Origin of the sequence: Synergistes jonesii (assembly GCF_000712295.1) — a bacterium.
In the GTDB taxonomy this organism is placed as follows: Bacteria; Synergistota; Synergistia; order Synergistales; family Synergistaceae; genus Synergistes; species Synergistes jonesii.
Genome location: NZ_JMKI01000002.1, coordinates 1 through 115,343, shown reverse-complemented (window position 1 = coordinate 115,343; position 115,343 = coordinate 1). Strand labels below are relative to the sequence as shown.

The following is a 115,343-nucleotide window of genomic DNA, read 5'->3' as shown; positions in this document are numbered from 1 at the left end:
ACTCTGCCGGTAGCCAGGTAATGTCCGGCGGCGAGCGCGACCGCGTTGCCCTCGTTGGCGGCGACGATGTGGCGCGGAGAGATGCCGTATCTGTCCATCAACAGACCGCAGAGCTGTTTCAGCTGCGAATCGGGCACGCCCGCGAAGAAGTCGTATGCGCCGAGAAAATCGAGCTTCATTCTTATTTTCCTCTCACGGTCATCTGCCGGTAAAGCTCAGCGAGCTCTTTCTCGCCGATGCTCACTGGGAAATTTTTCAGCCTGGCCGGGTCGACGAAAGCCGCGAGCCGCGACACGTCCCACTCAGCGCCGGAAGGCGCGGCGATGCATAGCTCGTCAAGCAGCGCCTCGAAACGCGTCGGTCCCTCCTCCGCGCTGCGCGCGCCGATGCAGAGGGCGATGCCGCGCAGCGCTTCGGCAAGGTGCGCGGCTCCGCGAATGTCCGTCGTCCTTTCGGGGTGTTCCAGAATATAGCGCCACGCGCGCGGCAGACATAACGCGACGGCGTGTCCGTGGGGGAGGGCGAAGCTTGACGTCAGCTTGTAGCACATCGCATGAGCCGCCGTCGTCTTGGCGATGTTTATCGCTCGTCCCGCGGCGTTCGCCGCGAACATGACCGCCTCGGCCGCACCGGGCTCGCCCTCGAAGTAGTCGTCCATGTGGCTCGTTATGCCGCTTAAGGCGCTGCGCGAATATTCGACGCTTTCTTCCGTCGAGTTGACGGACCACCACGCTTCGACGGCGTGGCAGAGCGCGTCGAGCAGCGTGCATTTCTTCTGATAGAGCGGCAGCGTGGCGAGCGTCTGCGGGTCTAGCGCAGCGATGTCCGGCAGTAGGCTGTCGTGCGCTACGGACCGCTTTTCGCCGCCCGCATAGATGACCGCGAAGCTGGTCGCCTCGCTGCCGCTGCCCGCCGTAGTGGGCACGGCGGCCAGCGGCGCGCCCGTGTCTTCGTAAGGCTGTTCCAGGTAATTTTGCGACGCATCCATGCGGCAGAAAAGTTTCACGCATTTGGCCGTGTCGATGGCGCTGCCGCCGCCGACTGCCATGACGGAGTCGCAGCCGCTTTTGCGGAAGAGGCGCGTTGCCGCAACTATATCTTCGTATCGCGGGTTTGCTGAAAATCCGGAAAAGCGAACGAAGTCCAGCCCCGCGCCGCGCAGCGATCGTTCCAGCCAGCCGCTGGCCGCCCTGTCGCTTGCTACGGCGAAGCACCTGCGAGCGCCGCGCCGCGCCAGCGCCGCTGCGGCGAGCCGGCGCGAGCCGGCGCCTGTGATAAGTTCCTGCGTCATCGCTATTCCTCCGGTATCAGCGTCAGTATGTCTTTTATCGGCATACAGAGCTCGTCGGCCTCGAGCGCCCGGCGACGTTCAAGTATCGTGCGCGCGGCTTTCTGCATCGCGGGGAAGGCGCTGCGCGTCAACTGGTTCGCGTAGATGACTATATTGATGCCGCGCCGCGCGAATTCCTCTTCCGTCACGCTGCTGAAAGACGTCGGAACGACGACTATCGGCGTGCTTTTATCAAAGGCGCGGAATTTTTCCACGAAGGCGAATATCTCCGTGGGATCCTTTTTCCTACTGTGTATCATGATGCCGTCGGCGCCGGCGCCCGTATAGGCCCGCGCGCGCAAGAGAGCGTCTCCTACGCCCTTTTCTAAGATCAGGCTCTCGATGCGCGCTATTATCATGAAGTCGCGCGTCTTCTGCGCCTCTTTGCCGGCGCGTATCTTGGCCGCAAAGTTCTCAGGAGAATCCTGCGTCTGTTTTGCCTCGACGCCGAAGAGCGAATTTTTCTTGAGCCCCGTCTTGTCCTCGATTATGACCGCCGAGACGCCCATGCGCTCAAGCGTGCGCACGTTGTAGACAAAGTGCTCGACGAGGCCGCCGGTGTCTCCGTCGAGGATCATCGGCTTCGTCGTGACCTCCATTATCTCGTCGGCGGTGCGCAGGCGCGAGGACATATCGACGAGCTCGATATCCGGCTTGCCCTTCGCGGTGGAGTCGCAGAGCGACGAAAGCCACATCGCGTCGAACTGGCGCGCCCGTCCCTCCTGACAGACGACGGTCTTTTCGGCGATGAGGCCGGTGATGCCGTTGTGCGCCTCTATCGCGGTGACCAGCGGTTTGAGGGAGAGAAGACGCCGCAGCCGCGCGCGGCGCACGTCGGGCAGCGAGAGCTTTTCGCGGAAGCGCGCTTCGATCTGATTGAGCTTCGCGTCTTTAGTGTAGGGAAATTCTACGAGCTTTCCGCCCTGCTCTGCGAGTATCGCGAGCACCTCGGCGCGTATGGGCCGCTGCGCGCCCTCGCGCCAATCGTCGCCGTGTACGACGACGGCCGGCCTGAGCTCTCGCAGTATGTCGGCGTAGCTGAGGCTTTTCTGCTCGACGACGCGGCTCACGCCGGCGATGTTCTCGAATAGAGCCCGCCGCTCCTCGAAGGGCACGAGCGGAAAGCGCTTGTAGCTCGCCACCGCTTCGTCGGAGAGCACGCCGACGACGAGGCGGCCGAGCCGGCGCGCGCGGCGCATGATCGCGATGTGGCCGCTGTGTACCACGTCCGTCGAGAAGCACATGTAGACGAGGCGCTCCTCTATTTCTTTGAGGCGCGCCGAAACCGCGGCGAGGTCCTGAGGCGTGTCGATCTCCGCGCAGAGCGCGCCGCCGAAGTCGAGCGGCATGATGCGGCAGCGGTCGGCTGCCTCGTTGAGCGCCTCTTCCGCGTAACAATCCGTCCGTCCGGCTTCGCAGAATTCGGCGATGCCCCCGAGCCACGTCTTCCAGTCATCTTCCAGCAGCTTGTAGAGCGGCTGCGCCGTCACGGCTCCGTCGAATAAGTCCACTCCGACCCTGGCGACGCGCCCCTCTCTTATGACGGCTTTGAAGTCCTTCTGCGGCGGCGGCAGCGCGGATGAGACGGCCATCACGCTCGTCTTGGCGGCGAGCGCTTCTTCGAGCACGCTCTCCTCGAAGACGAGGTCGCCGTGCATCAGCAGTATGCCTTCGCCGCGCAGCCGCTCCCGCGCGCAGTAGATGGAATATATGTAGTTCGTCTCCGCCCAGCGCGGATTATGCACAAAGGTCAGGCGCAGCGGCAGGCCGAGCGCGCGGCAGTATCCCTCGAGCGCCGCGGCGAACGGCCCCGTCGTTATCACGGCCTCCTCCACGCCGCACTCCGAAAGCTGCCGCAGCTGGCGGGCGATTATGCTCTCAGTCGGCGATATCTCCGTCATGCACTTCGGACGTTCGCCTGAGAGCGGCCCCATGCGCCTGCCGGCGCCGGAATTGAGAATAAGGGCTTTCACAACAGCACCTCCACTGAATAAGAAACCGCCTCGGCGGCCAGACCCTAATTGCTTTCCCTTACAGCCAGTATAGCCCCGACGATCCTGCGCCGCATAAGAAGCGCCGCGAGGACGGACAACGCTATCAGACTGTATCTTAACAGATTATGATAATAAAGCGTACCTGAAAAAAGCGAAACCGCGACCATCGCCGCGCAGAACGCCAGCAGCAAACGCATATTGCAGACGCTCGCTTTCGTCACCTTTTTCAGCGCGAGATAGTCGAGCGCGGCCTGCACGATGTAGCAGAAAAGCGTGGTATAAGCCGCGGCCATGTAGCCGAAGCGGGGAATGAAAATATAGTTGAGGATCACGTTAAGCGTGGCGGCGCTCACGCTGGCGTACATGACATAGCGCGGCCTTCTGTAGTAGTAGACGACGTTCGCGAAAACAGAATAGAGCGACATGAAAAAGACACCGCCGACAATAGGAGGCACGATAAATATCCCTTCATAGTAGCTGGACGGCGCCATGATCATGATCAGTTCGGGAACTATCAGGATCAGCCCTCCGCAGAGACATGCGTAAATGAGAACGATCGGGTTCGTGATATTGTAGATCGCGGCGTAATCTCCCTTGCGGCATTTCTCATAGGTGTACGGGATCAGCGAGGCGTTGATCGCGTTCCAGACCACCGTAGCCGCGAGCGCGACGGTATAGGCGACGCTGTAGCGCGCCGCGGCGCTGTCGCCTGCAAAGTTCGCTATCATTATCCTGTCCGCACTGTTCAGCGCGTATCCGGAAAGGTAGTGCGGAATAAGCGGCAGGTTGAAGAGAAAGGCCTGTTTCCAGTATGAAAATTTTACTTTCCAGCCCGCTTTCTTCCCCAGATAAAAATAGTATGCGCAGTAAACGCATATGAGCACGCTTTCGCCGCCGAAGAGGCGCGCGTAAACGCGGTGCCCCGGAAAAGCGAGAATGCAGGCGACGGCGGCCAGCGGAGAGAGGAAAGCCGAGCCTATGACTACGGCGGCCAGCAGCTTGTATTTGTACTCGAAGCGCTGCCGCGCCATCCAGAAGTTGAAGGCCGGCTGCGTGAAGAACATCGCGAACATCAGACAAACGAGCGGCAAGCCGAGGTTGAACCACGTGCGCAGGAACGGCCGCAGCGCGAGCAGCGCGAAGAAACAGATAAGCGTGATTACATTCGAGAGCACGAGCAGCGACCATGAATAGCGGTCGCGGTCCTCTTCGTAGTCGAGCATCCCGTTGTTGAAGACGCCGCCGTGAAGGCAGAACATCGCGACGACGCCGAGAAGCGTCTGCCAGGAGATAAAGACGGAGACGGCACCGAATTCGCTCTGTGTCAGCAGTCGCGTGTAGAGCGGGCTTGTTATCAGGATGAGCCCCTTTTCTACGACGCTCATGGCCATTAAGGCCAGCGAAGCCGCCACGGGGGCCGGAAACGTTCTGATGTACGATGTTCCGCGCATGTTCAGATAAACTCAAAACTTCTGAATATGAGCCATGTTGGGGATCTTCCTCGCGGAAGGCCCCGCCCAATAGCACCAGTTCTTATCGGGTATTTTCCAGTTCCTGCCATAGCGCGTTTCCAGATATTCCGCGCAATTGTCAGGAACGTTGACGTCTGTGTCAATGAACCGCGCCTTTGTGATGCTGATGCGCTTCGACGCGAGCTCGACCGCGTTCATCTCGTCTCCGCGGTACTTCTTCGCCTGCTCGCGGTATAACAGATAGCATATGCTTCTGTCCCCCGACGTTCGATAATAATTGACATCAACCTTGATCCCGTTGACCATATAAGATTCCTCCACGAGGCCGACGTCGTCGAGAAAATAAACATACTTCAAGCGGCCGACCTCCAGCATGTGTTTTCTTATATCAGTTTCACTCTCAGAAGGCTTGAGAATCACTCCGATGTCCATGTCCAGGTCGTGGTTTAACAGATGTCCTTCCCTTATTATTCCAAGCAATGTGCCGAAATCAAAAAAGAAATCGACTTTTGCTTCTTCCAGATGGACCTGTATTTGTTTCAATGTAGAAACGCCCCTTCTTTTCACTAATAAATTTCTATAGTGTTTGCTGGGTATGGATTTAAGCATAGCACATGTTTTATGAAAAACCGTTCCTCGTACAAAACGCTCATAAAATTCTGATTCAAACAACGTCCTTATTATTTTTTTCATCTTGCTCTACCTTCTTTTTGAGCGTCGTCGCTTTTTTCATCGTTTTCGGACAGGTCGTCTGCCGGAAGCGCCACGAAAGAATTACGGCATTCGCAAACCATTTCGCGCGGCGCCGCGCTCACGGTCTAAGGTGCTTGAAGAGGCCGGAATCGTCGATAATCTTATCCCATGAAAGCTTGCCGCGGATGCTCCCTGTCCCCGTATTGACTATCTTAAGCCCGAGAATTGGGTCTCTCGTCCTGCTGCATTCAAAGCTGAGCTTTTTCGCCGTGAGTATGTTCGAGGGGGAGTCGTTCGCTAATATATTTAGGCCGCACCAAGCGTATTCGAGCATCTTCGTGCTGGTTTGCAGGTCATAGGGCATCCCGCGCGGAACATAGGAGATGCCGGTCCCGCTTTGCATAAGGTATTCATAGACGCGCTCCCTCTCCACCTTTCCGGCAAATATGATGTTGGGGCTGCCGTAAGCGCCGCGCAGCTCTTCGTCGCAGCGCCCGACAAGAAGCAGCCTTTTGCCGCCGCCGGTCTTTGCAAACCATGCGAGCAGACGGTCTATGCCTCTATCTTTTGAAACGTCGCCGACATAAACGTAGTCGTATATGACGTCCCTCCCCTTTTCTGCACCCCACTGCGGGAAATCGACCCCCATATCGATCAGGCAAGATGGAACGCTGTCCTTGAAGTTCATGCGTTTTTTTACGTTTTCGTTGAGAAAGACCCTCAGCGACGGCTTCGGCTGGAAGGCGCGCTTCAAAAAATCTTTCGGTCCGCGCATGCTTCCTGTGGACAAAGAACGGTAATCGTGCACGACAAAGCCCTTTGAGACGATTTTGTGCGGATAAAAGCCCATGAAGAACCAGAATGCGCTGTTCGCGCTGTCGCGACGCGCGACTTCCTCGGGGCTTATGACGCCGCAGGAGAAGCCTTTTTTCGTAAATGCGCGGCCATATCCCTCTATCTCCGGCAGATAGGCCTTGCCCGTTTTTATAAAAAATATCTCCTTCACGATTCCGATGTCCTTTTCCTGCGCCGTTCAGCTTCCAAGCAGCTCTTTATAGAGCCGCGCGGAGGTTTCCGTCGCCGCGCGGAGGCCGAATATCTCCTCCGGCAGGCTGTGCGTTCCGTTTTCGCCGCGTTTCGGGCGGACGCGCAGCAACGCGGCTAAAGCATCTGTGTCGCCGCTCTCATACAGGCGGCAGTCGGGATATTTCGCGGCGACGTCGACGCTGCCGCGGATGCGCGAACAGATAAGCGGCAGGCCGGACGCCGCGGCTTCCATCAGCGCGACGGGCAGCCCTTCGCGCTTCGACGGGAGGACGAAGCAGTCGGCGGATCTGTAAAGTTCCGGCATGTCGTGCCTGTAGCCGGCTAAGTGCAGCTGAGCGCCGACGCCGAGCTCGGCGGCGCGGCTCCGCAGCTCGGCGCGCAGCGGACCGTCGCCGGCGATCACGTAGTGTATCTCTCTGTCGCCGATCCGTGCAAGGGCGCGCAGCACTTCGGCGTGGTTTTTGTTGGCGTTGAGCTCGCCGGCGGAGAGCAGCATGTAAGCGCCTTCCGGCACGCCGAGCGCGCTGCGGTCGGCCGCCTCGCGACAGTCCCGGAAGCGCGCGACGTCGACGCCGACGCCCGGCAGATATTCGACGCGCTTTGCGGCAAAGCCGCGAGCGCGCACATAGTCCTCCGCATTTATCGTGATGAGCAGCTCTGTGAAGCGCGACAGGTATTTTTCGACGGGGTAGAAGAGCAGCCAGTTTTTCAGCGGCGCGCCGCTGAAAAAGTGAAAGCCGTGCGCCGTGTATATGGCCTTCGGGCGTTCGGCGGCGCCGAAGTTTTTCAGCGCGAAGCGCGTCACCGCCGCGGCCACCGGCGTGTGCACGTGAACTATATCGTAGCGGCCGGCGCGGACGATCTGCCGTATCCTGCGGTAGGAGCGCGCCAAACTCAGCGCGTCGCGCGGGTCCCTGACCCATTCTACTTCGAAGCGGGAATCAAAGGCCCCTTTGCACGCTTCGTCTTCCAGGATTCCGCGCGCCGCCCCGTCGACGGTCCAGCCCTCTTCTCTCATGCGCCGCGCGTGCGGCAGCAGGAAGCTTCTGAGCGTCAGCGCCGCGGTCGCGGCGATCAGCAGTTTAGGCACGGCGCTTAGCGGGCAGTCCGACGTAGATGCCGGGCTCCGTCAGATCCCTCGTCACGGCCGCGCCCGCTCCTATGACGATGTCGCCGCAGACGGAGAGATATTGAGTAACACAGGAGCCGATGCCGCAGAATACGTTGTCGCCGATGCGCACGCCTCCTGCTATATGGCAGCCGGGCGCGATGTGGCAGAAATCGCCGACGCGGCAGTCGTGGTCTATCGATACTGAGGTGTTTACTATCGTATGCGCTCCGATGACGCTGCCCGGCTGAATGACCGAGCCGGCGAATACGACGGAGCCGCGTCCGATCGACACCGAAGCGTGCACCCAGCTGTGAGGGTGCACGAGGGCGGCCCATGAAACGTTTTTGAACGCGCTGCTTATGCGACGGCGCGTTTCGTTGACGCCTATCGCGATCACGGCGGAGACGTCCCCGCGGTCGGGCAGCGCGGATACAGGGCCTGCGATCGGGATCCCACAGAACTTCGTGCCCTGCAGCCTTTCAGCGTCGTCGTATATCGCCGGGCAGCTCATGCCGAGCTCGTCAAGCAGCGCGATTATCACCTTCGCGTGCCCGCCGGCCCCTATAAGATATATTTCTTTATTCTTTTTTCCCATCGGGCGCGCCTCCTTTGAACTCCGGCATCGTCGCCTCTCCCTCGGCGTTGATGCCTTCGCGCGTCAGTACTTTTTTCAGCGTAACTAATATTATCTTCATGTCGAGCGCTAAGGACCAGTTTTCGGCGTACCATAGGTCGCAGCTGAATTTTTCCTCCCACGATATCGCGTTTCTGCCGTGGATCTGCGCCCAGCCGGTCATCCCCTGAGGGACGCTGAGCCTTTTTTTCTGCGCGGCGCTGTAGCGCGGCACGTATTCCAGCGGCAGGGGGCGCGGCCCCACGAGGCTCATCTCGCCCTTCAGCACGTTCAGAAGCTGCGGTAGTTCGTCGACGCTGGAGCTGCGGATCTTTTCGCCGAGCGGAGTGAGGCGTTCGGCGTCCGGCAGAAGCTTTCCGCTTTCGTCTCGTTCGTCCGTCATCGTTCTGAACTTATAGAGCCTGAAAGGCCTACCGTCCATACCGGCCCGCGTAGCGTTGAAGAAGAGCGGCTTGCCCATCTCCCGGGAAATTTTATACGCCGTCAGCAGCATCAGCGGAGAAAGGAGTATCAGCCCCAGCAGCGAGCCGCATACGTCGAAAGCCCTTTTCATCAGATACTGCACCGGCTTATCGCTGCGCATCCGCTATGACAGGCTCTCCTTCAGAGATTTTATCACCCACTCCTGCTCTTCGTCCGTCATCGCGGAGGCCGAGGGCAGGCATATGCCGCGGGCGAAGAGTTCTTCGGAGACGCTCCTTTCGCCGTCGGCGAAGTACTCCGCTCCGGCGAAGCAGGGCTGCAGGTGCATAGGCTTCCAAAGGGGGCGGCATTCCACGTTCTGCGAGTCCATGTAGCCGAGCACGTCCGTGAAATCTCTGCCGCTGCCGGGCGGTATCAGCGCCGCGGTCAGCCAGCGCGTCGCGCGGCATTTTTTGTACTCGGGCATAAAGGAGATTCCCGGGACGTCCGTGAGCTCCCTTCTGTATTTTGCGAAGATTTCGCGCCGTCTTGAGACGCGTTCGTCAAGGTGGAGCATCTGCGCGCGTCCGACGGCCGCGAGAAGGTTGCTTATCCTGTAGTTATAGCCGATCTCCCTGTGCTCGTACCACGGAGCCCTCTCCCTCGCCTGCGTCGCTAAGAAGCGTGCCTTCTCGACATATTCCTCGTTGTCGGAGAGCAGCATGCCGCCGCCGGAGGTGGTGATTATCTTGTTGCCGTTGTAGGAGTAGACCCCGACGCTGCCGAAGGAGCCGCATTTCTTTCCGTCATACTCGGCGCCTAAGGCTTCCGCCGCGTCTTCGAGGATGGGCACGCTGTATTCCTCGCACAGCGCCGATATTTCGTCCAGCCTGGGCGGCTGTCCGTAGAGCTCGGCGACAATGACGCACTTGGGCAGCTTGCCTTTCCGCTCAGCGCACTCGAAGGCGCTGCGAAGCGCGCGCGGCGACATATTCCACGTCTCTTCGTCGGAATCGATGAAGACCGGCGTGGCGTTCTGATATACCGCCGGCGCTACGGACGCGACGAAGGTCAGAGTCGAGCAGAAGACTACGTCTCCGGCGCCGACTCCCAGCAGCCTCAGCGCGAGATGTATGGCCGCGCTGCCGCTCGATAGCGCGAGGGCGGACTTTACTCCCGCGAATTCGGCGCTCTCCTTTTCAAAGGCGTCGACGTGCGGCCCGAGCGGCGCTATCCAGTTCGACGCGAAAGCGTCCTTGACGTATTCGAGCTCGTCTCCGCTCATATGTGGGTATGAAAGCAGTATCCTTTTATCCGGCCTTTTCATCGTGCTCATCGCCTTCGTCGCTGCTAATCTCTTCATTTTCGGCTTCCGCGCCGCGGCCGAGGGAGAAGATTCTCTCTTTGAGGCGCTCGCCGGAGAGCGTCCCCTCGGCGGAGGCGCGGAGTATCTCCACGACCTGCGGCAGTATGCTTTCGGCTTCGGGCGTCAGACGGCTCTTGAATATCTTCGCATGAGCGGTCCTGTCTGCGTGCGACGGGTCGTAGAAGAGCTCCTCGTAGAGCTTTTCGCCCTCGCGTATCCCCGTGTACTTTATCTGAATGTCCCTCCCCGGCTCATAGCCGTGAAGCCTTATCAGTGTCTCGGCCATCTCCGCTATCCTGACCGGCTCTCCCATGTCGAGCGCGAAGAGCTCGCCCCCCTCTCCCATCGCTCCGGCCTGCAGCACGAGGCTGACGGCCTCCGGTATCAACATGAAGTAGCGCTTCATTTCCGGATGCGTCACGGTGACGGGGCCGCCGGCCGCTATCTGCCTTTCAAACTTCGGCACGACGCTGCCCCTGCTGCCGAGCACGTTTCCAAAGCGCACCGCCATGTACTTCGTCAGCGGATGATCTTTCTGAACGCTCAGCAGCAGCCGTTCGGCGGCGCGCTTCGTCGCTCCCATCACGCTCGTCGGGCGCACGGCCTTGTCGGTCGAGATCATCACGAAGCGTAGGGCGCCGTACCTTCCGGCGAGGCGCGCGGCGTTATAGGTCCCGAGCGCGTTGACGCGCAGCGCCTCGCGCGGGTTTTTTTCCATCAGGGGCACGTGCTTGTGGGCGCTGGCGTGAAAGACGAGCTGTGGAGCATAATCTTTGAAGACGCTTTCCATCGCTGCGGCGTCCGCGACGTCCGCGATCACCGGCACGACCGGCGCGTCGCCGCCCAGGGATTCGAGCAGCATATATATCGACTGCTCGCCGTGTCCCAGCGCGATCAGCCGCTTCGGCGCGCGCGGCAGCAGCTGCCGGCAGATTTCGGAGCCTATCGATCCTCCGGCGCCGGTGACGAGCACGCTCTTCCCCTTTATCAAGGAGGTGATGTTTTCGTCGTCGAGCCTTATAGGCTCGCGACGCAACAGGTCTTCGAGATTCACCGAGCGCAGCCTGCTTATCGAGACGCGCCCGTCGGCGAGGTTCGAAAGGCTCGGCAGCACCCTGACTTTGACGCGGAGCGGCGAAAGGACGCCGAATAATTCCTTTATTTTTTCTCCGGGCGCGGAGGGGATGGCTATAAGCACGGTGTCGATATCGTGTTTGGCGATGATCTCCTTTAACTCTTTTGTCGTCCCGAGCACCTTGAGCGACGCGACGGTCATATTGCGCAGCTGCTCGTTGTCGTCGACGAAGCCGGCAGGGCATATGCTGCCGGAATTCCTCAGCAGGTCCCGCGCGAGCATGCTGCCGGCTTCCCCAGCGCCGACAATCAGAGCGCTCTCCCTTCCCTCCGGCCGCTCCTGCGAGTTCATCAGCGCAAGGCGCAGCGCGGCGCGCTCCGATACGAGCAGTATGGGCGCGGCCAGCAGCATTATGACGAGGGAGGAGCGCGGAAGAGTGAAAGGCCTTATAGTGAACGCCGCGACGACGAATGCCGCGGCGCCCGCAAGATACGCGCGCGCGAGGCGGAAATATTCGTCTATTCCGGCGCGCGGCCAGAATACGGAGTATATTTTGCAGAGCGTCAGCGACGAGAGCACCATAAGGGAGAAGAGCGCGGCGATCCCCAAGAAGTCGTAGAGATACAGGAAATCGGCGCCCATGTAATACGAAAGCCTCATCGAATAACCGACGAAGACGGAGAAGAGAAGCAGCAGAAGGTCGAGCGCCATGAGGCGCCGGTTCCTTCCTCCGATCCACAGGTAAATTTTCGCAAGCTTGTCTTTGCTCATCTCTTGGCCGCCTTCACAAAAAATCACCTCGCAGGCTCATGACAGCATTCTATCCGAGGAAGGCGAGCAGGGCCCCTCCGGCGAGCACCGAGCCTATCTGTCCGGCGACGTTCGCGCCGACCGCGTGCATCAACAGATGGTTAGCGGGGTCCGCCTTCTGTCCCATGCGCTGTATCGTCCGCGCCGACATCGGGAAGGCGGAAATCCCCGCCGCGCCGACCATCGGGTTCACGCGCCGCTCCTTCGGAAGGAAGAGATTCAGAAGCTTAGCGGTCAGCACGCCGCCGGCCGTGTCGAGGACGAAGGCTATGAGCCCCATCGCTATGATAACGAGGGTGTCGACGTTCACGAACTTTTCGCCGGTCATCGTGGCCGATATCGAAAAGCCGAGCAGTATCGTCACGATGTTCGCAAGCTCGTTCTGCGCGGCGTTGGAGAGGCGGTCCGTAACGCCGCTGACGCGCAGCAGGTTGCCGAACATCACGAAGCCGAGCAGCGAGACCGAAGCGGGGGCTATCACGCCGCCTATGATAGTTATCGCTATAGGAAAGAGAATCAGCATACGGCGCGACACCGGCCGTTCGGCGTAGGGCATCTTTATCCGGCGCTCCTTCTGTGTCGTCAGAGCCATTATCACCGGCGGCTGAATCAGAGGCACGAGCGCCATGTAGGTGTAGGCCGCTACGGAGATCGGTCCGAGCAGGTGCGGCGCGAAGCGCGACGAGACGTATATCGACGTCGGCCCGTCGGCCGCGCCTATTATCCCTATCGACGCCGCCTCGAAGACGTTGTAGCCGAAGAAGAGCGCAAGCCCCATCGTCAGAAATATGCCGGCCTGCGCAGTGATGCCGAAGACGAACATCTTCGGGTTTGCGAGCAGCGGCGTGAAGTCGCACATCGCGCCGACCGCGACGAGTATCAGCAGAGGAAATATCTCGGTCGCGATGCCGAGCCTGAAGAACATCGAAAGCGCGCCTTCGACGAGCTTTCCGCCGGCGAGCTGGTCGAGCGCGGAGGAGAGCGGAAGGTTCACAAGTATCGTACCGAAGCCCATCGGCAGCAGCAGGTTCGGTTCGAATTCCTTTTTCACCGCGAGATAGATCAGCGCGGCTCCCACGAGCGTCATCACGGCATTCTGCCATGTCGCGGCCTCGAGCGTGCGGATAAAAAGCTCCATCTGTCGTTCACGTCCCCCTATTTTCCTGTAACGCTCGTTCCACTATAACACAAAAAGAGGCAAATTGAGCCGCTTGTTACAACTATAATGAAAATCGTGTAAAATATGCGCGGGGAGGGTGCGTACTATGCCTTTATGGGGATTCCTTATGAGCTTTCTGGCCGCCGCGATGTGGGCGGCTTCTCCTATTATGGTAAACAGCGGCCTCGCGCGCGCGGGGTGTTCGATACACGAGGTCAACCCCTTCCGCGCCGTCTCCTTCTTAGCCGCGTCGGCGGCCGTAGCGCTGATAAGCTGCGGCGGAAAGATTCCCGTAGTGACCTCTCCGCTGGCTTGGGTTTACTTTTTCTTCAGCGTGATAACGAGCTACACGCTCGGCGACCTCTTTTTCTTCCTGGCGATACGCGAGATGGGCGTCAGTCTAGCCATCCCAGTCGCTAACTCGTATCCGATACTCGTCATCTTCACGTCGTGGCTGATGCTCGGCGAACCTGTGACGCCGAAGCTGATATGGGGCGTCGCGGTAGTAGTAGGGGGGCTGCTCCTGCTGCGCTTCGGCGGTGAAAAGGCCGAGCACGGCGAAAAACCCCGCTACGGCGCTGGACGGCTGATGAGGGGCTTCTCCTTCGCCCTCGGCGGCGGCCTCTGTTGGGCGCTCGCGTCGCCGGTGACGAAAATAGCGATGAATATCTCGCAGCTCGGAGCGGCGGAGATAACCTTTTACCGCGCCTTCGCGTTTATGATCGTAACGCTCGTCGTGCGCATCCTTACCGTAAAATTCCGACGCTCCGCGACCAGGCCGCTTTCGAGCGTCCCTCCTGCGGCTGCCGCATATTTCCTCTCAGCCGCGGTGGTAGGGCTTTGCTTCGGCTCCGTCGTCTACGCGAAATGCATCTCCGCCATGCCCGTCGCCGTCGTCACCGCCATCACTGCGACGAGCCCCTTCCTCGCCGCGCTCTACGGACGCTTTGTGCTCAAGGAGAGCCTTGCGAAGCCGCAGTGGTGCGGCATCGTGATGATCATAGCCGGCTCGATCGTCGTCGGCCTGTAGGATTATGCGTCATCCGAGAGCGCCGCGCTCCACGGGCGCGCTTAAAAAGGAGGGGGCCATGTGAGCGAAGAAGTTGTGAACCGCCGCGAAGCCTTCAAGGCCGATATGACGCTCGTCTTAGTCTCGTTCATATGGGGTGCGGGGATACCGATCTCGGCGCTGCTCGCGCGCGCTGTCACGCCTCTGTGGGCGATAGCTTTGCGCATGCTCTTGTCGGCGTTATTTCTGATGATATTGTTCCCGAAAAAAATAATCACGGCGACGAAATATGATTGGAAGCTCTCCTTCATGCTGGCCGCGATACTCGTCTGCGTCTTCGTATCGATGACCTTCGGCCTTACTTACAGCACCGCGAGCAAGCAGGCCTTCATAGGCGGGCTGAACGTCATCATGACGCCGGCGCTCGTCTGGCTGATATACCGCGTACGTCCCTCGGCGTGGCTCTTCGCGGCGGCCGGCATCACGACGCTCGGGCTTCTCGTCATGGGCTTCACGCCCGGCATGGAATTCAACTTTGGCGATTTGCTTTCCTTCGTAATGGCGATATTCTACGCGGTCCAGGTGTTAGGGGCCCACTACTGTTCGCGCCGCGTCGAAGCCGTGCGCCTCGTCGCGCTTCACATAATAATACTTGCGTCGATACTGACGGCATTGGCCGCCGCATTCGAGCCGCCGCCGAATCCGGCTTCCTTCAGCGCTAAGGTGTGGGCGGCGCTTCTCACGGTATCGCTCGGCAACACGATACTGTGCTTCATACTTCAGTTCAGGGCTCAGAAAAAGACCAGCGCGACGCACACGGCCGTCATATTTTCTCTCGAAGGGCTCTTCGGCTACATCATCGCGGTCGCGAGCGGACAGGACCCCTTCCATCTACAGGGAGCCGTCGGCGGCGCGTTGATAATCGCCGGTATGCTGATAACCGAGCTTGAAGGAGTCATCCGCGAGAAGCTGAGCGCGGCAAAGGCGAAAAAATAGCGGCGCCCTTTTAGCCGAAGAGCGCCGCCCAGTAAGCGAAATAATCTGTCGCTATGGCAATTCCGGCCGCTACGAGGACGGCGCCGGAAATCTTTTTGATCGCCGCGCCGTTCCTGCGCAGCCATTGGAACACCCCTTTTATCCGCGTAAAGAGAAGCGCCGCGATTATATAGGGTATACCGAGCCCCATCGAAAAAACGAATAGGCAGAAGACCCCCTGCCAGAGCGTTTTGCCGTTGCCGGCCAGCAACAGCGCGGAGGCGAGGAAGGGGCCGAGGCACGGCGTCCAGCCGAGGGAGAAGGCTCCTCCGAAGAGCAGCGCGCCCGTGAAGCCGCCGCGCTTCGTCCCTTCGCCCAGCTTTTTCTCAACGTCGAGGAAGCCGATCTTCAAGAGCCCGAGGAAGTGCAGCCCGAATAGCGCGATCACCGCGCCGCTGACGCGCCGCAGCAGCGCCGGATGCTCGGCGAGCGTCGAGCCTATCGCCGTCGCCGTCGCGCCCATCGCCATGAAGACCATCGAAAAGCCGGCGACGAAGCCTATCGTGTTCGCGACGCTCGCGCGCTTCCCCCCTTCGCTCTCGGCCGCGAGGTACATCAGGTAGACCGGCAGCATCGGCAGCATGCAGGGGGAAATGAAGGCGAGGAAGCCTTCTAAAAAAAGCAGCGGCAGTTCGCGCGCCATAGCTTATTTTGTCTCTTTCACCAGCTTCAAGACATTTTCCTTCGTCGCCGCGCCCTGAATCACGCCGGATATCTTTCCGCCGCGGTCGAGCACGAAGGTCGTAGGGATGTAGCGTACGCCGAAATGATCCGCGACGCGGGCTCCGTCGTCGAGCAGCACCGTCAGCGAGTTGTAGCCGTTTTTGACGATGAACTCTTTTACCTTCTCCTTTGTATCGCGCCTTCCGTCGGTCAGGTTTATCGCGAAGAGCGCCGCGTCGCCCCTGTCGGAAAGCTCTTCCGCCAGTTCGTTGAACTCCGGCATCTCGCCGCGACAGGGGGGGCACCAGGTCGCCCAGAAATTCAGCACGACGACCTTTCCTCTCTGCTCTGAGAGGGAAAAGGCCTTGCCGTCGAGTCCTTTCAGCATGAAATCAGCCGCCGCGTCCCCGCGGCGCAGCGCCGACGCCGGCGCTGCTAAGAGCATTGCCGCCGCCAGCATTGAGACAAGCGCGATAAGTTTTCTTTTCATTCAAACATCTCCGTTTCAGATTATTCGGCGGCGCAAGGCCGCCCAATTTTATTCAACTAACGTCCGGCCGCGGCCGCGCAGGCGATCGCCGCGCCGCGGAACCTCGTCTCCGCGTCGTCCGACGGCATCGAAAGCGCTATCGGTACCCTCGCGCCGAGCGCTACGCCGGCGAACTTTGCGCCGCAGTAGCAGACGAGCGTCCTGCAGAGCGCGCTGCCGCATTCGATATTGGGAGCGAGGAGGAGGTCAGCCTTCCCGGCGATGACGCTCTTTATGCCCCTGCGCTCGGCGGTTTTGCTCGACGCCGCCACGTCGACCGACATGGGTCCCTCTATCGTGCAGGTGCAGGGCAGGTCGTCGAACTCCCCGGCGCGCCAGGCCGCTACGAGCGCCGCGGCGTCCGCCGCCGAGGGAATCTTCCGATCGATGCGTTCGCCTGCCGCGATGCAGGCGACGTTGACGTGCTCGTAGCCGAGCGCATGAATCGCCTTCAGCGCGTTCCTAAGTATGTGCTTCTTCTGGTCGAGCGTCGGCGCGACGATGAAGGCGCCGTCCGAGCAGAACGACAGATGTCCTTCATTGGGAATCTCCATCACAGCGAGATAGCTGACGGTTCTGCCGCAGCGCAGGCCGCATTCGCGGTCGAGCGCCGCGCGCATCAGGACGGGCGCGTCCGCCGCGCCGTTCATCAATACGTCCGCGCAGCCGTCGCGCGCGGCGGCGACGGCCCTTTTTACCGCTTCAACCTCGCTTTCGGCGTCTAATATCTCGCATTTGTCTGCGACGCCGAACTCCTCGGCGATCGGCGCTATGATTTTTTCGCGGCCGGTCAGCAGCGCGTGCCCGAGGCCGCGCTCGAAGGCCATCTTCAATGCGGCCAGTGTTTCCCTGTCCGCGGCGGCCGCGACTACGCTGCTACCCGCGAGGCTCCCGCCGTCGTTTATTATTTCGTCAAAGCTTTTATACATTTTCACTCCTCCTTCGTGCGGCAAAAACGCAAAAAGAGCGCCGAAACATCGGCTTATAATCTATATAAATTATACTATATTTCGCGCCGCAGGTTTATCGGCCGTGCGATGCGGCGCAGTCGCTCCGTGATAATGTCACAGTATGAGCGCTCTTGAAAAATGTTCCGGCCGCCCGATCGTGACCCAATCGTGAGGGTTCTTGCGAAAACTTGACATTTGTCCGCGCGTGGGGTATAAATACATTCGTTGCGCGGAGGGGCAGCCTTTTGCGGATGTTGAAGAGGACAGATAAGATATAGAGAAGCTGAGCGAAGACGAGTTGACGAACGGTAATGTGGATTCGAGGCTTTGTCGATGCGGCAAAGCCTTTTTTTGTTACTATCAAATGGGGGTTGGAATATGAGCGTGAAAGTCTGCATGGGCAACGAAGCTATAGCGCTCGGAGCGCTTGCGGCCGGAGTCTCCGTCGCGGCCGGCTATCCTGGCACGCCTTCGACGGAGATAATCGAAACGCTCGTCGGCATCCACAAGCCGGGCGTCAGCGTGCAGTGGTCGACGAACGAAAAAGCGGCGCTCGAGGTGGCGGCCGGCGCGGCTTACGCCGGAGCGCGATCCCTCTGCACGATGAAGCAGGTCGGGCTCAACGTGGCCTCCGACCCGCTGATGAGCCTCTCCTATATCGGCGTCAAGGGCGGCATGGTCATAGCCGTCGCCGACGATCCGGGGCCCTGGTCGTCGCAGACGGAGCAGGATACGCGCGGCTTTGCCAAGCATGCGAATCTGCCCGTCTTCGACCCTTCGTCGCCTGAGGAGGCCTATATGATGGTGCTGAGCGCCTACGAATTCTCCGAGAAATATTCTCTGCCGGCGTTCCTGCGCCCGACGACGCGCGTCTGCCACGCCAGCGCCGACGTCGATTTCGATATAGACGCCGAAATAAAAAAGAGCGACGGCTTTGAGAAGCGCCCCGAGTGGTGCATCTTCCCGGCGCTCTCCTACAGGCGACACGGCGAGCTCGAGGAGAAGCAGGGCGAGATGGCGCGCGACTTCGACAAAATGCCTTACAACCGCATAGAAGGGCGCGGACGCAAAGGCGTGGCCGTCTCCGGAGTATCCTACCTGTACGCGAAGGAAGCGATAGCGGAGCTCGGAGCGGACGTTCTGCTCTACAAGGTCGGCACTCCCTACCCTATGCCCGAGCGGCTGACGAAAAAATTTATTTCGTCGGTCGATTCCGTTCTCGTCGTCGAGGAGCTCGACCCCGTCGTCGAAGAGCAGCTTCTGATAGAAGCTGCTGGGCGCGTGCCGGTGCTCGGCAAGCGCAGCGGCGACATGCCGAAGAACGGCGAATACTCATTTGAAATAGTTAAAAAGGCTCTTATAAAATATCTCGGCCTGCCGCAGGAAAAGGAAGAGAGAGAGGAACTTCCACAGCTTCCCGTGCGCCCGCCGGTGCTCTGCGCCGGCTGCCCGCACCGCGCTTCATTCTACGCGGCGAAGGTGGCGACGAAGGATCTCAAAAAGGCGATCTACTGCGGCGACATCGGCTGCTACACGCTCGGCAACGCCGCTCCGCTCAACATGGTCGACACCTGCCTCTGCATGGGCGCGGGGATAACGATCGCCCAGGGGCTCGCGCTCGCCGACGCCGGGGCGAAGTGCCTGGCGTTCATCGGCGACTCGACATTCTTCCACACGGGCATCCCCGGCGTGATAAACGCGGTATATCAAGGGACGGACATAACGGTGATAGTCCTTGACAACCGTACGACTGCCATGACGGGGCAGCAGCCGCACCCGGGGACCGGCAAGCGCGCGCTGGGAGACGACGCACCGGCGCTCGACATCGAAACGATATTGCGCGCCTGCGGCGTGAAGCGCGTGTCGCGCGTCAACCCCTTCGACTTTGAAAGCGCCGTCGGCGCGATACGCGAAGCGGTAGGCTTCGCCGGAGTCTCCGCCGTCATAGCTGAGGCTCCCTGCGTCGCGCAGCTTAAAAAGCCCGAGGCGATCTGCTTTGTGAACGATAAATGTATCAAATGCGGCAGATGCATAAAAGAAATAGGCTGCCCGGCGATAACGCCGGACGAAGCGGGGCGCGCCGTTGTGAACGCGCCGCTCTGCACCGGCTGCGGGCTCTGCGCCTGCGTCTGCCCTGTTTCGGCGATAGAAAGGGGCGAGAGAAATGGCAAGTAGCATCGTGATAGCCGGAGTAGGAGGGCAGGGCACGCTGCTGGCTTCGAAGATACTCGCCGCGGCGGCGGGGGAGAAGGGGCTATTCGTGCGCACCTCCGAGACGATCGGAATGGCGCAGCGCGGCGGCTCGGTGTCGAGCCATCTGCGCATAGACGCGAAAGAACTTTCCCCGATAATCCCGATGCACCACGCTGACGCGCTGCTGGCCTTCGAGCCGGCGGAAGCGGTGCGTATGCTGCCGAAGCTGAAGCCGGGAGCGAAATGCGTCGTCGACACCGATAAAGTCGTCCCGACGAACGTCGCGCTCGGAAGGGGCGTCTACCTCGCCGAGGAGTATATCGCCCTCCTCAAGGAAAAATGCCCCGCCGCGCTCTTCATAAAGGGCGCGCCGCTCGCGCTTTCGGCCGGGGACATAAGGACGCTCAACATCGTGATACTGGGAGCCGCGGCGGGAGCCGGAGCCCTTCCCTTCACGCCGCGCGAGATACGCGCGGCGATGGCGGAATGCGTGAAGCCGAAACTGCTCGCGATGAACGAGAAGGCGTTCGAGCTCGGTCTCAAAGCGCCAGGCGTGCGATGGTGAAGCAGAGAATAAATAAGAGTAGTTCGCCCAGAGGAGTAATTCATACGGATAAAAATCAAAGACGGCAAGAGAGAGGAAAAGGAGAAAATAAATCATGAACGAACTTACGATAATGAGCCAGTGCTTCGCTCAGGTGCGCCGCGTCGCAAAACTCAGCCCGATGTACAGGAAAAAATTCGCGGAGCTTCCCGTCGATACGATGATGACGCGCGAACAGTTCGAATCGCTGCCCTTCACGACGAAGCAGGACCTGCGCGACGCTTACCCGATGGGGATGCAGTGCGTGCCGGACGACGAAATAGTGCGCGTCCACTCCTCGTCGGGCACGACCGGCACGCCGGTCATCATGCCGTACAGCAGACAGGACCTCGAAGACTGGGCTGTAATGATGGAGCGCTGCTTCCAATTCGCCGGAGTGACGCCCTCCGACCGCTTACAGATAACGCCGGGCTTCGGCCTTTGGACGGCGGGGCTCGGCTTCCAGGCCGGAGCCGAGCGCCTCGGCGCGATGGTCATCCCGACCGGCGCGGGCAACACCGACCGCCAGCTTCAGCTCATGCGCGACCTTCAGGCGAGCGTGCTCATCGGCACATCTTCCTACGCGCTCGTCATCGCGGAGGAAGTCGACAAGCGCAAAATGAAGGGCGACATACACCTCAAGCGCGGCATCTTCGGCTCGGAGCGCTGGGGCGACAAGATTCGCGAGAGAATCTACGAGACGCTCGGGATCGAATTCTTCGACATCTACGGACTCACCGAAATATACGGCCCGGGCATTGCGATCGACTGCCACGAACACGCGGGGATGCACTACTTCAGCGATTACGTCTACTGCGAGATAATCGACCCGAAGAGCGGCAAAGTGCTGCCCGCCGGGGAGCAGGGAGAGATCGTCATCACGACCTTCCGTAAGGAAGCTGCGCCGCTCATCCGCTACCGCACGCGCGACATATCGCGCATCATACCCGGCGAATGCTCCTGCGGATCACCCTTCCCGCGCCTCGACAGAATCGTCGGCAGAAGCGACGACATGATAAAAGTCAAGGGCACGAACATCTACCCGGCGCAGGTCGAAGAAATTTTGAAACAGATAGATGGCTTCGGCAGCGAATACAGGATAATCCTCGAGAACGAAGATCTGCGCGACCGCATGGTAGTGCAGGCCGAGATGAGGGAGGGAGCCGACCCCGAGGAGCTCGCCGAGAAGCTCGTCCGCGGTTGCAAATCCGGCCTCGGTATCAGGATAGTGCCGCAGGTCATGAAAAACGGCGAGCTTCCAAGGAGCGAGAAAAAGACGCAGCGCGTCATCGACAAGAGATATTAAAAAATCAAGAGGCGGCGCGGATTTCCGCGCCGCTCGAAAGGATCGAAGATTTTTACGCTTTGCGCCATGTTTCGTATTCGTCGAGGCCGGAGGCCTTTATCACGGACATGAGCGTCTCCGCGTCTTTCTTCGGGAGCGGCAGCAGCGGCTTGCGGCAGCGTCCGCCCGCCATTCCGTAGGCTTCGAGCGCGTGCTTCAGCCCGGGGACGCCGAAGCGCCTCGTTATCGCGTCGCTGACGGGCAGCAGCCTTTTTTGGAGCGCTGCGGCCTCTTCCATCCTTCCGGCCAGGAAGGCTTCGTAGAGCATTTTGCACGAACGCGGGAAGAGAATCGAAATGGCCATAGTCCCGCCGCACGCGCCCATCGAGAGCGCCGCGAGGAACCAGTTGCCGGTGCCGCCGAAGGTCGAGAAACTTTCCGGGGTGCAGAGGACGGTGTAGCCAAGCTTCGTCATGTCGCCTGAGGTGTCTTTGATGCCGCGGATGTTCGGGTGCTTTGCGGCCTCGCGTATCACATCTATTCCGATGTCGACTCCGGTGTTGGCCGGCATGTTGTATAAAAATACGGGCGCGGGGGAGGCGTCCGCTACGTCCTGGAAGTAGCGGAGCAGCATCTCTTCCTTCCCTTTATAGTAGTGCGGCGGCAGCAGCAAAACGCCGTCCGCTCCGGCGGCCGAAAGAGCCTCCGCCGCGCGAGCGGCGTCGTCAGTCACGGGGAAGTGGGCGCCCGACATTATATAAAGGCTGCCGGCGGCCTCTTCTCCGGCTATCTTCGTCAGCCTCACCCTTTCCTCAAGCGAGAGGAAGGGCAGTTCTCCGTTCGAACCGGCTATCACTATCCCGTCGAGCGGAGAAGCGCGCCACAGCCTCAGATTTTTTCTCCAGCCGCCCTCGTCTATCGAACCGTCGTCGTTGAAAGGCGTAGGGACTGGCGCGAATACCCCGCGAATTTTGTCAGCCATGAAAGCATCTCCCAATCTCTGTGATTGCGGCTACGCCGCTTCTTCGTTAAGTATGAATAGGGGCGCCCGTGATGTCAACATGGAAAATAAACGGATCGTCGGAGGGTTTTCTATCTCTTCGGAGCTTGATAAAATTTTCGCAAGTTTGACACTTTTACGCAAAGTAACTAAAATTGCACGCAATGAATTTTTGAATACGAAAAACGGGGTGTTTGCCTTGGCTGAGCAAAAGGGATCTTTTGCGGCGTTTCTTGAGCGCAAAAATGTAAGGTTTTCCTTCTACCGTTATTTTGTAGAGGCTCTCGGCGCGATGGGCGTGGGACTTTTCGCCTCTTTGATCACAGGGCTGATTTTAAAGACGATCGGCTCCAAGTGCGGGTTCGGCGCCCTTGTCGAATTCGGCACGCTCGCCGGCAAAATGGTCGGCCCCGCTATCGCGGTAGCCATAGCACAGGCGCTTAAGGCCCCGATGATGGTAGTCTTCTCATGCGCCGCGGTCGGCTTCGCCGGCAATTCGTGGGGCGGCCCCGTCGGCGCGTTCGTCGCGGCTATCGTCGGCTCCGAATGCGGTAAGATGGTCTCAAAGGAAACGCCTGTAGATATAATCGCGACGCCGGCTTCTACGATAATCGCCGGCATGGCGGCGGGAAAGCTCGTCGGGCCTCCGGTCGCGAGCATGATGACGGCGCTCGGCCTGCTTATCATGCGCGCCACCGAGCTACAGCCGGGGCCGATGGGCGCGGCCGTGTCGGCGATAATGGGGATGATTCTGACTCTGCCCATCTCAAGCGCCGCTATAGCCGTAGCGCTCAACTTGTCGGGGCTCGCGGCCGGAGCGGCCGCTGTCGGCTGCTCTACTCAGATGATAGGCTTCGCGGTGATGTCCTTCCGCGAGAACGGGCTTTCCGGCCTGCTCTCCCAGGGGCTCGGCACATCGATGCTTCAGATGCCGAACATCGTGCTGCATCCGATGATATGGGTGCCGCCGACTCTTGCGAGCCTCATACTCGGTCCTATTTCGACGCTCGTCTTCAAGATGACGAACGTGCCCTCTGGCGCAGGGATGGGCACAAGCGGCCTTGTCGGGCAGTTCGGCGCGATAGAGGCGATGGGCGCGTCCCCATCGGCCCTCTTCCAGATAGCGCTGATGCATTTCCTTCTGCCCGCCGTCACGACTCTCTTGATCGCCGAGGCCATGAGGAAGATTGGGCTCATCAAGAGCGGCGATATGAAGCTGGATCTGTAGCGAGGTAAGGCGGAAGAAAAAATCGCGGCGTAACGCCGCCGGCAAATGAAGGGCTTTAACGGGCGGAGCGGCGCGCTGTCGTTCCGCTTATTTTTTCTTCCATCTGCCGCTTTTAAGATAAAGTATGCTGAAGATTATCGACTGTAGCGACGCGAGAGGCGCGGCGAAGCCTACGGAGAAGAGGCTCGCTCCCCTTATGCCGCTCAGCAGCCACGTCGCCGGCACGCGCACCGCAAAGGCCGAGAAGACATTGTTCGCCATCGTGAACGCGGTCTTTCCGCAGCCGTTGAAGAAGCCGTTCAGGCAGAAGACGAAGCAGACGAGTATGCAGTCGAGGCTGAAGGAGCGCAGATAGAGGGCCGTCGCGGCGATAAGCCCTACGTCCGGGGTGAATATCCTTATCACGCTCTGCGGGAAGAAAAATAGTCCGACGAAGGTCGCCGCTCCGAAGGCGAGCGATATCGCGGCGCCTACGTAGAGCGTCCTGCGCGCGCGCTTCGGCTTTCCGGCGCCGATGTTCTGAGCGACCATCCCTGAGATCGCGCCGGAGAAGGAGACGGGCGGCAGCATCGTGAAGCCGTTTATCTTGCTCGTTATGCCGACCGCCGCCGACGCGGTGACGCCTCCCATTTTGCTGACCGTCGCCATTATGAACATGAAAGAAATGCTGGTCAGCGAAAACTGTATCGCCATCGGCAGCCCGACGCGCAGAAGGCGCTTCAGCCTCTCCGCTTTAATTCTGAGACTTGACAGTTTGAAGTCGAATCTGTAGTCGGCGCGCTTCGCGTAAACGACGGAGAGAAACGCCGAAAGCCCCTGCGCGAGGACAGTGGCGAGAGCCGCCCCCTCGGCCCCCATGCCGAGCGCACCGACGAGCGCCATGTCTCCGAGTACATTCGCGATGCAGGCGACGGCGACGAAGATGAGCGGCGACGTAGAATCGCCGAAGCCGCGGAAGATGGCGGAAAGCGCGTTGTAGGCGAACATCGTAGATATTCCTATCGTGTTGATCATGATGTACCCCTTTGCCGAAGAGAAGGCCTCTTGCGGCGTTCCCAGCAGGGTCACGATAGAATCGGTGAAGAATGGCAGAAAGAGCGTTATAGCGACGCTCATCATTATAAATAGCGAGAGCATCGTGCCTATCGTTTCGCTTATATCCTTTTCCCTTCCGCCGCCGAAGGAGTGCCCTATCATTATCGAGCCGCCGGTGGCGAGCCCTATGACGACGCTGTTTATCATGAAGATGAACTGGCTGCCTATCGATACCGCCGAAAGCCCGGCGGCGTCGGTGAACTGGCCGACGATTATCATATCCGCCGCGCCGTAGAGCGCCTGCAAAAAGTTCGCGCCCATGAAGGGAATCGCGTAGCGCGTAAGCAGCAGCGGTATGCTGCCCTCAGTCAAAGACTGCGCGCCCGACGTGAAAATCCCGCGCAGAAATTTCGCCGCTCTCATTTTATCTTCGCGCCCTTCTCTTTTGCTCTCAGCATTTTCATGAAGAAGTATAAAAAGGGCACGGTGATTATGAAGCTGAGAAAGTCGGCCGCGGTCTGGGTGACCTCGACGCCGGTCAGCCCGATAAAACGTGGAAGTACGATTATCAGCGGTATGAAGCAGATGCCGTTCCTCGTGCACGAGAGCAGCGTTGCGCGCCACGCGAAGCCGAGGCTCTGGTGTATCATGCCGGAGGTGACGAGGATGGGGGCCAGCAGCAGCGAGAGTGACTGGAAGCGCATCGCCCTCGTCCCTATCGCTATGACGTCGGCGTCGCCGCGCCTGAAGAGCGCGATTATGTCAGGAGCCAGCGCGTAGCTTGCCGCCGCGAGCAGCGCCATCAGCAACGCCTCGCCCTTTACCGTGAACCAGAATGCGCTGCGCACGCGCCGGAAGTCTCCCGCGCCGTAGGCGTAGCCGGCGACTGGCGTGAAGCCGTGCCCCGTGCCTATCACGACGGCCTGTATGAGGAAGAACACCCTGCCGACGATGGACATGGCGGCGACGGCTGCGTCCCCGTAAGCCGAAGCCGCTATGTTGAGCGCGGCTGCCGAAGCGCTCGCGAGCCCCTGCCGCGTGAAGGAGGCGAAGCCCAGCGAGACTATATCGAAGAAGGTCTTGGGATGCAGCGAAACTTTTCTGATATTTATCTCGACGTCGCTTTTGCGGCGCAGGAAGAAAGAGAGCAGTATCGAGAAGCTGACGCACTGCGATATCAGCGTTGCCATCGCGGCGCCCGATATGCCTAGGCCGAATTTGAATATGAATATCGGGTCGAGCGCGACGTTGAGGAAGCCGCCGCAGACGAGCCCGCGCATCCCGAATGCGGCGTGCCCCTCGGAGCGCAGGATTATGTTCATCGTGAAGGCGCCGCATATCACCGGCGCGCCGTAGAGAATCCAAACGGCGTAGCTTTTCGCGTAGGGCAGAATCGTCGGAGTGGAGCCGAGCAGCCTCATCAGGCTGTCTATCGAAATATGCCCGAAAAGGCAGACGGCCGCGCCGAGCGTCATCGCGGAGAAAAAAGAGGTCGACGCGTATCGGCTCGCTTTCTGCACGTCGCCCGCGCCGAGCGCGCGCGAAATGACGCTGCCGGCGCCCATGCCGAGCGTGAAGCCTATCGCCTGCAGTATCGCCATCATCGCGAATACTATGCCGACGGCGCCGCTCGCGCTCGTGCCGATCTGAGAAACGAAATAAGCGTCCGCCGCGTTGTAGAACGCGGTAGTCATGATGCTCGCCACGGCGGGCAGCGCGAGAGAGACTATAAGCGGCCCGACGGGCGCTGTCGTCATGTACTCTTGTCTCTTCTCGTTGTTTTTATTGTGTAAGATCAAAAATTCCATATCTGCCCCCGTAAGCGCTCAGTCGTACAGCAGGACTCAGAGCTCAGTACAAAATACCACGAAATTTTTATTTGTTCAATATATTCCGGGCGCACGTCAGGGGATTCGGAGCAGGGGAAAAATTTTCCTCCTACGCACCTTCGCGTGGGATAAAAACAAAACTTCGTCCTCTCAGCCGGCAAATATTCAGGGAAATGTTATATAATATCTTGTCGTGTTGTTTTCCGCGATACGCCGTCGATTCGGAAAAGCGGAATAAATTATTAATTAAATTTTTTAAGGAGGAATTCTTTCATGGATTCTTGGTTTGAGAGACAGTTCAAACTTGCCGAGAACGGCACGAGCGTTCGCACAGAACTTCTGGCGGGGCTCACGACCTTCATGACGATGGCCTATATCATCTTCGTTAACCCGGGGATACTCTCCGCGACCGGCATGCCTTTCGGCCCGCTGCTCGTGGCGACGTGCCTCGGCTCGGCGTTCGCGACGCTTTTGATGGCCTTCCTCGCCAACTACCCGTTCGCGCTCGCGCCAGGTATGGGGCTCAACGCCTTCTTCGCCTTCGCGGTCGTCATCGGGATGAAGCTTCCGTGGCAGGTAGCGCTCGCCGCGGTCTTCATCGAAGGAGTGATATTCATCGTGCTCACCCTCACGAAGGTGCGCGAGGGAGTCGTCAATTCGATGCCTAAGTCGCTTAAGATAGGCATCTCGGCCGGCATAGGGCTTTTCATCACCTTTATCGGCCTGCAGAGCGCGACGATCATCGTCAACAACGACGCCGTACTCCTCGGCCTCACGCCTCTGCGCGCCAACCTTCCCGCGCTGCTTTCGCTGGCCGGCCTCATCCTCATGGTTGTACTCGAAGCGCGCAAAATCACCGGCGGAATCCTTATCGGAATAATAGTTATAACGATAGCGGGAATCCCTCTTGGGATCACGAAGATGCCGGAGGGCGTCGTCTCCATGCCGCCGTCGCTTTCGCCGATATTCTTCAAGATGGACTTCTCGCTGATCGCCAAGCCGGAATTCTGGGTCGTAGTCTTCACCTTCTTTTTTGTCGACTTCTTTGACACGGTCGGCACGCTTATCGGGGTTTCGAACCGCGTCAACATGCTAGACGAAAAGGGGCGCCTGCCGCGCGCGAGCCAAGCCCTCATGTCCGACGCCGTCGGCACCGTTGCCGGCGCCGTGCTCGGCACCTCGACGGTGACGACCTTCGTCGAGAGTGCGAGCGGAGTCGAGCAGGGTGGGCGCACGGGACTCACCGCGCTGACGGTCGCGGTGCTTTTCCTGCTCGCCGCTTTCTTCAGCCCGCTCATCTCCATAGTCCCGGCCTGCGCCACCGCTCCCGCGCTCATCATGGTCGGCGGCTACATGATGATGGGCTTCAAAGACCTGAACTACGGCGATTGGACGGAATTCTTCCCGGCGATTATCGCTTTCTTTATGATGCCCTTCTCATACAGCATCGCGACGGGCATCGAATTCGGGATCGTCAGCTACGTTCTGCTGAAGCTTCTGACGGGGCGCGGTAAGGAATTAAACTGTCTGATGTACGTCCTCGTCGTCCTCTTCGTGCTGAACTGGGCGTTCCTTTAGGTGACAGAAAATGTCCGCCATATTCTGCCACTTTAATTTCAACGTCCTCGACCTGAAGCGCAGCGTCGAATTCTACGACAAGGCGCTTGGGCTGAGAGAAGCGCGCCGCGTGGAGGGGGACGGCTTCACACTCGTGTATCTGACCGACGGCGTCACGCCCTTCGAGCTCGAGCTCACGTACCTCTTTGACCGCAAGGAGCGCTACGATCTCGGCGAAGACGAATTCCACCTCGCGATGCACGTGAAGGATTACGAGGCGGCGCACGCGCTGCACGAAAAAATGGGCTGCATCTGCTTCGAAAATACCGAAATGGGGCTATATTTCATAGAGGACCCGGACGGCTACTGGATAGAGATATTGCCTGAGACATAGGCGGAGCGAGAGAAGATTTTTATGATTTTCTCCCAAAAAGACGGCGCCGCCGGCTGTGCGGTTGCTGTCTTTTTGTTATAGCGCATAAGAATAATGTTTTTTATCGCCGTTTGCGCTTATGATTTTGTTATAGGCAACAAATATCTTTTTTATTTTTATTTAATTCTACAGATGCTAATTTACAACTTCATCCTTCGCCTTTATAATCCAGGTGACGGTGTGGAACATTTGCAAATGAAAGGGTGTTTGGCGCTGGAAGCACAATAAGTAACGGCGGTGCAGTTATTAACTTTACATTATAATAGTAATTGGAGGGCGATTTTTATGGATCAATTAACAGCAGTCATTGTGAAGGCCAACAGCTTTATTTGGGGTCTCTATTGTCTCATCCCGCTCTTGTGCGGAACCGGACTTTATTTCACCCTGAGACTGAATTTTGTTCAGCTGCGCAAATTTGGTCTGGCTTTCAAGTATACCTTCGGCAAGCTCACGCTTTTCGGCGAACGCGCTGGCAAAGAAGGCATGAGCTCCTTCCAGGCGCTCGCCACGGCGGTAGCAGCCCAGGTAGGAACGGGAAACCTAGCTGGCGCTGCCACCGCTATCGCGATGGGCGGCCCCGGAGCCATCTTCTGGATGTGGATAGCCGCCTTCTTCGGCATGGCGACTATTTTCGCCGAGGCGGTCCTGGCGCAGGTCTACAAGGAAAAGATGCCCTCAGGCGACGTGGTGGGCGGCCCGGCCTACTACATCTCCAACGGGCTTAAGAGCCGCGGCCTTGCGGTCTTCTTTTCCGTGGCGATCATCATCGCGCTCGGGTTCATCGGCAACATGGTCCAGTCTAACTCCATCGCCGACGCCTTCAACAACGCCTTCGGAACGAACCGTCTTCTTGTGGGCGTCGTGATCGCGGCCGTCGGCGGCTTCGTATTCTTCGGGGGTGTGGGGCGCATCGCCTCGCTAACGGAGAAAATAGTTCCCATTATGGCGATCGGGTACCTCCTTGGCGGGCTTTACATCCTCGTCGTCAATGCCTCGCAGATCGCCCCCGCCTTCGCGATGATCTTCGAGGGAGCTTTCAACCCGGCGGCGGCCACCGGTGGGATCATCGGAGCGACGATGAAAGAGGCTATCCGTTACGGCGTAGCGCGCGGCCTCTTCTCCAACGAAGCCGGTATGGGCTCGACTCCGCACGCTCACGCGGTGGCGAAGGTCAAACAGCCCGCGGAGCAGGGCTTCGTCGCCATCATGGGAGTGTTTGTCGATACATTCCTCGTGCTTAACATGACGGCTTTCGTCATCTTCGTCACAGGCGCCATCGACGGCAAAACGAGCGGCATCGCGCTCACGCAGAAGGCCTTCACGACGGGGCTCGGTTCCTTCGGCCTTCCTTTCGTAGCGATATGCATGCTCTTCTTCGCCTTCTCGACGATCATCGGATGGTACTTCTTCGGCGAGCAGAACGTCAAGTTCCTCGTAGGCAATAAAGGGCTCACGCCGTACCGCGTGGCCGTGATGATATTCGTCGTGCTCGGTTCGGTGCTCAAGCTGAACCTGGTCTGGGAGCTTGCCGACTTCTTCAACGGCATCATGGTCTTCCCGAACCTCATCGCCCTCATCGGCCTAAGCAAGGTCGTGAGCGAGGCGCTCAATCACTTCGACGAAAACGGAAGGCTCAAAGCTGAGACGAAGTAACCGCGCAGAAAAGCTAAAATAAAAGCGCCGTCCTGAAGAGGCGGCGCTTTTTAGTGTAAAGAGATGTGCTTCAAACGGCGGGATTAAACTTAAACTGCCGCGCCGCGAAATTGCCGCGAAGGCGGCCTGTTCTCGTCCTATCTGCTCATCCTTATCATATCCGAGAGCAGGGCCTGCCCGGTCTCGCGGCGCCCGGCGCCAGGTCCGGTCAGCGTGACCTCTCCGAGGTTGTCGGTCTTTACCGTTATCGCGTTCACCGCTCCGCCGACCTGGGCTAAGGGGTGCGACGCCTCTATCTCGCGCGGCATGACGTATGGATGGATTCCGAACGTGTCGAAGTCTATGCCGGCGATCAGCTTCATAACGTTGCCGTTTTTAGAGGCGGACGCTATCTGCTGCGGCGTTATCTGAGTTATGCCGAGGCGCGCCACGTCTTTGACCTGTATGCTCTGCCCGAAGAGTATCTTCGCAAGTATAACGACCTTCACAGCGGCGTCCCAGCCTTCGACGTCTCCGGAGGGATCCGCTTCGGCGTAGCCTAGCTCGGTCGCCTCGGCGAGCGCCTCATGGTATGTAGCGCCATCCGTCATCTTCGTAAGGATGAAGTTCGTCGTCCCGTTGAGGATGCCCTCTACGCCGAGCACGCTACAGCCCGCCATGCCGTTTTTGACCATGTCGATGATAGGAGTACCGCTCATGACGACGCCCTCGTATAAGAATTTTACGCCGTTTCTTTCGGCGGCGGCCGTCAACTCGTCGAAGGCCACCGCAAGCGGCCCCTTGTTCGTCGTCGTGACGTTTATGCCGGCGGCTAAAGCGTCGCGTATATGCGAGAGGCCGGGCTCGCCGGTCTTGAGATTCGTCGGCGTGCATTCGGCGAGCACTGTGGCGCCGGAGCGTTTCAGCAGTTCGCCGAGAGGCCCCGACGCCTGTTCGAACGCACCGAACGAATTGCGCTCGTGCAGTTCGCCCAGCACTGTTCCCATGTCGAGGCCCAGATCGTTCATGATCGTGCCCTTCATCAGGTCGCGTATCAATACCACTTCATATTCGAAAGCGTATTTATCCTTAAGTTCCTTTTTCTTTTCGTGAAGTATCTCAAGGAGCGCGGTGCCGACATTCCCACATCCGGCAAGAGCGATTTTGTGTTTCATCTGCATTCCTCCGTTGCAACTGTGTAAATAAAATCGTATAGATTATATCATAAATATGATATATTTAAAGTTTTTATCATAAAAGATCACAAAAATATAAAAAATAAAAACCCGCCGCAGAGGCGGGGGCTCATAAGACATTAATATCAAATTTACAGGAACGACACGGCCTTAGTGTCATGCCGTTGCCTATTTCATCCTTTCGTCCAGCGCCGGCTTCTTTCGGCGTACACGAATTGCTTCCCCCCTAGTTTGTTCAGTATGGTTATTACTTCGTCTTTTTTCAAAACCTTTCCGACAGATACCACTTTGTCGTTAATTACGAGCGCCGGCGTACTCATTACGCCATAAGCGGCGATTTGTTCAAAATCTGTAACATGCTCTATATTCGTATCCATGTTAAGCTCTGCGAGGGCTTCTTTGGCGGCGGCTTCAAGCGCGTTGCATTTGACGCAGCCGGAGCCTAGAACCTTGACGCCCGGAGCTGATTTGAACGCTTCGGCTTGTTCCATCTTTTCCGGTGTGCAATCCGCGCAGCAGCAGCTTTCTTTCTTTTCTTCTTTCTTGCTGAACAGTCCCATAGTTAATGCTCCTTTCAAATTAACAGCAGCTGCTTTTACAGCAGCAATCTGATTTTTTGTTTCTTTTACCATCAAAAAAGGTTTTGAGATTTTTCGGCAGAGAATAGCAATCGCTTATTTTCTCCTCTGGCGAAAACACACAGCGCATGATCGCTTCGGCAAGCATCGCTTTTGGTGGAACCTCATAGCTCTGCCCCTCGTATTCAAATACGCGGCAATCCACATCTGTTCCGCTGATTTCTCCACAGCAAGCGCAACTTGACTCGTTTACTGTTCTGCAAATATCCACGCCGTTTACCCGAATAGTCGGTGATGACAAAAAGCGGAATTGTTCTGCCATGTGCGCCGTTTTAATTTCCGTCTTTCGATATGTGACGGATAATCCAGCCAGTTCCAGCGTCGGCGTGATTTCGGCAATCACCCCCTCCAAAACCTTATCGGTTCCGATACATCGGTCGCAGGTCTGCAAATCAAGATAGAGATAATCAATGACCACTTCTTTGTTCATAAGTACGCCTCCTTATATCAGCACAAATTGAAAAGCGTTAAACAGGTAGCCCACAAAGACAATGCCAATCGTGCAAATGCCGATAAACAGGCCTAACAGCTTCGGCTTTACGGCCTTTCGGAGCATAATGATTGAGGGCAGAGACAGCGTGGTAACTGCCATCATGAAGGAAAGTATCGTACCAAGCTGCGCCCCCTTTTCAAGCAGCGCCTCCGCCACTGGTATAGTCCCAAAAATGTCTGCGTACATGGGAACACCGACGAATGTAGCAAGCACGACGCCAAAGGGGTTGTTGCTGCCAAGCACCATTTGTATCCAACTTTCAGGTATCCAGTTATGAATGATCGCGCCGATGCCCACGCCAATGAGGATATAGGGCAGCACTTTATTGAACGTGAAAAGCATTTGGTCTTTTGCGTAGATTAACCGCTCTTTACGCGTCAGCGTTGGAGAATCGATATCTACCGCGCTCGCGCTTTTGATGAAGTCCTCGACGTATTGCTCCATGTGCAGCTTCTCAATAAGCGTACCGCCAATGACGGCAGTCACAAGGCCGAGCAGCACATATACAATGGCGACCTTTGCCCCGAATATGCTCATAAGCAAAATAAGACTTCCAAGGTCAACCATAGGCGAGGAAATCAAAAATGAAAAGGTTACTCCAAGAGGCAAGCCTGCGCTGGTAAAGCCTATGAATAGCGGAATGGACGAGCAAGAGCAAAAGGGCGTTACTGTTCCGAGCAAAGCGGCGATACAGTTTGCACCAATTCCGCGAAAGCGGCCTAATATTTTCTTGTTGCGTTCCGGTGGGAAATAGCTCTGAATATACGAAATTAAAAGAATCAAAAAGCACAGTAGCGCCGTAATTTTCAGAACATCATACAAAAAGAATTGAACGCTGCCGCCGGTACGGGTTAATATGTCAAACCCGCAAACCCGCAGCAGTTTGCCAATAAGTTCATTAAGCCATTTCATACCAAGAAGCTGATTTTGAATGAAACTCCACATCGGCGGCAGCCGTCTTTCTATTTGCGGCAAGATAACCCGCCGATAAACTGTTGAAATGCGGCGAGCGTTTCTCCGTTAAGCGAATAGTGGCTCCACTTGCCATCTTTCCGCACATCGACAAGTCCGCATTCACAAAGGGTTTTCATGTGATAGGAAAGTGTCGGTTGCGTGATTTCAAACTGTTCTAGCAGCTTGCAGGCGCATTTTTCTCCGTCAGACAGCATTTGAACAATTTGCAGACGGTTGGTGTCGCTTAACGCCTTGCAAAGCAACGCTACATCAATCGTATTCATACAATCGCCTCCGATAGATAGGTTACTGTCTATGCGACATTATAATAAATTACATAGATTATTGTCAATATGAAGAATGAACATCCCGCAAATGGCAAATTTTCATTTGTTTCCCCCGCGCTTTTGTTACCGCTTTTCTTCAACATCCGATTGAGTGCGTTATACTACATCAACTATACAAGAGTGACGATAAGGCGTATCCGATACTCATGACAGTATATTCTAAGGTCTTCCGAGAACGCGCTGTAAAATTAAAATACATTCTTGACGGACGCTCCTTGTATAAATTGACGGAAGTAGATCACACGGATTTGTTCGCGGCTGACGCCGCTTACGAAAAAGAAAAAGGGCGAAGGGCGTTGCTCTTGAGCAAATCCGCGTGACAAAAATATAAAAAATAAACGAGGCGTTCATTTCCGTACTGCGTTATCGCATACAAGTTGAATGACTATATGTTTGCAAACAAGCAAAAACAGGCGGAATTCCGTTTTTTAGAATACCGCCTGTTTTTAGCTGATCAAGGTTGACAGATGCACGTAACCATAACTTTGCCGGATTATTTTCTTAGGTGTACCCGCCTTGCGGCGGGAAATTTTTGCTTTCAGATTTTTGGCGCGCCTGTCATTTTTCTTTCTTTTTGATGTGCGCCTCAATGTCCGCCATGCTGACTCGCGTAAGCTCTCCGGCTGGCAGTTCTCCCAATATTTCCCACGCGGTGTCGAGCGAATAAGCTATATCGCGCTCTTCCTCATTCCCCTGCTTCAGGAATTTGCCCTCGAAGACCTTACCGAAGGAGAGGAAAGCCTTGTCCGTCTTTGACAGTTCGTCTTCGCCGACGACTCCGGCGAGGGAACGGACCTCTTGCACTCGGCTGTAGGAGGCGAAGAGCTGGCTGGAAACGCTCGGGTGGTCTTCGCGCGTGTAGCCCTTGCCTATGCCGTCCTTCATAAGGCGCGAGAGGCTCGTCAGTATGTCGATGGGCGGATAGATGTTCTTCGCGTCGAGTTCCCTGGAAAGTACTATCTGCCCCTCCGTGATGAAGCCGGTAAGGTCTGGTATCGGGTGCGTGATGTCGTCGTTCGGCATCGTGAGGATGGGTATCTGCGTGACGCTCCCTTCCTTTCCGCGCACAACTCCGGCGCGCTCGTAGAGCGACGCGAGGTCGCTGTAGAGGTAAGCGGGGTAGCCTTTGCGGCTCGGAACTTCGCCGGCCGCGACGCCGAGCTCGCGCAGAGCTTCGCAGTAGCTCGTCATGTCCGTCATTATTACGAGGACGTGCATGCCGAGCTCGTAGGCGAGGTATTCCGCGGTGGAGAGCGCCATCCGCGGCGTGGCGATGCGCTCGATGACGGGATCGTCCGCAAGGTTCAGGAAGGTTACGATGTTGTTCGAATGTCCGTGCGTCGAAAGCTCCTGCATGAAGTAAGCCGCGTCGTCGTGCTTGACGCCGATGCCGGCGAAGACGACCGCGAATTCGTCGGAGCCTACGACACGAGCCTGCGTGGCTATCTGCACTGCGAGCTGGTTGTGCGGCAGGCCGTTGCCGGAGAATATAGGCAGTTTTTGTCCGCGAATCAGCGTCGTCAGCGTGTCTATCGCTGATATGCCAGTGTGTATGAAGTCGCGCGGGTACTGGCGCGCCATCGGGTTCAGCGGCAGGCCGTTTATGTTGACGCGCTTTCCTCCGTATAGCGCGCCGCAGTCGTCGCGCGGCTCGCCGAGCCCGTTGAAGGTGCGCCCGAGCATGTATTTCGAAAGATGCACCTCCAGCGGCTTTCCGAGGAATTTGACTTTAGTGCCGCTCGGGACGAGATCCTCCGTACCGGTGAAGACCTGCACGAGCGTAGCCTTCTCGCTGAGCGATTTCACCTGACCGTGACGGCGCGCGCCGGCGCTGTCGCGTATGTCGACCAGTTCGCCGTATCCTACTCCTGTAACGTTCTCGACGAGGATGAACGGCCCCTCTATATCTTTTACTCCAATATATTCGGCTTGCGCCATGCTACTCACCGCCCCTTATTTTCCTTGTGCGTTCGGCGGCGACGCGCTTCAGGTGCGTGTCGATGCGGCCGCGCAGATTGTCGAAGCCGGCCCTGTCGTCCGCGGCGAGTTCGCGCAGGTGCGTTATCGCGTCCACTGATTCGTCGTCTTTTATCAGCGAGATGGGGATGTCCTTGCGCACAAGCTCCATCGCCTTGTGATGGAATTCAAGTATCACCGACAAAATCTCGAAGCCCTTCAGCGGCGGCGAATATGAGTCGGAGCCGAAAGAGTTCTGCTGCAGATATCCATTCTTTATAAGGAACGCCGTGAACGCTATAAGGCGCTGGTCGTCCGGCAGGACGTCTTCGCCGACTAGCTTTATGACCTGCTGTATCTTGTTGTCCTCCGCCAATATGTTTCTGACCTCTCCGCGCACTTCTCCCCAGCGCGGGTCGACGTTGGTGCAGAACCATTCGTCCAGCTCCCCTGCATATTCGCTGTAAGAGTCGGTCCACGAAATCGCGGGGTAGTGGCGTGCGTTCGCGAGGTTTTTATCGAGCCCCCAGAAGCAGCGTATGAATCTCTTGGTGTGGCGCGTCACCGGCTCCGTGAAGTCTCCGCCGGGCGGAGAGACGGCGCCTATTACGCTGACGCTTCCGTTCTCGCCGCTTATCGTGACGACGCGGCCGGCGCGTTCGTAGAATTCGGCGAGGCGGCTCGGCAGATAGGCGGGGAAGCCCTCTTCCGCCGGAATTTCTTCGAGGCGCCCGGAGAGCTCGCGCAGCGCCTCCGCCCAGCGCGACGTGGAATCGGCCATGATCGCTACGTCGTAGCCCATGTCGCGGAAGTATTCCGCTAGCGTGATGCCCGTATAAATTGACGCTTCACGCGCGGCGACCGGCATGTTCGACGTGTTGGCGATAAGGATCGTGCGCTCCATCAGCGGACGTCCGGAACGCGGGTCTTCGAGCACCGGGAACTGCTCGAGAACGTCCGTCATTTCGTTGCCGCGTTCGCCGCAGCCGATGTAGATGACGACCTGCGCATCTCCCCATTTCGCGAGCTGGTGCTGCGTGACGGTCTTTCCCGTGCCGAAGCCCCCAGGTATGCAGGCCGTGCCCCCCTTTGCGAGGGGGAAGAGCCCGTCGATGACGCGCTGCCCCGTCACGAAAGGCTCGTTGGGCAGAAGCCTCTCACGGTAGGGGCGCGGGGTGCGTACCGGCCAGCGCTGTATTATAGGGATAGAAACTTCGCGGCCGAAAGCGTCCTTCACCTTAGCGACGTCGCCTCCGGCGTGATGCCTGCCGGCCGGTATTATCCATGTGATCTCGCCCTCGAAGCCCGGAGGCGTCATGATCTTGTGAACGAGCAGCGGAGTCTCCTGCGCCTCAGCCAGCACTACGCCGCCCGTGACGAGGTCGCCCGTCTTCGCTACGGGCGTGATCTCCCAGAGGCGTTCGCGGTTGATCATGTTGACGGAAGTGCCGGGCGATATATACATGCCCTCTCTTTCAAGGAGCGAATCGAGCGGGCGCCCTATGCCGTCGAAGAAGCTGCCTATCAGCCCGGGGCCGAGTTCGACAGAAAGAGGCTCTCCTGTGCCTACGACCTCTTCATAGACGCGCAGCCCGTCTGTGTCTTCGTAAACCTGGATCGTCGCCTCGTCGCCGTCCATCTTTATTATTTCTCCCATCAGGCGCTTGGGGCCGACTTTGACGACCTCGCGCATCGCGAATTCGCGCATCCCCGACGCCCTTATGACCGGGCCGTTTACGAATTCGACAGTGCCGCGATGAGGAGCCTGTGAATTATTTTTAAGTTCCAACGGCAATTCCTCCTATGCTCCTACAGCAGCGGGAGCAGTCTTTCTGCAAGCGAGTCCGCCATTTCCTGAGTGATGTTCTGCCAATCCATGTTGACCTGCCTGCGGCCGTCCGCCGTCGTCACCCAGCAGCCGCCGAGTATCGGCGCTGGGTCGGCGTTGAAGGAGATCGAGGCGTCAGGGTACGTCTCGGCCACTTTTTTCATGACGTCGCCGGCCAGCGCGAGGTCGGACGCGGAGAAGCGAATCTTGAGCGGCTCCTTCGCGCCGAGCGATTCAATGGCGTCGACGCACATGCCTGTGAGGATGTCGGTATAATCGGCGCGGTCGCGAAGATGTACCAGCTTATCCTGAAGGCGTCCCATCGCGTCGGACAATATCCTGTTCTGAAGGCGCAGCGTTTCGGTGGCCTTTTCGCGCTCGGCTGAAATTATCTGCCTGCGGCGTATGTCTTCGGCGCGCTTTCTCGCGTCCTGCAGAATCAAATTCGTTTCGCGTTGCAGCTTTTCGCTCTCGCTCGTCAGCCAGTCGTCGGCGTCGCGTCGCCCCTGCGTTATCGCGGCTTTTTTTTCGCTGTCGGCGTGGTCAAGTATTATATCTCTGAGATTTGCTATTTTTTCGTTAGATACTTCTTTCACGGTATATCACCTCTTGTACAAAATTCGTCCATGCGGAGGTGCCGAGGGCGCGTAAACGGCGCCGCTACATTTTGACTCCTATCGCTTCCTGTACGTACTTTGTCAAAAATTCGGGGCCCCTTTTCGTGCCGAATCTGTCGGGGATCTCAACTACCAGCGGCAGCTCTCCGCGCTCACGCAGCTGCTGGACGATCTCCGGAGAGAGCTTCGCCGCCCCCTCAGTTATCGCGAGAATCGCCAGATCGCGCATCTTTATCGCGGCGCTTATCGCCTCATACGCCGCGTCCGGCGTATGAACGAGCGTCCCCTCGATTCCCGCCAGGCGCATCCCTACGAGAGAATCATGGTTGTCGCTCACAAGATAGGCCTTCACCCGAGCACGCCTCTTCCTACAAGCGCTGGATTATAAGCAGGGAAATGATGACGCCGTAAATGGCAATGCCCTCGGCAAGGCCGAGGTAAATGAGCGTCGTCCCGAGCATTTCGGGTTTCTCGCCGACGAGTCCCAGAGCTGCGGCTCCGACGTTCGCGACCGCGAAGCCAGCGCCGAGGCAAGCGATGCTGGTGGCGACCGCCGCGGCTATGAAGCCTAGCCCCGCGCCCATCGTAATTTCCTTCGCCGCCGCAGCTTCACCGGCGGCGAAGGAGGCGCCGGACGTCAGAGCTATGACTGCTCCTGTCAGAACGAGCAGTGACGAAACGCCGAGTGCGGCGGCGTAAGCCTTCTTGCCTCCGCGTAAGCCCTTGCGCTTCATAGCGTAACCGACGATCATAAGCGTTGCCACAGTACCGCAGCTTAACATTAAACCAAACATATTGAATCTCATCCTTTCATGTAACTTTTTACCAAAACAAAATTTTTTAATTTGTTTCTGTAACCGTTATATTCCAATATCACATATCTTCGGCCGAAGTGAATTTTCCTCCCTCTTTCTTCCAGCCGACGGGCTTGAACGCGCTGCCTCCTCCCTTGTAGAATTTCCCGAAGAATTCATAGTATTCGAGACGAAGCGTCTGAATAAAGACTATCAACCCTTCGAGGCAGACGATGACGAGGTTGCCTACCAGCAGGATGATGCCCTTCATAACTATGCCACCGGGCATGTTGTGGACCATTTCTGCAAGCATTATGACCGCGAGCGAAAGCCCGACGTGGTTCAGCGCGAAGGCGGCCAGGCGCACGAAGGAGGCCGTGTTGGAGAGGAAGGACATCAGGTTGTGCATGATCTCGAACAAATTGAGTACGGCCGATTCCCCGCTTCCCTTTTGGCGCAGTAGATAGCGGGCCAGCACGTCTCTCAGTATCATTATTAAGAGCAGGACGCCGGCCGCGAGCCACATGAAGTTGGCCGTCCTGTTGGATATCTCCGAGCCTGTGATGTAAACCATGCCGAGCGCGCATAGCGTCCAGTAGAGGGCGAGGCCGGCTAGTCCCTGCCCGTCGAAGAGCAGACGCCCGAAGTCCTTAGCTCGGTACTGCTTTATCATGTTCAATATCAGGCCGAGGCTTATCATGAAAACGCCGAGCCCTATGGAGACCGCAAGCAGAGTGTTGACGTCGCGCATGGGATTGAGCCACAAATCTGGGATGATCCCCTCGATGCCGAAGATACTTCCGTACATCACGCCGAAAGACATCGACGAAATCGCCGCGAGCCTCATGACCTGTCCGAGAGAAGTGCGCATCAGGCCGCGCCTGACGAGCAGCGTCGAACCGAGGAATATCAAAAGCCCGTGCCCTACGTCGCCGAACATGAACCCGAAGAAAAGTATGAAAGAGATCGCAACGATTGGAGACGGGTCTATCTCACCGTAGGAAGGCAGGCTGTACATTGCGACTATGTCCTGGAAGGAGCGGAAGAAGGCGTTGTTCTTCAGCTTCGTCGGAATCCTTATACCGGTATAGGAAATATCCTTCGTATCCTCCGCCATGAGCGTCGTCATCGGCGCTTCTTCGGCGAGAGTCATGCGTATCTGGGCGTAGGTGTCGGCGGGAATCCAGCCTGACAGGACGAACATGCCGCTTACCTCGCCGTGCCCCTTGCATACGTCGTAGACGCGCTGCATCGTGTATAGGCGGGAGAAGAGAAGCTCATAGTCGGCGCGGTGTTCGCGCAGCATCTCCTTGGCCGCCTTCGCAAGGCCGCTTATCGCGCGCTGGTGGTTGGCTATGCGCTTTTCGACGTCTGCGAGAGGGTCTTCTCCGCTGAGCTGCCCTGCTATTTCGTTTAATGAAAATTCTTTGAAATATACCGTTTCGAGCAGTTTTTTTGCTGGTTTTTCATAGCTCGGCACCGTGAGTACGAGCAACCATGTGTTGCCGCTCGATATCGTCAGCTCGTTTATGACTATCGGCGATTCTGAGCCGCTTTCTATAAGGCGGTGATAATTTTCATTTGAAAGGCAGCCGAAGAAGATCTTCACAAAGCGCTGGTCAGCTAGCTCTTTCGGCCCAAATCCGGTCCCTGCGAGCGCTTCCACGAATATCTTCGTGGCGTTGAGGAGCTCCTTTTCCTCGGTCAGCACGCGTCTGCGCTCGTCCCACACTTGCAGCCTCTTCGACGTCTGGTCGACCATCATGCGCGCGTATGTCAAAGTGAAATCCTTTGTGATGGTGACGGGCTGCGGATATGGAATCGCTTCGCCTGCAACTTTCCATATCGTCGATATTTTCGTCAGCAGCTCATCGTATGGGTTAGCCGTCTCCGTCGTCAATTTCGCGCGCAGCGAGCGGTCGTTGACAAGAATGTCAAGCGGCAGCGGCTGGAATCCCCCTGTGAGGACCATCTGGCGCGCTACCGGCTCCATCTCGGACTGAGGCCCGATCATGGTGAGCGCGACCATTTTCATTACTGCCATGCTGTTTCACCCCCGGTTAATATAGGTCTGATGAGGTACTGGGCCGCCGAACGGCGGTCGTAGTCGTACCGCACGTCCTCTATCATTCTGATGATATCCGAGATCTCGTGATCCTTCAGTATAAAATAAGCGATAGCCGTGTGAAAGCCGGGGACTCCGCTCCTCAGTATCGCGAGAGCCTTCAGATAGTTAAACCTTTTTATAGACATTTCCAGCGCAAGCTCTTTGTCGTCCCTTTCAAGAGCGTCGCGGAAGATTTTCCCATAGACGGGGAAGAGCGTTTCGAGCATCCTGAGCCGCTCTTCCTGCGGCATGAGGTCCCTCGCCATCTCCCGCATATGGTGCGTCTTGACCTTGTATCTGACCGGCAGCATGCGGGTGATCGTCTCTTCTACCGTCATCTTATAATACCACGCGCATCTGTGGAGATTATACAGATTCAGCAGGTCCACGCGGCTGCCGAAGAGCGGCGCTAGCACCGTCCGCTCCTTTGTCGGCAGGCTTTTTATATCATTGTAAAGGGCCGTCTCGACGAGGTTGTCGATCGCGAGCTCGAGCTGGAAGAGGGCACTCTCTCCGTTCATGATGCGGCGCACGGGCTCTCTGAGGACGCTGTAATATTTAGTGCCGTTAAGCGCTTCGAGCAGCTCATTGTAATTGCGGCAGTTCAGAAGCGTCTCGTAGGGTAGCTGAGATCCAGGGACGTGGAACAAATGCTCGCGCAGCGAATCACGGTCGGCGCGCTTCGAACGCAGCCAGCGAAAAACGCTTTTCAAATGCTCGGCTTCGTACCAGCTCAGCCAGTCTATGAAGAACTTCCGCGGGGCGCCCTGCAGATAGAAGAGGAAAGTTTCCGCTTCCCTGAGCACGGACGATCGCAGCGCGTTTTCCAGCGCGACCCTGTGAGCCTTCTCGGGAATCAGCGTTTCAAGACGGTCTTTGTAGCCCTCCGTGTGCTTGAGAAAGGCGGCGATCTCCGCGGTAGAATTAAGGTCGAGCAGCGCCCAATATTCGTCGGCCTTCAGAAGCTGGCTGTAAAGTACGTGAGCCTTAACGCCCAGCGCGGTCGCCGGGCCGTGGAAAGACACTGAACTCAGCCTCTCTTCCTTGAGATGAAACTTTCCGCCGTTTCGGAGACCATCGAGTCAATCACGGGTTCTACGTTCTCTTCAAAGCGCTTCTGCATACGCGCGCGCTCCTCCTTGCCGAGGTTGGCTATCTGCACCGCCTCGGTCTTTGCAGAGCTGAGCGCCGTTTCCATGATGCTCTTCGCCTGTTCGCGCGCCGAGGCCATCTGGTTTGCGCGCTCAGAAGCAAATTTCTCCTGCGCGGTCTGGAGCATAGCCTCGGCCTCGAGCTTTGAATCGTCGACTATCCTTTTCGCTTCCGATTCCGCGCCGAGCAGAACCGCAAGAACTTCGTGCAGAGTACTCATAACAAATCCTCCTGTCCTTATGAAAACGAGTAAAGCGTTTCCGTGACCTTCGTCACCTGTTTTTTATCTTCTTCTGCGCAAGCTTCATCCTCGTGAAGTCCTCGCGCTCGCCCTCCTCGAGAACGTCGCTGATGAAAGCTATATCCGCTTTGTCCTGAGGGATGACGACCTTTTCCAGCGCGTTTACGCGCCTGTGAGTCTTTCTTATCTGGACCGCAAGACGGTAGACGCTTGTCTCGACCTCCGCGAGCTGCGCGACGAGGACCATCACGCGGCGGAACTTCGCGTAAGCCGCGTCCATAGCGCCGGAAGAGCCGTGAAACGAATAGCTCGGCACCGTCTCCGCGGAAAGCTCGTCGACGTCGGGTATCTCGACGCCCATCACAGAACGGAGGCGCACCGTTATATCCGACGTTATCGGCACAGACTCGGAAATATCCTCTACTGTGTCTATGCCCAGCGAAACGTTTGCCTTCTGCAGCGCGTCGTAGGCTTCTTTGAATATGCGCGCCACGTCCTCCTGTATCTTTTTCGCCGAATCTATATAGCGTACGAGCTCCATCATAAGCACCTGGCGCTTCTGGTCGAGCAGATCGTGCCCGGACTGCGCCATGGCCATGTCGCGCGTAAGGCGCACGAGATTCCCTCGTGTAGGAGCAAGCTTTGCCGCCATAGATTTCCCTCCCCGTCGACGATACGGCGGAACGAAACGCCGTATCTTATTGTATAATCATCACGTCGCGGCGCCGGTCTAAACCGTTCGCCGGAATCAGGGCGCAATAAAATAACCCGCACTTTGTGCCGGATTAATATCTGCATTTTAACGCTTAAGAGAAACTAAGTACAGGGGGTAAAATTAAAGAATGTTTCAATTATTTATCGCTGAGACAGAACTTGCGAGAATACCCGGGCTTTCGGCGGCGGGCGCGAACGTCGACGTCCTGCCCTATACCGCTCCGGCGGACGCCGACATGCTCTTCTACGACAGGCCGAAGGTCGCCGCGTCGCTTCCCTTCGACCCCTTCGGACACCCTTCGCCGGCTATCGTCACGCGCGCCTCTCTGCTTGAGGCCGGGTTTGCGGCCGGGACCGTGCGCGTCGGCACTTCGATAGCCCCGGCTTCGCCGCACGTGACGATAAGCGAAGCGGTCGGCCGCGACATGCGTTTCGAACCGGCCGTGCCGGACTTTGAGAAAATCGCCGAGGAAGCTGCGGAGCTCGCGTCGAAATTCGATAAAAAAGATAAATGCGCGGTGCTCGCGGAATCCGTGCCGGGGGGCACAACGACGGCGATGCTCGTGCTGCGCGCGCTCGGATACCACGGGACAGTATCCTCCGCCGGACCGGAGAACCCCCTTGCTCTTAAAGAAAGCGTGTGGCGTGACACAGCGGAGCGCTTGGGCATTAAAGAGGGGGGGCTTAAAGGGTATGGGCTCGCCGCGGCCGCTGAGCTCGGCGATCCGATGCAGATAGCGGTAGCCGCATACGCCGCCGCGCTGCCGGAGAGCGTAGAGGTCACTCTCGCCGGTGGGACCCAGATGATGGCCGTCGCCGCCATACTGAGAGACATGGGCGTCAAAAGGGATCTGCTCGTCGCGACGACCAAGTACGTCCACATCGACCCGACGAGCTGCCTTGAAGAATACGCCGCGAAGATCGGCGTGCGCTGGTACGCCGCGCCGCTCGACTTCTCGCGTTCGCGCTTCAAGGGGCTCGCCGATTATGAGAAGGGCTTCATAAAAGAAGGAGTCGGGGCGGGCGGCGCCGTGTGGTATGCGCAACGGCTCGGCGTTTCGATGGAGCGTATACAGGGCCGCACCGAGACTCTCTATGAAAAAATGCTGAACGAAGGGTAGGGTGCGCTATGGCGAACGTCCTCGTGATAGGAAGCGGTAGCGCAAGCTGCGCTTGAGAGAAAAGAAGCAATAGGTGCGCATTGCATAACATAGTGCGCGCCTGTTCCAACTCGTCTTCGCGGCGCTAAAGTCTGCTTGTAAAGTTATAATCTTTGAAGACGAACATATCTGTGGCTAGGATAGTCTTCTCGTATCTCTTGAGGCGTTTCTTTATTTCTGTCTCGTTCTTCTGATAGATTGCCACGAGCATCGCGTGAAGCAGCGTTATCGCCGCCGCGTTGGGGTCAACGACGATCAGATAGCGCTGTGGCGTTATCAGGTAGTGAGTGCAGTATCTGATGATGGGGGAGAATTTGCTGTCCGTTATACCTATCACGGTAAGGCCGCGGTTTGCGACGGTTTCCACCATCTTCTGCGTTTCGACCGGATATCTCGGATAGCTGAAGACGACGGCGACGGTTTTTTCCGTCGTCGATTCGAGCGTGCCGAAGAACGGCATATCAAGGGATTGCACTACTGTCACGTTATCGTGAAAAATCGTCAGGAAATTCGCGAAATATTCCGTCAAAAACTTGTGCGGTGGGCAGCCGATAAGCAGAATCCTGTCGGCCTCGACGATTTTACCGACGCATCTGTCGAAAACCTCCGGGTTTATGGCGTTCAGCGTCTCGTCCATTAAATTTCTTTCCAAGTCGAAGACTCTTTTATAGACGGGCCTGTCCTTGCGCCCGTACCGCTCCTGGCGGAAGGGGTTGTTGGCGTTCGTCTCCTGCGTCTCGCGGCGCAAGTCGAGGAGGAATTCTGAAAAGCTCGAGTATCCGAGAGAATAGACAAAGCGCGTCAGCGTAGCCTCGCTGACGCCAGCCTCTTTTGCGATCATCGGCGCGTTCATCAGCGCGACGGCGTATTTGTTTTCGCAGATATACCTGCCGAGCATCGCCTGCTTTTTCGTGAGGTTGGGCATCGCTTCCGTAATTTTATCGTCTATCATTTTTTTCCCCCGATAGTGCCGCAAATATAAAAATCCCGGTTTCACGGCATCGCATAAACAATTATATTATAATCCATCGTTTTCGAAACAAAAGCGCGACAAAAAATTATTTCTTTTCGATAACGTAATTTCTAACGTAAATTCGGAAAGAATATTTTTTTGTGAATTACTAAAGTATTAAAAATGAACCGCTCCCCTTTTGTGTTTTTTGCTCTGTAACGCACTAAGTAAATGCTTTGAGCTTCCAGTCAAATGATAATGTGAATAATTGATTATACTTATTAAACTATTTTTTATCATAAATTTTAATATTGACATATTAAAAAACCGAGATATAATTTTTATAGAAATAATTTCTTTGATAAAAATTTGCAGTAATAATTTCAAATATAAAGATTGAAGAGGTGGAGACGGCGGCCGGTAGGGGAATAACAAAACGGCCTAAACAATAGAAAGAAAAGAGACAAAGAACAAAGGAGGAGTATGGCAATGGAGAGATTCAAGATTTTAAGCGACGCCGATCTTCTGCGCATAGATCAGGCGTCACGCGCTCTGCTTATGGAGGTGGGCGTTGAGATTCACGACGAGAGGGCGATGGATTATTACGAGAAGGCCGGAGCACACGTCGATAGGGAAAATCACAGGGTGTACGTTCCTGATTATCTCATTACAGCTACGCTGAACAAGTGCTCGTCGAGCGTAAGGCTCTATAACCGCAGAGATCCCGAGCCGATCGTAATAGGCGGCGACGATGTCTATTTCGGCACAGTAGGAATCGCCACGAACGTTCTCGATATCAACACGGACCAGTACAGAGCGGTCCTCACGCAGGACCTTATCGACATCATCCGGCTCTCCGACGCGCTCGACCGTCCTCATTACATCCTTGTTCCCGGTACGCCGACGGACGTGCCGTCTACGATAGTCGACCTCATTGAGACGAAGGCGCTGCTTATGAACACGAGCAAGCACTTCATCACGGAAGCGCAGAACGCGGAGAACTGCAAGAGGGCGATAGAGATGGCGGCGGCGGTGGCCGGCGGCCTTGACAAACTTATCGCAAAGCCGTTCATGACGATGCTGGTAACGCTGACGAGCCCGCTGCACTTCCGTCAGGACGTGTCGGACCTCATTATCGAAAGCGCGCTGGTCGGTTTGCCTCTCTTCATCGAGTCCGGCCCGATGGCCGGAGGCACGGGGCCCGCGACAATGGCCGGGACCCTTATCTGTGCGAACGCGGAGATTCTGAACGCCATAGTGCTTGCGAAAGCGGTCAATCCGGAAGTTCCGATCATCTACGCCAGCTGGGCGAGGCTTCTCGACATGCGCGTCGCGACCTGCTCGCACGGCGGGCCGGAGTTCGCCATGCTGCGCGTAGGGACGACGCAGCTTGCGAAATACTACGGACTTCCGAGCGGCGGCGGCTCGGTCCTCGGCGATACGAAGTCGATAGACGTCCAACTCGGGATGGAAAAAATGGGCACGGGGCTTCTGCCGGCGCTCGCCGGCACGAACATGTGCACGGGCATGGGGCTCTTCGCCGACGAAAATGCGATCAGCCTTGAGACCCTCGTCATCGACTGGGAGATCACAGGGTGGATCGAGCGGGTCCTCCGCGGCATAAAGGTGACGAAAGAGACCTGCAACCTTGCGGTATTCAAAGAGGTGGGCCCCGGAGGCGACTTCGTGCGCTGCGAACACACGAGGGAGAACTACAGGATAGAGAGCTTCCTGCCTCAGATCATGGACAGAGGGTATCTTGCGCTGGACAAAGACCCGCTGGCGAAAACGATGAGGAAACGCGCGAAGAAACTCTTCCCTAAACTTATGCAGGCGTACAAAGGCCCTGAGATTCCGGAAGAAATAGTCCGCAAGATGGACGAGATCATAGCGAGATAGGGGGCAAAATCAATGAATAAGCAGGATCATCTGAGCAAAATAATGGCGGCCCTTATGGACCAGGACAGGGCGGCGACCAACGCGGCGGTGGACGAGGCGCTCGGCGACGAAGTCCCGCCGATGGACATACTGAACGAAGGGCTCGCGGCCGGACTTCAGGAACTGGGAGTTCTATTCGCGGAAGAAGAAGTATACCTTCCGGAGCTGCTACTCGCGGCGGAGATCACGACAGAGATAATGAAACGCCTGCAGAGCGAGTTCCAGGCCGACGAGACAAAGATAAAGAAGCGCGGCACAGTGCTGCTGGCGACAGTCGAAGGAGATGTCCACGACATAGGGAAAAGCCTTGTCGGCATGATAATGAACGCCTCCGGCTACAACATCATAGACGCCGGTAAGGACGTTCCGAACAAGAAGATGATAGAGCTCGTGAAGGAAATACATCCGGATATCGTCGGGCTCTCGTCGCTGCTTTCGACGACGATGCCCGCTCAGCAGGAGTTCATCGAAATGGCGAAAGAGGCGGGGCTCAGAGATCAGATAAAGATCATCGTCGGAGGAGCGCCGGTGTCGCGCGACTGGGCGAACAAGATAGGCGCCGACGGCTATGCTGAAGACGCGTCAGGAACCGTCGTAGAAGCGGATCTGCTGCTGGGTAGAAAATAGCATGACACTGCGGACCGGAAGGCAAGGGCATTCCGGTCCGTTTTTAAAGCCGGGGAGAGAGCTCGGAGAGTAATTCAAGAATAGGGGTGAAAGTGTAATGTCTGCGAAAAGTTTAAGAGAGCTTGAAGATGAGATGGAGCACGAAGATATTAAACAAACCGGAACCAAAAACATGGAGTGGCCAACCTTTATAATCAGCGCGGGGTTCTTTTTCCTCTTCGTAGTTTTGTGCATTGTAAACGAAGAATGGGCCAGCAAGCTGATATACGCCGTCCGCGGCTTCATAGTCATGTATTTCGGCTCGGTGATACAGTTTTCCACGCTTGCGATCTGGCTCATCTGCATCGTCATCGCCTGTTCGAAATACGGAAGCGTCAAAATCGGAGGCAAGGACGCGGTGACCGACATGAAGACCTTCAACTGGTTCGCCATCATCCTGACGACACTGCTTGCAGGCGGCGGCGTTTTCTTCTCGGCGGCGGAGCCCATGTATCATTTCCTTACTGTGCCGAAATCCTTCGGCGCGATAGCCCCCGGCACGCCGGAGGCCATAGGGCCGGCAATGGCGCAGAGCTTCCTGCACTGGGGGTTCCTCGCCTGGGGGCTCCAGGCCATCGGCGTGATGATTCTCGTCTACGCCTGCGAGCACAGGGGAATGCCGCTTAAAGCGCGCACGCTCCTTTACCCGCTGCTCGGCGAAAAGGGCGTCCTAGGCGCCCCCGGCACCTTCATGGACGCGCTGTCGCTGATAGCGGTCGCCGCGGGGACGATAGGGCCGATAGGTTTCCTCGGCCTGCAGATGAGCTATGCGTTGGATGTGCTGCTGGGCGTGCCCGACGCTTTTACCTCGCGTTTGTTAGTACTTGTCGTCACGACGGCGGTCTTCACCGTCGCCGCCTCTACTGGGCTTTACAAGGGCGTAGACTTCCTTGCGAAGTGGACGCTCTATATCGCGATATTCGTTATCGCCTACGTGCTTCTCTTTGGGCAGGGAGTCTTCATCCTCGACTCCTTCATGACCGGCATGGGCAGATATCTGACGGATTTCTTCAATGTAAGCCTCTACCGGGGCGATCCCGAGTGGCTCGGCTCGTGGACGGCGTTTTATTGGCCTTGGTTCCTCAGCTACGGCCCGACTATGTCCATCCTGCTCGTCAGAATATCCAAAGGGCGCACGCTGCGCCAGATGCTGCTGGTCGTCGGCATCTTCGGTCCGGTTATCACCAACTTCTGGTTCTCTATCCTCGGCGGCGGCGGTATATTCATGGAGCTTGCCAATCCCGGCTCTATTTCTGGGCCGCTCAACAACAGCGGCCTGCCGTCGGCGCTTCTGACGATAATGCGGGGGCTGCCCCTTCCGGCGCTGATGGTGCCTCTCTCGCTTGTACTTGTCGTGCTCTTCCTGGTTACTACTGGCGCCGGGGTCGTTTACAGCATGTCGATCGGCGTGACCGGAATGGAAGTCCCCTACCGCTGGGTCAGAATCCTTTGGGGCGTGCTCTTGGGCGCGGTGTCGGTCATGCTCGTCAAGATCGGCGGCGCGCGCGTCATGAACACGCTGCAGACGTTTATCGTCATAGCGGCGGGGCCACTGTTCATCTTCTATGTGCCGCAGCTGTGGGGCGCGTTCGACTGCGCGAAGAAATGCTGGCAGATCGACAGCGGACTATTGCCGGAGGCGAAGCCGACTAAGAACGGTGGAGCGGCAGAATAAGTGGGTTGCAGCCGTTTGGCCGATAGATAAAAATCGTCAAAAGATCGGCCTTGGCCAACCGTGGGCCGGGCCGGTCTTGATTTCTGCCTGAAACGACAACGGCGATGCTTTAGCTGAAAGGGGATGTCTCGATGGAGGAATTTGACAGTTCGCTGCAAAGAGGGATACTCGGAATAGACGCGGGCGGCACCTTTACCGACCTTGCATTCTGGGGAGAAAAGGACGGTGCGGTAGTTGCGTCGGCAAAGACGCGCACGATGCACTCGGACCTTGCCGGTACTATAAGAAACGGCTTGGAGATCATTCTGAAAGAGGTGAAGCCGGAGCAGATCAAGGCTTTCAACCTCGCGACCACGCTTGCGACGAACGCCATCGTTGAAAACAAGCTGCGCCCCGGTGCGCTTTTCCTTATAGGCTACGACAGAGATATAGCCGATAAGTATTATAGAGGAAAGAAATTCGGCACGGATTTGGTTTATATGATCGATGGAGGGCACGATCCGAAAGGCAACGAAGCGGCGGCTTTCGGCGAGGAGGCCTTCCGAGACAGCTGCGACAAGATGCCGCCTTACGTTGAGACGGCGGCCGTATCTTCCTTCTTCTCGGTGCGCAATCCCTCTCACGAGCTCCGCGCGCGCGACATCCTGCACGAAAAAAGGCCGGATATCCACGTTACCTGCGGCCATGAGCTGGCCAGCGAGCTAGACGCGCTGAAGCGCGCTACGACGGCGGCGCTGAACGCCGGGCTCATCCCGATAGTGATGGAGCTGCTCGATTCGGTGGAAAGTGTTTGTGCGTTCTTCGGCATTCATGTGCCTATAATGATCGTGCGCAGCGACGGTTCGCTCGTCAGCATGGAGTGGGCTCGCGTGCATCCGATCGAGACCATTCTTTCAGGCCCGGCCGCCAGCTCGATCGGCGCGTGCTACCTTGCGGGCGCCGCGAATTTTTCGAGAGGCTCCTGCGTTTTCGATATAGGCGGGACGACGACCGACATAATTTACCTTGACGGCCGTGGGCGTCCTATGCTCGGAACTGATGGCACGACTGTCGGCGGACACAAGACTCTGATAAAATCCATCGACATATACACGTTCGGCCTCGGCGGCGACAGCCGCGTGCGCTTTTCTAAGGAGAGGAAGCTGCTTATCGGGCCCCGCCGCGTCATGTCCCTCTGCTCTGCGGCGGCCGACGAGCCGCGCGTCGTCGGCTGTCTTGAGGATATGATCGCGGATGGAAACTGCCGCGAGCCGATCGTCGTATTCAAAGGTGAAAGGGGATGTCCGAGTGGAAAGTTCGAAGAGAGAATCGTCGAAGCGCTGAGCGAAGGCCCTTCGACGATCAACCGCTTGATGAAGAACGAGCGCATGTCGAACATGGGCGTCATCCAGCTTGAAGAAATGGAGGAGCGCGGGCTGATAGACTACGCCGGCTTTACTCCGACGGACGCGCTTACCGCTATGGGCAGGCTCGGCAAATGGGATGGGCGCGCCTCCGAACTCGGGGCGCTGATACTTGCCGGCGGCGAAGAGAAGAGCGTGGCGCCGCTCTGCGACGCCGTCTGCCGCAGGGTCAGCCTTATAGCGGCGGAAAATATTTTTGTCAAAAGATTGTCGGCGGAGGGGTTCGATTTTAGTCGGAACGAGGGAGCCCTCGCGCTGATAGATTACGCGCTTGATTCGCATGATGCGCTCTCCTCAAGCCCGCTGCGCCTGCAGCTCGACAGGGAGCTGATAGGAGTCGGCGCGCCTGCCTGGGCGTTCATTGCGGGAACTGCCGACGCACTTTCGGCGGATTTGATGCTGCCGGAGAACGCCGGGGTCGCCGGAGCGGTAGGCTCCGCCGTCGGCACCTTCTTCCTGCGCTACGCGGTGCTCATCACGCCCCTTGCAGCCGAGGGCGGCTACCGCGCCCATCTTCCTTTTGGAATAAAAGATTATGAGTTTATAGATAACGCCGTAAATGATACTATAAATACAATAGTACCGTGGATCAAATCGCGCGCTATGGACGCCGGCGCCAAAAATCCCACGGTAACGTATAAACGTGAGGACACCGAGGCGACGATAGCCGGAGGGATACGGAAAATTCATCTTTCAACACACATCTTCTTTGACGTTTCCGATAACGGCTGAGACGTCCCTTGTGTTGACGGCCGGGAGGGGGAGTAGCATGTTGGAGGAGAACGAGAAGAAATACGTTCGCATAATCACCAGCACCGACGCGGAGCCGCGCGAGGGTGAAACGCTGGGCGAGCTCATGGCCCGCTGCGGAGCGCCCCTTGATCAGCCGTGCGGAGGCAGGGGAACCTGCGGCAAGTGCAGGGTGAAGGTCACAAGGGTCGTCCCCGAATGCACGGACGGCGAGCGTCTGCTTCTCAGCGACGAAGAAATAAGGGCGGGAATAAGGCTTGCGTGCGTGACGAGAGCCGAGCGCGGAATGACCGTCGAAAGGGTAGACGCCGATCCGTGCGGCGCGAAAACGCCCGCCGGCTTCGCGCACCCTCAGGCTCGCTGCGCCGGAAGGGCCGAATACGCCGTCGCCGTCGACATTGGGACCACGACCCTCGTCGCCTATCTGGTAAACAAAAGCGCCGCGGCTACGACGGCCGTCTCCTCCTCCGCCAATCCGCAGTCGGCTTACGGGGCCGACGTGATTTCGCGCATAAGCTTCGCGTCGGAAAGCGAGGAGGGGCTTTCCATCCTTAAGGCCAAGGTCGTCGGTGCGATAAACAGGCTCATTTTTAATTTACAGAGGAGTGCGTCGGTCTCCGAAGAGGAGATAAGCGAGGTCGTAATATCGGCTAACGCCACTATGGAGCACCTTTTCGCCGGCGTGTCGCCGAAGAGCATCGGAAGGGCGCCGTTTGAGCCGATGTTCAAAACCTTCCCGATACTCACGGCGTCGCATATGAATCTCGCGCTCCTGCCTCGCACGCCCGTGGCCCTCATGCCGAACATCTCCGGCTTCGTCGGCGGCGACGTAACGGCCGGCATAGTCTATACGGGAATGGCGAAGAGGAAGGAGCTTTCTCTGCTGGTAGACATCGGGACGAACAACGAAATGGTGCTCGGCTGCCGCGATTTTCTTCTCTGCTGCTCGGCTGCCGCCGGGCCGGCGCTCGAAGGCGCAATGATTTCCCAGGGGATGTGCGCGGCCGGCGGCGCCGTCGACCATGTCAAAAGCGAAAACGGCAGGCTGGCCGTCTCCACTGTCGACGGGACGCCGGCGGTCGGAGTCTGTGGCTCCGGCTTAGTCGACGCGGTAGGCGTCCTGCTCGACGAAAAGGTGATCAACGCAAGCGGGAAGTTCGCTAAATCTCTGCCAGAGGGGACGGATTTTTCCACGAGGCTCGAAGCGGATAAGAAACGCTTCCTGCTGTCGCGCGGCAAAAGAGGCGGGGTCTATATCACGCAGAAGGATATCCGCAAGGTGCAGCTCGCAAAGAGCGCGATAGCGACGGGCGTCGAGCTGATGCTCGAAGAAGCCGGCAAAAGCGTCGGCGATGTCGCCCGCTTTTACGTGGCCGGCTCCTTCGGAAATTATATAACGGTCGAGAACGCGATGCGTATAGGCATACTGCCGCGCATCGCACGTGAAAAGATAACGTCTGTGGGCAACAGCTCTGGACTCGGCGCGATAGAGTTCATAATCCGTCCCGAGCTGTGGAAAGAAGCCCTAGCCGTGGCAAAGGACGCAAGGCATATCGAGCTTGCGACGCACAGGGATTTTCAGCGTACCTTCGTAAAAAACCTCTCATTCGACTGATGTCCCTGCGGGGAGAAAGGATATGGAAATTTTAGAAATCAGCGGCGTTTCCTTCGGCTGGGAAGAGATGATCTCAAACGCCCTCAAAAAGGGGCGCAAGAGAAAGCCCTCCGAAGATATGATAAACACCGTCAAGCGCGCCTATGAAAAGGGGCTCGTCTGCCTCGACATGCGGAGTGCGCTGGAAATTTACAAAAAAGAGAGCGATGGGGATGGCTATATAGTAATATCGCGGGAAGGCGGAAGGTGCGAGAAGCTCTTCGTCGGCCCCAAGGCGGGGCTGCTGGCGCCGGCCGAGGAAGTTGCGATTCTGCTCTGCACGGTCGGCTCGCGGTTGATCGACTCCATGCGCGAAAGCGAGAAGGCCGGCGACTATCTGCTGATGTACTATCTCGACGTCTTTGGCGTGCTCGCCCTTGCGGGGCTGTCGTCGAAGGCGCACGCGCGAGTGAGCGAAATAGCGGCTTCGAAGGGCTGGGGCGCAGGGCCGGTGATGCAGCCGGGCTCCGTGCCCGGCTGGAGCGTCGAAGGACAACGCGACCTCTACCGTCTCGCGCACGGTGAGATGATAGGGCTGACGCTCAATGACGCGTCGTTTTTGATCCCGCATCTCTCAGAATCATCGCTGACGGGAATCGGGCCGCACTACGGCGGAGAGCCGAGCGTAAAGATGTGCGCCGTCTGCTCGCGCAGGGACAAGTGCCTCTGGCGCAGAGAAAACGTTTCAGACGAATAGGCTTCCGGACCGCCGCCGTCAGTCGGCGAGAAGTGGAGCCGGATCGAAGAATTCGCCGCGCCACGCGACGGAGAAGTGAAGATGGGGGCCTGTAACCCGCCCCGTTTTGCCGGAGAGCGCTATCACCTCTCCGGCGTTTATCATCTCTCCCTTTTTGACGTTTATCTTAGAAAGGTGGCAGTAAAAGGTCACGAGCCCGGCGCCGTTGTCGACGTAAATACATTTGCCAGCGAACCAGAAATCCCCCGTCAGTACGACCCGCCCCGCGGCGGCGGCCCTCACCGGAGTGCCCTCTTTCGCGCGCAGGTCGGCTCCGCCGTGGCGCCCACGGAAAGTGCCGTTGAAGTAACGGCTCTTGCCGTAGACTGAGCTGAAGGAGCCGGGAACCGGCCGGACAAAGGGCAGTGCCGGAGCGCCTCCCGCGCTGTTCGTCATCAGGGCGGCGCGCCCCTCCTTCGCTTCGCGCTCTATCCTCGCCGTCGCTTCCTTTGGCGGAGAGAGCTTAGTGGGATCGACGGTCAGCTTTTCCGACGGATATTTTCTCGGCGTCAGCTTTATCGAATGCCTTATCTCGCCGCTTTTGCCGCCGGCCGTGAAGGTCACCGCGAGCGGGAAGTTCCCCGCCTTCGCGTTTTTCAGATCACTTCCGACGATCGCGGAAAATCTCTGCACGCCGTTTTCTTTGGATAAGGGCGAGAGTATCGCGTCGTGTCCGAGCCAGTGCAGCCTGACGTCGGATAGCTCTTCGCCGTCGGCCTCGAGCTCCGCGATGAAAGGCTGCCCTATCCCTGCTTCCGGGGGCGCCGTGAGCACGACGTCTGCGAGGGCCGGCGAAGCCGCCGCAACGATTGCCGCGATTAATGCTGGCAGCGTGTTTTTTAAAATGTTCATCGCAAAAACTTTCTCCATTTTATAATTTAAAGCGCGGCAAGTAAGAGATTGAGAAGCGCGCCGGCCGCAACCGCGGAGCATATCATCAGCGCGCTCGCCTCGAGCATACGCAGCGCGCCGAGCTCCTTCCACATCACGACGAAGGTCGCGATGCAGGGGAAAGTCATAGAGAGCACTATTACGGCGACGAGCATCTGGTGGGCGGTAAGGTTCAGCGGGATCAGCAGTCCCATAGCTATGTCCTTGCGGAACATCCCCATGACGACCGGCACTGCCGTCGACGGCGGCAACCCCAGGACCTTGTGGAAGAAGGGCGTCAGCGCGCGGCCGATGCGCTCCAAAATCCCCGCCATGTCGAGTATGTTTACGAGAAAAATGCCGCCCAGCACGAGAGGGGTCGCCTCGAGGAAAAAGTCCTTGATGCGGAACCACAGCTTCGCCATCCAGGCCTTGAGCGAAGGAATGCGGTAAGGCGGTATCTCGACTATCAGTTCTGGACTGAAGCCGGAAAGAGTCAGGTTCATCAGCCGTCCGAGTATCAGCCATACTATCAGCAGGACGACGTAGACCGAAGCGATGTACTTCACGCCGAAAGGGCCGAGCGTCGACGCCAGCATGGCCTGTATAGACACGCAGGGAACGCCTACCGAGATAAGCGTCGCCGCGATGAAGCGCTCGCGCTTCGATTCGAGCACGCGCGTCGCGAGTATACCCGGAACGTTGCAGCCGAAGCCGAGCAGCGTGGGGATTATAGCGTAGCCGTGGATGCCGAAGCGGTGCAGCAGCGCGTCGAATACGACAGCGAGGCGCGGCAGGTAGCCCAGATCCTCGAGGAATGAGAGCGCCGCGTAGAAGGCGATTATATAAGGCAGCACCATTCCGAATTCCACGTAAAAGCCCGTAGAAAGCACTCCCATGCTCTGTTCGAGGTCTATCGCCCCGTCGAAGAGCCGGCCTATCAGCAGCGAGCGCAGATAACCCTCTCCGAGGAACGCGGACAATTTATTCAGCAGCGGAAGCCAGAGGTTTTCAAAAATCGGATCGAATATATGATCGACAAGTCCTTCGCCGAGGAAGCGTATCAGAGTGAAGCTGAGCGTCAGGATGACGATGCCGGCGAGCCCGCCGAAGAGAGGGTGCGCAGATATGTCCTCCGCGCGGTCGAGCAGCGTGTGATGGCGATGCGTCACAGTCTGCACCTCCGCGATGATGTGCCCTATCTTCTGCCAGCGCTCTTCCTTCGTCATCGCTGTAATGCCGCTTACGCGAGCCTTGTCCATATTGTCCACGATATCGCTGATTCCGCTGCCCGTCGTCGCGACGGTCTTGTAGATGGGCACGCCCAGCTCCTTTTCGAGCCTTTCGACGTCAAGCAGTATCCCCTTGTGCCGCGCCTCGTCCGTCATGTTGAGGGCTATGATAGTCGGAATGTGATAAGCCAGCACTTGCAGCGCCATAACGAGGTTACGTTCGAGCGCCGTCGCGTCGATGACGAGGATGACGCGGTCCGCGCCTTCGTTTATTATGCGGCGCGCTATCTCCTCGGCCTCGTTCGTCGGGTCGAGCGTGTAGGCCCCGGGCACGTCGATGAGGTCGGCGCAGAGACCTTTATGTCTGATCACGCCCTGCGTGAAACCGACCGTCGTACCAGGATAGTTCGACGAAAGCGCATGGACGCCCGTTAAGCGCGAAAAAAATACGCTCTTGCCGACATTGGGGTTTCCCATCAGCAGGATGCGCATGCGTCCGTCCTCTCTTATAGGTGTCTCTCCGGCGGAGCAGGCTCCGCAATCTTTGCAGCCCATACCCGCTTCGGCCGTCAGCCCGCAGGCTGTATCTCTATTTCGATCTGTTCCGCTATCCCGTGGGATATCGCGAACTGACGCCCGTCGAGCAATACCGTGACCGGGCCGCCGAACGGCATGCAGGACAACTTTTCTATCGTTTTGCCCCCGTGGAGCCCGAGCGCTTCAAGGCGCTGCGCGGCTTCTCCGTTCGGAAGTACTTTTATGACCGCGCTCTCGCCGTTTTTCATTTCGATCAAATTCATCTGCAAAGTCAGCTCCTGCGATTTGTTGCCTGTAACTAACCGAACTTGTAAATATTAATGCCGCCTGCGATATGTTGTCAAGGCGCATCGCGCCTTTGAGATTTATGGGATTTCTCCCGTATTGACGGGGCAAGAAAAAATGGTATAATACTTTCCGTTGGCCGGGGTGGCGGAAAGGTAGACGCACGGGACTTAAAATCCTGCGAACGTAAAGTTCGTGCGGGTTCAAATCCCGCTCTCGGCACCAGCTGGCATCGCGGGGTGGAGCAGTACGGAAGCTCGTCGGGCTCATAACCCGAAGGTCATAGGTTCAAATCCTATCCCCGCAACCAATTATGGCGCTGTAGCTCAGTTGGCTAGAGCATTCGGTTCATACCCGACAGGTCACTGGTTCGAGTCCAGTTAGCGCCACCAGCGGATCCAGCCTCTCAGTTGTAAGAGGCTTTTATATCAAAGCTTTTACGGGGCGTAGCGCAGTCTGGTTAGCGCGCTTGGTTCGGGACCATGAGGTCGGAAGTTCAAATCTTCTCGCCCCGACCAGTTATATCAAGGGTTCGGCGTTTGCAGCCGAGCCCTTGATTCTTTTTATCGCCTCACAGCGTGGGGGAATATCGATCTGTCTGCTCTTGATATATTCGACGATTCGGCTGTTGGCCGGTCTTGCGTTTACTTCTTATTGAATCTTTTTTCCGACGCCCTTGCGTGCCCCTCGAGCCCCTCTCCGCGCGCGAGGCGCGTCACAAGCGGCGCCAGCTCCCTCATCGCTTCCGCCGTGAAGCTCTGATGCGTGCAGGTCTTTAAAAATGTGCCGACCCATACGCCGCCCGTGTACCTTGCGGCGCGCATCGTCGGCAGCGTGTGGTTCGTGCCGGACGCGTAGTCGCCGAACACCTCGGCGGTGTTGCCGCCGATGAAGAGGGAACCGTAGTTGTAAAGTTTTTCGGCGACTTTTTCGCCGTCGGCGGTCTGTATCTCAAGGTGTTCCGGCGCGGCGTCGTTCGCCGCGCGGATCGCTTCGTCAAGGGAATCGGCTAACAACACCTCTCCGTAATCGTTCCACGACGAGCGCGCGATTTCCGCCGTGGGCAGCTCGTCGAGCTGTCTTTCGACCTCCGCGACCACCTCTTCCGCGAACTTTTCGCTCGTCGTGATCACTATTCCGCGTGCGACGCGGTCGTGCTCGCTCTGCGCCAATATGTCCGCCGCCGCGATCTCGGCGTCCGCCGTTCCGTCGGCGATGATCAGGAGCTCGCTTGGCCCAGCGGCGAAGTCGATGCCGACCTGCCCATAACACTGGCGCTTGGCCTCCGCCACGTAGCTGTTGCCGGGGCCGACGATCATATCGACGGGGCTGATCTGTTCGGTGCCGTAGCAGAAGGCGGCGATCGCCTGAGCGCCGCCGACGGCGTATATTTCGTCTGCGCCGGCGATGTCCATCGCGGCGAGCGTCTTCGGAGAAATTTTGTCGGTGCCCTTCATAGTCGGAGAGCAGGCCGCGACGCGTGGGACCCCAGCCGCCTTTGCGGGGATCGCGAGCATCAGCGCGGTGGAGTAGAGCGGGTAGTTTCCTCCGGGAACGTAGCAGCAGCAGGAATGCACCGGGATGATTCTGTGCCCGAGAGTTATGCCCGGCTTAGGAGAATAGGCCGGCAGCTCTTTGAGCGTCGCCCTCTGCGCGGCCGCAAAGCCTCTGATGTTTTCGGCCGCCTCTCTTATGTCGTCGATTTCTTCATTTGAAAGCTGCGCGTAGGCTTCGGCGATCTCTTCCTTTGAGATTCTCAGCGCGCTCCGCCTGCACGAATCAAATTTTTCGTTATATCTCAGCAGCGCCTCGTCTCCGTTTTCGCGCACGTCGTCGATTATCGCGCCCACGGCGGCGCGCAGATCCTTTGCGGCTGAAAGAGGCCGTTCTTTTGACGCCTTTATTACTTTCATTGCGATTCCCCCTTGCGATAATTATATACTTGCGCGAAGTTTAACGCTGCGAGTATTCTCGATGTCAACCGCGCGGAAATTTATTTTTCCGGAAAAACATTGAGTGCGCTCAATGTTTTTTGATAGAATAGCTCAGGCGGTGACGAAAATGAAAATAGGCGAAGTAGCGAAGGAATACGGGCTCTCTGTCGATACCGTGAATTATTATGTCTCGTTAGGGCTGCTTGTGCCGCAGCGGAGAGGTTCTCAGCGGGTATTCGACGAGCGGACTCGGCGCGACATTGAGATGATTCTCGAGCTGCGCGAAATGGAATTTTCTCTGCATGAGATACACAGGGTACTTTCGCTCCGCAGGGTCTCTTACTTCGCAAGTGGAGAAGACCTGAAGGAGCTCTGCTCTATCTGCGAGGAGAAGAAAAATCACTGTCTGAGAGAGTGCGATAGGTTGTCCGGCGTAGCCGCGCGTCTGGATGCGCGCATAGCGGAGCTTCGCAGAAGGGCCGCTTCGCCGAACGCGGGCTCCGGCGTCCCGCTTTCTATGCTCGATCTGCTCTGCTGTCCCCTCTGCGGCGGTGCGCTGCGGATCTCAGGGGCCGACATGGACAGCCGTTCCGTTTTCAGCGGCTCTTTTAAATGCGCGTGCGGCTATCGCGCCGATATAAAAGACGGCGTCCTGCTGACTCCGAACAAAAACAGGGACCTTTACGACAAGCCGGACACTGAGAGGGAGATGTATAAAAATCTTCCGCCGCATCTGATCTCCCTCTTCCAGAGCTCATACAACTGGATGACGGAGCGCCTCGCGCGAATCGATATGCGCGGGCGCACCGCGATCGAGACGCACGCGAACGCGTGGTTCTTTATGCACAATCATCAGGAGTATCTGGACCCGCGCGGAAAGTATATCGTCGTCGACAAGTACCCCGAGACTCTATTAATGTATAAGAAGCTGATCGAACGGCAGGCTTTCGGGCGCGACATCCTTTACATCGCGGACAGCAGCGTGAATCTGCCGCTTAAGCCCGGCTGCGTGAATTTGAATATCGACTTCTTCGCCGTCAACGAGCATAACTTTTACAGCGAAGCGTTTCTGCTCGCGGATCTGAAAAAGTATTTTGCGCCGGGCGCGGCAGCTCTCGGGACGTATTTTTATTTCGACGCGGGGGCTGTGTCGATGAAGAGGCTTTTGAGCGAATATCCAAGCTGCTCGGCGAATAATTTCAACCTTTCCTATTTCGAGGGAGAGCTCGCGCGAAGCGGCTTTGTCGTCAGGGAGCGCGGCGACGCGGAATTTACGACGAGCTCCGGCGACAATATCGGCTTCAGCTTTCACGAGGAAGGAGAAAGGATGTATCTGATGCCCTACCTCGCGGAGATGAAAGGATGAGGCCGTACTGCGCTTTCCAGTGCGCTTCACAGTGAGAATTCCGCTTAAACAGTATCTTTCGGAGGCGCTGTCAAGGTTTATGCGCAAATTATTTTGCGGGCCTCGACTGAATGAAGTCAGCCGGCAATAGGGGAGTACCCGTAGCCACCTCCGAGTGCTTTATATTAATTGTACTTTTTGTTACCCCACTGGGCGCCGGCTACGTGCCGCAGCTAAGCGCAAATCAGTATCAGGGTGGAGTTCCCATCCGGGAAGGTTTCCACTACACGGATTCTACAACGGATATCACGGGCAGTTTTTGTCTTCCTGCGCATGGTCGCCTTGGGTGTCTTGCCCACGATCTTGACCTTGGATCTAGGCATAATATTATACGTTACCAACTTCTTTTTCCCTGCGTACCAGAACAAAGCATCCTATGGTACTTTAATTTGATACTACCATAGGAGGCTTGCTTATTACATATTTACAGACTTTTCCTCATAGGCTCCGTTATGCGGAAATCTGTTATTTTAAAGCTTTATGATTTAGAATTCGCCCCAAGCCTTTTCAATGGCTTCGACCGTTACCGGACCGCTGCCGCATCTCTTATCCAGAACTTTGTGCATCTGGTGTTTACGCAGCGACCTTTCAAAGGGGGGAAGTTCCTGGAGTTTCACAGCAAGCTTGGCGCTTGCTTCGGCAGTCCAGCGTGACTCATATTCCCTGCGGGCTTTGCCGAAATTCCACTGTTCTATTTCGGTCGTCTTGTTCTCTTCACGATATTTCTTTGTAGCTTCTTCATCCACTACATAGAAACCATCCTGTTTCTTAACGATTACGCCATAGGCTTCCTTTGCTTTCTCGGGGCTGAGAAGCTCTCCTCTGACTTCGTTCAGGACAAGCTCTGTCGGACGGAGGAACGGATCACCCCAACCACCGCCGCCAGGAGTGCGGATGCTGATAACATCTCCGCGAACGGGGTTGAGAACGCTGATCTTCGGAAGTGCTTCTTCACCCTTTGTATCAGGATTGAGTTTAACTTCACAGAGCGATCCTGCTTTCCCGCCGGCGAGTCCCCAAGGTTCAAATCTCATTCTTTCAAGACCGCGGGCCGTAACAATTGAATTGTTTTTGACTATTTCAAAGTCAAGGCGAATCGCATATCCGCCTCTGTGCTCTCCGGGACCGGCCGTGTCAGGAATAAGTTCATATCTGTCAACGATGGTGTCAACTTCCTGCTCGAGTATCTCGATAGGTGTATTCTTGAGGAAGCCGGCAACGTGATCCTGTCCGTCCGCGCCGTCTTTGTCTCCGAGGGCGCCGCTGCCTCCGTTCATAGGCTGGACAACTGTAATCTTTCTCCCGACTCTCGGGGCATCTTCCGGCGTCGAAAGAACTATCATTGCAGCCTGACCGGCTCCCGCCGCAGGGACTCTGTCGGGAACGATCTGTGAGAGCGCTCCGAGAACAGCGCTGTAAAGTCTTGCGCTGACAGGATGCCTAGTGCCTACAGCTGCTGGATATTCCGGATTTGTGATGCATCCCTTAGGCGATATTACGGATATAGGTCTCGCAATGCCTCCATTGATGGGGATATATGGGTCTTCGCTAAAGATGTAGTTGATCAGCCCCTGATAGAGGTATGAATGTTTTGTGCCGCACGAGGGTACGTTGAAAGCCGTGCAGACCTGAGGGTCGCATTCTGAGAAGTCGATGATGAACTCATCGCCCTTAACTTTCAGCGTAAGAGCAAGTCTGATAGGAACATCGGATGCCATGTCGTCATCGAGGTAGTCGGCGAATTTGTAATCACCGTCTGGCAGTTTTGATATAACCTGTCTGGCTCTGAGCTCGCCCTGATCGAGAAGGTCAAGCATAGAGGCGTCCACCGCGTCTATACCGTATTTCTCTATCATTTCAAGCATTCTCTTTTCTCCTGTGTTGACGGCTGCAACCATCGCATTCACGTCACCGTGGTTCAGCGTCGGTATGCGGCAGTTTGCGTAAATAAGCGTCTCGACTTCTTTATTTGGTTCTCCTCGTTTGAAGAGCTTTACAGGAGGCATTCTCAGCCCTTCCTGGTGGATGTCATTGGCGAGCGGGGAGATACTTCCGGGAGCAAGGCCGCCGATATCGCTACAGTGGACAAACGCCCATGAATAGTTAACGATTTTCCCCTTATAGAATACGGGTTTGAATACCTGGATGTCGGGAAGGTGCGAGGCGAAACCGTTTGATGTATAGGGGTCGTTGAAAATGATGATATCTCCGGGTTCCAGCGTGCCGCATTCTTCCACTGCTCTCAGAAGGTTCAGCCCGACAAAGATTGTTACTCCAACATTACGCGGATATATGAAGAACTCTCCGGTCGGCGCGATAAGTGCGGCTCCAAAGTCAGCCGTTTCCTTAATGAATGATGTGTAAGATGTACGTTCTATTACGGCGGCCATGCCGTTTGCAATAGAGAGATAGTAATTCCGCATTATTTCAAGTGATACAGGGTCAGTACGCATCATTTTCGCCTCCTCTTATGCTATCCTTTGATGCTTTCTTTGCGGGTGATGATCAGGTTGCCGCAGCGGTTGATCTTGCCTTCCCAGCCGTCCAGTATTATTGTTGTGCTGTCGTCCTGCTCGACAACGGCCGGTCCTGAGATGCAGTGCCCGAACTTCAGGTCTGTACGTGAATAAATATCCGCTGTATAAACCTTGCCTTTGAGTATGACCCTGCGTGTTGTTTCCGATTTCGCGGGTTCTTTTGCTTCTTCTGCCAGTGCGTATGGCGGTTTATGTGTAATACCGAGAGCACGGACCTTGAGATTGACTACTTCAACTTCTGCGTTGGTGTCACAGTGTCCGTAATAACGCTTGTGCATATCATGGAAAGCTTTTTCGATCTCCGCGTGCGTCTCGCATTTAAGCCATGCAGGTTCGATTATCATTTCTGTCTCATAAGACTGTCCGTGATATCTCACGTCCATGGAAAGCAGATACTGTGTTTTTTCGATGTACTTATCGATATTCTGCTCCTTAATCCATTTTTCCGCTTTAGCGTTCATGCCGGCGAATTTGGCACGGAGTTCATCCATCGGGATGCTTCTAAGCAGCGAGTGCTCTGACGATACGACGTCGTTGAGGAAGTCGGCATTAAGAGCGCCGAGAGCGCAGAGTGTGCCGGGCGTAGGAGGAACAAGGACGCTGCCTATATGCAGCTCTTCTGCCAGGAAGTTGCCGACGACAGAGCCCGCTCCGCCGAACGCAAGAAGGCTGAAGTCGCGCGGGTCGATACCCTTCTGTTCCAGGATGCTGTTGATTTCAGAGTACATCTTTGTAACCGCGACCTGGACAATGCGGTCTGCCGTGTTGAGCGTGTCGAGTTTCAGGTACTTGGAAAGTTCCTTTATTACTTTTTCGGAGAGCTCCGGATACAGTGGGAGGCGTCCGCCTGCAAAGCGTTTCGGGTTCAGGTATCCGCAGAGAAGGAACGCGTCGGAAAGAGCGGGTTTCGTTTCATTGCCCCAACCGTAGCACGCGGGGCCCGGGTCAGATCCGACGGAAACAGGCCCGATCTTGAGAAGGCCGCCGCTGTCTATCCATGCGATGGAGCCGCCGCCGGCACCGATAGCGTCGATTGATATCGTCGGAATAAGAATCGGTAAACCGCCGGTTTCGCTGCTCTGAGTGAACATGGGCTTGCCGTCTTCAATGACGGAAATGTCCGCGCTTGTCCCGCCGACATCTATCGTGATAAGGTTGGCTTTATCTGCTGATCTGGCTATATGCGCCGCTCCGATTATACCGGAAGCCGGGCCGGAGAAAAGTGTCTTTATAGGTTCATTGGCTGCGCGTTCCATATCCATGATACCGCCGTTAGACTGTGTGATGAACGGCAGCGCTTTGAGTCCCGCTTTCCTGAGCCCGCTTTCAAGCTGCTGGAAATACTTCTTAACTTTCTCTTGGATGTATAGGTTGACAGTCGCAACCACGCAGCGCTCATATTCACGCGTCTGTGGCCACAGAGCCGAAGAACCGCATACGTTGAGCTCGGGTGCTCTCTCCGCAATCCGCTTGCAAGCCATTTCTTCGTGCATGTCGTTCTTGTAGCTGTACAGGAAGCATACAACAACACCTTTAACGCCGCATTTAACCGCTTTATCAATAGCCGCATCAAGACTGTCCATGTTAAGTTTTTTATGGACGCTTCCGTCGTAAAGAAGCCTTTCTTTAACTTCGAATACCCTTTCGCGGGGGATAAGGGATTCTGTAAGGCGTGAACGGAAGTCGTACGGTACAGGCAACCTGAGGCGCTGGAGGTTCAGCAGGTCGCGGAAACCGTCGGTTACGAACAGCGCAAGTTCTGAGCCGACCCTCTGCAGAAGTGTATTCAATCCTATTGTTGTTCCGTGTACAAAGTAGTCGATATCTTCTGGAGCAATGCCTTTCTTGAAAAGGATGTCGAGCCCGTTGAGAATGCCCTGAACAGGGTCTTTGGGGGTCGTAGCCACTTTAAAAGTGTCGACGACCTTGCCGTCATTATCGATCAGGTTAAGATCTGTGAATGTTCCGCCAATGTCAATTCCAAGACGATATTTTAACATTTTTTCACCTTTCTTTTATTACATACAACATCTGGGATAAGACTCTTCAATTCGATTTTTGACAGGAGATTTCCAGTAATGCCAAAAATGGCATTCGATATGTTCCTATTTTGTGTTACTGGATATAGCGGTACTATTGAAGAGAGGCGCGTCGTTCCTAAGAATTAATCCCATAGTAAACGGCATTGATATTTGCATTATGTATGCAATAATGCGGGGCGGAATGAATAACGTTATATATTCCATTACGCCCCGCATGCGCTCTCCCCAAAGTAGACAAATAATACTCAATTAGGTTTAAGCGGGGAAAATATTTATATGCCTATGTCGCTCACTATGAGTGTTTTTTTAACCCATCAAAATAGCCAAAGAATTTCTCAACACGGGCGGAATCGTTGTTAGTCACCATAGAGACTGCAAAGTAGGCGCCTGCCGCAGCCGGTACCGCGATAAGCGATGAATGAAATGCCTTAGCAAACGGCACTCCAGAGCGCGCGCAAGCTTCCCACAAAATGATTATTGTTAGACCGGTCACAATGCTTGCGACGGCACCTTTTTCTGTACCACCTTTCCAATACATACCAGCTATGAGCGGGCAAAGTAGCCCAGCACCTTCAACAGAGTAGGCCAGCATCATGAGGGAAATTAGGGTTGGGTAAAAGCGGAGTAGCAACAAGCCAGCTACGCCTATGGCGACGACAGTGATTCTTGTTGCCAGAAGTTCTCGTTTGTCATCAGGTTCTCTGTTCGACATGTATATTTCGCGCACGAATACTGCTGATGCTGCAAGCAGCAAAGAGTCTCCTGTTGAAATGAACACTGCCGCGCAGCTGATAACAAGCATCAGTCCTATAATAACAGGAAGCTGCGTCGCTACTGAAAACACGACCGTATCTCCTTTGATGCCGGGGCAGGTTACTACCGCCGATAGAGCAAGAATGAGCACGAGCGTGTAAATGAACGCGGCCCCGCAGAAATTTATCGCGGCACCTTTTCTTGCAGCTTCCACACTCTCTGCTGCCCACGCACGCTGGTACATAAACATAGAAGTTCCACCTAATAATGCGGTCGGTACAAAAATGCCAAGCACAGTAATGAATGGTACATTGAATATTGATAGGTATCCCTGTGGCAACGCCGCAATCATACCGCTCCAGCCACCTGCGTTATTTATAGCAAAAGGTATTGCCAGCATCATACCAACCATAAAAATGCACGACTGACAGACATCGGACCATGCAACAGCAAAGAAACCACCCAGGAACGTATAACCGATAATAATCCCTGTACCTATCACAGTAGCGAGGTCAGAGCTTATCCCAAAGCATATCTCAAATATGTAGCCTACAGCTTTAATCTGATAGGCGCCTATCGTTGCCTGACCGAGGAAAACAGGGAGCACCGCCCATTTCCTTGCGGTTTTCCCATAGCGAAGCTCAAGCATTTCGGGTGTGGTACGTGCTGGTATTGAACGAATTCTGCCAATTATGATTGTGAAGTAGGCAACAGAGAAAAGACAGGCCAACGCATACCATACACCGCCGAGACCAAAATAATAAACTCTTGATGCATAACCAACGACAGTGCCAGAGCCAAGCCAACTAGCTACCAACGTGCCAACAAGAACAAATGTTGGAATTTTACCACCACCAAGCTGAAAGTCAGCAGCACTTTTTACACGTCTCCTAGCCAGGAAACCGATGGTCACCAACAAGCTGATGTACGCAAGTATCCCCACGAGATAGATATGTTCTTTACTCACATAAAACGCCTCCTTTAAAACAGTTTTTTCTTAAAAACCCGTAACTTATTAGTACAAAAACTCAGAACTACATACCATTTAAAATCTTGGCTAAAGGAATATAGTTCTATATCATTCTCATATCTTTCATTACAGCCTTAAGCTTAGCAAGGTTTTCTTCTTTGATTTGTGTCAGCGGGGACACAACGGGCCCAACATTGAAACCCTTCAATTCCATGGATGCCTTCAGCGGGCCAGGATTGCATTCCGAGAACATAGCGCTAAAGAACGGAAGAAGTTTAGTGTGACGTTCGATTGCTCCTTTTATATCTCCCTTTTTCATTGCATCATATATTTCTACCCATTTGTCTGGGATTATTGACGCACTGGCAAGTATCCCGCCCTCAATGCCAAAAGTCATTTCCAGCACGACAAAGAGATCTTCACCGGAAAGAAGCGATATTTTGTCGCCGCACAGTGATATCAGTTTTTGGACCTGTGCCATGTTAGGGCTACATTCTTTAATGCCTATGACGTTGCATTGATCCGCTATTGTCGATACAGTCTGTGGTTCGATATTAGTGCCCGTGCGGTAAGGTACGTTATATAAGACGAGTGGAATATCCGCTGTGTCCGATATTTTGCTGTAGTAATCAATGAGCCCTTCTTGAGAGACGCTTACGTAGTAAGGGCTGACTACCATCGCAACGTCCGCTCCTATTTCTTTCGCTTTCCTTACCATTTTAATAGTCTGCCCGATTCCCGGCTCGACAATTCCAACGACGACGGGGACTCTGCCATTAACTTTTTCAACAACTGTCTCAATTGCAGACGTCTTGACTTCATCAGTTAATGCACAGTATTCTCCAGTGCCTCCAAGAACACACACACCGTGAACTCCATTTGATATAGCATATTCTGTAATTTCCTGGAGGACGGGTTTGTTTAGCTTTGCTTCTCCGTCCAGCAGGGGTGTGACCAGCGCTGTGATAATACCTTTCAATTTCATTGTTATCAGCTCCTCTTTGATTTATGTTATTTGTTGCTTGAATATATTAGTCGTCACTGGAAAGACTCTATAAACGCAGTAATAACCCGTGAAACCCATACTGCTATGCTAATGCGTTGAGTACAGCCTTAACAATTGTCATTGTTGTTCTTTGTTTAGACTCTTCTGTGTCGCCGGCAAAATGCGGAGTAACTATTACGTTAGGCAAACAAAATAAACCATTGCTTGTCGAGGGCGGTTCTTGTTCAAATACGTCGAGGCCAGCGCCAGCAATACGATTCTCTTTCAGCACGTCAATAAGAGCTTTTTCATTGATAAGGGGGCCTCTTGAGGTGTTGATTATATATGCAGACTCCTTCATGCTACGAAGTTCCTTTTCACCAATCATGCCTTTTGTGGACTCCATAAGTGGTACATGTATGCTGACGTAGTCCGCTATGGGGAGCGCTTTTGATATATTATTCACTTTTTCTACGCCAAGCGCTCTCATCTCAAGCTCTGATATTAACGGGTCGTATGCATATATTTTCATATTAAACGCTGTGCGCGCTTTCTGTGCAACATTTCTACCTATTGCTCCCAATCCAAGCAGAAGCAGAGTCTTACCGTTCATTTCAATTGGTACCATGCGGTTCCTAAAGGACCAGTCTCCGCTACGAACAGCTGTGTCTGATGACACTATACGCTTACTTACACCGAGCATAAGCATTATTACATGTTCTGCTACTGAAATAGCATTTACGCCAGGTGCATTGACGACTCTTATCCCCCTTACCTGCGCAGCTTTTACATCTATGTTGTCTAGCCCCGCTCCATGCTGACCTATCACTCGCAGTCCAGCTGCGCTATCTATCACTCTCTTCGTAATTAACTCAACCCTAGCTATCAAGGCTTCAATACCCTCATCTTGCAAGTATCTTATTAAAGTGTCTTCTTTGCCATCGGGAGCCATTACTATATCTACCTTCGTCTGGAGCAACTCTATTCCAAGCCGGTGTATAGTTGGTTCAATAAGCAAAACTTTTTTCCGTAACATTTGCATAATGTTCCTCCTTAAGCTCTAATTGCTACTGCAATAAAATTAGAAAATAATATGCACCTTTTCGTCTGTACGGGATTGAGTATATCAACTGTAGTTTTAATTACAATATAAAATATTATTAATTATAGTAAATCTTATAGAATAAATATGATATATTAATACAAAGATATTATATTATTAATAAAATATATTATACTAAATTATTATATTTAACTATATTATGATATATAATATACTCTACTACATAGTACCTTTATATAAAGAGAAGGTGATTTTGCATGCCATCGTTAGCAGATCAGGCGTCAAGAAGCATAAAAATGCTCATTGAACAACATCACTTACTACCTGGTATGCATATAAATATTGATTCTTTAGCTGTTGATTTATGTATGAGCCAAACCCCTATAAGGGAAGCGCTACGGAAACTAGCTACTGAAGGCATTGTCATCCATACCCCTAAAACTGGCTATGCTGTCAGTAATCTAACTATCAATGAATATATACAAATATTAGAAGTACTACGCGTTTTGGAAAGCTACGCTGTAAAAGAACTCGCAAAACGGCCTTTTCTCGTTGACCTGAAAAAATTATATAGTATTAATGAGGAACTAAGAAAGAACATTCTATCATACGACAAGGTCTTTTTTTGCCACATTAACGACGAGTTCCATAAGAAACTCACAGAAAATTACAATAATGTTATAATGAAAAAACATTTCTTTTTTCTTTGGGATGGAATTCGTTCTAAAAGAGATTGTATGTACTGTAATAGCCAGTGGGCTAATATAATAGTCAAAGAACATGAAATGATAATAAAAGCTATAGAAAATGGAGACCCAATCGGGGCTGAAAAAGCAGTGATAACCCATTATAATAGCGGCAAAGACAGTGCTGAAGCGCACTTCAAATAGAATAGAAAGTGCCCCGTTATTGAGGTTTGCTCAAAAATTTAGAGAGTTTTTGCCGAAAGGCTTATCTTTTCATCAGGATTCTTTTGTCTCCGACCCTTCTCGTCACCCCGATCCCGTCGAAATATTCAAGCATCGGCAGAGCGTATTTTCTGCTGCTGCCAGTAGCGTCTCTGACAGCGGCGAGAGTTATCTCCCCTGCGATATCTTCGAGCTTTTTTCTGAAATCCCGCTCGATTTCGCGCAGGCAGATGAAGCCGCCCGTTATCAGCACGAGTTCCTTTTTCTCTTTGAGAGAAGATATTACGCGCCGCATTTCATCGCCGGAGAAGCCGAGCGCGCTCTGGGCCTCTTCGATCGTCGGCATGCTGTAGCCTGCCTTCAGCGCGAATTTTTTCAGCGCTTCGGCCTTCGCGGCGAAGGCTTCCTCGTCGAAGGGAGCGAAGCCGGCGAGGCTCGCGCGTTCGTCTTTGTACGATATGACTCCGCGCTTGCCGAGGAGTTCGAACAGCTCCTTCGCGAATCTTATATCCGAGAGCATAAGGGCCTTTGCGCATTCCTCCGCCGGCATGCCGATTCTCTCGGGATGCTTGCCGTGGAAGGCCGAGAGCAGCGCGGTCAGGCTTTTAGTCAGGCTTTCGAATTTGTCTTTTGAGATCAGCGCGGCGTCGCCGCCGCGCACGACGAAAAGCCCCCCCTTAGCTTCTAAGGGAGATATCGCGCGCATCAGCTCCGGCTGGGTCATTTCGTTCGCCCTCGCCGCTTCCGCCGCGCCCATGACTTCCCGGTAATTTATCAGCGCAAGTATCCTCTCTTTGAGCGGCGGCTCCTCGGCCAGCCTGTTCAGGCATTCGAGCAGTGCGGCTTTGGCCGCTTTGTTCTTCGGCCTTTCGCCCGCCGTCGTTAAAATTTTTCCTCCGGCGGCCGTGACGAGCGGGCTGTAGTTTCGCAGTATGAAGCGTGCGTCAAGGTGGGTGACTACCGCTTCTTCGGTGATCAGCTGCGCCTGCGCGCGGCGGCCGGGCAGCAGCCGCTCGCGGTCGAGCAGACAGACGCGGACGACGCTGTCCGACGTCCCGACGTGCAGCCTCATCCTCTGCCAGTGCTTTATCGGCTCCGCTTCGCGAAGCACCCTTATAGAGACGTTGAGGCATTGTGAGGCGGAGAAGCAGCCCTTCGCCGCTACGACGTCGCCGCGCTTTATGTCGCCTAGCGAAACGCCGGCGAGGTTCGCCGCGACGCGCTGTCCGGCCGTCGCGCGCTCGACCGCCTCTCCGTGGACCTGGACGGAGCGCACTTTCGAAATGATTCCCCCGGGCATTATCTCGACTTCGTCGCCCTCGCGCAGCTCTCCTTTTATCGCAGTCCCCGTGACGACGGTGCCGAAGCCTGAGATGTGGAAGGCCCTGTCGACTGGCAGGAAGAAGGCGCCCTTTTTGCTGCGCGTAGGCGCGCTTTCAGTCATCTTCTGCAGCGCGCCCTTCAGCTCTTCGATTCCCGCGCCCGTCAGAGCGGATACGGGGATTATCGGCTTCTCTTCGAGGAACGTCCCTGCGAGCGCGCTTTTCGCGTCGTCGATCGCCAGTTCGAGCGTTTCGCCGTCGACGAGGTCCGTCTTGTTGATCACCGTGAGGCCGTTTTTTATGCCGAGCAGCGATATTATCGCCAGATGCTCGCGCGTCTGAGGCATGACGCCGTCGTCCGCAGCTATCACCAGCATGACGGCGTCGATCCCGGCGGCGCCGGCGACCATCTGCCTGATGAATTTTTCATGTCCCGGGACGTCGATGATGCTGACGGTGCGCCCGGAGGGCAGGGTGAGAGGCGCGAAGCCGAGCTCTATCGTCATGCCGCGCTTTTTCTCTTCGCCGAGGCGGTCGCAGTCGACCCCAGTTAAGCGCTTTACGAGCGCCGTCTTCCCGTGGTCGATGTGCCCGGAGGTGCCGATGATGAAGGGGTATTCGTCGTGCATCAATTGCCGCCCTCTTTTCCGATCTCAAGTACTTCGGAAAGCGCGGCGGCTATGCGTTCGTCGTCGCCCTCTCTCAGAGTGCGGATGTGGAAGAGGACTTTATCGTCCGCCGCTCCGGCGACGACCGGTACGGAGCAGAGGCGCAGCCTTTCGGCGAGCTTTCCGGCGCTGCCCATCTCAGGTATGCCGAGCGCCGCGGCGTAGCCGGCCAGTTCCGCCTGCGGGAAGCTCCCGCCGCCGACGGCGTCCTTCGCCGGAACGACTTCCAGCGAATAGCGCAGCAGCCTCGTCGTCTTGAGCAGGGCGCGCAGCCTCCTCGCGAGCTTTCTCGCGCCGGCGCGAAGCTCCTCCTCCGTCCTGAATATCATTTCTACGGTCGGCACGGAGCGTTCGTCGCCGCGCAGATAGAGCCTCAGCGTCGCTTCGAAGGCGGCGAGCGTCATTTTGTCGACCCGCAGCGCGCGCAGCAGCTGCTGCCCCTTCAATTTTTCTATGAGCTCTCTTTTGCCGACGATCGCGCCGATCTGCGGCCCGCCGAGCAGCTTGTCCCCGGAGAAGGTCACGACGTCGCAGCCGGCTTTCAGCGACTGGGCGACGGTCGGGTCGTTTTCGCTCGACAACCCGGCCGCCGAGGCGTCGATCAGCATGCCGCTGCCGAGGTCTTCCATCAAAATCAGCCCGCGGGAATGTGCGAGAGAGGCCAGCTCCTCGCGCGGCACCGAGTAGTGGAAGCCGGCGACGCGGTAGTTCGAGGGATGCACCTTTAAAAGCATCGCGCTTTCGTCAGTTATCGCATCTTCGTAGTCGCCGAGGTGAGTCCTGTTAGTGGTGCCGACCTCGACCATCTTTGTCCCCGAAAGGGCCATTATCTCCGGTATCCTGAAGGAGCCGCCTATCTCGACGAGCTCGCCGCGCGAGACGATCGATTCTTTATCCTTGGCGAGCGCCGTGAGCGCGAGTATGACGGCCGCCGCGTTGTTGTTGACGACGATCGCGGCCTCCGCGCCGGTCAGCCTTTTAAGCAGCCATTCCGCGTGATCGTTTCTATGCCCGCGCGCGCCCTCTTCGAGCGAATATTCGAGCGTGCTGTAAGAGCCGGCGACGCTCACGACCTCGTCGATCGCTTCCTTGGCGAGCAGCGAGCGGCCGAGGTTCGTATGTATCACGACGCCGGTAGCGTTAACCACCGGGCGCAGCGAAGGCGTCGCTTTCTTTTTCATCAGTTTGCGCGCGTCCTCCGCTATCGTGCCCGCGTCGAAGGCCGTGTCGCTGTTTTTGACTATTTCGGCGCGCTGGCGGGAGAGCAGCTCGGAGAGCAGCGATTTCACGGTTTCGCGCCCGAGCTTTTTTTCGTATTCCGCAACCCACGGCAGAGCGAGCAGCCTGTCCATGGAAGGTATTTGTCTCATAATCTGCTGAAGTTTCGCGTCCACGGGAAATCCTCCGGTAACTTATTTGTTCGTTAATTGTATATGAAAATCTCGGAAATTCTATATTATCTCAGACCAAATTATATTTGCGACGCGCATCCCCTTTTTTGTCAGCCTTATGCCGCGGTTGTCGATCTCGTATAGGGCGCGCGGGAATTTTTGCATCGCGGAACAGACGCTGCGGTAATTTTTTTCGCCGTACCTCTTTATAAAATTTTCCGCAAAGACGCCCTCCGTCATGCGAAGGGCGAGCACGGCCGCCTCCCTCGCGCTTTTTTCGGCGGTCAGCTCTTCGCTTTCTTCGATTGGAAGCGCGCCCTCCTCAAGGCTCTTGGCGTAGCGCGCGAGCGAGCCGTAGTTTTTGCTGCGGAGCCCGGCCGTGTAGCTGACCGCCGCGGGGCCGGCTCCGATATATTCTCCCTCGCGCCAGTAATTTGCGTTGTGGCGGCTCTCGCGTCCGGGCACGGCGAAGTTTGCGACCTCGTACTGCGCATATCCCCTGCGCGGAAGGTACCACTGCGCCCAGCGGTAGGCGGCGTAGCCGTCGCCGAGCAGCTTTTCGTCGAGCGACGCCCAAGGCGTGCCTTCTTCAAGAGTCAGCTGATACAAAGAGATATGCGACAAGCCGCGGTGCGCCGCTTCGTGCAGCGTGAGCCCCCATCCGCGGAAGGTCTGGCGCGGCAGCCCGAAGATGAGATCGGCGCCGACGTCGAAGCCGCAGGAAAGCGCCGCTGCGATCGCGCGCCGCGCCCCGTCGGCGTCGTGCAGACGCCCCATCAGCTTCAGCTCTGCGTCGTCGAAGCTCTGGACTCCTATGCTGACGCGCGTGACGCGCCAGTCGCGCCATATCTTCAGGTGTTCCGCGGTTAGAGAATTAGGATTGGCCTCGACTGTGACCTCGGCGGCGGGCGCGAAGTCGAAATGTTTTTCTACTGTGGCGACGAGCGAATTCCACTGCGCCGGAGAAAGCGCCGTAGGCGTGCCGCCTCCGACGTAGCAGGTCTCAAGCTTCAGCCGCGTTCCCCGCAGGCGGATGTCGAACTCCTTGGCAAGCGCTTCCAGATAAAGCCCGCGCTCCCCCTTTTTCGGCACGGCGCTTGCAAACGCGCAGTAGGCGCACTTACGCTCGCAGAAGGGCACGTGGATATAAAGGGATTTCGGGGGCATCGGCCGCGCTAATTTTCCTCGGACTTCGTAACGTCCATGAAGGCGAGGAAGGCCTCCTGCGGGATCGAAACGTGTCCCACCTGCTTCATGCGCTTCTTGCCCTCCTTTTGCTTTTCGAGCAGCTTGCGCTTCCGCGTGACGTCGCCGCCGTAGCATTTAGCGAGGACGTCCTTGCGCACGGCCTTTATGTTCATGCGCACGATGACCTTTTTGCCGACCGCCGCCTGCACCGGCACTTCGAAGAGCTGACGCGGGATGAGCTCCTTGAGCTTGCCGACCACTGCGTGCCCCCTGTGGTAAGCCTGGTCTGCGTGGCATATGAACGAAAAAGCGTCCACCGGTTCCTCCTGCAGCAGCACGTCGACCTTGACGAGATTCGCCGCGCGGAAGCCGACGTGCTCGTAGTCGAGCGACGCATATCCGCGCGTGCAGGATTTGAGCCTGTCGTGGAAGTCGAGAATGAACTCGGCGAGCGGCATGTCGTAAGTAAGGCGTACGCGCTCCGGCGCTATATAGTCCATACCGGAGTAGCTGCCGCGCTTTTCTTGGCAGAGTTGCATCGCGGCGCCGACGAACTGGTCGGGCATGAATATCGAAAGCTTTATATAGGGCTCGCGAATCTCCTCGATGCGCACCTGTTCCGGAAAATCCGACGGGCGGTGCGCCTCTTTCACGGAGCCGTCCGTGAGGAGTATCTGATAGACGACGTTCGGCGCCGTAGCCACGAGGTCGACGCCGAATTCGCGGCTGAGGCGCTCCTTCGCTATCTCCATATGCAGTAGGCCGAGGAAGCCGCAGCGGAAGCCGAAGCCGAGCGCGGCGGAATTTTCCGGCTCGAAGCTGATCGCGGAGTCGTTGATCTGCAGCTTTTCCAGCGCTTCGCGCAGCTGGTTTATGTCCTCGCGTTCTATCGGGTAAAATCCGCAGAAGACCACAGGCTTCACCTTTTTGTAGCCGGCGAGGGGTTCTGCGGCCGGCCTCGCGCTCTCCGTCACCGTGTCGCCGACGCGCGCCTCGTCGATGGTCTTTATGCTGGCGCAGATGTAGCCGACCTCGCCCGGGCCGAGGGCCCCGACCTGAATCATCTCGGGCTTGAAGACTCCGACCTCCGTCAACTCATAATCCTGCGCAGTCGCCATGAAGCGGACGTTCTGCCCGGCTGAAAGAGTCCCGTTGACGACCCGCACGTAGCAGATTACGCCGCGGTAATTGTCGTAGACCGAATCGAAAATAAGAGCCTGAAGCGGCGCCGATGCGTCGCCGGAGGGCGCCGGGATGTCGCGCACGATTCGTTCGAGCAACTCCGGGACGCCCTCGCCGGTCTTCGCCGATACGGGCACCGCGTCGCCGGCGTCTATCCCTATGATCTCCTCGAGCTCGCGCTTCACCTGCTCGGGGTGGGCGGAAGGGAGGTCTATCTTGTTCAGCACCGGGATGAGCTCAAGGTCGAGGTCTGCCGCGAGATAGCTGTTCGCGACGGTCTGGGCCTCCACGCCCTGCGCCGCGTCGACTACGAGCACGGCTCCCTCGCACGCTGCAAGAGAGCGCGAGACCTCGTAGGAAAAGTCCACGTGCCCCGGCGTGTCTATCAGATTCAGCACATAGTTCCCGCCGTCGGCCGCTTTATAATCCATGCGCACGGGGACGGATTTTATCGTTATGCCGCGTTCGCGCTCTATCTCCAGCCGGTCTAAAAGCTGCGCCTTCATATTTCTTTTTTCTATAGTTCCCGTAGCCTCGAGCAGACGGTCGGAGAGCGTCGATTTTCCGTGGTCTACGTGGGCTATTATGCTGAAATTTCTTATATTGTCGTATTTCACAGCGAAAACTCACTCCTTCAAAGCCGCGCTCTATTTTATCCGATAAATGCGCGGGACCGCAATGATAAAATCCCCCTTCGATGATAAAATACATAGCGGCGCGTCTGCCGCCGCAAATTTCTGAAAGTGCGTGTTGCAAGTGGCTGAGAAAAAACGCTTTGTGCATAACACAGATATCGGACAAAATTTTCTGATAGACGAGAGCCTCGCCGACTTCATCACCGAACGCGCGCGGCTTTCCGGCCGCGACGTCGTCCTCGAGATCGGCCCCGGAGACGGAGTCCTCACGCGCGCTCTTCTGAGGACGCCGCTAAAGAGGCTTTACGCCATCGAGGTCGACGAACGGCTGCGCGAACGCCTCGAAAACATAGCGTCGCACGACGGGCGCTGCCGCCCGATCTTCTGCGACGCGCTGAGATTCGATTATGAAAGCGGGCTTGGCGAGCGCCCGTCGAAGATAGTCGCGAACCTGCCGTATCATATAACGACTCCGCTCATTTGGACCTTCCTTGAGCGGCTCGCGCCGCGCGGCATGGATTACATGCTGCTGATGCTGCAGCTCGAAGCGGCCGAGCGCGTCGTCTCGCCGGCGTGCCGCAGGGAGCGCTCGCCGCTCGGAATAACGGCCGAGGCGATGGGCAGCGCCGCCGTGCTGCGCAAAGTCCCGCCGGCGGCGTTTCATCCCAGGCCGAAGGTGATGTCCGCCGTCGTTGAGATAAAAATCGAAAAGAACGCGGACATAGCGAACGACAGTACGTGGCGCTCGCTGCTCGCGCGCTCCTTCACGCAGAGGCGCAAGACGCTCTGCAACAACTGGTGCGCCTCCTGCGGCATGACGAGGGAATCGGCGCTCCGCATACTTTCGCGACACTCGCTGAAGCCGACCGCGAGGGCGGAGGAGCTTCCGCTGGAAAAATGGTTCGAGCTCGCGCAAGAGCCCGCCTTTGTTTTGAAGAACAGTGACAACGGAGAAAGAAATGTTTTGGAATCTTAACAAAGTGATCGTCGCCCAAAACGAAAAGCTGCCGGTCGATTGGAAGGGGATATTCCCGCACGAGCGCCTGCTTGTCGAGATAGGCTTCGGCAACGGGGAATTTCTTGAATTCCTCGCTAAGGGCAGCCCGGACGCTTTAGTCGTCGGCATAGAGGTCTCGCAGCTCTGCGCGGCCAAGGGCGCGCGCCGCGTGATGTCGGCCGGGCTGGAGAACGTGCGCCTGATGCACGGCGACGCGCGCTTCCTGCTGCGCCACTGCTTTGCGCCGCAGAGCGCCCAGCGCGTCTATATGAACTTCCCCTGCCCGTGGCCTAAGGCTCGCCACGCTCAGCGCCGCGTGACCGTGCCCTCCTTCTCGGGGCTGATGGATTATCTTATAGCTCCCGGCGGGGCCTTCGAGTTGGCGACCGACGTCGAATGGTACGCTAAAGAGGCGGCCGAGGCTTTCGACGCGGCGCCATCCTTTCGGGCGCAAGCGCTGGAGAGGAATCCCGAACGCCCCTATATCACGAAATACGAGCGCAAATGGAAGGCTATGGGCAAGGACACGTGGCGTCTGGTGGTGCGCAAGGAAACAGCGCTTAAAGAAGAAATCAAAAAGGAGGAGAGCTGGCCGATGGGGTGCGAAGCTGATACGAAAAAAAACGTAAAGGAAGTCGCGGAGGCGTTGAAGGGGCGCGAGGGCGCCGCCGCGGATGGAAGCGGGCACTGGGTATACCGCGACGCCTTCCTCTCCGGCGAGGACGCGGCGCTGATGCTCGTGATCACCGCGGACGAGGGCTTCGAGCAGCATTTCTATATAAAGCTCCTTAAAAGCCCGCGCGGCATTACGATAAAGGTCGACTCGGTCGGGCATCCGTTCAGGACGCCTGCGATGAGGGCGGCCCTGATGGCCGCGCTCATCGAGGCGAAATAAATCAATATTTTTCGAACTTCACGCCGCGCCATTTAGTGAAGTAGAGCAGCGCCGACACGGCGAAAGCCGCGGCGCCGATCATGCGGAAGGCGCCTACCGTGCCGAAGAGCGGCGACGCAAAACCGAAGATCATCGGCGTGGCCATCCAGCCTATATCTATAACGAGCAGCACGAGCCCCGTAGCTTTAGGGTAATAGCGCATCGGCAGCATGTCGCCGACGAGCGACAGCGCCGTAGGGAACCCTACCCCTATGCCGAAGCCGAAGAGGAGGCCGCATATAGCGAAGGTTATAGGGGAGCCGCTGAATGAGACCGCGACGAGTATGAAGCCCATCAGGGCCGCCGCGGGGGCGGCTAACTTCGTGCGCGGGACGCGCGATACGAAGCGGAAGCCGGCGGTGCGGATGAAGACCGCGGATATTGCTTCGGCGACCATGAAGCAGGAGGCGGCGACCCCCAGCTCCTCGGCGAGCGAAGCGAGAGAAAGAGTCATAGTGTCGGCAAGGGACATTACGGCCGCTGTGGCGAGCAGCAGCATGACGCCGCGGCTCTTGAACAGATCCGAATAGCCGCCCCATTCTTTGCCGCTCTTCGCGCTGTATTTGAGATCCTCGACGAAGAAAGAGGCGCCTGCGCAGAGCAGGGAAAATACTACGGGAGTCCAGATGAACGCGCCGTCCCAGCCGCGCGAGAGGAACCATTCGCAGAGAGGCACCGCGGTGGCGATGGGAAACATCGAGCCGGTCGTGAATAGTGCGATGCCGACGCCGCGCGTCTTCTCGTCGTCGAGCAGTATCGACTGCGCGGCGATGTTTGCGACGATCATCACGCTGACGCCCACCCCCGTCAGCGCGCGGAAGAAGATGAGCAACGTCGCGTTGCCGAGCGAAAGGGCGACGCCGGCTGTCGCCGCCGCGCTCATAACGGCGCTTGCGATCATTGTGCGCCTTATGTCGAGCCTCTCCATCACCGCGCTGCCGAGAGGCCGGCATAAAAGCATGACGAGATAAAAAACGCTGAAGAAAAGCCCGACCTCGCGCGGCGTCGCGCCCAGCTTTTCATAGAAGGGGCCGAAGAGGAAATAGGCGTTGGATAGGCAGCTGATGCTGTAATAGGCGATGAAGATCAAAAATATCTGCGCGTTTTTTTTCGACATCGTTCACACTCTACTCGCATTGACCGAGAATTAAAAAGGGCGCCCTCCGTGGAGAGCGCCCTTCGGTTGTCATGCGGAAAATTATTCTTCCTCTTCCTTGCGCTCCTGAGCCGCCTGCTCGATGACCTTCTTCTCTATATCGGGGGGCAGCTCCTCATAGTGGCTGTATTCCATCGAGAAAGAACCGCGTCCCGACGTCATCGAACGAAGTATTATCGCGTAGCGGAACATCTCGGAGAGCGGGCACTGCGCCTTCACGATTTGCAGCTTGCCCTCGCTGTCGATACCCATGATGCGGCCGCGGCGGCTGTTGAAGTCTCCCATTACGTCGCCGAGGCATTCCTCGGGGACCGTGACCTCGACGTTCATCACCGGCTCCATGATGACCGGGTTAGCCTTCTCCATGCAGTTTTTGAAGGCGAGAGAGGCGGCGATCTTGAACGCCATTTCCGAGGAGTCGACTTCGTGATAGGAGCCGTCGAAAATCGCGCAGGAGAAATCCGTCGCGGGATATCCGGCGAGGTAGCCGCGCGCTGCGGCCTCGCGCAGCCCCTTTTCCGCGGCCGGGATGTAGTTCTTGGGGACCGCGCCGCCGACGACTCTGTCGATGAACTCTATGCCCGCGTTCTTTTCGAGCGGCGCGAGCTCGAACCAGACGTCGCCGTACTGTCCGCGTCCTCCTGACTGCTTCTTATGCTTGCCCTGCGCACTTGCCTTTTTCCTGATCGTCTCACGGTAGGGGACCTTAGGCAGGCGCGTGTCAAGGTCCACCTTGTAGCGCTCTTTGATCTTCGAGAGCATGATGTCGAGATGCATGTCCCCCATTCCCGAGAGGACCGCGTCGTTCGTCTTCGGGTCTTTGACGAACGACAGAGTGCGGTCTTCCTTCAACATCTTCGCTATCGCGTTGCCGAGCTTGTCTTCGTCGGCGCGGCTCTTTGGCATTACGGCGACGCTGTAGACGGGCTTCGGGAACTGAATCGGGCGGAACTGCAGCGTTTCGCCCTTCGTGCCGAGCGTGTCTCCCGCTATCGTGCTTTCAAGCTTGGGGATGGCTACGATGTCGCCTAAGACGATCTCCTTGCCTTCGACGCTCTCCTTGCCTCTCATGAAGCGGAAGGAGCTGATGCGCTCTTCCTGCTCTTCGGTGACGTTGTAAACGCTCTGGTCGCTCGTCAGCTTGCCGGAGAAGACCTTTACGAAGGAAAGCTTTCCCACGTACGGGTCGACCATGACCTTGAAGACGAAGCCGAGGAAGGGGCCGTCTTCGTCGGGCGGGACGTTGACGACCTCTTCTCCTTTGAGCGCGGTGCGGTTCAGCATATCCTTCGGCGACGGCATGTAATCTGCTATAAGATCCATCAGCTGAGTAACGCCGATATTAGCCGAGCCCGAGCCCGGGATGATGGGGAAGAGCTGGCGCGCGCAGACGGCCTTGCGGAGTACGGCGAGAAGTTCGTCGAGAGAAATCTCTTCGCCGTCGAGGTAGCGCATCATAATTTCGTCGTCGGCCTCCACCGCGCGTTCGATGAGGGCTTCGCGCGCGGCTTCGACGGCGTCCGCCATGTCGGCGGGAACGTCGCCTTCGGTAAATTCCTTGCCGCCGTCGCCCTTGTACATATATGCTTTCTTTGTAAGGACGTTGACGACGCCTTTGAAGTTCAGCTGGTTTCCGACTGGCAGGTAGAGCGGTACGGCGTTCTTTGAAATGTTCTCCTGGATGTCGGCGACGACGTCGTCAAAATCCGTATTTTCTCTGTCGAGTTTGCTTATGAAGAAGCACGCCGGAGTCTCGTAATACTGCGCGAACTCCCAGACGCTCTGGGTCTGGACTTCGACACCGGCGGTAGCGTTTACGAGAACGACGGCGCCGTCGGCCACGCGCATCGCACAGCGCTGCTCTCCGACGAAGTCCGCGAAGCCCGGCGTGTCGAGTATATATAAAGTTTTATTTTTATAGGGAATAGTCGAAAGCGATGTGCTGATAGAAATGCCGCGTTTCTGTTCTTCCGAATCAAAGTCGGAAACGGTGTTTTTGTCCTCGATTCTGCCCATGCGCGAAATCAAGCCGGCGTCAAAAAGAAAAGCCTCGTTAAGAGTAGTCTTTCCCGCGCCCCCGTGTGAAATGAGCGCTATGCTGCGAATATCCTCAGGTTTGCGTGTCCCCATTACTTTCACTCCTTTTATGCTGTTGAAGCCCGGATAGATATGATACGCTTTCAACTCTTTGATGATAATTGCAATGTAAGGTTACGTCAAGGAAAAAACAAAAATAGCGTTGATCTGTATCTTTGTAAACTCTCCGCTGAACGCCATTATTGACATAATTTTAAAAAAAAATATATAATAATTGCGGTGGCTTTTGTTGATTGCGTAAAACAGTGTTAAAGGCAGGCGGGTGAGCGGCTTCTGCTTCAAAAGTTTTCTGGCTTAATACGCTTGGATGCGCTGTTTTCACGCGTCGGCTTAACGCCTCTATTTTTCCTGTGAGGGAGGAATCGTTTGTGAGCGAAACAGAAACAAAGGTAATCGACCGGACGGATGAAAGCTCAAAAGTCGATCTTGACGAATTGATGCGCAAATATGACACAGAAGCGCGCTTCAGGACGCTTTCCGGCTGGCAGGGCAAGATGATCGCCGTTTTGGCTGTCGCGATGTCGTGCTTCCACTTTTATACCTCCGGTTTCGGTCTGCTGCTTGCGCAAAAGCAAGGGGCCGTCCATCTCGCGTTCACGCTGGCGCTGGTCTTTCTTCTCTACCCGGCGTCGTCGAAGCAGTCGAAAACGAGCGGCATCCCGTTCTATGATTTCATATTTGCCGCGTTCGGCGTAGCGAGCGCGATGTATCTCGTCGTTTTCTTCAACGATCTGGTAACGAGGGCCGGGCTGCCTACGAGGGCGGATCTGGTGATGGGATTTATTCTGATCGTCACGCTGCTCGAGGCTACGAGGCGAATATCCAACCCGATACTGCCCGGCCTTGCGATAGTGGCTCTGCTTTACTGTTACTTCGGGCGGTATATGCCGGCGGTGATCGCGCACCGCGGCTTCAACGTGGCGCGCATAGTGAACCATATGTATCTGGGAACGGAGGGTATTTTCGGCACGCCGCTGGAAGTGTCTTCGACATTCGTTTTTATGTTTATCCTTTTCGGCGCGGTGCTTGAGAAGACGGGGCTCGGCAAGTTCATCATAGACCTCTCGCTCTCTCTCGCAGGCTGGTCGACGGGAGGCCCGGCGAAGGTCGCGGTAGTGAGCTCCGGCCTTATGGGGACCGTCTCAGGTTCATCTGTGGCGAATGTCTGCACGACGGGCATGTTTACTATCCCTCTTATGAAAAGCGTCGGATATGAGCCGCACTTTGCGGGCGCCGTCGAAGCGGTAGCGTCGACCGGCGGGCAGATAATGCCGCCGGTCATGGGCGCAGCGGCGTTCATCATGGCTCAGATACTCGGCATCCCTTACATCGAAGTCGCTATAGCGGCTGTCGTCCCGGCGTTGCTTTACTACTTCGCCGTCATGGTGCAGGTGCATTTCGAAGCGTGCCGCCTCGGACTGAAGGGCATCCCCTGGTCGCAGCTTCCGCCTATTTGGCCGCTGCTGAGGTCGAAAGGCTTCCTTCTTATACCGCTTATCGCGATCATTTACTTCCTTCTTGCCGGCTATACGCCGCTGAAGGCGGCGTTCAACGGCATCCTTATCAGCTTCGTGCTCTCGTGGCTCAATAAGGAGACGCGGCTGACGCCTCTGAGGACATTCGAAGCGTTCCAAAGCGGCGCGCGCGGCGCGATAGGCGTGGCCTGCGCGTGCGCGACGGTGGGAATGGTCGTCGGCATGGGCACTCTGACGGGGCTCGCGCTGAGAATCGCCGGCGCTATAGTCTCTCTTGCGAAGGTGACCCCGGAAAGCGGTCTAGCGGTCGCCCTTTCGTCGATAGTCTCGCTGCTTCCGGGAGCCACAATGGCGGCGGAGGCGGCAGCAGCCGCTCTGACGAAGGTCTTTACGCTCTTCTTTACGATGATCGCAAGCCTCATCCTCGGCATGGGACTTCCGACGACGGCGAACTTCATAGTTACGAGCACGATGGCGGCGCCGGCGCTCTTCCTTCTCGGAGTTCCGCCGATGGCGGCGTATATGTTCGTCTTCTACTTCGGCATCGCGGCCGACCTGACGCCCCCTGTCGCGCTCGCGGCATACGCGGGTTCCGGCATAGCGGGCTCCGACCCGATGAAGACGGGAGTTACGGCTTTCAAGCTTGCGCTCGCGGGCTTTCTCGTACCGTACATCTACGTCTACAGCCCGATGCTTCTCTTCATCGACGTCGTGCCGATTGAAATGGTGCAGGCCATAGGCACGGCTTTGATAGGGGTTTTCCTGCTCGCGATGTTCACTATAGGCTTCTTCAAGGCGCATATGGCGTTCTACATGCGCATAATCGCCTTCATAGGGGCCCTCGGATTGATGATACCGGGCACGGCGTCCGATATCTTCGGGCTTGCGGTCCTTGCCCTGATCTTCGTTGTTCAAACTGCCAAGGCAAGGATGAAAGCTAAAGCGGCTTAGCCGTTCGTTCGGCGGAGACAAACAGGCGGTAAGCGGGACCGGCTGTCCCGCTTTGCAAAAAAAAAACAGGGAGGAAATACAAATGAAAAAGGGTATCATCGTAACAACGGTCGCGCTGATAGCGGCTCTCTCGATTGCAACGGCGTCGCAGGCGGCGACATACCTGTCGATCGCGACAGGCGGCACAAGCGGCACATACTACGCGGTGGGCGGAGCTCTCGCTTCCGCGGTCACAAAGGGCGGCAAGATTCAGTGCACGGCCGAGACGGGAAACGCCTCTGTCGCGAATGCGAACCTCATCGCGACTAAGGGCATCGAAATCGCTTTCGTGCAGAACGACATCACACACTGGGCCTACAACGGCGAGCTGATGTTCCAGGGCAAACCCCTTAAGAACATCCGCACGGTAGCTTCTCTCTACCCTGAAAACGTCCAGGTCGTCGTTGCGAAGGATGCCGGGATCAAAAGCATCTCCGACCTTAAAGGCAAGCGCGTCGGCGTCGGCGCCCCCGGTTCGGGCGTTGAAGGCGACGTCCAGGCGATCTTCAAGCTGGCAGGGCTCACCTATAAAGACCTTAAGAAGGCCGACTTCCTCGACTTTGCTGCGGTAACGAGCCGCTTCAAGGACAATCAGATCGACGCCGGATTCGTCGTCGCCGGCTTCCCGACGGCTTCGATCATGGACCTCACGACAACCAAAGACGTCGACCTGCTGAACTTCGATGACGCTTTCCTCGCGAAGCTGCACAAGGCCTACCCCTTCTTCGTACCCAGCACGATTCCTGCGAAGACATATAAAGGAATCGACAAGGACACGAAGACGCCGGCCGTCATGGCGATACTCATCACCAATGATTCCGTTCCCGCCGATCAGATATACGACTTCCTGACGGCAATGTTCGACAACCTGAAGGATATAGCGGCCGTCCACGCTAAGGGCAAGGAAATCACCCTTAAGGGAGCCCTCGACGGCCTTACGGCTCCGCTGCATCCCGGCGCGGAGAAGTTCTACAAGGAGAAGGGGCTCATTAAGTAATACGAAGCCGATGGAAAAGGGCCGCCTTACGGCGGCTCTTTTTTTAAGCGACGGCTCGACTCGCGCCGCAAGTCGGCGCATTTTATTTTCCAGATGTATAGAACGTTTATTTTTATCGCGTCAGCGATAGCTCTTGCTTATATAACAATTTCGCTTTCGTTCCTCTTCGCGCTCTTCGAAGAAAAGTTTTTTAAAGCGGAGAACGCAGGATACGGAGCATCTTCCGGCGTTGCCTCCGCACTTGTGCCGCGCGCACGCTTCCTTTCCCTTTTTTCTGCGATATTTTTCTGTGCCGCGTTTTATTTTATTCCGATGGGTTCCCTTCCGGCATTTGCGCCGTTTCGGCGGGGAATGTTTTTTTTCTTCGCTCTCGTTTTTCTTGCCGTGATTCTTTCGCGCTTAGACTGTTTGGCGGCCGGCGAGAATATTTTGATTTCCCTTCTCTGTGACCGCGGGGTAAAGTTTTTCGCCGCGCTCGCGGCCTCTTTGTCTTTATTCCTGCTCTTTGCCTCTCTTTGCGGCCTCCCGGGAGCGCTGCTTTCCTTTGAGACCTATGCGTCGCCGCTGCTCTTTGAAAGCGCTGACGCGTGCGGAAAAGCGGGCTTTGTCCTGCTGGCCTTTTCCCTTATTGTTCTCGCTCCCAATGGCGCGGCGAAGCGCGCCGGCTTCGCCGGGGTCGGCGCGACGCTTGAAGCGCTTCTCTATCCCGCTACGATTGCCGCGCTCTTTTTCCCGCTAAACGTCGGACTCTCTCTCGGCCTTTCCGCTCTGCCGATGTTCGGCGCGGATTTTTTATTTTTTTGGCTGAAGGTCTTTATAATAAAGGAGGGCGTTATGCCGTCGGCGCGGCGCGTGGCGGCGGCAGCCGACGGCTTACTGCGGCGTTTGCCTGTAAGTTTTAAATTCCTTATCTTCTGTTGCGGAGCCCTGCTTTTCGCCCTCGGGCTCGAGGGCCTTTTTTAATTTTCCGAAGGCTTTTTCCCGAAGAGCGCCTTGATGCCGGTCGTCCGGGAATTTGCGATGGCATCGGCCGAGGCCGCTATCGTCAGGCGCTCTTCTGGCAATCGCTTGAAGAGCTCCGTCTCGCCGAAAGGCGGCATCCTTAATTTATTGCGGCCGAACTCCTCGTTGCCGACCCGCAGGAAGAAGCGCTCCCACGACTCGCGCCCTCCCTGGAATATCATCCATTCCGGCGTGCTGATGTAGAGCCCGTGTTCCGGTTTGAGGCAGGGCATCCCCGCGTTCGACGATTTGACGCGCTCCTGCCAGACCCACAGCCTCCCTCCGCAGAGCGCGTATTCGTCTTCCACGGGAGTGCGCTCCACAGAGTGGATGTAGCTCGTGGTGAATCTGAAGCCGAAGGGGACGGGCGCGGAAAAAATTATTTTTCCGGCTTTATCGAGTATTGACAAATTGTCGGCCCTCCACCCCTGAGCCGCGGCGAAAAACGCCGCCGGCAGCGTCAGCAGAATAAAGAGTGCGGCGAATGCTTTTCTGTTCATTTGTCTCACCCCGTGCTCAGAATATCATCAGCCCGGCCCTTTTTCAATCGTATTATTTAAAGGCCTGTTGTTGTATACTACTGAATGAATGAGAGGTGCGGCAATGGCTGACGATTTTCGCCGCGTTATGGCGGAGCTGACAGAGGAATACGGCGTAAATATTTTAGAGGACCCCGACCGCCTTTCACAGCTTCTGGAGAATCGCTGCTCTGAAGCGGCCGACGAGGTCTTTCACCTCACCTTTGCACTGCGCCAGCTTTTGAGAGACGGCTGGCGCCCCGGCTCGCAGAATCCTATTATAGGCAAAAAAGAGGAGCGGCGTTTCCGCCAGCTCATGGGCTTTACGGAGAAACAGGCGGAGAGGACTGCCGAGCTGATAAATTGCGCGCTCGCGCTAAGGTCGGACGAAGAGGGCTTAGCCGAGCGCAAGGACTTCGTCGCCGTGCCTGGCAATCTCAAGCAGATAGGCGGAGGCATTGCAAGCAGGCCGAGGCATGCCGGCAGAGACAAAAAAAATCTGAGCAGCGGCATAATGATAATCGTAGCGATAACTTTTCTTCTGCTGCTCTTCTTCCAGATAGGGCGGCAGAGGACGCCAGTGGGGGACGAACTGCGCGTCGCGTTTTTCGCGCCGATGTCGGGCGCCGGAGCCCGCAGCGCCCACGTGCGTCTGCGCGCCGCTCAGCTCGCGGTAGAGCGCGCGAACGCGATGGAATCGATCAGGGGCGGCTACGCTCTGAAGGTCGTAGGCTTCGACCTGCCGAAGGATCCGGCCGCCGCGGAAAAGGCCGTCGAATCCGCGATGAGCGATAAAAGTTTTCTCATGATGATGGCGGCGGACAACAGCTGCGCGGAAACGATTGCGCGCGTGGCCGAGCGCCTTGAAGTGCCGCTCGTCTTCGTCTCGCAGACACCCCCGGAAGAGGAGGAGATGCAGAACGGCGCTCTGCCTTTCCTTTACTCATTCAGCATCGCGAACGACATGAATTACCGCGGCAAGATGCTGTCGTATTACGCGTCGCAGGCTCTGCTGACTAAGAGCGTCGCTTACTGCTACGACATATCCGACGGACCTTCGAAGGAAATTTTCGAATCCTCGCGCAAATGGGCGGCGGCCTTCGGCGTCTCCGTAACGGCGGAGATACCTTTCGCCGACATAGACTCGCGCGGGCGCCTGCAGATCGCTAAAGCCGCGGCGGATAGCGGGGCTGAGCTCGTTATAATAGCTGGGCGGACGGAGGATAAGGCGGCGCTTATCTCGGCGCTGCGAAGCTCAGGTTACGGCGGGCTTATACTCGGCGAAGGATACGCGGACAGAATCTACGAACTGGCCGGGGCCGCGGCGGCAGGCTCATGGTGGATAAACGAGGTATCTTATCTCGATCCGGCGATTCGCTCGGTGCTGAAGGATTACAAGCGCCTTTACAACGAGGAGTGCCCGCAGGAGGAGACGACGGCTGCGATGCTCGCCTACGACGGCGTTATGTGGGTCGCCGCCGCGCTTGAGAACGCGCCGGGCTTCCGCGGGGAAGCGATACGCCACACGCTGCTCGCCACGAGGAATCTTCCGCTGACTCACGCGACCCTTACGATAGACCCGCGCAGCCACACGCCGCTCAACAAGGCGATGGCACTCGTGCACTGCGCCGACGGCAAGGGAATCTTCCAACGCAGGATCAGGATCGGCAAGGAATAAATTTTATTGCGTTATTCTCATGTTTTTTACTTTTTACGTGTATAATAACTGACTATATTGTGATAATTATGACGACAAATCTGGTGGGGTGTTAAATATTGATGATTACGACAAAGTTTAGGTCCGAACGCCTTGAGGACGCAGTAGCCGACGCGTGGCGCGGCAGAGAGAAATCACCCTGTTTCTGGTGGCAGGGCGAGTGGTGGAGCGCCGAGCGCCTTCTTGCCCTTGCGGACGACTGCGAAGCTAAATTAAAGGGAGCGGGCTTCGGAAGGGGGCAGCGCGTCGCGGTGCTGCTGCCGAATTCGCCGATGGTCCACGCCCTTTCGATAGCGTGCTGGCGCCTCGGCGGCGCGGTCGCGCCGCTGAACGCACGTACCGGTGTTGCGAACCTTATCAACACGATAAAAATGCTCGACGTGAACGCAGTCGTGCTGACGGAGGAAAGCTGTAAAAAAGCGGACGGCTTTCCGATCGATTTTCCTCTCGTCGCCACCACGCTCGAAGGACCTCTGCCGTCATGGCAGGGCAGAATGGGAAAACCTGAAGACGAAAAAACAGCGGTTATATTCTCTACCTCTGGCACGTCAGGGCTGCCGAAAGCCGTCATCTGCCTTCATTCGAATATAATAGGCAACCTCACGCCGATAAGCGACCACATCCCGGGCCTCGTGAAAGAAGAATCCGTTTTTCTCAACGTACTGCCTAACTTCCACACCTTCGGCTGCATAATCGCGGGAATCCTGCCTCTCATCGCAGGCATGAAACAGGCGATTGTGCCGAACTTCGTCCCGGTAGACAATACCGTCGCGGCGATTAAAGGAGCCGGAGTAAATAAGATAATCGCCGTGCCGACGATAATGTCATTCCTCCTCGGCGCCCTCGCGAAGAAGGGGGAGCGCCTGAGAGGCATAGAGCACGTCGTTACCGGCGGCGACAGGCTCAACATACAGCTTGACAAGCGCTGCAAGGAATATCTCGGCGTGGGCATCATCGAAGGCTACGGCCTCACGGAATGCTCGCCGGTCGTCGCGGCCAACCGCACGGAGGATACGAGGAAGCTCGGCACGGTCGGGCTGCCCTTCGCCGGCTATGAAGTACAGATCCGCGACCGTGAAAACAAGCTTATCGGGCTTCACGATGAAGGCGTGCTCTGGGTAAAGGGTCCGTCGGTCGTCCCCGGCTACTTCCGCGACGAGGTCAACACGAAGGACCGCTTCCGCGGCGAGTGGTTCAACACGGGCGACGTTGTCCGCATCGACGACGACGGCTATATAAAGATTGTCGACCGCGCGACCGATATAATCATCGTCAGCGGCTTCAACGTGTACCCGCAGGAAGTCGAGGCGGTCCTCTGCTCGCACCCGGCGGTCCACGCCGCTGTCGCCGTCGGCGAGAAAAATAATGTCGCCGGCGAGCTCGTCAAGGCTTTTATCATATTGAACGAAGGCGCCGAGGCGACTCCGAAGGAGCTTATGGAGTATTGTAAGGAGCGTCTCGCTCACTATAAGGTTCCGCGCAAGATAGGTTTCGTTACCGAGTACCCGCTTTCGCCGACGGGAAAAATTCTGCGCCGCGAGCTGCGCAAAATGAAAATAGAAAAACAGCAATGAGCCCTACCGCATAAAAACGCGGGTCATGCTCTGCATGGCCCGCGTTTCTACATTCCGTGCGAATAATCGTTTATTCGTCGTGATCTTTTCCGTCGTTTCCGCCTTTGCCGGGAGCCGTCGCTTTCGTGTAGTTCTTTCTTTCCGTGAGGACCTTGCGGTCAGGCGACGCGTTTTGGTCTACTCGCTTTGCCATGATCTCGGCTACCGCGTCGGCGCTGCCCTCGGCCCCGAAGGCCTTGATGAAGCGCTCAGCCCAGTACTGCATCTCGTCGAGGATTCTGTCGATGATCGGCTGGGGTTCGGCGAGAATCATCTCGCAGAACGGCAGATTGAGCTTCTTGTAATCCCCGCTCTTTCTGCTCATGCCCTTCGCATCACCGGCCGCCACGATCTTTTCCCAGAGCTCCCTCGAGATGCCGCGGTCGTTTTCCTTCGTGTAGGTGCCGCCTTCGGTGATCGCGTTGCCGGTATCGGGATCCATCTTGATGCCGAAGTAGACGTTCTGGAAGAGCGTCGCGACGTTGCCTTTGCGGATGCCGTATTTGCGGAAGGTCGAGACCTTGTCGAGCGGCGTGCCGGAAATCCCGTGCTGCGCTATCGCTACGCCGAAGGGTGCGATAGCGTCGGCGATCTCCTTCGTGCGCTTGAGGTCGATGCCTTCCATCTGGCCGACCGCCGGGTCATAGGTACCGTGGAGGCTTCCGTTCGATATAGCGAGATAGTCGGGGAATATCTGCCACGCGTTCAGCCCGCCGATGTAATAGAGGGCTTCCTCTACCGTTGAAAGCTCGCCTGGGCCCTTGATCTCTCCGACTTCTACCTCGAGGCCGAGCTCCGTCGGCAGCCATCCCGCAAGGGCACGCGTAGCCGCGAAGTTCTCGTAGTCTTCGAGGTGCGACGCGTCGAGGGCGACGGAGGTGAATCCGTTGGCCGTTATCTTTGTTAGCTGCCCTACGGCCTTCAACACGTCGGCCTGCCCCTTGATCGCGTAATGGTCGACGTGGAGGCCGAAGACCGCTCCATGTCCGATCTCTTCCGAATATTTCAGCGCGTAATCCGGCGCGTTTTCGAAGGTCGTGCCGCAATATGTTGACTCTGATTTCGCGAGCTCGATGAGAATCGCGGCGTTGAGCTTCTTCGCCGCGCGCAGCGCCGCCTTTATGACGAGCGGATGGCGAGCGTTCGCCGCAAGGCAGATGGAATCGACTTCCCTGGCCGCCGCAGCTATATCACGCCCGCTGACCAGCCCCATCGCGCTGTCGCCGAAGCGTGCCTGCACGTTCAGCGGACGCTTTTTCAGCAGTTCCTGATACGCTTTGCTATTTACATCCATTGGAATCTCCTCCTGAGATTTTTATAGTAAGGTGCCTGTGCATTAATTGTAGCCCCTTTCATTCGATATTGCAAAGAAAAGAGCGCGAGCTATTTAAGTGAAATATTTATCTTTCTTTTCATTCTTATGTCAGTTCATCTTTGCCGCAGGCATTGGCAAGATCCGCTCGACAGAGGAGCGCTCCACGGTGAAAAATCTGAACGACGGCGCGCGCTCCGCTCTTGAGCTGATGAAACTGTAAAAGCCGCGGCTGGGAAAATTCGCCTTTATGCCGCCGCCCCGTCATGCGCTTTTCGCGCCGCGCGCCGGTCGCATTTTTTATTTTCATTTTCAAACGGCGCGCCGCGCCGCCGCTTTTTTGGTTTGCCTGCATAAGTGCGAGCAGAATCGCGGACGCTGCCCCAATTGTGCGGGCGAACATAGACGCTGTGAAAAATTCTCTCTAAAGTATGATAAAATACCGCATAAGCCGGTCAAGTCGTTTGCTTTTTTGCGGGAGGTGGGTTCATGTCGTTATCGATGCTTTGACGCGCTGGATTTGACGCGATGCACGTGCTGCATGGCTGCATGGACTCATACTTCGGCCTTTCCAAGAAATAACCGTCAGTATAAGCCCTACTCTTATAAGCGGGATAGTCAGGCGCCTCAGGCAGGAATTTGCGCTGCCTCGCGGCCGCGTGAATTCCTATATTTGTTGTCTGCGTTAAAAATAAATCTGCAAGGTGATAGATCATGAACGATATAGACGAGATATTTGAAGAAATGCGCGAAGGTGTGCGAAACGCGCCCGTCGCGGTGAAGGAGCTTAAAGAGGCGGGGCGTCCGATAGTCGGCACCTACTGCACCTTTACGCCGTGGGAGCTTATAAACGCGGCCGGCGGCATAGCGGTGTCGCTCTGCAGCACGAGCGAAAAGCCGATATCGGCGGCGGAGAAGCATCTGCCGCGCAACCTCTGCCCGCTCATCAAGTCGAGCTACGGCTTCGCCCTTACCGACACGTGCCCATATTTTCATTTCTGCGATATGGTAGTCGGCGAAACGACCTGCGACGGCAAGAAAAAAATGTACGAACTGCTGGACGCGCTGCGTCCCACCCACGTGATGCAGCTTCCTCAGACGACCGAACATACGAAGAGCCTTGAGCTGTGGAAGTACGAAATAATCAGATTGAAGGAAGTTTTAGAGGAGCGTTTCGACGTGCGTATCACAGACGAAAAATTATCCGCCTCCATCGCGCTGAGAAATTCGATAAACGCGGCTGCGCTGCGCTTCTATAATCTTTCGACGCTGCCGGACGCGGTGGTTACCGGCAAGGAGATAATGCTCGTGTCGGATTACCTCAAATTTACGTTCGACTATGAAAAGGCGGTCGCGAGCGTAAATGCTCTCACAGACAGGCTGCTGGAGAATTATATGGAGGGAAAGCGCCGCGTAAACGTCGCGACGCACCGCATACTCATTACCGGCTGTCCGATGGGCAAGTCTCTCGAAAAGGTAGTCGAAGCGATAGAGGCTCCCGAGTGCGCTTCGACGGTCGTCGGCTTCGAGAACTGCGGCAATTTGAAATGCGCTCATTACAAGGTCAGCGAGGATATCCCGCCGATCGACGCTCTGTCCGAAAAATATCTTTCGATTCCCTGCTCCGTCATGTCGCCGAATAAAGAGAGAATCAAACTGCTGCGGCACTATATCAAAAAATACCGCGCCGACGGCGTCGCAGAGGTGATCCTTCAGGCCTGCCACACCTATAGCGTAGAGTCTTATTCCGTCCGCACCGCGCTCGCCGGGGACGGAGCCCAGTACATAGCCGTTGAAACGGACTATTCGCAGGGAGACGTGGGGCAGCTTGCCACGAGGCTGGGCGCCTTCGCGGAGATGCTGTAAGATGCCGAACGTCGGAGTGGATATAGGCTCGACGGCGACGAAGGGCGCGCTCTGGAACGGGCGCAGCTTCATCTGCTGCATCACGCCTACGGGCTGGGCGCCGCGTGAGAGCGCGGCGAGGGCGGTGGCTCAGATAAAGAGGCGCGGGCGCATACCGCATGATCACGACGTACGCGTCACGGCGACGGGCTACGGAAGAAACGTGTTTTCTGCCGACCGGCGCGTGACCGAAATAACCTGCCACGCCGCCGGCGCCCACTACCTCGTGCCGACGGCGCGCACCGTGCTCGACATCGGCGGGCAGGATTCAAAGGTCATATCGCTCTATCCTGACGGAAGGGTCGCGGACTTTATGATGAACGACAAATGCGCCGCCGGCACCGGGAGATTTTTGCAGAACATGGCGGCGCATCTCGGCTGCACGCTCGCGGATTTCTGCGGTATACCAGAGGGGACGCCCCTGCAGCCGATAAGCAGCATGTGCACGGTCTTCGCCGAATCTGAGGTGATCGGTCTTCTGGCGCGCGGCGTGCCGAAGGAATCGATATGCCTCGGGCTGCTCGACTCAGTCGCGCAGAGGGCGGTGAATCTTTTATCGCGTATTTCAGAGAGCGGAGATATCTGCTTCACCGGCGGCTGCGCGCAGAACGAAACGCTCAGGGCCCTTATCGAAAAAAAGACCGGGCGAAGGGTGACGTCGCCGAAGCTCGCGCAGTACGCCGGAGCGATAGGAGCGGCGATAATCGGCGGCGGCATGCAGCGCGGCGATTAAGGGCCCGTCGCTCCGTACGGCGCCGCGCCGGTAGAAGAAGAGGGATCGGCAAAAAAAGGAGCCCGGCTCTTGCCGGACTCCGCTCCTATCGATGGTGGGCGATAGAAGAATTGAACTTCTGACCTCTTCCGTGTCAAGGAAGCGTTCTACCTCTGAACTAACCGCCCCTGCCTGACAGAAAAAAATTCTACAGCGGAAAGAGCTTTCTGTCAACTCTGTATCGGAAATTACGGTCGCATATGCAGGACAGACAGATCTTTTGTCTTACGCCCTTGCTTCCTGTATCTGCGCTGTGAGCGTGGCGGCAAGCATTATAACGCATCCTGTGATCTCGCGTGCCGTCAGGGATTCGCCTAAGAACAGAAAGCCTGCGAGCGCCGCGAATACTGACTCGGAAATAAGTATGATGCTTGCCTGGACAGGCGGCACGTATCGCTGAGCCGCCATCTGCATGGTGTATGCTACGCATGTTGATATGAGGCCTGAGTATATCAGCGGCTTCCAGGAAATGATTATTTCATTCAAGTGCGGCGTTTCCATGAGCAGAGCAAAGAACACAGATAAAACGGCGACAGCCGAGAATTGTATTGCAGATAATTTGAACGCGTCGTATTTTTGGGCGAAATGACCGCAGACGATGATATGCAGCGCCCAAAAAAGAGCCCCTGTCAGTGTCAGCGCGTCGCCGGGGGCTACAGAAAAGTCTTCTTTTACAGATATCAGATACAGCCCAACCGTACTTGCGGCAAGCGCCAGGAGTGTGGACCTTGAAGGTATCTTTCCAGCAAAGAGGCCAAAGAGAGGCACTATGACGATATACATAGCCGTTATGAAAGCGGATTTGCCTGCGGAGGTGAAGAGCAGTCCCGTCTGCTGAAGGGCTGTCCCTGCGAAGAGCACAGTCCCGCAGATGACACCGGGAACTAAGCAGGAACGCCAGTCATAGGCAAATGTATCGTTCGGCATAACATCTGTTTTTCTCATGCCCATAAATGCCGCGAAAGCTATGGTAAAAATAGAAGCTATGAAATATCTTGCCGCGCAGAAAGTAAATGGCCCTATATGTTCCATCCCCAATATCTGCGCTACGAAGGACGTACCCCATATGAACGCTACCAAAGAAAGCATCAGCAGCGCTGCGATGCGTCGGCTTTTCATTTTTATATAACACCTCTCAGATTTCAGATGTTGCCGGGTCAGGCTTTGAAGGTAAATGATATGCCCTTCGTCAGTTATTTTCAACTACGGCTATCTCTTTGGGAGTAAGCCCGTAGAGGCTGTAAACGAGGCGGTTGGCCTCCCTCTCGGCGTTGCGTATTTCTTCGGGCGGAGAGCCGTACTTCGCAGGAGGATTTTCTTCGTAGAGCGCGGAGAGCTTTTCGCCCATTTCGGCGATTCTGCTCGCGGCCTCCTTAGCCTTCGCGCTTTTGGGCGTCGCTATCGGGAGCTTTTCGAGTATCGAGGGACGGAGCTCGCAGTAATCGTTCAGCAGTGCGGGCGATATCATCCTGAAGACGAAATCGAGCAGAGAGGAATTCAACAGCGCGATCAGGAAGGGGTCGCCGCCCTCTATCACGCAGCATTTGTCGTTGGCGTAGACGCCGCGCCGGTCCGCCGCCGCGGAAATATTTCTGCATATGATCGGCAGGATGATTTTTTTATTGCGGAAGACGTCGTAGTAGCCGCACGGGCGGAGTTCCCACCAATAATCGCCGCGGTCGCGGCGCGCGGCGGCTTTCGCCTCGTAGCGTGCTAAGTGCGTCGCGAGCAGCGGGTGGTTTTTCGCGAGCCAGACGTAGCCGTCCGAAAAGCCGCTCATGCCGTCTGTGAAGCCCTTCGGCATGAAGATCAGATACCTTTTTTCCTGCGGAAGGTAATAGCGCTTTACGTCGCGCCCCGAGTAGAAGGGGACGATAAGCTCAGCCGAAGCCGGCTCTCTTTCGGATATTTCGCGCGCCTTTTCGGCGTCTAACACGAACGCTTCGTTCAGACCGGTGAGTATGCCCCTGTAGACCCTGCCGAAGCCGGAGCGCGAAAGAGGCGCATTTTCCTCCATGAGTTTCTGCACGAGCTGCTGCGCAGTGTTTTCGAGGATGCGCGCCGCCGGTCGGCCGCGCTCTTCCTTATCCTGCGCCTCCTCCTCGTCGAAGAGCGACGCGGGCGGCGCCTTCAGTTCGAGGGATGCGTCGACGGATTTCGCCGCGCCACTCTGCGGTTCTCTGAAAAAGAATATCGCAGATAAGGCGGTCGCCGCGCCTTTGAGCTCCTTCGGCCTTCCGAGATCCATTATGACGTAAGGCTTGTGGAAGGTGAAAAAATCCCTGAGCCCTTCGCCGTATTTCGTCTTCATCCATTTGTCGGAGACGAGCATTGCGGAAGATCCGCGCCCGGAGAGCATAGAGTAGGATTTTTCGACGTAGTAGCAGTAGACGTCGGAGTTGAAGCGCGAGGAGGAGTAGCCGAAGAGCAGAGGCTTTAGCGTGGAAAGCTGCCCGCCGCGCAGGTGCGGCGGGTTGGAAATTATCAGGTCGAATTTTACGTCGTCGAATATTCCGTCGACGAGGACGCTTCCCCATGCAAAGCGTTCTTCTGGCAGCTTCGCGCCGGGACATAGCGCCTTGAGCCTTGCCTTCAGGATGTCGACCGCAGCCTCGCTGCAGTCGGTGGCGAAGAGCGAGCTTTCGATGAAACGGCGCAGGAAAAAGTCTTCGTCGCTGTTCTGCCGCTGTGGGAGATATTTGTTCAGGCCGGCGCGCGCGGCCGCTACTTTTTTCGCAGCGGTCACGGCTATCTCTCCGCAGCCGGAGGCGATGTCGCAGAAGAGCATTGCGTCGAGCGCCGCGTCGATCTCCTTCGCCGCCTTCGCTATCGGCGTGTCGTCGAAGAGTATGGCGTCGTCGGAGAAATATCCGCCGAGCGCCGCCGGGGAGATACGGCAGGCCTTCATGAGGTAGTTTTTTATGCCCTCGACCGTCATCATCTCTAAGATCTCCTGAGGAATGACGACTCCGCGCCTTGCTGGCGAGAGCGCGAAGAGCGAAATGCTTCCTCCGCCTCCGGCCGGCACTATCGCGAGCAGCGCCGCGTCTGCGGATTCTTTTTTCATATAGGAGAGGATGAAATTCAGGCACTTTTTTTCAGAACGGAGAAGCTCCGCGCCGGGCGCGAGCTTTATCTGTAGGCAGTCGGCTTTCCCGTGCCCCTCGGCCGTCCTGTGCCGCGAGATCAGCCTGTAGGAGGATATCGTATCCTTCAGAACGGCGGGGATGTGCATGCCCGAACGTATCCACGCTTCGGCGGCCGAAGCCTTTGGGAAAAGCTCAGACATACGGGCCGAAAAACGTTCCGGGGAAAATGTTTCTTCCGATGATTCCCTCTTTATGACGAGCGCGTCGCAGTTCTGCATCATATCCCTCCCGCCTGTAATACAATACAAGATAATGATAATGCAAAAATTCGGATATTAACAGGGGCGGAAATCCGGACGTCCGCGTTCGGACGAAAATGGGCGGAAGATGCGCCTGCGCAGAGCGCGTTCAGCGCTGCCACGGCGCGGACGCGGGAAAATTTTCGCCGCAGAAGGATATCTCGTGGGTTTCCAGGTCGACCACCATGCCGTCACGGGCGGCGGTGACGTCGGTCCTTTCCGTGTCGAGATCCTCCAGGAAATGCCTCCCCTCCGGCGAAGTCATCATCGCGCCTAAGTGAGTGAAGACCGCGTTCTTCGCGTTAAGCTGCGAAAGCAGCTCCTTCGCCTCTTCTATCGAGATGTGGTCGAGGTGTTTTTTCCTGTCAGGGAAGGTCACGTTCATTGAGATAAATTCGCAGTTTTTATATCTCTGGGCGAACGAAGGCAGCATCCTGCTGTCGCTGATCATCCCCCATTCTGGCACGCCGGGCGCGCGGAAGATATAGCCGTAGCACTCGACGCCGTGGTGCAGGTGCTCGACCGCTTCGGCCGCGAGCCCGTTTCCTATGTCGATGACACTGCCGTCGCGCGGTATATGTATGCGTTCGGCGCGCCGCTGGGAATATTCCATTATGACGCGGTCGTCGCCGAAAAGCGCGTCGGAGGGCGCTATTATCGTTCCTTTTTTTTCGAAGCCCCCCTGCGTCATGCATTCGATCAGCACGTTCGCGTCGGTGCTGTGGTCGACGTGCTTATGCGTCAGCATTACAAAATCCAACTCGTCGGAGAGGAGCGTGGGGTTTGCCGCGCAGATATGCGCGAGGCTTCCCGGCCCGGGGTCGATTATGCCGCTGAGACCGCGGCAGCCGATCCAAATTCCTCCGGTGCCGCGCTGCTGCCTTATCATCGAGAAACGCCCGCCGCCCGTGCCTATATATCTTATGAAATTATCGGGATAAGAATTCTCCTTGCTCAACGTTCGCGCCTCACCATGTGTAGCCGCTGCGCCTCAGCTCGGCGCGCCGCTCCGCGTAATCGGGACACCAACGCGCGACGCGCAGCCAGAAGTCTTTAGAGTGATTCATCTCAAAAAAGTGACAAAGCTCATGTATCATCACATACTCCATCAGCGGAGGCGCCACGAGCGCGAGCCGCAGGCTGAAGGTTATACTGCCGGACGCCGAGCAGCTTCCCCAAAGCGTCCTGACGTTCTTTATGTTCACGCGCTTCGGTCCCGCGCCGATTCTCTTGCACCATGTGGGGAATTCCTCCTGCACGATGCTCCTCGTCTTGCGCGCGTAAAAAAATTCGAACGCGCTGCGCGCCGCGTCGGCATCGCCGAAGGGCGCCGAAATGAAAGCGCTGCCGTCGAAACGCAGAGGACCGTCGGAAATTTCCAGAGGATACAGCTCCCCGCGGCAGTAAAAGAGCTCTCCTGCGCGGTATTTGTGTCCGCCGCCGCGCTGCGCGGCGAGCTTTTCCTTCAGCGCTTCGATAGTCTCGTCGAAATTTCTCAGCAGGAGCGACTCGAGCTCTTTGCGCGAGACACGTTGCGGCGCGGCCGCAAAATAAACGCCGTCGTCTACGCCTACGGCGATATTTTTCCTTCTGGCGTTTCTCCTTATCTCGAAGCGGATGCCGTTCACGGCTATATAATCAGCGCCCATAGACATTATAATATATACATTCGGCGGGGTAGTAAAGCCGCGACGCGGTTTATTCCGCGCTAAAATGATTTTAACAGAGGAAAATAAGAATGGAAATTCGCAAACGCGGCTGCGGAGCGGGGAAGGGCGCTTACGGCGCGGCAAAGATAAAGAAAACGGCGGGGCTTTCCCGTGAGGCCTTTCTGCCTGTTTCGCGCGCGGATATGGACGTGCGCGGCTGGGACGAACTCGACGTCCTTATAATCACCGGCGACGCCTACGTCGACCATCCAAGCTTCGGGCATGCGATAATAGCGCGCTGGCTCGAGGCGCACGGCTTTCGCATCGGAATAATTTCGCAGCCTGACTGGCGCGGCACGGCGGACTTCCTCAGGATGGGGAGGCCGCGCCTCTGCGCGATGCTCTCCGCCGGGAATCTCGATTCGATGCTGAACCGCTACACGGCGGGAGGCAAAAAGCGCAGGGAGGACAGTTACGCGCCGGGCGGGGAAGCGGGACGCAGGCCCGATCGCGCGACGGTAGTCTATTCGAACAGAGTTCGCGAGCTGTGGGGCGATATACCTCTCGTCATTGGAGGCGTCGAGGCGAGCCTGCGCCGGCTCGCGCATTACGACTACTGGAGCGACGGCGTGCGCCGTTCGATGCTGACGGACAGCCGCGCGGACCTGCTCGTTTACGGTATGGGAGAGCTCGCCTCGCTCGAAATAGCGCGGAGGCTCTCCGACGGCGAAAGCGTCTCGTCGATGCGCGATATCCCCGGCACTTGCTGGAAGACTCACGACGCGAACGCGGCGAAAGATGCCGTCCCGCTGCCCTCCTTCGGTGAGGTGTCATCCGACAAGACAAAATTTGCCGAGGCGTTCAGATTATCCTACGGCGAGAACGACGCGCTGCGCGGGAAAAGGCTGATACAGGACCAGGGAGCGTGGCTCGTCGTTCAGAACAGGCCGGCGCGCCCCCTTTCGACCGGCGAGATGGACGCAGTATACGCCCTGCCTTACGCGCGCGCGTGGCATCCCGACTACGACGCGGCCGGCGGGGTGCCGGCGCTCAAAGAGGTTAAATTCAGCATAACGACGCATCGCGGCTGCTTCGGCGAGTGCGGCTTCTGCGCGATATCGTCGCATCAGGGACGCATAATACAGCGCCGCAGCGACGAATCGATAATAAAGGAAGCCGAACTGCTGACGCGCCTGCCCGATTTCAAAGGCTACATACACGACGTAGGGGGCCCGACAGCAAACTTCACGACTCCGCAGTGCGGGGACTCCCTCAGGCGCGGTGCATGTAAGGGACGCTCCTGTCTTTACCCGCGTCCCTGCGGTAAACTCCGCGCGAGCCATGAGGGCTACATCGCGCTACTGCGCAGGCTGCGCGCGCTGCCGCGCGTCAAAAAAGTTTTCATCCGCTCCGGTCTCCGCTACGACTATATACTCGCCGACAAAAAAAGTGCTTTCCTCGAAGAGCTCTGCCGCTGGCATATAAGCGGACAGCTGAAGATCGCGCCCGAGCACGTGAGCGCGAGCGTGCTGCGCTACATGCGCAAGCCTCCGCGCGAAGTGACCGAGGAATTCCTGAAAAAATACGCCGAAATAAACAAGAAGCTCGGCCTGAAGCAGTTCCTCGTGCCGTACTTCATCTCCGCCCATCCCGGCTCAACGCTCAAAGATGCGGTCGAGCTCGCCGAATTCATACGCGACAGCGGGCTGCACCCGGAGCAGGTGCAGGACTTCACGCCGACGCCAGGCTCTCTGTCGACCTGCATCTACCATACCGGCCTCGACCCTATGACGATGGAGAAGGTCTACGTGCCGAGGGGCGCCGAGGAGCGCAGGATGCAGCGCGCCCTGCTCCAGTACTGGATGCCGGAAAATAAAAATTACGTGCGCAAGGCTCTGATAAAGGCAGGAAGAAGAGATCTGATAGGACGCGGCCCTAAAGCGCTCGTAGATTAGAAAAACCGCCGCCGATCGCGCATATCGCGCAAAACGGCGGCATCTGTCCGCGTTCGGACAAAAAAATGGAGCGGAAGACGGGATTCGAACCCGCGACCCCAACCTTGGCAAGGTTGTGCTCTACCCCTGAGCTACTTCCGCGTCAATTTCCTAAAGTTGGTGGCGGGACCCAGAATTGAACTGGGGACACACGGATTTTCAGTCCGTTGCTCTACCAACTGAGCTATCCCGCCATCGCAGCGGCGAACAGTTAAATGGCGGAGCTGACGAGACTTGAACTCGCGACCTCCGGCGTGACAGGCCGGCGCTCTAACCAATTGAGCTACAGCTCCACTCGCTGTTCTAATGGTGGGCGGGATAGGTTTCGAACCTACGACCCTCTGCGTGTAAGGCAGATGCTCTCCCGCTGAGCTACCCGCCCAACAATCCACCGTCGTACCGCACCAGCGACAACGGAGTTAATTATACTTTTTTTTCTCGATATGTCAACCGTTCGGATTCTGCCGGCTTTCCAGCGCTTTCTAACCATCTCCCGTGCGTTTTTCCGCGTTGTCGGCACGGCGGAAGATACATTATAATAAAATGGCGGGCGTTGATTTTGCGCGTCTTTTATATGTCATAAAAATTTCTGTCGCGGGGAGCGGATGGGCATGGACGGCATCAAATGGATCGGGAACAATCTTCCTGATACGCAAGATAAGGAGCTCGGCATAATGTCGCTGGAGAATGTCTCGGCGGCGCGCGCCTTTCACGAGAGCTTCCCGCAGTATAAAAAAACTCCTCTTGCCGCGCTGAACGCCCTCGCGGAATTTTACGGCGTGAAAAATCTGTTCGTTAAGGACGAAAGCTTCCGCTTCGGCCTCAACGCCTTCAAAGTGCTCGGCGGCTCTTTTGCTATGGCGCGTTACATTTCAAAGCTCACGGGGCGCCCGATAGGAAGCCTTACTTACGACGCTCTCACTTCGCCAGGGCTGAAGAAAGAGATAGGCGAAATAACCTTCTTCAGCGCCACTGACGGAAACCACGGTCGCGGCGTAGCGTGGTCGGCGAAAACGCTTGGGCAGAAGGCCGTGATAATGATGCCGAAAGGCTCGCGCCGCCCCCGTTTCGAGAATATAAAAAGGGAAGGCGCGGCCGTCACGATAGAAGAATTGAATTATGACGGATGCGTGCGCAAAGCCGCTAAAAAGGCAGCCGAGACGCCTGGCGGAGTGCTCGTTCAGGACACCGCGTGGAAGGGCTACGAGGAGATCCCGTCGTGGATCATGCAGGGCTACGGCACGATGGCGCTCGAAGCCGACGAACAGTTCGCCGAAGCAGCCGGCGCGCAGCCGACGCACATATTCATCCAGGCAGGGGTCGGCTCTCTCGCCGGAGCCGTCGTCGGCTATTTTGCAAACAAATATCCGAACGATCCGCCGCTCTTCGTAGTCGTCGAGTCGGATCAGGCGGACTGCATTTACCGTTCGGCGCTTGCCGGAGACGGAGAGGTGCGCGCGGTCGGCGGAGAGATGCGCACGATAATGGCCGGGCTCGCCTGCGGAGAGCCGAGCATAACGTCGTGGCAGATATTGAAGGATAAGGCCTTCGCGTTCGTATCGATCCCAGACGAAGCAGCGTCGAACGGAGTACGCGTTCTCGGCGCGCCTCTGCCGGGCGACACGCGCGTTATATCTGGCGAATCGGGAGCCGCGACGGCCGGGCTGCTCCATTCGATAGCGACGGACGCGAAACTTGCGCCGCTCCGCGAAGAGCTGCAACTGGACAGAAATTCGCGCGTCCTGCTATTCTCGACGGAAGGAGCCACAGACCCGGATAGCTATCGCAGGATAGTGTGGGAGGGAGCGAAGGGTTATTAAGAGTGACGCGCGGGCGCGGGCAAAAAAATTTCCGTCTGTATCGCCGGGAAAACATTGCGAGGAACGGCCGACTGAAAAAACTATGGCGTATAGGCGACGGGCGATATAAGGCGTAAAATTTGTAAATAAAACTTACCAGAATAAATCTATATGCTATCTTACGAGCGTCTGACTTGCGTAGCTGTTTATTTAGATATATGATAAGTTAAAAATGTCCGGCGGTTACCGTTGCCGCGCCGAAGGTACATGTGCGTGCATAACGTTGCGTCTTTTTGTTGCGGTGACGGATAAAAGCCTGGATAGAAATTTGTGAAGGAATGTGTCCGCCGAAAAGTGCGTAGATGTCTTGCGAGGCGGCTTCGCTTAGCGCATTTATCGGCTTTTGTTGTAAAATAACTTAAAAAGATAGGCGAGTTTTATACGATGGCTGGGCTTTATAGATAATTTTTTTGAAAGGAAGGAGATTTTTATGAATCCTTATGAAGCACTGAAGGGATTTGCAATGAAACAATTCTTCAGCTATCTGGACAGAGATCCTGAGACGAACATTCCAAAGCTGCTGGATATGTTGGAGAAGCATGACAAGGATGGCAACGCCGTTACGCTGGAGACCAGGGGGGTCAGAAAGCTGATCTCGGACCCGAACAGCAACTGGTCGAAACTGCTGAAAAGCCTCTGGACGGACATCGACGCCGGGCAGCGCAGGATACTCGCGGCGAACGCGATCATAAACGGAACACTGATCGGCACGCCTAAGACGATGAAGTTGCAGGATAAATATCAGTGCAACATCCCTTGGACCATTCTGATCGACCCTACGTCGGCGTGCAATCTGCACTGCATCGGCTGCTGGGCGGCGGAGTACGGCAACAAGCTGGATCTCAGCTTCGAACAGCTGGACAGCATCATCAAACAGGGAAAAGATCTCGGCATTTATGTTTACCTCTACTCTGGAGGCGAGCCCCTCGTGCGCAAGGCCGACATCATCCGTCTCTGCGAGAAGCACAACGACTGCGCTTTCTTAGCGTTCACCAACGGCACGCTGATCGACGACGCCTTCGCCGACGAGATGCTCCGCGTCAAAAACTTTGTCCCCGCGTTCAGCGTCGAAGGCTTCGAAGAGGCGACGGATTCGCGCCGCGGCGAAGGGACTTACCGCAAGGTCATAGAAGCGATGGCGCGCCTGAAGGCCAGAAAACTGCTATTTGGCATCTCCTGCTGCTACACGAGCAAGAACGTCGAGGTCATAGGTAGCGAGGAGTACTTTGACGCGATGATAGATATGGGCGCAAAGTTCGCCTGGCTCTTTACATATATGCCTATCGGTGCGGACGCCGTGCCGGAACTTCTCGTCTCCGCCGAACAGCGCAAGTTCATGTTCGATCAAATCCACAAATTCCGCAGCACGAAGCCGATATTCACTATGGACTTCTGGAACGACGGCGACGCCGTCGGCGGATGCGTCGCTGGCGGACGCGGCTACTGCCACATCAACGCGAACGGCGACGTCGAGCCCTGCGCGTTTATCCACTATTCAGATTCCAACATAAAAGAGAAGCCTCTGCTCGACTGTTTCAGGTCGCCGCTCTTCATGGCCTATCGCAGGAATCAACCATTCAATGAGAATATGCTGCGCCCCTGTCCGGTGCTGGACAACCCAGGACGCCTTACCGATATGGTAGAGGAATCCGGAGCTCATTCCACGGACCTGAAGAGCCCCGAGAAGGCCTGCGACTACTGCAACCGCTGTGTTTTTACGGCGCAAAGGTGGGCGCTCGTAGCCGACGAGATATGGCAGTCGCTTCCCAACCGCTGGGGGGTCCAGAGGACGGGCAAAATGGCGAAGAAATCTTAGCGAGATTTTGCCTCGTCTGGCAGTAGCGCGAGGCCGCCAGACGAGAGGAAGAAGGATAAGAAAAACGCGGCCCGCAGTAAACCACGGCCGCGTTTTTATATTCAAGTGGTGTCAAGGAGGGGAAGGATGAGCTTTCGGCGGATGGGTTCCGCCGGTGGCTTGCTTCCGGCATGGAGACGGGGTCCGAAGCGGGGAGGGCGTATGACCGCGCGGCTCAGGAGTATTTCGCGCGAGGCTTCGAGAAGTATCTGGCAGAGGGCAGGGCGCCGTCTAAGGAGCTGCTGTCGGTCTTCCGGCGCTTCAAGCAGTGGTTGTGCGATATTTATAAGAGCCTGACGGAGCTGGACGTGGAACTGTCGGACGATATACGCGAGGTGTTCGACCGGATGCTGGCCACGGAGGAAGCGGTGGAGCGCCTGAAGGCGGAGCGGGAGATGGACGCGGCTATGGCCGCCCTGCCGGAGGGAGACGCTGAGAGCATGGGGGCCCCGCCGGATTTCGGCGACGATCCATACGAGGCGGCGAAGGAGTATATGCTTTCCGACTTGCTTGAGAAGCTGACGCCGGAGCGCAGGAAGGCTATGGCGGATCGCGCGGAGGAGCTGCGGCCGGAGATCACGCGCGCCGTAGTAGAGGAAGCGGGATTTCGGGCTATATCCGTTATGGAGGAGAACCCGGAGATGCGGCTTTCCGCGGACGCGGTGCTGGATGAGTTCGGCGAGAATGTGGTTTCCGCGATGCCGGAGGGGACGCTTGCGGAGAAGCCGGGAGAGGGCATGACGGATCTTTCCGTCGCGGCCAAAGCGCTGGGCTTTGAGTCGGCGAAGGATATGATAGACGCCGTGGCGGGGCGCAGGAGCGTAAGCTCTGAGATCGACGCGCGGGTGCGCGAGGCGATGGCGAATGAGTTCGCGGATGAGTCGGCGTCTTTCGAGGCGATGGACGCAGCGGCTGAGGCGGCTCTTTATGAAACGAACGACACAGGAGAGCGAATCGCCGCGGAAGCGGAAGTGGATTTTGCGGCAGCGTCCGAAGAAGTGCAGGCAGCCGAGGAAAGCGAAGCGGAGCCTGAATTCGCGGACGACGAGGAAGCAAGAGCCTATCACGAGGCTTTCCGCGATATCTTTGAGGCAGACGAAGCTGCGAAAGCTGAAAGGGAAGATCCGCGCTCAAGGAAGAACGTGATGGCCTGGATACGGGCAAACGGCGGTTTTTCTTACCGAGCTGTGGAAGCCGCCATAGGCAGGGAGCAGGCGAGGGAGCTTATAAAGAAGACCGGCCCGGGGCTGTTCAAGAAGGACGCAGCGCTCGGCCTTGATACGGCGGCGCAGGCGCTTAGCAGTATGGGCGTGTCGTTTGAGTCTGACGAAGCGCTGCTCAAGGTGCTGATGAAGGACTCCACAGTGCGGTCGCCTGTGGAGATAGCGGCAGCGGAAGCACGCAAAGAGACGATCCGGGAGTTTAAGGCAGAGTATAAGGTGCTGCGGGATAAGCTCAGGTCAGAAGCCCAGGAGGAAAAGAAGGAAGGGCGGGAAAAGCTTTCCGCACTCAGGAAGAAGCTGAAGGCGCAGTATGAGGAACGCACCGAGACGCTGCGCGATAAGTACCAGAAGATGACGGAGCGGCAGCGCGCGGAGTTCGATGAGCGAAAACAGCGGGAACGCGAACGCAAGAATGCCGCGCGCATGAAAAGGGCGCTTGAGAAGCAGACAGAAAAGAGCGTCAATAAGAAGGAGACCGCGGGGGCCGCACGTCTCGCCACCAGGAACACAGTGACCGCGATGACGGTGCAGAGGCTTTACGACGTCTCGGGCTGGGTGAAGGTGGAGAAAGAGAGCCGCGCGGAGGCGGATAAGGCGCTGCGGGCGCGCGACGAGGGGCGCTATAAGGGCGCGAAGCGCAAGGAGCTGTACGCGCATGAGATGGTGCGGGCCATGTATAAAGCGCGCGGACGGGCCGAGTATATCAGAAAGAAGCTGGCGGAGTATCAAGGGCGCGGGCGGAAGCGGACGTTCGGGATGACGCCGGAGTATCTGCGGCAGTTGGACGCGATGCTTTCGCGGCTCGACCTGGAACGGAGGAAGAATAAGGACAAGCTGGCGCTGAAGCCTGAGGATATGACGGAGCAGGCGAAGCCGCTGGATGAATTTATCAAGGAGCAGGCGGAGGACGGGACTCCCCTGCTGGTGCCTGAGTGGATGCTTTCCGCCGCCGAGTCGCACAAGTATGAGTCGCTGAGGATGGATGAGCTGGAGGAGGTTTATAAGGCGACTCAGAATATGGTGCAGGCGGGGCGCGACGAAAATAAGACTATCGCACTCGCCAAGAATGTGGATCTGGCGGGGATAGACGTGCAGGTGCTCGCGCGCGCGCAGGGGTATTACGGCAAGAAGAAGGTGCACGGCAAGACGGTCGTAGAGGTCGCTAAGGAGGACCCGAAACTGGCGGCGGATTTCATCGCGGATCTGGACACTGCCGAGGCTATGTGCAGAGCTCTTGACGGATATGAAGATTTCGGGCCGATGCAGGATTTCGTCTTCCGGCCGATACGCGAGGCGGTCTCCCGCGAGTACGCCGAGCTGAACAGGGTGTTCGGCGCTTTCCGCGACCTCAAGCTAAAGGTGTACGGCGGCGATTTCAGGGCCGATATGAAGAAGCGGGATATCGGCGTGCCGGAGTACCGGCGCGAGACGGATGAGAAGACGGGGAAGCCTTATTATGTCCAGACTGGAAGGATGAGCCTGTTCACGCAGGAGAATATCATCTGCGCGGCTTTCAATATGGGGAACGCGGATAATATCGCGCGCCTGAAGGACGGCTGGGGCTGGACGGACAAGGATATAGAGAGGATAAAGGATCAGCTGACGGAAAAGGACTGGCGGTATGTGCAGGGCGTGTGGGACCTGCTGGAGGAGATGTGGCCGAAGGTACGCAAGGTGCACGAGCTGCTGACGGGGACGACGATTGAGAAGGTGGAGGCTCAGAAGCTGCGGACTAAGTTCGGCGAGCTGCGCGGCGGCTATTATCCGATCGTCACCGATCTGCGCTATTCGGAGAGCGCGGCGGCGCAGAGCGAAAGGCAGGAGGTGATGGCGACGGCACCGCTGGATCACGCGCAGCGGTTCGCCAAGAACGGGCATAGGAAGGCGCGCGCGGAGAATGTGCTGGGGCGCCCTCCCCTGCTTTCGTTTACAGTGCTGGATAATCATGTAGCCAATGTGATTCACGATTACGAGCTTTCGCCGGCGGTCCGCGACGCAAGGAAGATACTGCGCCGCGACGCGGTGCGCAGCGTGATCAAGTCGGTGCTCGGCGAGAGGGGGCTGCGGAATTTCAACCACTGGCTGAACGACGTCGCCGCGAATACGAAGAATAACGGGGTCGCGCGAGGAAGCGGCGACCGGTTCGTGCAGGGGCTCAAGAGCAACACCGCGATGTTCGCTTTGGGCGCCAATCTGGGAGGCGCGCTGATGCAGCCTCTGGGGTATTTCCCGCTGGCGCACAGGATCGGCTTTGCGAATACTGCGATGGCGATCATGGACTGGCTGGCGCATCCGCAGGAGACGTTCGATTTCTGCCGGGAGCATTCGGCTTTTATGCGGGAGCAGCTGGACAACGGCAATTCCGAGGTGCGGAAGCTGCGGCAGAATTGGACGACGAACGACCACGGGATATCGAAGGCGGCGGATATGATGCTGTCGATTTATCCGTTTATGCAGAATATGTGCAACGCGCCGGGCTGGGTGCAGTGCTATAAGATGGGTCTGGCGAAGTACGGCGCGGAGGAGAAGGCTGTGGCTTACGCCGACAGCGTGATCCGACAGACGCAGAGCGCTTCGACTATCGCGGACCTGTCGACGTTCGAACGCTCGGGGACTATAGGGCAGATGGCGACGATGTTTTATTCCTGGTTCCGCGTTATGTACCAGATGCAGAACGAAGCGATCCGCAAGGTGAAGTATGAACACGGGCTGTTCAATAAGACGAAGGATCTGGCGAGCTATACGCTGTATGTGCTGATCGCGCAGAGTATAGCGGAGGCGCTGCTGCGCGGCTCCGGCCCAGATGCGGAGGATGACGATCCGATGTGGGCCTGGGCGAAGTGGACGGCGGGACGGCTGCTTTTGGCTCCGCTTTCGACGGTGCCGGTGGCGCGCGAGCTGGGGAATTTCGTCGACGCGGATTTTAAGTTCGGCGTGAAGATGTCACCGGTGCAGAGCGCGCTGGACAGCGTTGGACGCGCGGTCATGGTGGCGTATAAGCAGGGCGGGCGCGCGATGTCGGGCGAGGATGTGGAGTGGGGCAAGGCGGCGGAGGCCGCCGCGACTCTGGCCGGCTACCGGTTCGGGGTGCCGAACCGCGCGATGATCCGCGCAGCCGAAGCTTTCCTGCGCTATTTCAACGAGGATGAGTCTATACCGTGGCTGTATCTTACGCTGGGCGGGGGGTGGAGTGAGAAAAAAAGTGATGTGAAATTATGGCTTTTGTTTGGATTATATGTTATATTGTCAATACAATGTATTGGAGGTGTATAACATGGGCCAAACTACTTTGAGCGTCCGTATGGACAGCGAGGTGAAGAAGGAGTTCGACGCTTTTTGCGCGGAGGCGGGGATGAATTCTTCTGTTGCTATAAATCTGTTTGCGCGCAAGGTGGTGCGCGAATGGCGTATTCCGTTCGAGATTTCCGCCCCCAGGCCGAACGCCGAGACTAAGGCGGCGATGGATGAACTTTTGTCGGGCGGCGGCACTCGCTGCAAGGATATTGCCGAGATGTACAAGAGCATGGGCGTCGAACGATGAGGGAGATCGTCTATTCTTCGAGGTATAAGCGAGATTTGAAGCGGATGATCCGGCGCGGCGCGAATCTCGCCCTTCACGACGAGATCCTCGCGCTACTCGTTGCCGACGCTCCGCTGCCTGATAGGTATAGGGACCACGCGCTTGTCGGAGAGTGGAAGGGTTTTCGGGAGCTGCATATACGCCCCGACTGGCTGCTTGTTTACGCGAAAGAGGGGGATATGCTTTTGCTTTTAGCGGCTGCAGGGTCGCATGCGGATGTTTTCGAGTTATGACGAAGGGAGGCTTTTGAGCCCCTCTTTTTTATAGCATTTTACGAAATCGCCGTCCTTAGGGCGGCTTTTTTATTGAGTACGGGAAGGGGGTAAAGAAGAGCGGCCGTATGGGGGGCGGACTTCCCCCCGAAATATAGTTTCAAGCGCTTTCGCATTCGCGAGGGCGCTTTTTTGATTGCTTGAAAGGGGGAATCGCGCATGAGCGTGGAGAGCGCGACGAATAAGATCGTCTGCGTCGGGAACGGCCTTTCGAGGACCTGGTCGTTTCCTTTCGATCTACCCTCGGCCGCCGACATGCAGGTTTTTCTTACCGCTCCGGACGGTACGCCGGAGCGGCTGACCGGCGGGTACCGCGTGTCGGGGAAGACGCTGATCTATCCTGCAGACGCGTCGGCGGACGCTCTGCCTGCGGGGTATACGCTGACGCTGCGGCGCTGGGTGGCTTTCACACAGGGTACGAAGCTGCCGAACGACGGTGAGTTTTTGGCCGAGACGCTGGAGGGCGCCTATGACAATTTGGAGTACCAGATCCAGCAGCTGGCGGAAGTCGCGGGGCGCGCCATCACGGCGCCGGTGGACGATTCGCTTTCCGCAGAGGAGCTGGCGGCGCAGGTGGTGGAGAATCACGAGCGCTACGAGGAGATAGCGCAGAAGCACGGGGAGGCGCTTTCGGCGCGCGACGCGGCGCAGCGGTCGGCTTCGTCGGCCGTAAGTTCGGCCGACGCGGCGCTTTGGGCGAAGACGTCGGCGGAGATGAGCGCGGCGGCGGCGGAGACGGCTCTCACACGGCTTGAAGGGGGTATCGCGGCGGCCGGAGGGTTTGCGCAGGCCTTGTCTTCTTACGCGCAAACCGCTGCGGCCAGAGCGGACGAAATCGCCGCGAATCTCCGGGATTACAGAATGTTGTTCGACCCCATCGCCGTCAAAGACGGCCGAGACGTCTTGTCTTTGAGTTCCATGGCGTTTATTACGGACGGCGGCGGCTGTTATACGGATATGACGGGTTTCGGCAGGATTTTAGACGGCGTCCTGCAACTCACGGACTACGTGATGATACAGCTTTACGACGGCAGAAGCAGCATCGCCGACGTCTCGCTGATTCAGGACGGCGAAGACGCCGCGCTGTCGGTGGAAACCGTTTCGGACGGCGCGTATCTTGAGAGCGTTTTCGTCAATCTGACCTCCTTCCTTGACGGAGGCGGGAGCGAAATGGAGGCGGACACAGTATACGACGGCTGTCTGTCGTCGTTCGTCGGTATTGACGCGCAGGGGGGCCTCAACGACGGCGCCGCCGCCCTCCCCTATGGCTGGTACATGCTCAAAACCGACATCCTGAACGCTTTGAGGTCGAGCATAACGGATATTTCGAATGTGGACGAAGACGGATGCATCACCGTCACCGTCGGCTATGAAGCATAAACGTTTCGTAAAGGAGGTGAAAAAACATGGCTACAGCGTATAAACGCAGAATAGCGCCCGTGCCTCGCGGCGATTTTGTCGCAGGCACAGTGTATTCAAGACTCGACGTCGTCCGCTACGGCGCGAATTCCTACATCTGCCGCGTCGCCGCTTCTTCGTCGCGGTGGATAGACGCCGAATGGATGCTGCTCAACACGGACGGCACGAACAACAAACAGGGGACGATGCTTGTTTACACGACGGCGGCGGAACTGAAAGCAGACAGAACTCTTTCCGCCGGTATGACCGTGCAGCTTTTGGGCCGCAGCATAAAAGGCGACCATTACGCCGGCGTCTACGTCATCGAGAGCAACACCCACCCGCCATTTTACAGGGACGAAGACGACGTGCTACTGCTTTCCAGCGGCGCGATCGCCAGAAAGCTGTGCCGCGGGATCGTGATGGCAAATACGCGCGACGCAATAATGCAGGGAGCCGACGAATATACCGAGGGCAGTATTTTGGCCTGCGCGCTCAGTTATTACCTTAACAACGATAAGTTTTATTACGGTAATGACTATGTCGGGTCGAACGCGACCAACGTCGTCGCCTTGGGGCTGTCCGGGGGCAAGTATCAGATAGACTGTTCCAGCTATGTCGACCTCGTCACCAGCGGCGTTTTTTTTGACGCTTCAGTATACGCCGGCAACAGCGTGAACAGTTACGCCTCATGGGGTTATGATTGGACCGACCGCGCCGATTATTATAACGGCACGGCTTTCAATCTGCATCGTATAGCGGCGAACGACATAACCTATTATTGTCACGAGCGCGGTTGCTCTTACAAGCCGAACGCTGCGTGGAGCAATGTAAAAACAGGCGATATCGTATCCTACGACAACCACCCCGATAACGTAATGCTGTGGAACGAAATAGGACACGTCGCATTGGTGGTGGGAGTAGACGACGCAGGCGTAAAGGTAATAGACGTCGGCGACGATGTCGTGAGCTATAGGTATATGTCGGCGCAGGAAAAGGCGCAGGTGACCTATTTGGCGCGCCTGCCTCTAAGACGCGGCGCGGTGACGACGATCGCCTTCAGCGACAGGACGGAGTTTTATGCGTATCTGGCGACCTTCTGGGCGCTGCTATGTAAAAATCAGACCGTCAAAATAGCCTTCCAACTTGAAGGTATGACTGACGCGGTACTCGGCGGCAAATATCTGCGCTGTGAAATATTCAAGCACACGGAAAGAGACGGTTGGCTTCGCTTTTCAGGCTATTCGACCGGAACGCTCCCCGAAGGAGAATTTGACATCTTAGTCCCCATTCAGAATGAGGCGGTCACCGCGACGGCTTTGCAGAACCACGACAAATTTCTGGATACCTTGCGGAAAGTCGCCGCCGACGGTAATTAAAACAAGAGAAAACACATTAAGGAGGAACAATGTAATGACGACACCGACAAGAACTGCGGCTATGACCGCGCCGACGCGAGACACGCACGCCAACTGGACGGCCAACAATCCGATCGTCCCCGAGGGAGTGCTGTGCATCACAAAAGACCGCAACTATGCGGGCAGCACGGAGTATTTCATCGGAGACGGCGTCAATGTCTACAACAACCTGATGAAGTTCGGCGTTTCACCTGACAGCATAAATGCCGTCACCTCCATAGTTGAGAGGTTCTCTTATATCTATCCCATGAACCGCAACGGAATTTACCGCGGCAAGAATCTGGGCGTAACGGTGAGGTCGGTAAACGATATGGAGGCTTTCCTCACCGAACACGAGGTCGGCGCGGGCAGGTTCAAAAACCTGTTTCTCGGCGATTATTTCAAGATAGAGGACGGCACGTACAACCTCAACTGGACGATCGCCGGATTTGACACGCGATATCTATACGGCGATACGCCGATGGCCGCACACCATCTCGTCATGCTGCCGAAGGGCGCTTTGGGGACGGCACCGATGAACGGAACAAATACGACGGCAGGCGGCTATGCAGGCTCGCAAATGTGGACTACGACGATACCCGACAGGGTATCAAGGCTCGACTCGGTGCTCGGCACTCATCTGCTGACGGACAGGCGCTGGCTGAGCAACGCCGTCGATACAAACGCAGTGGCGGCAGGACTGCCGACCATGATGGGGGCGGCGAGCGCTTACGATGTCTATGACGTCCGAGCGACGCTGCTGAGCGAGGTAGAACTATTCGGCACAAAGATATTCGGTTCTTCTGGAGCGGATGTTTTAGACGCCAATCAAAGGTTGCCGCTGTTCAATTTTATCAATTTCAGACAGGTAGTAAACGGTACTTGGCTGAGAGACGTCGTTTCTACGACGCGCTTCGCCCGCTGCACCGGTTACGGCCTCTCGGCGCACGGCTCTGCAGAGAGCGCTTCCAACCTGTGTCTACAAATTTTACTCGGATAGCCGAAAAGGAGAAAGATTATGAGCGAAAGAACATGGGACGAAATAGAAAACGAGATTTATAGGCTGAAGCTCAGCCTCACGAGCAACGCCTCAGAAACGGGCGACTGGAAGATAGCCAAGTATAACGAGTACGTGGCCGCCGGACTCAACCCGCCGTTCGATATTGCGGCGTTCCACGCCGCGCGCGAGGCGATACGCGAAGAGATACGGGCGCTGGAAGCGGAGCTGGACGGGTAATAAGGGCGAAATGGAAGCCGATATGAAGGTCTTCCGCTGGCGGGAGCTTGCGGAGAAGTGGGGCCGGCAGACTGGATGTCCGCCGGCTTTGATTTTGGCGGTGATCGAGCAGGAGTCGGGCGGGGGCCCAGAGGCAACGCGGCACGAGCCGGAGTATATGGAAAGGTATGAGGCGCGCTGCCGCGAGATAGCCCATGCATGCGGCTTGTCCCTCGAGGATGTGGCCACGAGCTACGGGCTTATGCAGCTGATGCTGCCGCTGGCCTGGGGCTATATGGGGACTGCGGCCAGGAAGGACCCTGTCGCGGCGCTGCTTGATCCGGATCAGAATGTGCGCTTCGGCGCGGCGCATTTGGGCGTGCTGCTCCGCAAGGAGCTTGCGCGCCACAATGATGCGGTGCGCCTGGCGCTCGGAGCGGGCGGGGGGATCGACGCCGCGATCGTGCGCGCCGCCGCCGGCCGCTTCAATGGCGCTGGGAGCGGGAGCGCTTACGCGCGGAACGTCTGCGCGCTGTGGCGGCTGTATGAAGGGCGCTTGAAAGAGGCGTAGGCGTTGGGAGACCTAACGAAGGATTTCTCGCGGAAGGAGTTCCGCTGTAGGTGCGGAAGGAAAGATTGCGACGCGGCGCCGATCGACATGAAGCTGGTGACGGCTTTACAGGCGCTGAGGGATCTGATCGGCGTCCCCATCATCATCAATTCGGCGGTCAGATGCGTCCGGCACAACAGGCGCGTCGGCGGCGTGCGGAACAGCCGGCATCTGGAGGGCATAGCCGCCGATATTTACTGCCCGAAGCTTTCGCCGAAGGAATTTGCTAAGTTCGCCGCTATGATCCCAGAGTTCGACAAAGGCGGCATAGGCCTGTACGACTGGGGGATCCACGTGGACGTGCGCGGCAGGCGCGCGCGCTGGGATTACAGGGGGCGGTGAGGTGAGGTGAGCCAGCAGGAGGTAAAGGACGCGTTCGATTCGCTCAAGGCTATTTTCCTGCTCGTGATGCCGGGGCTGATCGCCGCCTGTATCACGTCTTCGGTGGATTTCCTGAGCAAGCACTGGCTGAAGGATAAGTTTATGTGGAACCGCTTCATCGTCGGCCATGTTTCGGACGTCACGCTCGGGGCGGCCGTCTATCTGGGGCTGTGCGAGTTAGGCGTGGGCGAGGCCGGGAGGCTGGCGGCGGTCTATGTCGCCGTCTCGGCCGGACGGCCGTGGGTAAGGCGCGTGATCGACGGGAGGCTGGGGCTGGACGACAAAGCCTGCAAGGGCTGTAAGGACGAAGGAAAGAGGGGCGTCGAATGAACAGGGTTTTTGTTTATCTGAACGGATTGCCGTGGACTAAGCCGATCGCGATTCTGACGTGGGCGGTGAATCTGCTGGTTTTCGTCGCCGCTTGGCTGTTTACGAAAGATATTCCCCCGAACGCCAAGGAGCTGGGCATTTATTTCGGCGGGGTCGTCTTCGCGGCGGCGGCCGGCAAGTCGGGCTATGAAGCCGTGCGAAGGCCGGCGCGCCCTAAAAGACGCGCGGACGATGAAAATGAGGGCGGTCTCTGACGGCCGGCGCCGGTGGGCGCTGCTCGCGGCGGCGGTTTTGCTGGCGGCCGCCGGGTGGTATCTGTGGCGGTGGGGGCAGGCGCGGATCTACGGCGTAGACGGAACGACGCGGCCGCCTGTGGAGACGGCCGCCGTTGACGACGCCGCCGAAAGGCTGAAAAGCGTTATTGAGAAGGCCCAAAGTGAGAGAAATAGATTGCCGGAGGTGGTTGAAAGTGCGAAAAATGTTATTAGGCGCGATGTCGGCCGGCTTGATGATTCTGACGTCGCTGTCCGCTGGAACGACCTGCTGGGGCGATACAGGGAAGATAGAACTGCGGCCGAAGGGATATCTGCTGACAGATGAGGCGTATGTCGTTCCGCTCGCCGACGGGCGCGACACTGTGGAGATGCTGGAGTCTCAGGCGGCGGAGATAGGAGCTCTCAGGAGGTATGTATCTTCACAGGACAGGATAGTCGATACCGTCAGCGCCGACATTGCGGCCCTGGAGGCCGCCAGGATGCGGRAGCGCGAAGCGTG

At 56.9% G+C, this 115,343-nt stretch carries 97 protein-coding genes, 9 tRNA genes and 1 pseudogene (1 of these 107 running past the window's edge); 47 read left to right on the top strand and 60 right to left on the bottom strand.

The genetic code is table 11. The features are described 5' to 3' along the window. The 12 genes from aepY to EH55_RS00480 all read right to left on the bottom strand — a co-directional run. Positions 1-179, bottom strand: the beginning of a protein-coding gene (aepY, locus tag EH55_RS00535) for a phosphonopyruvate decarboxylase (protein WP_037974030.1). 934 nt of this gene lie to the left of the window's left edge; 179 of the gene's 1,113 nt are visible here — the first part of the coding sequence; its start codon is at positions 177-179; the stop codon falls past the left edge of the window. Between the two features lie 2 nt (positions 180-181). Further along, complete coding sequence (locus EH55_RS00530; RefSeq protein ID WP_051682502.1) at positions 182-1,291, bottom strand: phosphonoacetaldehyde reductase; 1,110 nt, start codon at positions 1,289-1,291, stop codon at positions 182-184. A gap of 2 nt (positions 1,292-1,293) precedes the next feature. Then, positions 1,294-3,303 (bottom strand): phosphoenolpyruvate mutase, encoded by a 2,010-nt coding sequence (gene aepX, locus EH55_RS00525; RefSeq protein WP_037974029.1) that lies wholly within the window; start codon positions 3,301-3,303, stop codon positions 1,294-1,296. Between the two features lie 44 nt (positions 3,304-3,347). Beyond that, entirely contained in the window at positions 3,348-4,775 is a 1,428-nt protein-coding gene (locus EH55_RS00520) for a lipopolysaccharide biosynthesis protein (RefSeq protein ID WP_037974028.1), read from the bottom strand. 12 nt (positions 4,776-4,787) lie between these two features. Beyond that, complete coding sequence (locus EH55_RS00515; RefSeq protein ID WP_037974026.1) at positions 4,788-5,339, bottom strand: hypothetical protein; 552 nt, start codon at positions 5,337-5,339, stop codon at positions 4,788-4,790. A gap of 268 nt (positions 5,340-5,607) precedes the next feature. Beyond that, positions 5,608-6,495 carry a glycosyltransferase family protein gene (locus EH55_RS00510; protein WP_051682500.1) on the bottom strand — a complete coding sequence of 296 codons (888 nt, stop codon included), beginning with the start codon at positions 6,493-6,495 and terminating at the stop codon, positions 5,608-5,610. 27 nt (positions 6,496-6,522) lie between these two features. Continuing rightward, complete coding sequence (locus EH55_RS00505) at positions 6,523-7,626, bottom strand: glycosyltransferase (protein WP_037974021.1); 1,104 nt, start codon at positions 7,624-7,626, stop codon at positions 6,523-6,525. After that, positions 7,619-8,242 carry an acetyltransferase gene (locus EH55_RS00500; RefSeq protein ID WP_037974020.1) on the bottom strand — a complete coding sequence of 208 codons (624 nt, stop codon included), beginning with the start codon at positions 8,240-8,242 and terminating at the stop codon, positions 7,619-7,621. Before EH55_RS00500 ends, EH55_RS00505 begins: the two co-directional genes overlap by 8 nt. Next, entirely contained in the window at positions 8,226-8,864 is a 639-nt protein-coding gene (locus tag EH55_RS00495; protein ID WP_037974019.1) for a sugar transferase, read from the bottom strand. The genes EH55_RS00500 and EH55_RS00495 overlap by 17 nt, the downstream gene beginning before the upstream one ends. Before the next feature lie 3 nt (positions 8,865-8,867). Next, the gene (locus tag EH55_RS00490; protein WP_276203869.1) at positions 8,868-10,046 is read right to left on the bottom strand and encodes a DegT/DnrJ/EryC1/StrS family aminotransferase; all 1,179 of its coding nucleotides are present in this window, start codon (positions 10,044-10,046) and stop codon (positions 8,868-8,870) included. After that, on the bottom strand, positions 9,994-11,895 hold the full coding sequence (locus tag EH55_RS00485; RefSeq protein ID WP_070110015.1) for a polysaccharide biosynthesis protein: 1,902 nt from the start codon (positions 11,893-11,895) through the stop codon (positions 9,994-9,996). The genes EH55_RS00490 and EH55_RS00485 overlap by 53 nt, the downstream gene beginning before the upstream one ends. Positions 11,896-11,944: 49 nt before the next feature. Continuing rightward, a complete protein-coding gene (locus EH55_RS00480) occupies positions 11,945-13,072 on the bottom strand; it encodes a sodium ion-translocating decarboxylase subunit beta (protein ID WP_037974017.1) in 1,128 nt (375 codons plus the stop codon). A 127-nt stretch (positions 13,073-13,199) separates the two neighbouring features. Here EH55_RS00480 and EH55_RS00475 point away from each other — a divergent pair, with 127 nt between their 5' ends. Both EH55_RS00475 and EH55_RS00470 read left to right on the top strand, forming a co-directional pair. Beyond that, positions 13,200-14,123, top strand: coding sequence for a DMT family transporter (locus tag EH55_RS00475; protein ID WP_037974016.1), 924 nt, complete (start codon positions 13,200-13,202; stop codon positions 14,121-14,123). Between the two features lie 60 nt (positions 14,124-14,183). After that, positions 14,184-15,098 (top strand): DMT family transporter, encoded by a 915-nt coding sequence (locus EH55_RS00470; protein WP_037974015.1) that lies wholly within the window; start codon positions 14,184-14,186, stop codon positions 15,096-15,098. A gap of 10 nt (positions 15,099-15,108) precedes the next feature. Here EH55_RS00470 and EH55_RS00465 read toward each other — a convergent pair whose 3' ends face one another. The 3 genes from EH55_RS00465 to EH55_RS00455 are packed head-to-tail and all read right to left on the bottom strand — an operon-like array spanning position 15,109 to position 17,258. Continuing rightward, on the bottom strand, positions 15,109-15,780 hold the full coding sequence (locus tag EH55_RS00465) for a cytochrome c biogenesis CcdA family protein (protein WP_037974014.1): 672 nt from the start codon (positions 15,778-15,780) through the stop codon (positions 15,109-15,111). A gap of 3 nt (positions 15,781-15,783) precedes the next feature. After that, positions 15,784-16,290 (bottom strand): TlpA family protein disulfide reductase, encoded by a 507-nt coding sequence (locus EH55_RS00460; RefSeq protein ID WP_051682499.1) that lies wholly within the window; start codon positions 16,288-16,290, stop codon positions 15,784-15,786. A 56-nt stretch (positions 16,291-16,346) separates the two neighbouring features. After that, on the bottom strand, positions 16,347-17,258 hold the full coding sequence (locus tag EH55_RS00455; protein WP_037974012.1) for a phosphate acyltransferase: 912 nt from the start codon (positions 17,256-17,258) through the stop codon (positions 16,347-16,349). Between the two features lie 399 nt (positions 17,259-17,657). Between EH55_RS00455 and iorA the strand changes: the two genes are divergently transcribed. The 3 genes from iorA to EH55_RS00440 all read left to right on the top strand — a co-directional run bounded on the left by iorA (position 17,658) and on the right by EH55_RS00440 (position 21,361). Then, entirely contained in the window at positions 17,658-19,454 is a 1,797-nt protein-coding gene (iorA, locus tag EH55_RS00450) for an indolepyruvate ferredoxin oxidoreductase subunit alpha (protein ID WP_037974011.1), read from the top strand. After that, a complete protein-coding gene (locus EH55_RS00445) occupies positions 19,444-20,037 on the top strand; it encodes an indolepyruvate oxidoreductase subunit beta (protein WP_037974006.1) in 594 nt (197 codons plus the stop codon). The genes iorA and EH55_RS00445 overlap by 11 nt, the downstream gene beginning before the upstream one ends. A gap of 94 nt (positions 20,038-20,131) precedes the next feature. Next, entirely contained in the window at positions 20,132-21,361 is a 1,230-nt protein-coding gene (locus EH55_RS00440) for a phenylacetate--CoA ligase family protein (protein WP_037974005.1), read from the top strand. A gap of 52 nt (positions 21,362-21,413) precedes the next feature. Here the strand turns inward: EH55_RS00440 and EH55_RS00435 are convergent, their stop codons facing one another. Further along, positions 21,414-22,322 (bottom strand): dihydrodipicolinate synthase family protein, encoded by a 909-nt coding sequence (locus EH55_RS00435; RefSeq protein WP_037974004.1) that lies wholly within the window; start codon positions 22,320-22,322, stop codon positions 21,414-21,416. A gap of 217 nt (positions 22,323-22,539) precedes the next feature. On the opposite strand from EH55_RS00435, the gene EH55_RS00430 reads away from it, so the two are divergent. Then, positions 22,540-23,568: a PTS transporter subunit IIC gene (locus EH55_RS00430; RefSeq protein WP_037974002.1), complete on the top strand. Its 1,029-nt coding sequence runs from the start codon at positions 22,540-22,542 to the stop codon at positions 23,566-23,568. Between the two features lie 87 nt (positions 23,569-23,655). Here the strand turns inward: EH55_RS00430 and EH55_RS00425 are convergent, their stop codons facing one another. Together EH55_RS00425 and EH55_RS00420 are read right to left on the bottom strand one after the other, a co-directional pair. Then, positions 23,656-25,026 carry an MATE family efflux transporter gene (locus EH55_RS00425; protein WP_051682498.1) on the bottom strand — a complete coding sequence of 457 codons (1,371 nt, stop codon included), beginning with the start codon at positions 25,024-25,026 and terminating at the stop codon, positions 23,656-23,658. Then, positions 25,023-26,411: an MATE family efflux transporter gene (locus tag EH55_RS00420; RefSeq protein ID WP_037974000.1), complete on the bottom strand. Its 1,389-nt coding sequence runs from the start codon at positions 26,409-26,411 to the stop codon at positions 25,023-25,025. The genes EH55_RS00425 and EH55_RS00420 overlap by 4 nt, the downstream gene beginning before the upstream one ends. A 294-nt stretch (positions 26,412-26,705) precedes the next feature. Between EH55_RS00420 and EH55_RS00415 the strand changes: the two genes are divergently transcribed. The 3 genes from EH55_RS00415 to EH55_RS00405 all read left to right on the top strand — a co-directional run bounded on the left by EH55_RS00415 (position 26,706) and on the right by EH55_RS00405 (position 30,075). Next, positions 26,706-28,010 carry an NCS2 family permease gene (locus EH55_RS00415; RefSeq protein ID WP_037973999.1) on the top strand — a complete coding sequence of 435 codons (1,305 nt, stop codon included), beginning with the start codon at positions 26,706-26,708 and terminating at the stop codon, positions 28,008-28,010. 10 nt (positions 28,011-28,020) lie between these two features. After that, entirely contained in the window at positions 28,021-28,383 is a 363-nt protein-coding gene (locus EH55_RS00410; RefSeq protein ID WP_037973997.1) for a VOC family protein, read from the top strand. Positions 28,384-28,707: 324 nt separating this feature from the next. Then, positions 28,708-30,075: an alanine/glycine:cation symporter family protein gene (locus EH55_RS00405; RefSeq protein ID WP_037973995.1), complete on the top strand. Its 1,368-nt coding sequence runs from the start codon at positions 28,708-28,710 to the stop codon at positions 30,073-30,075. A gap of 137 nt (positions 30,076-30,212) precedes the next feature. On the opposite strand, the gene EH55_RS00400 is transcribed toward EH55_RS00405, so the two are convergent. The 14 genes from EH55_RS00400 to EH55_RS00335 all read right to left on the bottom strand — a co-directional run bounded on the left by EH55_RS00400 (position 30,213) and on the right by EH55_RS00335 (position 43,029). After that, complete coding sequence (locus EH55_RS00400) at positions 30,213-31,229, bottom strand: homoserine dehydrogenase (protein WP_037973991.1); 1,017 nt, start codon at positions 31,227-31,229, stop codon at positions 30,213-30,215. A gap of 194 nt (positions 31,230-31,423) precedes the next feature. Then, a complete protein-coding gene (locus EH55_RS00395; protein WP_236617052.1) occupies positions 31,424-31,882 on the bottom strand; it encodes a thioredoxin family protein in 459 nt (152 codons plus the stop codon). Next, entirely contained in the window at positions 31,830-32,318 is a 489-nt protein-coding gene (locus EH55_RS00390) for a DUF2703 domain-containing protein (RefSeq protein ID WP_051682496.1), read from the bottom strand. The genes EH55_RS00395 and EH55_RS00390 overlap by 53 nt, the downstream gene beginning before the upstream one ends. 12 nt (positions 32,319-32,330) lie before the next feature. Then, positions 32,331-33,356 carry a permease gene (locus EH55_RS00385; protein ID WP_201769312.1) on the bottom strand — a complete coding sequence of 342 codons (1,026 nt, stop codon included), beginning with the start codon at positions 33,354-33,356 and terminating at the stop codon, positions 32,331-32,333. Continuing rightward, a complete protein-coding gene (locus EH55_RS00380) occupies positions 33,344-33,619 on the bottom strand; it encodes an ArsR/SmtB family transcription factor (RefSeq protein WP_037973988.1) in 276 nt (91 codons plus the stop codon). The genes EH55_RS00385 and EH55_RS00380 overlap by 13 nt, the downstream gene beginning before the upstream one ends. Positions 33,620-34,240: 621 nt before the next feature. Beyond that, positions 34,241-35,620: a V-type ATP synthase subunit B gene (locus EH55_RS00375; RefSeq protein WP_037973985.1), complete on the bottom strand. Its 1,380-nt coding sequence runs from the start codon at positions 35,618-35,620 to the stop codon at positions 34,241-34,243. A gap of 1 nt (position 35,621) precedes the next feature. After that, the gene (locus EH55_RS00370) at positions 35,622-37,427 is read right to left on the bottom strand and encodes a V-type ATP synthase subunit A (RefSeq protein WP_037973984.1); all 1,806 of its coding nucleotides are present in this window, start codon (positions 37,425-37,427) and stop codon (positions 35,622-35,624) included. 20 nt (positions 37,428-37,447) lie between these two features. Continuing rightward, positions 37,448-38,062 (bottom strand): V-type ATP synthase subunit E, encoded by a 615-nt coding sequence (locus tag EH55_RS00365; RefSeq protein ID WP_037973983.1) that lies wholly within the window; start codon positions 38,060-38,062, stop codon positions 37,448-37,450. 64 nt (positions 38,063-38,126) lie between these two features. Next, the gene (locus tag EH55_RS00360) at positions 38,127-38,435 is read right to left on the bottom strand and encodes a V-type ATP synthase subunit F (RefSeq protein WP_037973982.1); all 309 of its coding nucleotides are present in this window, start codon (positions 38,433-38,435) and stop codon (positions 38,127-38,129) included. A gap of 16 nt (positions 38,436-38,451) precedes the next feature. Next, the gene (locus tag EH55_RS00355) at positions 38,452-38,847 is read right to left on the bottom strand and encodes an ATP synthase subunit C (RefSeq protein ID WP_328286336.1); all 396 of its coding nucleotides are present in this window, start codon (positions 38,845-38,847) and stop codon (positions 38,452-38,454) included. A gap of 109 nt (positions 38,848-38,956) precedes the next feature. After that, positions 38,957-40,921, bottom strand: coding sequence for a V-type ATP synthase subunit I (locus tag EH55_RS00350; protein WP_037973978.1), 1,965 nt, complete (start codon positions 40,919-40,921; stop codon positions 38,957-38,959). Then, positions 40,912-42,009, bottom strand: coding sequence for a V-type ATPase subunit (locus tag EH55_RS00345; RefSeq protein WP_051682495.1), 1,098 nt, complete (start codon positions 42,007-42,009; stop codon positions 40,912-40,914). The genes EH55_RS00350 and EH55_RS00345 overlap by 10 nt, the downstream gene beginning before the upstream one ends. Before the next feature lie 5 nt (positions 42,010-42,014). After that, positions 42,015-42,356, bottom strand: coding sequence for a hypothetical protein (locus tag EH55_RS00340; protein ID WP_037973976.1), 342 nt, complete (start codon positions 42,354-42,356; stop codon positions 42,015-42,017). 52 nt (positions 42,357-42,408) lie between these two features. After that, positions 42,409-43,029 (bottom strand): V-type ATP synthase subunit D, encoded by a 621-nt coding sequence (locus EH55_RS00335; RefSeq protein ID WP_037973974.1) that lies wholly within the window; start codon positions 43,027-43,029, stop codon positions 42,409-42,411. A 190-nt stretch (positions 43,030-43,219) separates the two neighbouring features. On the opposite strand from EH55_RS00335, the gene EH55_RS00330 reads away from it, so the two are divergent. Next, positions 43,220-44,212 (top strand): nicotinate-nucleotide--dimethylbenzimidazole phosphoribosyltransferase, encoded by a 993-nt coding sequence (locus EH55_RS00330; RefSeq protein WP_037973973.1) that lies wholly within the window; start codon positions 43,220-43,222, stop codon positions 44,210-44,212. A gap of 124 nt (positions 44,213-44,336) precedes the next feature. Here EH55_RS00330 and EH55_RS00325 read toward each other — a convergent pair whose 3' ends face one another. Next, a complete protein-coding gene (locus EH55_RS00325) occupies positions 44,337-45,203 on the bottom strand; it encodes a MurR/RpiR family transcriptional regulator (protein ID WP_037973972.1) in 867 nt (288 codons plus the stop codon). Positions 45,204-45,692: 489 nt separating this feature from the next. Here EH55_RS00325 and EH55_RS00320 point away from each other — a divergent pair, with 489 nt between their 5' ends. From EH55_RS00320 to EH55_RS00295, 6 genes are all read left to right on the top strand, one after another. Next, positions 45,693-47,102: a trimethylamine methyltransferase family protein gene (locus tag EH55_RS00320; protein ID WP_037973971.1), complete on the top strand. Its 1,410-nt coding sequence runs from the start codon at positions 45,693-45,695 to the stop codon at positions 47,100-47,102. Between the two features lie 12 nt (positions 47,103-47,114). Next, positions 47,115-47,768 carry a cobalamin B12-binding domain-containing protein gene (locus EH55_RS00315; RefSeq protein WP_037973970.1) on the top strand — a complete coding sequence of 218 codons (654 nt, stop codon included), beginning with the start codon at positions 47,115-47,117 and terminating at the stop codon, positions 47,766-47,768. Positions 47,769-47,865: 97 nt separating this feature from the next. Then, positions 47,866-49,482: a BCCT family transporter gene (locus EH55_RS00310; RefSeq protein WP_051682494.1), complete on the top strand. Its 1,617-nt coding sequence runs from the start codon at positions 47,866-47,868 to the stop codon at positions 49,480-49,482. A 131-nt stretch (positions 49,483-49,613) separates the two neighbouring features. After that, positions 49,614-51,617, top strand: a complete 2,004-nt coding sequence (locus EH55_RS00305) for a hydantoinase/oxoprolinase N-terminal domain-containing protein (protein WP_037973968.1) — start codon at positions 49,614-49,616, stop codon at positions 51,615-51,617. A gap of 37 nt (positions 51,618-51,654) precedes the next feature. After that, on the top strand, positions 51,655-53,250 hold the full coding sequence (locus EH55_RS00300; protein WP_051682493.1) for an ASKHA domain-containing protein: 1,596 nt from the start codon (positions 51,655-51,657) through the stop codon (positions 53,248-53,250). 22 nt (positions 53,251-53,272) lie between these two features. Next, a complete protein-coding gene (locus EH55_RS00295; protein WP_037973967.1) occupies positions 53,273-53,986 on the top strand; it encodes a hypothetical protein in 714 nt (237 codons plus the stop codon). An 18-nt stretch (positions 53,987-54,004) separates the two neighbouring features. Here the strand turns inward: EH55_RS00295 and EH55_RS00290 are convergent, their stop codons facing one another. From EH55_RS00290 to EH55_RS00280, 3 genes are read right to left on the bottom strand one after another with little or no spacing between them, the layout of a single operon-like run. After that, entirely contained in the window at positions 54,005-54,877 is an 873-nt protein-coding gene (locus EH55_RS00290; protein ID WP_037973965.1) for a M23 family metallopeptidase, read from the bottom strand. A gap of 26 nt (positions 54,878-54,903) precedes the next feature. Further along, positions 54,904-56,682 carry a ferrous iron transporter B gene (locus EH55_RS00285; RefSeq protein ID WP_081839368.1) on the bottom strand — a complete coding sequence of 593 codons (1,779 nt, stop codon included), beginning with the start codon at positions 56,680-56,682 and terminating at the stop codon, positions 54,904-54,906. 14 nt (positions 56,683-56,696) lie between these two features. Further along, positions 56,697-56,927: a FeoA family protein gene (locus EH55_RS00280; protein WP_037973964.1), complete on the bottom strand. Its 231-nt coding sequence runs from the start codon at positions 56,925-56,927 to the stop codon at positions 56,697-56,699. A 160-nt stretch (positions 56,928-57,087) separates the two neighbouring features. Here EH55_RS00280 and EH55_RS00275 point away from each other — a divergent pair. The 4 genes from EH55_RS00275 to EH55_RS00260 all read left to right on the top strand — a co-directional run bounded on the left by EH55_RS00275 (position 57,088) and on the right by EH55_RS00260 (position 57,467). Next, positions 57,088-57,174, top strand: a tRNA-Leu gene (locus tag EH55_RS00275). Positions 57,175-57,182: 8 nt separating this feature from the next. Further along, positions 57,183-57,259: transfer RNA gene (locus tag EH55_RS00270), tRNA-Met, on the top strand. Between the two features lie 5 nt (positions 57,260-57,264). Further along, a tRNA-Met gene (locus EH55_RS00265) sits at positions 57,265-57,341 on the top strand. A 48-nt stretch (positions 57,342-57,389) separates the two neighbouring features. Beyond that, positions 57,390-57,467: transfer RNA gene (locus EH55_RS00260), tRNA-Pro, on the top strand. A gap of 126 nt (positions 57,468-57,593) precedes the next feature. Here EH55_RS00260 and hisD read toward each other — a convergent pair. Further along, positions 57,594-58,862: a histidinol dehydrogenase gene (hisD, locus tag EH55_RS00255; RefSeq protein ID WP_037973962.1), complete on the bottom strand. Its 1,269-nt coding sequence runs from the start codon at positions 58,860-58,862 to the stop codon at positions 57,594-57,596. A gap of 148 nt (positions 58,863-59,010) precedes the next feature. On the opposite strand from hisD, the gene EH55_RS00250 reads away from it, so the two are divergent. Next, complete coding sequence (locus EH55_RS00250) at positions 59,011-60,249, top strand: MerR family transcriptional regulator (protein ID WP_037973961.1); 1,239 nt, start codon at positions 59,011-59,013, stop codon at positions 60,247-60,249. Between the two features lie 88 nt (positions 60,250-60,337). Here the strand turns inward: EH55_RS00250 and EH55_RS14050 are convergent. From EH55_RS14050 to EH55_RS00225, 6 genes and pseudogenes are all read right to left on the bottom strand, one after another. Continuing rightward, positions 60,338-60,539 (bottom strand): annotated as a pseudogene (locus EH55_RS14050) (hypothetical protein); the annotation flags it as partial. Positions 60,540-60,773: 234 nt separating this feature from the next. Continuing rightward, a complete protein-coding gene (locus EH55_RS00245) occupies positions 60,774-62,744 on the bottom strand; it encodes a hydantoinase B/oxoprolinase family protein (protein WP_201769311.1) in 1,971 nt (656 codons plus the stop codon). A 17-nt stretch (positions 62,745-62,761) separates the two neighbouring features. Beyond that, positions 62,762-64,825 carry a hydantoinase/oxoprolinase family protein gene (locus EH55_RS00240; RefSeq protein WP_037973959.1) on the bottom strand — a complete coding sequence of 688 codons (2,064 nt, stop codon included), beginning with the start codon at positions 64,823-64,825 and terminating at the stop codon, positions 62,762-62,764. 334 nt (positions 64,826-65,159) lie between these two features. Continuing rightward, positions 65,160-66,587, bottom strand: a complete 1,428-nt coding sequence (locus EH55_RS00235; protein WP_037973958.1) for a sodium:solute symporter family protein — start codon at positions 66,585-66,587, stop codon at positions 65,160-65,162. Between the two features lie 106 nt (positions 66,588-66,693). Continuing rightward, entirely contained in the window at positions 66,694-67,575 is an 882-nt protein-coding gene (dapA, locus tag EH55_RS00230; RefSeq protein WP_037973956.1) for a 4-hydroxy-tetrahydrodipicolinate synthase, read from the bottom strand. Positions 67,576-67,678: 103 nt separating this feature from the next. After that, a complete protein-coding gene (locus EH55_RS00225) occupies positions 67,679-68,611 on the bottom strand; it encodes a hydroxyacid dehydrogenase (protein ID WP_037974101.1) in 933 nt (310 codons plus the stop codon). A gap of 284 nt (positions 68,612-68,895) precedes the next feature. Between EH55_RS00225 and EH55_RS00220 the strand changes: the two genes are divergently transcribed. Beyond that, positions 68,896-69,528: a GntR family transcriptional regulator gene (locus tag EH55_RS00220; RefSeq protein ID WP_037973954.1), complete on the top strand. Its 633-nt coding sequence runs from the start codon at positions 68,896-68,898 to the stop codon at positions 69,526-69,528. A 61-nt stretch (positions 69,529-69,589) separates the two neighbouring features. On the opposite strand, the gene selB is transcribed toward EH55_RS00220, so the two are convergent. Genes selB through lepA form a run of 4 tightly spaced genes read right to left on the bottom strand, consistent with a single transcriptional unit; the run spans position 69,590 to position 75,914 of the window. Continuing rightward, on the bottom strand, positions 69,590-71,497 hold the full coding sequence (gene selB, locus EH55_RS00215; protein ID WP_037973952.1) for a selenocysteine-specific translation elongation factor: 1,908 nt from the start codon (positions 71,495-71,497) through the stop codon (positions 69,590-69,592). Continuing rightward, positions 71,497-72,930 (bottom strand): L-seryl-tRNA(Sec) selenium transferase, encoded by a 1,434-nt coding sequence (gene selA / locus EH55_RS00210; RefSeq protein ID WP_081839366.1) that lies wholly within the window; start codon positions 72,928-72,930, stop codon positions 71,497-71,499. Before selA ends, selB begins: the two co-directional genes overlap by 1 nt. A gap of 57 nt (positions 72,931-72,987) precedes the next feature. Then, positions 72,988-74,094, bottom strand: a complete 1,107-nt coding sequence (gene hemW, locus EH55_RS00205) for a radical SAM family heme chaperone HemW (RefSeq protein ID WP_051682490.1) — start codon at positions 74,092-74,094, stop codon at positions 72,988-72,990. An 8-nt stretch (positions 74,095-74,102) separates the two neighbouring features. After that, positions 74,103-75,914 carry a translation elongation factor 4 gene (gene lepA, locus EH55_RS00200; protein ID WP_037973951.1) on the bottom strand — a complete coding sequence of 604 codons (1,812 nt, stop codon included), beginning with the start codon at positions 75,912-75,914 and terminating at the stop codon, positions 74,103-74,105. Between the two features lie 139 nt (positions 75,915-76,053). Between lepA and rsmA the strand changes: the two genes are divergently transcribed. Beyond that, complete coding sequence (gene rsmA / locus EH55_RS00195) at positions 76,054-76,908, top strand: 16S rRNA (adenine(1518)-N(6)/adenine(1519)-N(6))-dimethyltransferase RsmA (protein ID WP_037973949.1); 855 nt, start codon at positions 76,054-76,056, stop codon at positions 76,906-76,908. Continuing rightward, positions 76,892-77,824 (top strand): tRNA (guanosine(46)-N7)-methyltransferase TrmB, encoded by a 933-nt coding sequence (trmB, locus tag EH55_RS00190; protein ID WP_037973945.1) that lies wholly within the window; start codon positions 76,892-76,894, stop codon positions 77,822-77,824. Before rsmA ends, trmB begins: the two co-directional genes overlap by 17 nt. A gap of 1 nt (position 77,825) precedes the next feature. Here trmB and EH55_RS00185 read toward each other — a convergent pair whose 3' ends face one another. Next, the gene (locus tag EH55_RS00185) at positions 77,826-78,980 is read right to left on the bottom strand and encodes an MFS transporter (RefSeq protein ID WP_051682489.1); all 1,155 of its coding nucleotides are present in this window, start codon (positions 78,978-78,980) and stop codon (positions 77,826-77,828) included. 81 nt (positions 78,981-79,061) lie between these two features. Then, positions 79,062-81,149 (bottom strand): elongation factor G, encoded by a 2,088-nt coding sequence (fusA, locus tag EH55_RS00180; protein ID WP_037973944.1) that lies wholly within the window; start codon positions 81,147-81,149, stop codon positions 79,062-79,064. Between the two features lie 335 nt (positions 81,150-81,484). On the opposite strand from fusA, the gene EH55_RS00175 reads away from it, so the two are divergent. The 3 genes from EH55_RS00175 (at position 81,485) to EH55_RS00165 (ending at position 85,541) form a co-directional block, all read left to right on the top strand. After that, positions 81,485-83,542 (top strand): TRAP transporter permease, encoded by a 2,058-nt coding sequence (locus tag EH55_RS00175; RefSeq protein ID WP_037973942.1) that lies wholly within the window; start codon positions 81,485-81,487, stop codon positions 83,540-83,542. 82 nt (positions 83,543-83,624) lie between these two features. After that, the gene (locus tag EH55_RS00170) at positions 83,625-84,578 is read left to right on the top strand and encodes a TAXI family TRAP transporter solute-binding subunit (RefSeq protein ID WP_037973941.1); all 954 of its coding nucleotides are present in this window, start codon (positions 83,625-83,627) and stop codon (positions 84,576-84,578) included. Positions 84,579-84,929: 351 nt separating this feature from the next. Then, a complete protein-coding gene (locus EH55_RS00165) occupies positions 84,930-85,541 on the top strand; it encodes a hypothetical protein (RefSeq protein WP_141730448.1) in 612 nt (203 codons plus the stop codon). Here the strand turns inward: EH55_RS00165 and EH55_RS13180 are convergent. Then, positions 85,538-86,080 carry a DUF1850 domain-containing protein gene (locus EH55_RS13180; protein WP_051682488.1) on the bottom strand — a complete coding sequence of 181 codons (543 nt, stop codon included), beginning with the start codon at positions 86,078-86,080 and terminating at the stop codon, positions 85,538-85,540. The two genes, EH55_RS00165 and EH55_RS13180, sit on opposite strands and share 4 nt — an antisense overlap. A 103-nt stretch (positions 86,081-86,183) precedes the next feature. On the opposite strand from EH55_RS13180, the gene EH55_RS00155 reads away from it, so the two are divergent. Both EH55_RS00155 and EH55_RS00150 read left to right on the top strand, forming a co-directional pair. Continuing rightward, positions 86,184-87,776: an ABC transporter substrate-binding protein gene (locus EH55_RS00155; RefSeq protein WP_037973938.1), complete on the top strand. Its 1,593-nt coding sequence runs from the start codon at positions 86,184-86,186 to the stop codon at positions 87,774-87,776. Positions 87,777-87,877: 101 nt separating this feature from the next. Further along, entirely contained in the window at positions 87,878-89,389 is a 1,512-nt protein-coding gene (locus EH55_RS00150; protein WP_037973936.1) for an AMP-binding protein, read from the top strand. Between the two features lie 70 nt (positions 89,390-89,459). Here EH55_RS00150 and EH55_RS00145 read toward each other — a convergent pair whose 3' ends face one another. Then, positions 89,460-90,722 (bottom strand): class II fructose-bisphosphate aldolase, encoded by a 1,263-nt coding sequence (locus EH55_RS00145; RefSeq protein WP_037973934.1) that lies wholly within the window; start codon positions 90,720-90,722, stop codon positions 89,460-89,462. Positions 90,723-90,819: 97 nt separating this feature from the next. On the opposite strand from EH55_RS00145, the gene EH55_RS14310 reads away from it, so the two are divergent. The 3 genes from EH55_RS14310 to EH55_RS00130 all read left to right on the top strand — a co-directional run bounded on the left by EH55_RS14310 (position 90,820) and on the right by EH55_RS00130 (position 93,378). After that, positions 90,820-90,963: a hypothetical protein gene (locus EH55_RS14310; RefSeq protein WP_160170710.1), complete on the top strand. Its 144-nt coding sequence runs from the start codon at positions 90,820-90,822 to the stop codon at positions 90,961-90,963. Between the two features lie 491 nt (positions 90,964-91,454). Then, complete coding sequence (locus tag EH55_RS00135; RefSeq protein WP_037973930.1) at positions 91,455-92,606, top strand: double-cubane-cluster-containing anaerobic reductase; 1,152 nt, start codon at positions 91,455-91,457, stop codon at positions 92,604-92,606. A 1-nt stretch (position 92,607) separates the two neighbouring features. Beyond that, positions 92,608-93,378, top strand: a complete 771-nt coding sequence (locus EH55_RS00130) for an acyl-CoA dehydratase activase (RefSeq protein WP_037973928.1) — start codon at positions 92,608-92,610, stop codon at positions 93,376-93,378. Positions 93,379-93,470: 92 nt separating this feature from the next. Here EH55_RS00130 and EH55_RS00125 read toward each other — a convergent pair. From EH55_RS00125 to EH55_RS00105, 5 genes are all read right to left on the bottom strand, one after another. Continuing rightward, positions 93,471-93,545: transfer RNA gene (locus EH55_RS00125), tRNA-Val, on the bottom strand. A gap of 97 nt (positions 93,546-93,642) precedes the next feature. Continuing rightward, positions 93,643-94,536, bottom strand: coding sequence for a DMT family transporter (locus tag EH55_RS00120; protein ID WP_037974094.1), 894 nt, complete (start codon positions 94,534-94,536; stop codon positions 93,643-93,645). 70 nt (positions 94,537-94,606) lie between these two features. Beyond that, positions 94,607-96,787 (bottom strand): Eco57I restriction-modification methylase domain-containing protein, encoded by a 2,181-nt coding sequence (locus EH55_RS00115; RefSeq protein WP_037973926.1) that lies wholly within the window; start codon positions 96,785-96,787, stop codon positions 94,607-94,609. Positions 96,788-96,914: 127 nt separating this feature from the next. Continuing rightward, complete coding sequence (locus EH55_RS00110) at positions 96,915-97,763, bottom strand: MBL fold metallo-hydrolase (RefSeq protein WP_051682487.1); 849 nt, start codon at positions 97,761-97,763, stop codon at positions 96,915-96,917. A gap of 10 nt (positions 97,764-97,773) precedes the next feature. Beyond that, on the bottom strand, positions 97,774-98,460 hold the full coding sequence (locus tag EH55_RS00105; protein ID WP_037973924.1) for a M48 family metallopeptidase: 687 nt from the start codon (positions 98,458-98,460) through the stop codon (positions 97,774-97,776). Between the two features lie 83 nt (positions 98,461-98,543). Between EH55_RS00105 and EH55_RS00100 the strand changes: the two genes are divergently transcribed. Continuing rightward, the gene (locus EH55_RS00100) at positions 98,544-100,409 is read left to right on the top strand and encodes a YgiQ family radical SAM protein (RefSeq protein ID WP_081839363.1); all 1,866 of its coding nucleotides are present in this window, start codon (positions 98,544-98,546) and stop codon (positions 100,407-100,409) included. A 66-nt stretch (positions 100,410-100,475) separates the two neighbouring features. Here EH55_RS00100 and EH55_RS00095 read toward each other — a convergent pair. The 4 genes from EH55_RS00095 to EH55_RS00080 all read right to left on the bottom strand — a co-directional run bounded on the left by EH55_RS00095 (position 100,476) and on the right by EH55_RS00080 (position 100,830). Further along, positions 100,476-100,550 (bottom strand) — tRNA-Gly (locus EH55_RS00095). 16 nt (positions 100,551-100,566) lie between these two features. Then, positions 100,567-100,642 (bottom strand) — tRNA-Phe (locus EH55_RS00090). A gap of 22 nt (positions 100,643-100,664) precedes the next feature. Next, positions 100,665-100,741 (bottom strand) — tRNA-Asp (locus EH55_RS00085). 14 nt (positions 100,742-100,755) lie between these two features. Then, positions 100,756-100,830: transfer RNA gene (locus EH55_RS00080), tRNA-Val, on the bottom strand. A 229-nt stretch (positions 100,831-101,059) separates the two neighbouring features. Between EH55_RS00080 and dpaL the strand changes: the two genes are divergently transcribed. The 14 genes from dpaL to EH55_RS14630 all read left to right on the top strand — a co-directional run. Next, the gene (gene dpaL, locus EH55_RS00075; RefSeq protein WP_037973922.1) at positions 101,060-102,268 is read left to right on the top strand and encodes a diaminopropionate ammonia-lyase; all 1,209 of its coding nucleotides are present in this window, start codon (positions 101,060-101,062) and stop codon (positions 102,266-102,268) included. Between the two features lie 469 nt (positions 102,269-102,737). After that, positions 102,738-104,123 (top strand): radical SAM protein, encoded by a 1,386-nt coding sequence (locus EH55_RS00070; protein WP_037973920.1) that lies wholly within the window; start codon positions 102,738-102,740, stop codon positions 104,121-104,123. Positions 104,124-104,293: 170 nt separating this feature from the next. Continuing rightward, positions 104,294-108,658, top strand: a complete 4,365-nt coding sequence (locus EH55_RS00065; RefSeq protein WP_037973919.1) for a hypothetical protein — start codon at positions 104,294-104,296, stop codon at positions 108,656-108,658. Between the two features lies 1 nt (position 108,659). Continuing rightward, complete coding sequence (locus tag EH55_RS00060; protein ID WP_037973916.1) at positions 108,660-108,926, top strand: type II toxin-antitoxin system RelB/DinJ family antitoxin; 267 nt, start codon at positions 108,660-108,662, stop codon at positions 108,924-108,926. After that, positions 108,923-109,198, top strand: a complete 276-nt coding sequence (locus tag EH55_RS00055) for a type II toxin-antitoxin system RelE/ParE family toxin (RefSeq protein ID WP_037973915.1) — start codon at positions 108,923-108,925, stop codon at positions 109,196-109,198. The genes EH55_RS00060 and EH55_RS00055 overlap by 4 nt, the downstream gene beginning before the upstream one ends. Before the next feature lie 198 nt (positions 109,199-109,396). Continuing rightward, positions 109,397-110,617 (top strand): hypothetical protein, encoded by a 1,221-nt coding sequence (locus EH55_RS00050; RefSeq protein WP_037973913.1) that lies wholly within the window; start codon positions 109,397-109,399, stop codon positions 110,615-110,617. A gap of 26 nt (positions 110,618-110,643) precedes the next feature. After that, positions 110,644-112,014, top strand: coding sequence for a hypothetical protein (locus tag EH55_RS00045; RefSeq protein WP_037973910.1), 1,371 nt, complete (start codon positions 110,644-110,646; stop codon positions 112,012-112,014). Between the two features lie 34 nt (positions 112,015-112,048). Then, positions 112,049-113,032 (top strand): hypothetical protein, encoded by a 984-nt coding sequence (locus tag EH55_RS13175; protein WP_051682486.1) that lies wholly within the window; start codon positions 112,049-112,051, stop codon positions 113,030-113,032. A gap of 18 nt (positions 113,033-113,050) precedes the next feature. After that, positions 113,051-113,269, top strand: coding sequence for a hypothetical protein (locus tag EH55_RS00035; protein WP_037973908.1), 219 nt, complete (start codon positions 113,051-113,053; stop codon positions 113,267-113,269). 10 nt (positions 113,270-113,279) lie between these two features. Next, complete coding sequence (locus tag EH55_RS00030) at positions 113,280-113,819, top strand: lytic transglycosylase domain-containing protein (RefSeq protein WP_037973906.1); 540 nt, start codon at positions 113,280-113,282, stop codon at positions 113,817-113,819. Between the two features lie 3 nt (positions 113,820-113,822). Continuing rightward, on the top strand, positions 113,823-114,200 hold the full coding sequence (locus EH55_RS00025) for a D-Ala-D-Ala carboxypeptidase family metallohydrolase (protein ID WP_037973903.1): 378 nt from the start codon (positions 113,823-113,825) through the stop codon (positions 114,198-114,200). A 6-nt stretch (positions 114,201-114,206) separates the two neighbouring features. Continuing rightward, positions 114,207-114,569, top strand: coding sequence for a hypothetical protein (locus tag EH55_RS00020; RefSeq protein ID WP_037973902.1), 363 nt, complete (start codon positions 114,207-114,209; stop codon positions 114,567-114,569). Further along, positions 114,566-114,823 carry a hypothetical protein gene (locus tag EH55_RS00015; protein ID WP_037973899.1) on the top strand — a complete coding sequence of 86 codons (258 nt, stop codon included), beginning with the start codon at positions 114,566-114,568 and terminating at the stop codon, positions 114,821-114,823. Before EH55_RS00020 ends, EH55_RS00015 begins: the two co-directional genes overlap by 4 nt. A gap of 215 nt (positions 114,824-115,038) precedes the next feature. Beyond that, positions 115,039-115,343: hypothetical protein (locus tag EH55_RS14630; protein ID WP_236617051.1), on the top strand; the 305-nt coding region annotated here is incomplete at its 3' end.

Excerpts from the sequence above, each read along its gene's own strand:
- EH55_RS00445 (WP_037974006.1), top strand. The coding sequence starts at position 19,444 with ATGGCAAGTAGCATCGTGATAGCCGGAGTAGGAGGGCAGGGCACGCTG.
- EH55_RS00435 (WP_037974004.1), bottom strand. The coding sequence starts at position 22,322 with ATGGCTGACAAAATTCGCGGGGTATTCGCGCCAGTCCCTACGCCTTTC.
- EH55_RS00390 (WP_051682496.1), bottom strand. The coding sequence starts at position 32,318 with ATGAACAAAGAAGTGGTCATTGATTATCTCTATCTTGATTTGCAGACC.
- EH55_RS00285 (WP_081839368.1), bottom strand. The coding sequence starts at position 56,682 with ATGGGCTGCAAAGATTGCGGAGCCTGCTCCGCCGGAGAGACACCTATA.
- EH55_RS00330 (WP_037973973.1), top strand. The coding sequence starts at position 43,220 with ATGTTTCAATTATTTATCGCTGAGACAGAACTTGCGAGAATACCCGGG.
- EH55_RS00145 (WP_037973934.1), bottom strand. The coding sequence starts at position 90,722 with ATGGATGTAAATAGCAAAGCGTATCAGGAACTGCTGAAAAAGCGTCCG.
- EH55_RS00455 (WP_037974012.1), bottom strand. The coding sequence starts at position 17,258 with ATGTATAAAAGCTTTGACGAAATAATAAACGACGGCGGGAGCCTCGCG.
- trmB (WP_037973945.1), top strand. The coding sequence starts at position 76,892 with ATGTTTTGGAATCTTAACAAAGTGATCGTCGCCCAAAACGAAAAGCTG.
- hisD (WP_037973962.1), bottom strand. The coding sequence starts at position 58,862 with ATGAAAGTAATAAAGGCGTCAAAAGAACGGCCTCTTTCAGCCGCAAAG.
- EH55_RS00280 (WP_037973964.1), bottom strand. The coding sequence starts at position 56,927 with ATGAATTTGATCGAAATGAAAAACGGCGAGAGCGCGGTCATAAAAGTA.
- dpaL (WP_037973922.1), top strand. The coding sequence starts at position 101,060 with ATGGACGGCATCAAATGGATCGGGAACAATCTTCCTGATACGCAAGAT.
- EH55_RS00340 (WP_037973976.1), bottom strand. The coding sequence starts at position 42,356 with ATGAGTACTCTGCACGAAGTTCTTGCGGTTCTGCTCGGCGCGGAATCG.
- EH55_RS00320 (WP_037973971.1), top strand. The coding sequence starts at position 45,693 with ATGGAGAGATTCAAGATTTTAAGCGACGCCGATCTTCTGCGCATAGAT.
- EH55_RS00070 (WP_037973920.1), top strand. The coding sequence starts at position 102,738 with ATGAATCCTTATGAAGCACTGAAGGGATTTGCAATGAAACAATTCTTC.
- EH55_RS00310 (WP_051682494.1), top strand. The coding sequence starts at position 47,866 with ATGTCTGCGAAAAGTTTAAGAGAGCTTGAAGATGAGATGGAGCACGAA.
- EH55_RS00155 (WP_037973938.1), top strand. The coding sequence starts at position 86,184 with ATGGCTGACGATTTTCGCCGCGTTATGGCGGAGCTGACAGAGGAATAC.
- EH55_RS00250 (WP_037973961.1), top strand. The coding sequence starts at position 59,011 with ATGAAAATAGGCGAAGTAGCGAAGGAATACGGGCTCTCTGTCGATACC.
- EH55_RS00045 (WP_037973910.1), top strand. The coding sequence starts at position 110,644 with ATGGCTACAGCGTATAAACGCAGAATAGCGCCCGTGCCTCGCGGCGAT.
- fusA (WP_037973944.1), bottom strand. The coding sequence starts at position 81,149 with ATGGGGACACGCAAACCTGAGGATATTCGCAGCATAGCGCTCATTTCA.
- EH55_RS00395 (WP_236617052.1), bottom strand. The coding sequence starts at position 31,882 with ATGGTAAAAGAAACAAAAAATCAGATTGCTGCTGTAAAAGCAGCTGCT.
- EH55_RS00225 (WP_037974101.1), bottom strand. The coding sequence starts at position 68,611 with ATGTTACGGAAAAAAGTTTTGCTTATTGAACCAACTATACACCGGCTT.
- EH55_RS00315 (WP_037973970.1), top strand. The coding sequence starts at position 47,115 with ATGAATAAGCAGGATCATCTGAGCAAAATAATGGCGGCCCTTATGGAC.
- EH55_RS00520 (WP_037974028.1), bottom strand. The coding sequence starts at position 4,775 with ATGCGCGGAACATCGTACATCAGAACGTTTCCGGCCCCCGTGGCGGCT.
- EH55_RS00400 (WP_037973991.1), bottom strand. The coding sequence starts at position 31,229 with ATGAAACACAAAATCGCTCTTGCCGGATGTGGGAATGTCGGCACCGCG.
- EH55_RS00460 (WP_051682499.1), bottom strand. The coding sequence starts at position 16,290 with ATGAAAAGAAAACTTATCGCGCTTGTCTCAATGCTGGCGGCGGCAATG.
- EH55_RS00050 (WP_037973913.1), top strand. The coding sequence starts at position 109,397 with ATGAGCGTGGAGAGCGCGACGAATAAGATCGTCTGCGTCGGGAACGGC.
- EH55_RS00375 (WP_037973985.1), bottom strand. The coding sequence starts at position 35,620 with ATGGCGCAAGCCGAATATATTGGAGTAAAAGATATAGAGGGGCCGTTC.
- EH55_RS00530 (WP_051682502.1), bottom strand. The coding sequence starts at position 1,291 with ATGACGCAGGAACTTATCACAGGCGCCGGCTCGCGCCGGCTCGCCGCA.
- EH55_RS00335 (WP_037973974.1), bottom strand. The coding sequence starts at position 43,029 with ATGGCGGCAAAGCTTGCTCCTACACGAGGGAATCTCGTGCGCCTTACG.
- EH55_RS13180 (WP_051682488.1), bottom strand. The coding sequence starts at position 86,080 with ATGAACAGAAAAGCATTCGCCGCACTCTTTATTCTGCTGACGCTGCCG.
- dapA (WP_037973956.1), bottom strand. The coding sequence starts at position 67,575 with ATGAAATTGAAAGGTATTATCACAGCGCTGGTCACACCCCTGCTGGAC.
- EH55_RS13175 (WP_051682486.1), top strand. The coding sequence starts at position 112,049 with ATGACGACACCGACAAGAACTGCGGCTATGACCGCGCCGACGCGAGAC.
- EH55_RS00245 (WP_201769311.1), bottom strand. The coding sequence starts at position 62,744 with ATGATGCGTACTGACCCTGTATCACTTGAAATAATGCGGAATTACTAT.
- EH55_RS00030 (WP_037973906.1), top strand. The coding sequence starts at position 113,280 with ATGGAAGCCGATATGAAGGTCTTCCGCTGGCGGGAGCTTGCGGAGAAG.
- EH55_RS00380 (WP_037973988.1), bottom strand. The coding sequence starts at position 33,619 with ATGAATACGATTGATGTAGCGTTGCTTTGCAAGGCGTTAAGCGACACC.
- EH55_RS00105 (WP_037973924.1), bottom strand. The coding sequence starts at position 98,460 with ATGTCTATGGGCGCTGATTATATAGCCGTGAACGGCATCCGCTTCGAG.
- EH55_RS00420 (WP_037974000.1), bottom strand. The coding sequence starts at position 26,411 with ATGGAATTTTTGATCTTACACAATAAAAACAACGAGAAGAGACAAGAG.
- EH55_RS00305 (WP_037973968.1), top strand. The coding sequence starts at position 49,614 with ATGGAGGAATTTGACAGTTCGCTGCAAAGAGGGATACTCGGAATAGAC.
- iorA (WP_037974011.1), top strand. The coding sequence starts at position 17,658 with ATGAGCGTGAAAGTCTGCATGGGCAACGAAGCTATAGCGCTCGGAGCG.
- EH55_RS00325 (WP_037973972.1), bottom strand. The coding sequence starts at position 45,203 with ATGATAGACGATAAAATTACGGAAGCGATGCCCAACCTCACGAAAAAG.
- EH55_RS00495 (WP_037974019.1), bottom strand. The coding sequence starts at position 8,864 with ATGCGCAGCGATAAGCCGGTGCAGTATCTGATGAAAAGGGCTTTCGAC.
- hemW (WP_051682490.1), bottom strand. The coding sequence starts at position 74,094 with ATGCCCCCGAAATCCCTTTATATCCACGTGCCCTTCTGCGAGCGTAAG.
- EH55_RS00405 (WP_037973995.1), top strand. The coding sequence starts at position 28,708 with ATGGATCAATTAACAGCAGTCATTGTGAAGGCCAACAGCTTTATTTGG.
- EH55_RS00150 (WP_037973936.1), top strand. The coding sequence starts at position 87,878 with ATGATTACGACAAAGTTTAGGTCCGAACGCCTTGAGGACGCAGTAGCC.
- EH55_RS00425 (WP_051682498.1), bottom strand. The coding sequence starts at position 25,026 with ATGAGAGCGGCGAAATTTCTGCGCGGGATTTTCACGTCGGGCGCGCAG.
- EH55_RS00350 (WP_037973978.1), bottom strand. The coding sequence starts at position 40,921 with ATGGCAGTAATGAAAATGGTCGCGCTCACCATGATCGGGCCTCAGTCC.
- EH55_RS00240 (WP_037973959.1), bottom strand. The coding sequence starts at position 64,825 with ATGTTAAAATATCGTCTTGGAATTGACATTGGCGGAACATTCACAGAT.
- EH55_RS00165 (WP_141730448.1), top strand. The coding sequence starts at position 84,930 with ATGTTTTTTTTCTTCGCTCTCGTTTTTCTTGCCGTGATTCTTTCGCGC.
- EH55_RS00035 (WP_037973908.1), top strand. The coding sequence starts at position 113,051 with ATGAGCGAAAGAACATGGGACGAAATAGAAAACGAGATTTATAGGCTG.
- EH55_RS00065 (WP_037973919.1), top strand. The coding sequence starts at position 104,294 with ATGGAGACGGGGTCCGAAGCGGGGAGGGCGTATGACCGCGCGGCTCAG.
- EH55_RS00130 (WP_037973928.1), top strand. The coding sequence starts at position 92,608 with ATGCCGAACGTCGGAGTGGATATAGGCTCGACGGCGACGAAGGGCGCG.
- EH55_RS00500 (WP_037974020.1), bottom strand. The coding sequence starts at position 8,242 with ATGGGAAAAAAGAATAAAGAAATATATCTTATAGGGGCCGGCGGGCAC.
- EH55_RS00220 (WP_037973954.1), top strand. The coding sequence starts at position 68,896 with ATGCCATCGTTAGCAGATCAGGCGTCAAGAAGCATAAAAATGCTCATT.
- EH55_RS00490 (WP_276203869.1), bottom strand. The coding sequence starts at position 10,046 with ATGAAGAGATTAGCAGCGACGAAGGCGATGAGCACGATGAAAAGGCCG.
- EH55_RS00185 (WP_051682489.1), bottom strand. The coding sequence starts at position 78,980 with ATGTCGAAAAAAAACGCGCAGATATTTTTGATCTTCATCGCCTATTAC.
- EH55_RS00465 (WP_037974014.1), bottom strand. The coding sequence starts at position 15,780 with ATGGCGCGCGAACTGCCGCTGCTTTTTTTAGAAGGCTTCCTCGCCTTC.
- EH55_RS00475 (WP_037974016.1), top strand. The coding sequence starts at position 13,200 with ATGCCTTTATGGGGATTCCTTATGAGCTTTCTGGCCGCCGCGATGTGG.
- EH55_RS00115 (WP_037973926.1), bottom strand. The coding sequence starts at position 96,787 with ATGATGCAGAACTGCGACGCGCTCGTCATAAAGAGGGAATCATCGGAA.
- EH55_RS00060 (WP_037973916.1), top strand. The coding sequence starts at position 108,660 with ATGGGCCAAACTACTTTGAGCGTCCGTATGGACAGCGAGGTGAAGAAG.
- EH55_RS00100 (WP_081839363.1), top strand. The coding sequence starts at position 98,544 with ATGGAAATTCGCAAACGCGGCTGCGGAGCGGGGAAGGGCGCTTACGGC.
- EH55_RS00015 (WP_037973899.1), top strand. The coding sequence starts at position 114,566 with ATGAACAGGGTTTTTGTTTATCTGAACGGATTGCCGTGGACTAAGCCG.
- EH55_RS00055 (WP_037973915.1), top strand. The coding sequence starts at position 108,923 with ATGAGGGAGATCGTCTATTCTTCGAGGTATAAGCGAGATTTGAAGCGG.
- EH55_RS00120 (WP_037974094.1), bottom strand. The coding sequence starts at position 94,536 with ATGAAAAGCCGACGCATCGCAGCGCTGCTGATGCTTTCTTTGGTAGCG.
- EH55_RS00300 (WP_051682493.1), top strand. The coding sequence starts at position 51,655 with ATGTTGGAGGAGAACGAGAAGAAATACGTTCGCATAATCACCAGCACC.
- EH55_RS00290 (WP_037973965.1), bottom strand. The coding sequence starts at position 54,877 with ATGAACATTTTAAAAAACACGCTGCCAGCATTAATCGCGGCAATCGTT.
- EH55_RS00170 (WP_037973941.1), top strand. The coding sequence starts at position 83,625 with ATGAAAAAGGGTATCATCGTAACAACGGTCGCGCTGATAGCGGCTCTC.
- EH55_RS00485 (WP_070110015.1), bottom strand. The coding sequence starts at position 11,895 with ATGAGCAAAGACAAGCTTGCGAAAATTTACCTGTGGATCGGAGGAAGG.
- EH55_RS00135 (WP_037973930.1), top strand. The coding sequence starts at position 91,455 with ATGAACGATATAGACGAGATATTTGAAGAAATGCGCGAAGGTGTGCGA.
- selB (WP_037973952.1), bottom strand. The coding sequence starts at position 71,497 with ATGCACGACGAATACCCCTTCATCATCGGCACCTCCGGGCACATCGAC.
- EH55_RS00410 (WP_037973997.1), top strand. The coding sequence starts at position 28,021 with ATGTCCGCCATATTCTGCCACTTTAATTTCAACGTCCTCGACCTGAAG.
- EH55_RS00480 (WP_037974017.1), bottom strand. The coding sequence starts at position 13,072 with ATGGAGCTTTTTATCCGCACGCTCGAGGCCGCGACATGGCAGAATGCC.
- EH55_RS00440 (WP_037974005.1), top strand. The coding sequence starts at position 20,132 with ATGAACGAACTTACGATAATGAGCCAGTGCTTCGCTCAGGTGCGCCGC.
- EH55_RS00415 (WP_037973999.1), top strand. The coding sequence starts at position 26,706 with ATGGATTCTTGGTTTGAGAGACAGTTCAAACTTGCCGAGAACGGCACG.
- EH55_RS00295 (WP_037973967.1), top strand. The coding sequence starts at position 53,273 with ATGGAAATTTTAGAAATCAGCGGCGTTTCCTTCGGCTGGGAAGAGATG.